Raw genomic sequence first — 115343 nt, forward strand, 5'->3', positions numbered from 1 at the left:
GCGGCGGGCTCCATCTCCATCTTGCGCAAGATTTCGTCGCAATGTTCGCCGCACGCGGCGACGGCTACCTTCTGAAGATTCAACCCCGCGTTGCGCACTCGTCCGAGAAGAACGTGGGTCACCATGCGGCCCGCGATCATTCCGCCGCCAGCGATGCCGGTCCAATACACAAACCATAACCGGGAGACGAAATCGATGCGGTGCAAGGAGAACATCAACGCAAGCGCGCAGGCCTGGACGACTAGCCAGCCAAGCGCCACCTGTCCGGCTAGAACCCGTTTCGAACGGCCGCGCCACGACTGATAGACACCCAACGCCGGAAACACAGCGAGCGAAAACGCCGCCGCGAAAGCGACAAATGCCAGGTAGAAGTTCCGTTGCGCGAAATCATCGAAGCGGATGTGAGACGCGGCGACCGCGCCTCCGAGGATCATCGCCACATCGAACAGCCTGGCCATCAGACCTGTGATCAATCGCATAGCAGTTCCCTCGTACGCGCTCTGGTTCGCCACGGCCGATCAACCAGCACGGCCATACTTATCGTCGAATCGAACGATGTCGTCTTCGCCGAGATAGGTGCCTGACTGCACCTCAATGATCTGGAGCGGAACGCAACCGGGATTCTCGAGGCGGTGACGAATACCGAGCGGGATATACGTCGACTCGTTTTCGCCAAGAAGAAATTGTTCTTCGCCGCGCGTGACGAGCGCCGTACCGCTCACCACGATCCAATGCTCCGCACGGTGATGATGCATCTGCAACGACAAGCGCGCGCCCGGCATCACGACAATTCGTTTCACCTGGAAACGGTCGCCTTGATCGATCGAATCGTAAAAGCCCCAAGGGCGACGCACCTTTCTGTGCGAATCCGCTTCAGGTGACTTCTCCGCCTTGATACGCGATACGAGTCCCTTGATGTCCTGCACGTGCGAACGGTCAGCCACTAAAACGGCGTCATCCGTCTCGACGACGATCAGATCGTTCGTCCCGACGCATGCCAGCAACCGCCCACCTTGCGAGCGAGCGTAAGTTGCCGTCGCACCTTCGAAGAGAACACGTCCGCTCGATGCGTTGCCGCTATCGTCTTTTTCCATCGCCTGCCACACGGCGTCCCACGAGCCGAGATCCGACCAACCCGCCTCGAGCGGCACGACTACGCCTGCGAAGGGCGAATCGGGCTTGCCCAGATGCTCCATGACCGCGTAGTCGATCGAGTCCGACGGCGATTGCAAGAACGCTTCTGCGTCGGGAACGACACAGCCGTCGCTGACCTTGGCGCCTTCATAAGCTCGCACGCATGCATCGTGAATTTGCGGCTGGAACTGTCGGATTACGGAGAGCCATACGGATGCCCGTACTACGAACATGCCGCTGTTCCACCAGTAATTGCCGGACTCGACATACTGCGCGGCCAACTCGGGCGCCGGCTTCTCGACAAAACGTTCGATTCGATGTGCGCCGTCCGGCAGTGCGCTGCCGAGGCGGATATAGCCAAAGCCCGTATCCGGGCCGGTAGGCGGAACGCCGAGCGTGGCAATCGCGCCCGCGTCCGCATGGCGGGCCGCAATTTCAATTGCCTTATGGAGGGCCTTCAGATTCGCAATCGCATGGTCCGCGGGCATCGCGACGAGAATCACGTCCGTGCCTTCGGATGCTGCCGCCAGCGCGGCAAGAGTCAGGGCGGGCGCCGTGTCGCGGCGGCCGGGTTCGACGACGATGCGGGCATTCACGCCGCTTTCTCGCGCCTGTTCAAAAGTTGCGAAATAATGTTCGGCACCGCACACAATTACCGGATCGGGCACGACGCTCCAGAGCGGATTGAAGTCGTCCATCCGGTTCATCGTGGCCTGCAACAGGGTCTTGTCGCCAATCACGTCGATCAGTTGCTTCGGGAACTGCTCGCGCGACACAGGCCATAGACGCGTGCCGGAGCCGCCTGCGAGAATGACTTGCGCGAGCGGCGGACATTCCTGCGATGCTTCGTTTAGAGCTTCGATGTCCGTCTCGCCGGCGGTTGCAAAAACTTTATCCATTTATCGCTCCAAGACATACGAGCCGGGTCGCGATTAATCGCATAAGCGCCGACGAAATACGCTATACGTCGGCACCTTTCCGGACTCGCATGTGATCAATGACGGGGTGTGGGCATCAACGGGCTACGCGAGCCGTTCTGTCCGCGTAAAGCAAGGATGCACACCGGGTTCTTGTCCGTGCGCGTCCACGCTTGCGCACTCAGGCAGCAGCGGGTTGCTCACGAAAACAAACGGCATACATATCGGCGTGGCGCCAGAATGCAGATGCCACTGAAGCATTACTCGATGTGATCAATCATAGACACCTCACGCTGCACCACAGCAATCGTGGCGCGAACAGTTGAGGTTTTGGCCCGCCCGGTGGCATTAGTGTGCGCGCACGCCTATAAGGCCATTGTTATCGCCGCCGTCTGTACGGCACCGCGTGGAAATCAGTGCCTATACGTGGTACCTTGATGGGCACTTGGGTAGCTCCTTCATCCAGACGCAGGACCCCAATCCAGTTCAGGTTCGTCGCCTCGTTGCGACGCGCCGCATCTCCAACCAGGTTGTGTTCGCACGTAATGGCCATGTCATTGCAGGCTATGCGCCATTTGTTTTTCGGGAGTCGCAATGGCTTACATTTCGCTACTTGCGTTGTTTCTTACCGTCACGAATCTTGTGCCTCTAAGCGCGGTCGGCTTTGTGCCGATCATTCTGTACTCATGGCGTTTTTTTGGTCGGCGCTATCCGGCTTTTATTACACCGCTGACGGCATTGACCGCCTTTATCGTCGTGTCCACGCTGCTTTACGATCCGAAATCGTTTACAGAATTCGAGTTTTACCGGCGCGACGGCAACTTCTTCATTTCGTATGCGCCCATTTTTGCCGGTTGCCTGTACGTGCATCGGCTCGATCTGAATAAAGTGCTTCGCACGTTCTTCATCTTCGCGGTGGGGATCAACATTCCGCCGTACGCTTACTACGTCGTCGAAACCGGCATACTGAGCATTTTCACGAACCCGGACAACAGCTTCGGCAGCTACTTCATCGCGCGTAACGCAGCAGGTGGATTCTTCGCAATGCTGTTCTGCCTGGGTGTTGGCTGCTATCTGCAAAAGCGCAGCAAACTGCTGCTCGCGCTGATCGCAGCCAACGCGCTAATGCTGTTCTCAACTTACAGCCGGGGTTCGCTGCTCGGCGCCGCAGCAGTACTGCCGTACCTCTATTTCGGCCGTAAGCGCTGGCTACTGGCTGTGCTGATGGGCGGCCTGATTGCGGGCTCCCTTGCAATGGCGGTTTTTCACACCGACGGGACCATCAACTACATGGGTTACCCGTTCAATATCCACAACCAGGATGCCAAGGTCGCGAATCTCAACATCCGCTATGAATGGCTGTGGCCGCGTGCCCTTGCCTATTTCGAGCAGAGCCCGATCGTAGGCTTGGGCTTTGGTTCATTCGACGATCACATCGGCACTGTAACGTCATACTTTCACCTGTTCGGTGCACCTTCGGACATCGTGGTCGAACACAGCGATTCCCACGCTCATAACTCTTATCTGAATGCGCTCGCCGAAACGGGTGTGATTGGCCTGTTCCTCACGGTGAGCTTCTTCTGGAAGCTCGTTGAGTGGAGCAAAGATGGAGCGGCTGCGAGTGCGCTAGTTGGAGGCGGACAGAACTTTTCGGCGTTCCGATTCGTTGAAATCTCGTCCGTGTGCCTGCTGGTCATGGCGGCGACGGAGCATCGCCTCGTGTCGCCTTCGAATGTTCTGATACTCTCGCTCGTCATCTCGCTGCTGCTGGCGTCTCAATCCGCCAATGCGATCACTGCGGAATTCAATCGGCGTAAATCGCTGGTCCGCTCGCGCGTCTGAAATTAGCCACGCCCGCTACGCTGCAGCCGGAAAGTCAGTTTCCGCTGCAGCGAAACCTAACAAGAACGAGAATCCTATGTGGACTGTATTCACCAACATAGGCGATGCCGCCGTCACTTTACCCGTGGCCGCTGTCTGCGCCTGCTGGATCGCTGTTTTTAACGTTAAGCTCGCCTGCCGGTGGATCGTAATGCTATCTGCCGGCATCGCCATTGTCGGCGCGAGCAAGATCTTCTATGCCGGCTGGGGCATCTCTTTTCCCGCTTCCGATTTTCGCGTGATTAGCGGCCACGCCATGCTGTCGACATGCGTGTGGATGGTCGCGCTCGCACTGCAACTGCAGTGGTGGCGTCTGCCGCCTTCGCTCGGCATCGTGGCTGGAATGGGAATCGGCGCGCTAACGGGCATATCGCGCTTGATGGACCTTTCGCATACCTGGCCGGAAGTAATTGCTGGCTGGATTCTCGGCGCGCTCGTAGGCCTGATCTTCCTGCGAAGGGCCCTTTCCGAGCAGTCCGAACGCGCTCGGCCCACGTGGTCGGCCGCGAGCCTTCTATTCGTCTGCGCGCTCGCCTATGGACATCAGGCGCCGCTTCAGCGGCTCATTGAAACGCGTTCGCCGCAAATACACAGCCATGCTCACTCGATCATGGCTCTCGCCGGCCGCGTCAAATATCGCCTTCAATCTTACGAAGGCACGCTCGCCAGGTGACGTTCGTCGACAGCCCGCTCGCGCACGAGGTACGGGCGGAGCTGTTCGATTGAGCTGCGCAGAAGCCGTGCGTCGATGAAATCCGTCAATGCGGTCTTGAAGTTCTCGGTCGAGAACCGTTCGGCATTCCGGCGGCAATTGAGCGGATCGAATAACGTAGCGTTGCGCTCAAACCGTGTTACCGCTTCCAGCAAAGACTCAGCCGTTTGCTCACCGAAGAACACACCGGTTGGCTGCTCGAGTGGCAAGCCTACAACCGATTCCAGCGCACCTCCCCTGCCGAACGCGATCACCGGCGTGCCACATGCCTGCGCCTCGACCACAGAGATGCCGAAATCCTCTTCCGCGGCGAACACAAAAGCGCGGGCGCGCCGCAGATGATCGACCAGCACTTCCAGAGGCTGGTGGCCGAGTATCGTCACGTTGGGGCCGGCGACCGCCCTGATGCGCTTCATTTCCGGGCCGTCGCCGATCACCACAAGCTTGCGCTCCGGCGTCTGCGAGAAAGCCCGCACGATCAGGTCTATGCGCTTGTACGGCACCATGCGTGAGGCGGTCACGTAGAAGTTCTCTTTCTGCGTGCACATGACCATGTTCTCTAGATCGACTGGCGGATAGATAACCGTAGCGTCGCGTTGATACGCCTTCCTGATTCTTCGTGCAATGAAGTGTGAATTCGCGAGCAGATGGTCCACTCCATTCGCCGAGCGCGAATCCCAGCCGCGGATATAGTGCAGCAGCGCGCGAGCCATGATCGACTTGACGCCTTTGTGCAGGTTCGATTCGCGTAGGTACTGATGCTGCAGATCCCACGCATAGCGAATCGGCGAATGCACATAGCTGATATGGATCTGGTTGGGGCCGGTCAGCACCCCCTTGGCCACCGCGTGCGAACTCGAAATAACGAGGTCGTAAGCAGACAGGTCCAGTTGTTCGATCGCAATCGGCATCAACGGCAGATATGCCCGATAGCGTTTGCGCGCAAACGGCATCTTCTGAATGAACGACGTGTTGACAGGTTTCCCCTTCACACAATCGCGGTCTTCGAGAAAGTCGACAATCGAAAAGATGTCCGCTTTCGGGAAGCATTCAATGATGCTCTTTAAAACCTTCTCCGCGCCGCCCGAAACCACGAGCCAATCGTGAACAATAGCGACTTTCACTTCAACCTCCTGTGAGATTACGCGCCGGACGCTTCAGCGCCGGCAATCCGGTTCACTCGTCCTTGGTCGCGCCTGCCTGAGCTCTTGCGCCCCATGCAAGCCCCAGCATTCCTGCAGCGCGCCGTGCGCCCGGCACGAGGCCCACCAATTCGAGCCGGACCATGATGACCATCAGGATCACGGCGAGGGTCGCCTCGCCGATGACCCGAGCCGTTGCCATGCCGATTGCTCCGAAGCGCGGCGCGAGAAGCAGCGCCGCGGCCAGATTGACGAGGCCAGAGGCCACTCCTGCAAATGCAAGCAGCCGGTCCTTTCTGCGCGGTACGAATACATAGAACGCGACGAACTCGTTGAAAGCAACGAACGGGAACATCCACGCGAAACATTGAAGAACCCGCGCGGCAGGCTCGAACGCCGGTCCGAGAATTAGCGGCAGGACAAACGGCGACAACGTCAGTGCGCCGCAAAACACCAGTAACCCATACCCGAGCAGAAGAGCCGCGCCCTGGCGAGTGGTCGCATGCGCGCCGTCCTTGTCGCCATGGGCAAGTTGCCGCGAAATAGTCGGGACGAATACCTGCGACGCCGGTCCCATGAGGCTGAGAGCGATAGTCGCGAAGCGCTCGGCGGCGCCGAAATAGCCGACCTGTGCAGGCGTCGACAACAGCGTCAGCAGATAGGTCGAAGACGCCGTGAGTACGACGGAGCCGGACGAATAGCAGAACAGCATCGTCGAGCTGCGAATGAGCGGCATCACGCCTTCTATTTTCAGACGCGGCAGTCCCAATTGCGAAGTAGTAATGCCATACGAAATGATCGACGACGCCACTCCCGCAATCAGCAGGCTCGCAAGCACCCATACCGAGTCGGCAGGCTCCTTCACGAAGCTGAGCACCAGAACGAGGCTCACGGCGAAGCCGAAAACCTCGATCATGATCGGCGTACGAAAGCGCTGACGCCCCTGGAATAGCCAGCCGAGGTTCAGCGCCGAGACGATGCCTAGCAACGTAGCCAGTACACCGATAAGAGGTCGCTCAGACAATGTCGGCGAGCACATCGTGGCGACAAGGCCGATGCATCCGCCCAGTGCGGCCAGCATGAGCCGCGCGCTGACATGCAGCGAGTAGATCGAATTGCACTCCTTCACCGACTGCGCCTTCGAGACTTCGCGCATTCCGACAAACGTGAATCCGTAGCTCACGAGCATCCATATCACGTTCATGAGCGACATCGACGCCAGCACACGTCCATACTCGGACACGCCGAGAATTCTTCCGTAAAACGGCACCACGATGATGAGGTACACGTACCTCATCAAATATCCGCCGTAAACAAACGCAATGACGCTTGCGTTGTCTCGTCTTTCCATTCCGTTCTCCAAGTGCGTATTCCTGACCTTAGCGCTGTGCCACGCGTCGGCGTGCGAGCGGGTTCGATATGTAGCGAACCACGAAGTCAGAAAGTGGCGAGTACGGTACGAGGCACAGGCCGGAAAGAAACAGCGTGCCGAACTTCTTCTTCACGCTCCAGAATGGGTTGGCCACGATCGCATGCAGGTAGCCGCGCGAATCGTGCATCATCCAGCGCCACCGGTGAACGAGCGTCGCCCGATACACGCTCGAACAGAAGATTGCCTTCTCGTGGCCGAAATCATGGAATGTCGCGGGCAGTTCGATCTCCAGACGCGACCTCGCAATATTTCTCAGGATCGCCCAACGCATGCCCAGCGCCTTCGGGGCTTTGGAGATCTGCTCCGAATTGGCGAAGGACACCGTGCCCCCGTCGGCGTTATGCACGCGATAGCCGCCAAGCGACTTGCGCACCGTAGCTACCGGGCCCACCAACGCGGCACCGTAGATCGCGAAGAAGTCGGCGCCGTAGCGATTGATTCCCGGCGCGGGAATAGGAAACACCTGCTTAAGTGCGCTTACCCGATACGCGTTTCCGGACGCTGGCGGCGAAGGATACAGCCAGCCCGCCTGCAGGAGTTCTCCGCAGTTGGCGGGCGGTTCGGTGTTCGGCACGTAAGCGCCTGTCGCCGCTCCGCTTGCGTCCATGACGTCCAGCCGGAACTGCACTTTCGCCCAGGAGCCGCTCTTAAAGACTTGCATTACCTCCGACACCGCGCTCGGGTACAGGATGTCGTCCGAATCGAGCAGGATCGCGTATTCCGTTTCCAGCGCGCTGATCGCGTGATTGTATGCGGCCACCTGGCCGCCGTTTTCCTGGAAGATCGCCGTAATGCGACTACCGTACTTCTCTATGATTTCCCGCGATCCATCCGTCGAACCGTCGTCGAGCACGACAACCTGCGTGCCCGGATAGTCCTGATTGAGCGCGGACTCGATCGCGGCCGCTAGATAGCGTTCGTAGTTGTAGTTGCAGATGACAACTGTGACCTGGTTCATGGCATTCGACGCTATCTTAAGTTTTTCGGTGAGTCGGAATTGCTACGCAAGCGAACGGACGGCGATATACGCGAGGCGGGTTGGCAGATCGTTTCCGGCGCCATTGACTTTCTCCCGCACCCTGAACCCCAACTGCAACCGTCATTACTCCAAGTGGTCGTAATGGCGTCAATTGCACTTACTGTGCCCGTCACTGCGCCTATGAAATCAATCTTTACTTCGCGATCCCAGGGTCGCTTAAACCCCGCCACTGTCGCGGTTCGCCACCCCGCTGATTCATTGACCTGCAGCACGATGTCATTGCCGGAGCGCAGCGCGCTGCAGGATGCGCCTGGACCAAATTGCAATGGACCCGCCAAACTTGCCAGCGAGCCCGAAGCAGTCGGATGAAGTACGACGAGACTTCTCCCCGACACGTTATAAGTCCGCTTGGGCGGACCACGATGAGTAAGACGGAAAGGCTCGTATCCGTCCCAGTGATACATCACTGACATGTACTTGTTGGGTTCGTTCCAGTGACGATCGAGCGCCCATACTGGGAAGTCGAAGAAGTACTCCGGCGCGTAATGCGAAGTCTTCATATACGCATCGCCAATTTCGATTGCCAGCATGCGTCCATTCGAAGCGGGACTTCGGTACTCGAGCCACTTGCAGAAGTTGGACACTTCGCCCTGATCGGGGGAGCCGCCGTAGACGTTATCCGCGTTGTACTTCGCGATGATGCGGGCGGCAGGCAGATGCAGTCGTTCGACGTAATCCTGCATCGCACGCTCGTACGGCTTCGCGTGTTTTCTGTCCTTGCTGAAGTGCGGACCGTGCCAGAACGCCGCCTGCGGTAAACCGCCAGACAATGTTCCGGCCGCCTCGTTCCAGGTCTGGGAATAGCGGAGGTTGAACGGCGGTGCGGAGTACTTGCGCACGACTGCCTCGACGTAACGGGTCCACGCCCGGACATCCACGGGCGCAGAATTGCGGTCGCCGGGCACGGTGGCATTCCAGGGCGGCGTATAGCCAGGCAGCAACAGCGACTTGATGCCATTGCGATTGCGCAGGAGCAGCGCCGACGGAAGATTGTTGTCGAACTGGGATCCGGTCTTTCCACGCGCAAGCGGTGCCGCCGCACCAAAGAGGGCCGCGATTGTTCCCAACGCCCGACGTCTGCCGACACTCTTTCGAATGCGAAACATTGGCCTGCCTACCGACATGCGCTAGCCCGCCGACGCGCGCGCCGGCACGCCCGTCAACTGCACGCCCGCCTGCCCCTTGAGAATCTCGAGCACGGTTTGCGCGGACAGGTCCCAACGAAACTCGCGCGCACGGGCAAGCCCCATTGCCTTATAACGTTGCCGCACCAGGTCGTCTGTCATCATTAGAGAGATCTTCGCGGCAATGTCGTCCGCCGATGTGGCGTCGCAATACATGGCCGCTTCTGCGCAAACCTCCGGTATGGAAGTCAGCGACGATGCGACGACCGGACAGCCGCAGTACATGGCCTCGAGCGGAGGCAAGCCAAACCCCTCGTACAGCGACGGAAACACAAGACACCCGGCGTTTTCGTAGAGTGCCTTCAGCTCGCCGTCAGTGACGAACCCGGCCCACACCACTCTCTCCGATTGCGGCTTCTCTTCAGCCAGTTCGCTATTGAAGATGCGTGCATTCTTGCCGCCGACCACTACGAACTTGACATGGTCGAGGTGTCCGAGCTTCTCTATCGCTTCCAGCACGCGCTGCAGGTTCTTGCGCGGATCGAGACTGCCGACCACGACGCAATAGGCGTCCTTCACGAGATTGAGCCGCTCGATCACCGCAGGGTCCGAGGTAACGCGGTCCAGATGATCCGCAGCAGGGCTCACTACTGCGACTCGCGATTCGTCGATTTTCAGATGGTGACAGATGCGCGATCGGGAGAACTTCGACACCGTTAGAATCATCGGCTCCATTCGTGGCAGCATGAAGAAACAAAGGCGGTACCACAGCACGAATTTTTTGGAGAATCCGCCCGGTACGTCATACACCGCCATGTCATGGAGCATCACCACCTGCCGGCGTTTTAACACCGGGTTCATGTTGCACAGGTTGACGAGCCTGACGCCTCTCGCGGCAATGGGCAGTGTGATCTGTTCCCACAGCGTGCCGCGCAGCCAGGGAAAGCGCCGCTGCCATTTCAACAGCGCGCCCGGTTCCCTTGTATCGCGCGGGACGAATACCTCGAGTTTCTCGTCTGGCGGAACCCGCATTTGCATCGCTCTTGTCAACTCATACGCGACTCTCTGGACACCCGTGACCGGCTGCGAAGTGAATTTACCGTTGATTGCAAACGCCATCTGCTTCTCCGTTTTGCGACTTCATCGAACGACGTAGCAACTCGCTCACGTTCGGAGAGACCCACTGGTTGCGTCGGCATCGCCATAGTCGCTCGCATAGTTGGTTGCATAACCGTAGGTGCGAGTACTGCGACGAAGCGGAATACCGTTGAATACAGCACCGGCGATGCGGCCGTCCGCGCGCTCCATCTTCTTCACGGTGTCCTCGATCTCCTCCTCCGATTGCATGCCCGAGCGCAACACGAGTAGCGATGCACCCGCTTCGCTTGCAATGATCGACGCGTCGGTGACCGCAAGGAATGGCGGCGTATCGAAGATCACCAGATCGAACTGCCCGCTGAGGCGCTCCAGTACTTCCTTGAAGCGCGGCCTCGCGAGCAAGGCGGCTGGATTATCCGGGCGCGAGCCGCAAGACAGGAAAGACAGACCGTCGATACCCGTATGCCTCAGTGCATTGCGTAGCGGCATACGGTCGGAAAGAACCTCGGAAAGTCCGCCGCGATTGTTCTGATTGAAGAGCGATGCGAGATGGCCGCGACGCATATCGGCATCGATCAGAAGAACTCGCGCGCCGATCTCGGCCTGCAAAGTCGCAATGTTGGCCGCGACAAAGCTCTTCCCCGCTGACGGAGTCGGCCCGATCACCATCAGGATGTTGTTGCGTGAATGCGCGAGATCGCGTGCCAGCGAAGTGCGCACTGCTCGTAGCGCTTCTACCGACGAATCGTGCGGAAAGCGCTCAGCAAGCACCTTGGTGCCGCCGCCCGCCACCTGTATCTCCGGTACGCCGTCCTTGGCCGGCTGAGGTAGTCCAGCCCGCGCCGCAGCGCCCGGCAGCGATTTCGCGCCGGTGTTGGTTCTGTCGAGCAACAACTGCTGCTGGCTGAACAGGATCTCGCCGAAAACCGGCACGCTCATTCTGCGTTCGACGTAACGCGGATCCGTTACGCCCGTCAGTACATGTCGGCGCATGAAGACAAGCACGACGCCGGATACGAGGCCCAGTACCAGTCCGCCAGGCAGCACCAGTATCGGCTTGGGTTTGACCGGACGATGGGGCGTAATCGCCTCGTCGACCACGTGCGCCCCGCCAGTAGTACTTGCACGCCGCACCTGCAATTGCTCGGCCTTCTGAACCATTCCCAGGTAGATCGTTTCCGCCACCTTCTGCGCGCGAATCAGATCGACGCTCGAACGTTCGGACGCTGGCATACCGTTGAAGTGACCGTCGAAACTCGCCTTCGCGTTCTTCAGTTGCGCCAGCTGCGTGTCGACGCTTTGTACCCAACGGCTTTGCGGCGTATAGCGCTCGAGCAGCTGCGTGCGCTGCAGCTGCAGCGTTGCGATCTGCCGGTCGATGTCGAGGCCGCCTTGCAGGTACGCTTGCGCTTCTGCTGTCGGCTGCATCGACTGCGAATTGGCCCGGAATGCCTTCAGTGCTTCTTCGGCTTTCCTAAGGTCTGCGAGTAGACGAGGAAGTTCTCCGTTGATGAACGCGAGCGTCGTGGTGTCGTTAAGTTGCCGGCTGGCAATTGCCGTGGCCAGGTATTGCTGGGCCAACGCATTCGCAACCTCGGCAGCCTTCGCCGCGTTGTTGTCGGTGTATTCGATCTGGAGAAGACCCGAGTCTTTCACCTTGTCGCTAACCTTGATGATCGAGTCGAAACGCTTGATCGCGTCGACGGCATTCCACCGCACCACCGTGAACTCGGTGCCCGGCCGCGCGACCAGTTCATCGACGCGCATCGAGATGCCATTAGCCGACACCTGTTTGCCAACTGCGCCATGGAGGAATACCTGATCTTGCGGCCCACGCAATTCGTAGGTATTGTCCTCTCCGGCAACCAACGTCATTTTTTCTTCTTCGAGATCTTTGGGAACGTCGAGCGTGCCTATCTTTACCTGCTCACCTCCCCACGCGTACGACTTGAGTCCAAGCCATGGCCGGGACGGCTCACCGGGCGTCGCGAACTTCTCTGCGATATCTCCGAGCAGAGGCAGTTTATGCGGCGTCACAGAGATATCGAAATGGAAGCGTTGAACGACCGGCTCCAGCACGGAGCGGCTGCGCATCACCCCCATTTCCGTCACGGTCGACGGCGCGGGCGGAGGCATGTTCTCCTGATTCTGAAGCGCGAGGCCCAGCGCATTCGGTTCGGGTGGGTCCACGCGAATGAGCACGTCTGCGGAATAGATTGGCGATGCGATGAGCAGATAAGCGGCAGCCAGGCTGAAAACAACGACCGTGGTAAGTACGATCTCCCAGATATGGTCGCGCATCAGACGCAGCATGGCGCTGGGGCTGAGCTGGCCGCGTTCTGTACTGGCAGTCGCCGGGAGCGAATTCAGAGGGTAGTAGTCCACCGGTTTGATCCTTCCATGTTTGATGGGCACAGTAATGAGTCGACACCGCCTGGCTTCACCAACGGTCCGCATCTCCAGCCGTCTCCGGCAGGAACGCATATGGCGTAGGCCCGACGTCTGATCGGGGACTACGTCATGGTTTGCCAAGCCAAGTGGCTGTCCACCTGCTTGAATTGATCAAAGGCTGTGCCGCCAGCAACACGGCTCGCCCCCGTCTCCAGACTTTCGAACCCCCAGATCATGGAGCGACAGGTTTTCGCCGCGCTCCGCGTTTTATTCCGTACTACAAATTGTTAGCGTTTTAATACACCGGAAAACCGACCTACGGCCAACTTCGCAAAGCGCGGTCCGGCCCGGACTCACGTGAGCGATGCGTCGTCGTACGTCGTCAGTGCAAGGCACTTAAAGACACGGCAATTACTACACCTCGATCAACTTGTTTGTGCGACCGGGTGAAGAAATTGCGCATTGCTGGCATTCGATAGCGCCTTCCGGGGCAATCCCTATTGCTACAGATGCTGCAGTGAAGCATAGCGCCCGTTCGAATCAGTGCATCCCCCGGGGCGTAAATTCGGGTGCTATTGGCCGATTCCGTGGAAGAGATCACCACGCAACACATAATTTAGAAAGTGTTGTAGCTATCTGCAATGGATGTAACAGAGTGATACCGCTTTTCGGATTCAGCGTTACGCGCCATCTATGTCTCTTCCGTCGGGCCGATTTCACGTTATTCGCGCCATACACCCGGCGAGGCATGCCACACGGGACTTTCGGGGCCAAAACCCTCTTCCACCGAGTAACGGCTCACTTATTACTCCAGGCAATTGTTGCTGATCCAGACAGCTTTTCGTATGCCTTTATTCAGGTGCGCAAGGTAACTATTTCCCCAATCCTCCAAATTGCGCCAAAACACCATCGATTACCGGCCACCATCGCCAGGGTGATTTGAGTACGCTAATCTCGACACGTAGGCAGTGATTCACCCTGTTTGGAGAACTAAGCGTGACGACTTCCACCGATTTTCTCAGGTCGTACATTGATGCGCACCGGACCAGTCCAAAAGTGGCAACACGGAAAGCAGCAAAGCACATTGGGCTTTTAGTGTCTCAGGAATGCTCCATGGCGACTGCTGGATCGATCGGCGACGCATTCCGTCTGGCGAACGAATTGTCAGAGGACACAGCACCCGGCTCTCCCTATTCCCTTTCAGTGCTTTCTGAAAGCGGAGGGCTTGTGACCAGCTCCTCTGGCATATCGATCTGGACCCAAAGTATCGAGCGCCATCGGCTCGGCGAATTCCACGCGTTGTTCGTCGCCTGTCGCGACGCGGCGAGGGCATTGGAGTCCAACGACCGTCTGCTCTCCTGGATAGCCCGTCAAGGTTCTATTGCATCGTTCGATATCCAGCAAGGCGCGAACATGGTCGTCATTTGCAAGGATCCGATGCATTCCACAGTGCCGATCTTCGTATTCGACGATGCTCCGACTACAACGCGGACCAGCAGTGCAACGCCGACAGATCTCGCCCTTGCGCAAATCGAACGCGACCTCAGTACGGAGATTGCCCGAAAGATTGCCGACATGCTGCAAACGACCTACGTCGAGTCAGACAAATTCGAACTGGACGATGCGAGCATTACCACGACAACGGAGAAGATTCGCGAATCTGCCCGCTGGATCAAGGAGAACTACAGCAATCCTATCTCCGTTGCAAAGGCCGCGGAATGTGCGGCGATGAGCAAACGCAACTATCAGCGCCGCTTCAAGTTCGAGTTCGGCATGACTCCGCTCGAATACCTTCTGCGCACCCGTTTCGAAGTTGTTCGCGCAATGCTGCGCAACACCGATCTACCTGTAGACAAGATTGCGCGGCGATGTGGAATGGGTGACGGCAATCGCCTCGGCCGCCTTTTCAAGGAACGCTACGGCATGTCGCCCACGCAATTCCGCGCGCAGCAGCGTCTGGAAGTGGCAGAACGATGCGTCGCGATCGACGATTGACGGGCCGGCATCAACATAGCCGGGCTGCGCGCGATTGAGAGTCCGCGCCGCCCGGCTGCGCGCGCGAATCAAGCGCCGCCAGGCTATCAGATATGGAACAGATAATGACAACCACCAAATCTGCGCAGTTCTCCAATGAAACCAGTGCGTCTACCCTGCGGGGCAGGGAAACCGACATGTCGGAAGACGATGTACCCGACGACTGGCCGCTCTCGCACGACGCCAGCAAGCCAGCGCAGCCGAAACGCAGACAGTCGAACGTCAGAAGGCTCAAAGAAGCGGCGAAATCGATGCTGCCGGCACCATTGTTCCTTAGCCTGTTGCATCACAAGGAAATTGGCCGCTACCCGAATCTGCGTCGGCCCACGACCTTCAACGAAAAAATCCTGCAAAAGAACTTGCGGCCCGACCCGTGGTTCGTCGAATTGACCGACAAGCTCACGGTCCGCGAGTATGTCGCGAAAAAGCTAGGCGAAAAGCACGTGATACCGCTGCTGGCCGTCCCGGACGCCTTCACAAAAGAAGTGTTCGATGCTCTGCCGGATGCGTTCGTGATGAAGGCAAACCACGGCAGCAGCTATGTAGAGGTAGTCAAAAGCAAATCGGCAACCTCATTCCAGCGGTTGCGGGATCTGGCAAACTACTGGCTGTCGCTCGACTTCTACAAGATTGCTCGCGAAAGACACTACCGCAAGATCAAGCCGCGTATCTTCTTCGAACATCTGCTGCTCGACAGCAGCGGCAACATTCCCGCCGACTATAAACTGCACTGCTTCGGCGGGCGTAACGGCCGCCCCATCATCTACATCCTGGTGATTTCCGACAGATTCGGCGAAAACACAAGAGGTGATGTGTACGACGTCGAGTGGAACCATCTCGACATAGCAATCGGGTATTACAAGCGCAGTCCGGTCCCGGCGCCGCGCCCCAAGAACCTCGATGCCATTCTGCGCGCGGCCACGAAGCTCTGCGAGGACTTCGACTATGTTCGCGTGGACCTGTATGCCCCGGATAACCATGTGTACTTCGGTGAACTGACGTTTACGCCTGGAGCAGGTGTTTTGCCTTTCACGCCGGATAGTATCGATTACGACTGGGGAAGATTAGTGCCAGACACATTCTGCCGCTGATATCAGACACACAACGCCTGTCGCAGCATGTACGAATAGATGCCGATGCAACGAAAAATGAACCCGGTCCCATCCTGCAAGGCAGGCGGGACCGGGTTCATTGACTGATAAGCGGCAACTCGCTCAGGTGTCGGCGTGGCTCGACGTGAAGCTGGTAAATGCGTTGTACGGCGCATCCACCGGTTTGCCGTTGATCATGATGCCGTAGGTGTTGTTGCCGCTATCCAGCACGTAGTACATGACCGACTGAAGGTTATGGGTCTTTCGTGCCCCGTAGAATGCCGCAAGCCTGTCCGAGATGTAATTCCCGCGGTAGCTCTCCGATTGATCAGGGCCCGCGTTCCATTCGGTGACAATAAGCGGTACGCCATAGCGGGCCTTGCAGTACGTTGGCAGGTCGAAGCCCGGACCTGAACCGTCGGTCCCAATGTTGAACAGGTCACCATACGCTTCGTAATTGTGCCAGGTCGTAATGTCCCAGCGCACCTGCGGATGGCCGCCGCTGCCGTCCGGTTGCCTGCCGTCCCACAGCGCGTCGGACGCACCTACGTCTGCAACGCAAAAATTGATGCCGCACTTCGCGGACGACTGTACCGACTTCACACCGTCGATCATTCCGCGCATGACGCCGCGCATGATAGGCCAGTTTGTATTGTTGAAGTCGCTCACCTTTGAGCCCGCGGCCGTGAAGTCCACCACAGTCGCGTCCTGGCGCGTCAATTCGTTGCCGCATTCGTAGATCGTCACGCCGTAGGGCGCCAACGCATTGGCGACGGTCGCGCCGACCGAGCGCCCACGGTTATAGGCGGTCGACTCGCTGGCCATCACAGCGCCGCTCGCGTCATATACGCCCTGATCGATCAACACCAGCAGTGTGAGCCCGGCCGATTGGAATGCCTGCGCGAGCTTCACCACAGCGTTCAATTGCTTCGGATCGTCCGTCGCGCCGACGCGGTAGCTCGTGCAATTCATGCCCTTCAGAATCGACACGACCTTCTCGGGCGTGTACGTATAGTCGAAATGCCCGTTGATGCCGTAGAAGCTTCCCGGAACAGAAGCAACGTCGATACGTGGATCGCCACAGGGGAGCCATTGCTCGGCAACCTCCGCGTTCACATAAAACTGGCCACCGGTGCCGCGAGCCCAGATCTTGCCGCCATACCAGAGCACGAGCGACACGTCGTATGTATTGCCGACGGTAGAGCCGTTCCTGTAAATCACGCCGTTGACGAGCGTCCAGACATCGCCGGCGCTGTCAGTGATCGAAGCGGCCGAGGGCATGACGGTGCCGTTCGCGGATGCAGCTGCAGCTTTCGCCGTTGGGCTCGCGGAAGCCTTGGCTGCCGGGCTCGCGCCGCCGTCTTCACCGCCGCCACCACAGGCGCTCAAAAGATAGCTGCCGGCAAGGGCCGTCAGGCCACCAAGAAATTGTCGTCGTTTTAACATGTGCGTTTTTCCCACTGTCGAGAAAGTCTCGATAAAAAAGCCAAAAATGAGTTTTTGAAGTTCGGTAGAACTGTGGTTTTAAACAGCTCTTATTAATTCGTTATGCTTAATGATCCAAAATGGCATGTTGCATCGTCAGCACCTGCAGTAAGTGCAGTCACATTGCCGGAGACAACGTGGATTGAATCGCCTGGCTTGCAGACAAAGCTGCGCCTATCGCAATGCGCTCGACGCCGCGATACTTGATGGACCAACTGGAGCAAACCTTACGGCACCATCCGCCGCTGGATCACGTGGCATTGTCGCGCAAACGTTTAACCCGGAGCGTGCAAGCGACTGCACCGCTCGGAAAGTTGTTCGCTTCCATGCCGCGACAGGGGTAAATCGTACCCGCTTACGCAGGGTAGGTCACATGGAAATTAGTCCTTTCCGGCCAAAAAGCAGGATCCTTTCCGAGAACTTCGCATTTCGCAAAAATTCCTGCTTTCTGATGATGATCGGAAGATTAGATGGATAGCACGCCCAGGCATTTGACCCCGTAAGAACATTTTGTTTTAGACCGGCTTTGCAGTAATTATTTCACTTCTTGCCTTTTTGTCATCGTCGAACGGGAAATATCTTCTTAAATCAGATGATTACATACTTAACAACCGCGGACATCGCATTGCCGACGGATGGAAATTTCCTCATTCAATTGTCCTAAGAAAATTCCTTTCTCGTGGTTTACGCTATTCGTCCCAAGCTTTTCGGCACCCGGCCGGGCGGCGGCAGAGGCCGCCGTTTTCCCAAGTTCTGCGGGCGCGAACGCCGGTACTCAACGGGGCGAGTTACCGTGCCCCCATTGAGCAAGTGTCAGCCTCGCCGAAATAACTGCGATATTCACTAACCGCGCTCGGGTTTCAAATTCACGGTAGTAAAAATTCGATCGAGTCTATTGCTCAATCTGTCCGTCTTTAATCAGACTTACTGAAACCGCGCGAAATCAAATCATGACGATCCCTGCCCTCGCGACTTGACGAGTTCGCCGACCTTCCGCGCATCGTCCGGCGTAAGCGGCGTGTAGACCACCATGCCGAGGTCGGGCCGCCCAGCGACGGCAAACGCCGAGTATTCGAATCCGATCGGCCCCGCTATCGGATGCCGCAAATGCTTGACGCCCCCGCCGTGGCTGCGCACGTCGTTGTCGCGCCAGATAGCTTCGAAGTCGGGACTCAGGCGGCACAGTTCGTCAACCATCGCTGCCACTCTGGAAGCAGCGCCCGCGCGCGCGGCATCGGCCCGAAACGCGGCCACGACGAAGCGTGCAACGCTTTCCCAATCGGACTGCGCGGCGCGCACCCGCGGGTTGCAAAAAATCAGGCGAAGTATGTTGCGCTGTTCCGGCGGCAATCTGCCGTAGTCGGTCAGCATGGCAGCGGCAGCACGATTCCACGCGACTACGTCCCACGTGGCGGTCCTGATAATGGCTGGACTGAACTCCAACGAGTCGAGCACGCGCTGCAGCCTGGGCGTGACGCCTTCCGTATTCCGATAGCGGATTTCGGGCGGGCGACCCAACGCGAGCAGAAACAGATGCTCGCGCTCGACATCGGTGAGCAGCAACGCGCGCGCGATCCGCTCCAGCACATTGGCCGAAGGCGCGACGCCTCTGCCCTGCTCCAGCCACGTGTACCACGTTGCACTCACATTGGCGCGCTGGGCGACCTCCTCGCGGCGCAAGCCAGGCGTTCGCCGGCGCGTAGTCGAAAGGCCGAGTGCGGCCGGATCGAGTTTCGTGCGCCGATCTTTGAGGTAGGCACCAAGCGGATTATCGTTCGCGACCGGCATGCTGATCCTGTTAGTCTGTATACCCGTGTAACGTCACTACTTTTCGCCGGGCGATTATGCGCCGAAAGTGGCATCCGTTCATTGTCGATATGGAGGATTCCCATGCGTGTTTTCGTTACCGGCGCGACAGGCTTTGTCGGCTCGGCAGTGGTGCAGGAACTGCTCGGGGCGGGCCACACCGTACTTGGACTCGCTCGCTCGGACGCCGCCGCGGCGGCGCTCAGCGCGGCAGGAGCAGACGTTCACCGCGGTTCGCTAGAGGACCTCGACACTCTGCGCAGCGCCGCGGCAGTCGCGGACGGCGTGATCCATACCGGCTTCAATCACGACTTCTCGCGATTCGCGGAGAACTGCGAAATGGACCGCCGCGCCATCGAAGTGCTCGGCGTAGCGCTCGAGGGCTCGAGCCGTCTGCTCCTCGTGACCTCGGGACTCGCCATGATAAGCAGTCGCCTCGCGACTGAGAACGATCCGCCCATTCCCACTTCCGCCGCCTATCCCCGCGCCTCCGAAGCAATGGCGGCCTCGCTCGCGGCACGCGGCGTGTGCGCGTCGGTGGTGCGACTGCCTCCTTCGGTGCATGGCGATGGCGATCACGGCTTCGTGCCGCGCCTCGCGGACTTCGCGCGAGAGAAAGGCATGTCGGCGTATATAGGTGCGGGGCTCAACCGATGGCCCGCCGTTCATCGGCTGGATGCAGCGCGGGTGTTCCGGCTGGTGCTGGAAAAAGGCACTGCCGGTGCCCGCTATCACGCAGTCGCCGATGAAGGCGTGCCGTTCAAAGACATTGCAGAAGTAATAGGCCGGCGCCTGAACGTGCCGGTCGCGAGCACGCGTCAGGAAGAAGCAGACAGCCACTTTGGATGGTTCGCGAGGTTCGCGCAAATGGATGTGCCAGCAACCAGTCATCAAACGCGGCAACTACTTGGCTGGGAGCCGACACGGCCTGGGTTGCTTGCCGATATAGATCGCGCGGAATATTTCGCAAAGTAAGACCGTGCGGCGCGGCGTCTTACGACACAGGCGACAGCGGCCGGTCAACGCATTGCAACGGCAGACGAGCACTACGCGATGGCTGCGTTACGTGCGTCAGCACACATAGGGGGCCATCACGCAGCGGTAGTGTTGAGCGCCGCGACGGTCTCGCGGCGCAACTGTGGGCCACACGCGCATTCTTCGACGACCGCCTCGCATTGTCGGCCGGCGTTGGCCCGTACGTCGCGATCAGGCAGACCGACAATCTTCCGCAAGATCGTACGGGCGACGGTCGTGTATCAGCGCTTTTCGCCGTATCGGCGAGCTATCGCTTCGGTTCACCCTGGCTCGCCCGCGTCACCTGGAACCGCGTGGTGACGCGTTACGACCGCGATACGGATCTGATCGAAGGTGGCATCGGCGTGCGGTTTTGAGGGCTTTGTACGAAGCAGCCAGCGAAGCGAAACCGCTTCATACATCGACGAGCAAGCCCTATGGTCTACCGCGACATCATGTTCATACTCACGTTATGCATGACCCACACGGTGCCGCCGATCAGGAACAACGCGGCTAACGCCGTATAACCAAGCGCCATGACGTTCCAGCGTTGTCCGGCCGACATGTCGATGTGCAGGAAAAACACCAGATGCACGACAATCTGCACGAAGGCAAGAACCGATAGCGCGATCATTGCCGTTTGCGCCGGGAAGGCGCCGCGCATTACAAGCCCGAATGCAGCGGCGGTCAACACGACCGAAAGCAGGAACCCGCCAACATAGCCGCGCATGCTGCCGTGGCTCTGCTGCGCCGAAACTGATTGCATGTGAGCCATTTACAGCACGCTCCCCAAGTAGACAAAGGAAAAGACGCAGATCCACACGATGTCGAGGAAATGCCAGAAAAGACTTAGACACGTGAGACGCGTGAGCTGGCGTCCCGACATTTCCGGACTCCGCGCGATCTGCACGGCCAGCACCACCATCCACACGAGGCCAACCGTGACGTGCAGTCCATGCGTGCCGACCAGCGTGAAGAACGACGACAGGAACGCACTGCGGGAAGGTCCAGCGCCCTCGGCAATCAGGTGCGAAAACTCGCGCATTTCCAGAAAGAGAAACGCAAGACCGAGCACGAAGGTCACAGCAAGCCAACCCAGGACAGCGGCGGACTTGCCGCGCCGGGCGCCAAGCATTGCGAAGCCGTAGGTGATGCTGCTCAACAGCAGCGCGGCAGTCTCTACCGCGACCCCGCCAATGTCGAACAGATCCTTGCCCGACGGACCGCCCGCGAATTGATGCGACATGACCGCGAACACGGCGAATAGCGATGCGAACAGCACGCAGTCGGTCATCAGATACAGCCAGAAGCCGAACACCGTATCTGACGAACCGTGGTTATCGTGTGCGCCGTAGTGCGCCACGGAGATTGTTTTCTGCGACATCGATCAGGCCTCCACAGCTTCGAATTCGCGGCTTGGCACCGCAGCGGCCGTAGGGCCACGCTTACTTTCGATCTCCCGCACGGTATCGGCGGAGATGTAATAGCCGTCGTTGTCGCCGAAGCTGCGTGCGATCAGCGTGGCCACGATAGCCAGCAGTGCCGCGACAGCGAGCCACGTAATGTGCCAGACGCCGGCGAATCCAAGCACGAGACTAGACAGGCCGATGAGCAACCCCGCACTGGTATTGGACGGCATGTGAATGTCCTGATACGCCGTGGCTTTCGCGAGACCGTTTGTCGTCTCCTTCATGTGGGCATATGCGTCGAGCTCGTGCACTGTCGGAATGACGGCGAAGTTATAGACCGGCGGCGGCGACGCTGTCGCCCATTCGAGAGTACGGCCGTCCCAAGGGTCGCCCGTTACATCGCGGTACTCGGGTTTGTTGCGGTTTGCCACGCTGACCCACACTTGCGCGACCTGGAAGACGACGCCGACCGCGATCAGCGCCACACCGCATGCCGCCGCAATCATCCACGGATGCCACGCCGGATTGTCGTAGTGGTTCAGGCGTCGCGTCATACCCATGAAGCCCAGCACGTAGAGCGGCATGAACGAAGCGTAGAACCCCACGAACCAGCACCAGAACGCGCACTTGCCGAGCTTCTCGTTCAGCTTGAAACCGAATGCTTTCGGGAACCAGTAGTGGAACCCTGCGAGATAGCCGAACACCACGCCACCAATGATCGCGTTGTGAAAGTGTGCGATCAGAAAGAGGCTGTTATGCAGCACGAAGTCCGCGCCGGGAATCGCCATCATCACGCCCGTCATGCCGCCGATCGTGAACGTGATCATGAAGCCGATCGTCCACAACACTGGCGCGGAAAACTCGAGGCGCCCGCGGTAGATCGTGAACAGCCAGTTGAATATCTTCACGCCGGTCGGAATGGCAATGACCATTGTCATAATGCCGAAGAAGGCATTGACGTCCGCACCCGAGCCCATCGTGAAGAAGTGATGCAGCCAGACGAGAAACGCGAGCACCATGATTGCGCACGTTGCATAGACCATGGTCCGGTAGCCGAACAGCGGCTTCTTCGAGAAGGTCGCAATGACTTCCGAATAGATGCCGAATGCGGGCAACACCAGAATGTAGACCTCGGGGTGGCCCCATGCCCAGATCAGGTTCAGGTACAGCATCGCATTGCCGCCTGCTTCGTTCGTGAAGAAGTGCATGCCCATGTAGCGATCGAGCCCGAGCAGCGCCAACGCCACCGTAAGGATCGGGAACGTGGCCATGATCAGCACGTTCGAACAGAGCGCCGTCCACGTAAAGACCGGCATTTTCATCAGCGTCATGCCGGGCGCGCGCATCCGCACGATCGTCACGAAGAAGTTGATGGCCGTAATCAGTGTGCCGACGCCTGACAGCTGCAGACTCCATATGTAGTAGTCCACCCCGACGCCCGGACTGAATTTCAATTCCGACAACGGCGGATAGGCGAGCCAGCCGACCTGTGCGAATTCCCCGATCACGAGCGACAGATTCATCAGGATCGCGCTAATCGCCGTCATCCAGAAACTGAGCGAATTGAGGAATGGAAACGCGACGTCGCGCGCTCCGATCTGCAGCGGCACCACCAGATTGAACAGGCCGACCATTAGCGCCATTGCCATGAAAAAGATCATGATGACGCCGTGAGCCGTGAAGATCTGATCGTAATGGTGAGGTGGAAGATAGCCAGGCGAGTGATACGCGAGCGCAAGCTGAAGGCGCATCATGACCGCGTCGACGAAGCCGCGCACAAGCATCAGCACCGCGACGACGATATACATGACGCCGATCTTCTTGTGATCGACGCTCGTCAGCCACTCGTGCCATAGCCATTTCCATCTATGGAGCCGGGTCAGTGTCGCCACCACGGCGAGCACCATGACGATCATGAGTGCGCCCGCCCCCATGATGATGGGTTGATCGAACGGAATCGCGGAGAGTGTCAGATTTCCGAGCATATGCTAACCCTTTGTGCGGCAATTGCTGTTCTGCAAATCGAGGACATTGCCGTTGTTGTACTTTGCAATGATGTTGGTGAAGACCTTCGGGTCGACCGTCGAGAAATAGCCGACCGGCTCCTTCTCGCTCGGTTGCGCCACCGAGTTGTACTCGTTCATATCGAGCCGGCGCGGCGAGGCCTTCACTTTTTCGACCCACGCATCGAACTGCGCGGGAGTGACGGCGAGCGCGCGGAACTTCATGTCGGAAAACCCTTTGCCGCTGAAGTTCGCGGAGATGCCGGCGTAATCGCCCGCATGGTCGGCGATCAGATGAAGTTGCGTCTGCATGCCCGCCATTGCGTAGATCTGGCTCCCCAGTTGCGGGATGAAAAACGAATTCATCACGGAATCGGACGTGACCTTGAAGTCGACCGGCGTACCCACGGGGAACGCAAGCTGGTTGACCGAAGCAACGCCGAGTTCCGGATAGATGAAGAGCCACTTCCAGTCGAGCGCCACGACCTCGACCTTGATCGGCTTGACCGCCGATTCGATGGGTCGGTATGGGTCGAGTTCGTGCGTGGTGTTCCACGTCAGAATGCCGAGGAACAGAATGATGAGGGTGGGCACGGTCCACACCACCGTTTCGATCGCGGTGGAATGCGCCCACTTTGGTGCATAGGTCGCGCTACGATTGCTTGCACGATAACGCCAGGCAAACACGAGGATCATGACGATCACCGGCACGACGACGATCAGCATGGCCATCGTCGCCGTACTGATCAGCGACTTTTCAGCCACACCCACGCTGCCCTTCGGATCGAGCACATCGAGATTGCTGCACCCCGCGAGACACGCGACGAGTCCAGCCCCCACGGGTATCAACACCCGTTCAATGGTCTTCTTATTCACCATATCTGCCTGATTTCCATGGACCGATCTGAAACGCTACAAAATGTTCTCGGCATGAAGACCAGACCAATTACTTCATGCGCGGTCGAATTTTAAGAGCGCCCTCCGGCCGGGAGCATGATCTCGGACAAGCTAAATCAAACAATGTCGGCATCGGAATTCGACGTGCGTGCACATGCTCATCGGCGAGCAGTCGCGGGTGCCCGTATGTTTGATCTGCGTCAAGTGTTGTCCGCTCGCGGTGGCTCGATTAGCCGCCTCGTAAATCGCAAACACAGGAGGGGAAGACGGCCATGACGGCCTGACGGGCGCCGTATATTCAACGGCGTGATGGAGATATTGCAGATGGCGTCGCAGCAGGCCGCTGCACCGTGCCCCTATCTGTGCGCCGGCACCTGCCGCCGCTGCTTCAGGGCATGGGCCGAGCCTGGCGCGAAGAGCGTGCGGTGATGCTCCAACAATCGGACGATTGGCGAAGCCCGGTCAGGTCGTTGCGCGCTCCACGATCTGGAAGCCCACGTCGGTCACTTTGTTTTGCTCTATGCCGGCCAGCCGGTCAAGCAGGCATCGCGCCGCGGTGAGCCCGATCCGTGTGCCGTCGACGTGCACCGAAGTAAGCTCGGGCGTCGTCTCGGTCGCAAACTCCAGATCGCCGAATCCGCAGATCGCCAGTTGCGACGGCACGCTCAGCCCCAATTGCCTGGCCGCGCTCAACGCTCCAATGGCGAGCAGGTCCGAGCCGCAAAAAACCGCATCGATATCGGGCGACTGCTCGATCAGGCTTGGCAATGCTGTTTTACCGAGCGCGACCGAACTAGGCGGCGCGACGAGTACTTCTGCGATGTCGCGAATGCCCGCCTGCGCGAGCCGCTCGCAAAAACCGCCGCGGCGCGCGAGCGCGCGCTCGTCGTTTGCCGACACGAGCCCGGGCTTGCGCACGTTCCTTTGGAGGAAGTGCTCGGCCACCGCCACGCCGATCCGGTAATGCGAGAAGCCCACCAGCATGTCGATAGGCTGATCCGTCATGTCCCACGTTTCGACGATCGGAATGCCGACGTTCGCAAGCCGCTCGCGTAAGGAGTCCGTGTGCGCGACGCCCGTCAACAGCACGCCTTCGGGCCGGCGGCTCAGCACTGCGTCGAGCAGCGCCTCTTCGCTCGAATCGTCGTAGCCGCTCAACGCGAGCAGCACCTGATAGCCCGCGCGCGACATGGTCTCGCTGAACACCTGGACCGTTTCCGAGAACAGCGAATGGGCGATAGTCGGCACGATCGCCGCAATCAGCCGCGAGCGCGACGACGACAAGCCGCCCGCAAGCCGGTTCGGCACATAGCCGAGCTTTTGCACGACCTGCCGCACGCGCTCGAGCGTTTCGGGCGCCACCGTCGCGGGACTGTTGAACACGCGCGATACCGTGATCGGCGAGACACCTGCTTGTGCCGCGACGTCGGTGATGCGCAGGCCTTTCGGGCCGCCGCGCATGCGTCTGGCGGGCGCCGCCGCGTCGGGCAGATCGGCGTCGGCGGCAGCGGGCGGTTTCTGATTCGGCATGAGTGCTGACGGGAGGTTAATGGATCGCGCGCCGTATTCTAAACTGGGCTGAACCGCGCTGACTTTCGCTAGACCGCTGCAAGCCTCAGGCGGTTCAGCCAGACGCGCCGCACATCAACGCGTGCCCGCACAACCTACTCGGTCACCGGGACAGCATGTTGCGCCCCGCGAGCGCTTCTTTCGCGGCGCAAGATCAGCAACGTAATGACGGCGAATACGAGCAGACAGGTCGCGGGAATCAGCATCGGCGCCTTTACGCTGCCCGTTGTCTGCCGGACCCACGGCACGAGATTCTGCGCGATGAAGCCGCCGATATTGCCTAGCGAATTGATCGCGGCGATGCCGGCCGCGGCTCGCGCGCCAAACAGGAATTTGGGCGGCAAGGTCCAGAAGCACGGAATCAGCAGATACATGCACGGCGCGCCAAAACACAGCGCGATGAAGCGCAACGTGTTGGTCGGCAGAAACACCGCGCTCAGAAAACAAACGACACCCAGCAGCGCCGAAACCAGCATCGCGATGATTGCGCGATTGCCCGCGCCGCGCAGCCTGGAAGGTAGCCACGCGAGCACGATGGTCGCCATCAGCCACGGAATGATGTTGAGCAGCCCGTTCGTCGTATTGCTCACGCCGAAGCCTTTGACCAGCGTCGGCAACCAGTAGCTCACGCCGTAGACGGAAATCGACAGCATCATGTAGTAGAGCGCCATGCCGATCACGCGCGGCTCGGTCAGTACGCTGAGCAGCGAGCCGTGCGTCGCGACGCCCGCCTTGATTTGCGCGCGTTCGGCGTCGAGCGTGCGCGCGAGCCACTGCTTCTCGTCGGCGGACAGAAACTTCGCTTCTTTCGGCGACGAGGGCAGCAGGAACAGCACGACGACCGTCAACAGAACCGACGGCAGCCCCGTGACGATGAACACCAGTTGCCAGCCATGCAGCCCTGCGAGCCCGCCCTTGTCGAGCAGCCAGCCGCAGATCGGCGCGCCGACCATATTGCCGAGACTGCTGCCCACCGTGAAATAACCGAGCATGCGCACGCGATGCCGCGCCGGAAACCACAGCGTGAGGTAATAGATCACACCAGGATATAAACCGGCTTCCGATGCGCCGAGCAGAAACCGCAGCACGTAGAACATCGTGGCGTTCTGCGTGAAAGCGAGCAGTATCGTCACGACGCCCCATGTGAACATGATGCGCGCCATCCAGCGCGGCGCGCCGTATTTGTGCAGCATCACGTTGCTGGGCACTTCGAAAATCAGGTAGCCGATAAAGAACAGCGAAGCGCCGAGCCCATAGGCAACCTCGGAAAGTCCGAGGCTGCCGAGCATTTGCAGCTTGGCAAAGCTGATATTGGAGCGGTCGATATAAGCGACCAGATAAAGCAGCCCAAGCAGCGGCATCAAGCGCAGCGCAAGGCGGTTGATCAGGCGCGATTCGGCGATTGCCGGTGTCGTAGTGCTCACAGCGTCTCCTCCGGCCGCGTTCTATGCGCGGACCTGTGTCCTGCGATGGATCGAGCGTGAATTGATGTGTATTCAGGCGTCGCGGCGGCTCATTGCTGTTGTGCGCGCCATTGCGCATAAGCGGCCATCGTCTCCTCGTTCGGCGGATAAGTGCCGCGCAACGGCCGGCCTTCGTCGATCCGTTGGGCGATGAACGCCTCGAGCTGTTCCTGCTCGGCGGCATCGCGCGCGACATCGGCTGCCATCTCGCGCGGCACGATGACGACGCCGTCCACATCCGCGACGACAATATCGCCCGGATAAACCGGCACACCGCCGCAGGCAATCGGCACATTCATATCGACCGCATGATGTTTCGCGAGATTCAGCGGCGCGCTCGCGCCCGCGCACCAGATCGGCAAGCCCAATGCGGCGATGGTCCCGCTATCGCGCACCGGCCCGTCCGACACCATGCCCGCGACGCCACGCTTAGCGAGGCGCAGCGCGAGAATCGATCCCACCGACGCCACCGAACGCTCGCCGCGGCAGTCCTGCACAAGCACACTGCCGACAGGCGCGGTTTCGACTGCCTTGCGTTGCGGATGGTCCGGGTCCTGGAACACGCCGACGTGATCGAGGTCTTCGCGCGCCGGAATATTGCGCAGCGTGAACGCCGGACCCACCAGATTCGGCGTGCCCGGTGCCAGTTTGGCGAGAGGCGCGACGCCTTGCAAAAACACATTGCGCAAGCCGCGCTTGAAGAGTTGCGTGGTCAACGTGGCCGTGCTCACGTGCCTCAGTTGTTCGAGCGTCGCTTCGCTCACGACGATTTCGGATGCGGTCATTCAGGGGCTCCGGTTTGATTAATGGATTTCAGGTTCGCTGCTCGTTGCGCCCGGTGCGTCGTGTGTGACCGGCACGCTTTGCGCGGCCGCTGTTTTCACCGGCTCTTCGAGGAAGTCGAAGTCGCAGCCCTTATTCGCCTGCAATACGTGCAATTGATGCATCACGCCGAAACCGCGTTCGAACGGAAGCTTCGGCGGCTGCCATGCGGCCTTGCGCGCGCTCAGCTCTTCGTCGCTCACTTCCAGATGCAGACGTCGCGCGGCTACATCGAGTTCGATCATGTCGCCGTCCTTCACGAGAGCAAGCGGGCCGCCGACGAACGACTCCGGCGCCACATGCAGCACACACGCGCCGTAACTCGTGCCGCTCATGCGCGCGTCGGAGATACGCACCATGTCGCGCACGCCCTGCTTCAACAGCTTCTGTGGGATCGGCAGTTGGCCCCATTCGGGCATGCCGGGCGCGCCGACAGGACCCGCGTGCTGGAGCACGATCACCGAGTCGGCGGTGACGTCCAGCTCCTCCATGTCGATGCGCGCCGCCATATCCGCGTAGTCCTTGAACACCACGGCGCGGCCGCGATGCTTGAGCAGATGCGCTTCCATTGCCGCCGGCTTGATGACGGCGCCGTCCGGTGCGAGATTGCCGGTCAGCACCGCGAGGCCGTCGCTCGCCACGACCGGATTGCTGCGCTTGCGGATCACATCGTCGTTGAAAATTTCGGCACCCGCGATGTTCTCGCCGAGGGTCGAACCGTTGACTGTCATCTGCGAGCCGTCGATCAGATCGCCGAGTTCCAGCAGCAGCGCGCGCAGACCGCCGGCATAGAAAAAGTCTTCCATCAGATACTGACCCGACGGACGCAGATTGCCGATCACCGGCGTGATACGCGAAAGTTCGTCGAAGCGTGCGGTCGTCAGGTCGATGCCGGCGCGGCGCGCCACCGCCACGAGATGCACGATCGCATTGGTCGAGCCCGACATGGCCAGCACGGTGGTCACGGCGTTATCGAATGATTTCGCGGTGAGAATGTCCGACGGCTTCACATCGGTCCACACCATCTCGACGATGCGCTGGCCAGTCAGCGACGCGAACTGCGCATGCCGCGAATCGACCGCGGGAATCGACGAAAAGCCGGGCAGCGTGAGGCCGAGTGCTTCAGCGGCGCTCGTCATGGTCGACGCGGTGCCCATTGTCATGCAATGGCCAGGCGAGCGTGCGATGCCGCTCTCAATGCCCTTCCACTCGTCTTCCGTGATCTTGCCCGCGCGCAATTCGGCCCAGTACTTCCACGTGTCCGACCCGCTGCCGAGCGTGCGGCCATTCCAGTTGCCGCGCAGCATCGGGCCGGCGGGCAGAAAGATCGACGGCAGGTTCATGCTGATCGCGCCCATCAACAGGCCGGGCGTGGTCTTGTCGCAGCCGCCCATCAGCACGCAGCCGTCGAACGGGTACGACTTCAGGATTTCCTCGGTCTCCATCGCGAGGAAGTTGCGGTACAGCATCGTGGTCGGTTTCTGGAACGGTTCGGCGAGCGTCATCACCGGCATCTCGACTGGGAAGCCGCCGGCCTGCCAGATGCCACGCTTGACCTCCTCCACGCGCTGCTTGAAATGCGTGTGACACGAGTTGATCTCGCTCCACGTGTTGACGACGGCGATCACCGGCTTGCCCATGTAATCGGACGCGTGATAGCCCATTTGCGCGGTGCGCGACCGATGGCCGAATGAGCGAAGGTCGTTGACGCCATACCAGCGATAGCTGCGCAGCTGTTCCGAGGTTTTGCGGTTCGACACTGATGTCTCCATGGTATCGCTACCATCGCGCCGCACGGCTTGCCGACGGACAGAGCTTTTCGGGATGAATGCGATGGTAGCGATACCATCATCCGCTGTCGCTCCGGGATATCACTGACACGACCCTCAGTTGCGCGATTGACGGAGCAAAGCGATCGGAATAGCATTGTTCCATCTAATGAGTATCCGTTCTATTTGATAGAACTAACTGGAGACGGTGATATGCCCCGCAACAGCGAAACCGTGCGCGCGCCGCAAGGCGTCACGGCCAGTGGAATCGACGTTCTGGATCGTGCGGCGTCGATACTCTTCGCCTTTCGCCGCGACGACGAACCGCTCACGCTCACCCAGCTATCGGAGCGCACGGGGCTCTACAAGAGCACGCTCTCGCGGCTCGCGCAGGCGCTTTGTCACCACCAGCTTCTGATTCGCCGCGACGACGGACGCTTCTGGATCGGCTCGGCGGCAATGCATCTAAGCGCCGTCTACGAAGCCGGCTTCGATCTGCGCGACGTCCTGCTGCCCGCCATGAAGGAACTCAGCGCGGAGACCGGCGAGGCAGTTTCGTTTCATGTGCGCGAGCGCGATCACCGCGTGTGCCTGTACCGCATCGCATCGCGCCATTCGATTCGCGCGGAAGTGCAGCAGGGCGACACTCAGCCGCTCGAACGCGGCGCGGGCGGACGCGTGCTGCTCGCGTTTGCGGGCGAACCGGGCGAGCCGTACGAGACGGTCCGCTCGCGCTACGTCTATCTGTCGATGGGCGAACGCGACCGCGAAACGTCAGGCATCTCGGCCCCTGTGTTCCGCGTCGGTCAGGAACTGGTGGGCGCGCTTGGCATCGTCGGACCGTCCGCGCGCATGGGCATGGAGGAAATGGAGCGCTACCGCCCGCGCCTGCTGGAATTCGCGGCGCGCGTGACGAAGGCGCTAGGCGGCGACCCGGAGCCCCTGCTCGAAGCGGCGTCTGTCGACGCGGCGCCTGCAGACGCGCGACGTGAGCATCATCCATCGAACGACGGGCATCCCGACGCCTCGGGACAAGCGCAGGCCAACGAGAATGCTTGAGTGGTCACGCCAAAAGATCTCGTCATAGCGCATTTCAATTCGGAGTACATAGATGATCATCGACATTCACGGTCATTACACGACCGCGCCCAAAGCGCTGGAAGCATGGCGTAACCGCCAGATCGCCGCGCTGGACAACCCAACCGACGCGCCCAAACCGTCCGAACTGCGGATCAGCGACGACGAGTTGCGCGAGTCGATTGAAACGAACCAGTTGCGCCTGATGCGCGAACGCGGGCTCGACCTCACCGTGTTCAGCCCGCGCGCCAGTTTCATGGCGCATCACATCGGCAACTTCGACGTGTCGAGCACGTGGGCCGCGATCTGCAACGAGCTGTGCTATCGCGTGAGCCAGTTGTTCCCCGAGAATTTCATTCCCGCCGCGATGCTGCCGCAGAGCCCCGGCGTGGACGTGGCCACCTGTATTCCCGAACTCGTGAAGTGCGTCGAGCAGTACGGCAATGTCGCGATCAATCTGAATCCCGATCCGTCGGGCGGCCACTGGACGAGCCCGCCGCTCTCCGACCGCTACTGGTATCCGATCTACGAGAAGATGGTCGAATACGACATCCCGGCGATGGTCCACGTGAGCACGAGCTGCAACGCGTGCTTTCACACCACGGGCGCGCACTACCTGAACGCGGACACCACTGCTTTCATGCAGTGCCTCACGTCCGACCTGTTCCACGATTTCCCGACGTTGCGTTTCGTGATTCCCCACGGCGGCGGCGCGGTGCCGTATCACTGGGGACGCTTTCGCGGCCTCGCGCAGGAAATGAAGAAGCCGCTGCTCGAAGAGCATCTGCTCAAGAATATTTTCTTCGACACCTGCGTGTATCACCAGCCGGGCATCGACCTGCTCACGAACGTGATTCCCGTCGACAACATTCTGTTCGCGAGCGAGATGATAGGCGCGGTGCGCGGCATCGACCCGCAAACGGGCCACTACTTCGACGATACGAAGCGCTACGTCGAGGCAGCGGCCATGAATCCGGAACAGCGCTACCAGATCTACGAAGGCAACGCGCGGCGAGTATATCCGCGCCTCGATGCCGCACTCAAAGCACAAGGACGTTGAACATGTACGAACTCGGAGTGGTTTATCGCAACATCGCGCGCGCGGACAGCCGCGTCGCGGACGGCCTGGGCGCTCTCGGCAGCGCGACCGTTCACGAAGCCATGGGACGCGTGGGCCTGATGAAGCCGTACATGCGCCCGATCTATGCAGGTGCGCCGGTGAGCGGCACAGCCGTCACGGTGCTGCTGCATCCCGGCGACAACTGGATGATGCACGTTGCAGCCGAGCAGATTCAGCCCGGCGACATCGTAGTGGCAGCCGTCACCGCCGACTGCACCGACGGCTATTTCGGCGACCTTCTTGCAACGAGCTTCAAGGCGCGCGGCGCACGGGCGCTGATCATCGACGCGGGCGTGCGCGACGTGAGCGTGCTTGCCGAAATGGGCTTTCCGGTGTGGAGCAAGGCTATCTCGGCGAAGGGCACCATCAAGGCGACGCTCGGCTCGGTGAATATTCCGGTGATCTGCGCGGGCGCGCTCGTCACACCGGGCGACGTGATCGTCGCCGATCAGGACGGCGTGGTCGTGGTGCCGTCGGCGAAAGCACAGGACACGCTCGACAAAGCCACCGCACGCGAGGCAAACGAAGGGCAGAAGCGTGAGAAGCTTGCCTCGGGCGTGCTCGGCCTCGACATGTACCAGATGCGCGAGCCGTTGAAGCAGTTGGGTCTTCGCTACGCCGACTGAGTGCGACGTTGGGCTTTTCCGGCCCAACGCGGCGCGCGAGCGGTGAATTCCCGCTCTCACGCTTGCTCACGCCGAACATTGCGCACAGGCTGTTTTACGCGTTCGTCTGCAGTGACAGCCTGCCTGTCCTGTTCGTGCCGCTGCTGGCGGCTTCGCGCTCGTGAGAATCGCGAGGCCCTTTCCGGAGTTCCTGCATGCCTCAGTCATTCCAACAATCCGCCGGCCATATCGCGATTATCGGCTTCGGCGAAGTCGGCCCCGTCTTTGCGCGCGCATTCACCGAGGCGGGGCGCACGGTTTGCGCGTTCGACATCAAGCTGCAAGACGCGTCCACGCGCGGCGCGATCGTCGAGCGGGCGGAGAAAAGCGGCGCCCAGATCGCTGACGATCTTGCGTCCGCGGTGCGCAATGCGCCGCTCGTGTTCTCCGCAGTCACCGCGAGCCAGGCCGAAGCCGTCGCAAGCGCCGCCGCCGGGCATCTTACGGCGGGCCAGGTGTTCATCGATCTGAATTCGGTGTCGCCCGCGGTCAAGCAGCGCAATAGCGCGGCGATTCAGCAAAGCGGCGCCGATTACGTGGAAGCCGCGGTCATGGCGCCCGTGCCGCCGCAAGGCATTCGGGTGCCGATGCTGCTCGGCGGGCGCGTCGCCGCGCAAACGGCAGAGCTTCTCAACGGACTCGGCATGCGCTCTGAAGCAGTGGCCCAGGAAGTCGGGCTCGCGTCGGCAATCAAGCTCTGCCGCAGCATCATGATCAAGGGCATGGAAGCACTGTGCGTTCAGTCGATGCTCGCCGCGCGTCAGTTCGACGTAGATGGCCGCGTGCTGGCTTCGCTCGCCGCCACCTTTCCGGGTGTGGGCTGGGACAACGGCTACGAAGCGTATCTGATCGGACGAGTGGTCGAGCACGGTCAGCGGCGCTCGGAGGAAATGCGCGAAGCCGCGTTGATGCTCGACGGTCTCGGCATGTCGAGCGCGCTCGCAACCGCCGTGGCCGACGTGCAGGAGCAACTCGCCGCGCGCGCCGCGCCGCTCGTCGATGCAATCGACAAGAAAGGCAGCCTGCCGGAATGGCGGATATTGCTGAAGCCTATGTAAGCAGGAGCAGTTGACCGGGAAGTTGACCGCTCGTTGCCGTGCTCTCGCCGCTCTTTTCCACTAGCGCTCGCAGCACGGGACTGGGCTTTAATCGCCGTCGATATCGCGAGCCACGCGTCCAGCACACGGCTCAGTTGTCGGGATGGCTCGCAACGAAGCTGACAAACGCGTTGTACGGCAAATTGAGTATTGCGCCGGCTATCATCAAGCCATATGTCGCATTGCCACTATCGAGCACGTAGTACATCACCGACTGCACGTCCTTCGTTTTTCTCGCCTGATAGTACGTTGCCAGGCGCGAACTGATGTAATCCGCGCGATATGCCTGGGTCTTCTCCGGTCCCGTGTTCCACTCGGTGAGCAGAAACGGCATACCGTAGCGCGCTTTACAGTACGCGGGCAGATCGAAGCTGGGACCGGTGCCGTCGGAGCCGATATCGAAGATGTCGCCGTACACCTCGTAGTTGTGCCACGTCGTGAGGTCCCAGCGCACCGTCGGATAGCCGCTTGTGCCGTCCGGCTGCGTGCCGTCCCACAACGCGTCGGCCGCGCCGATGTCAGCGACGCAGAAGTTGATGCCGCACTTCGCCGTGGCCTGCGCCGATTTCACGCCGTCTATCATGCCGCGCATTACACCGCGCATGATCGGCCAGTTCGCGTTGTTGAAGTCGGAGGCCTTCGTCCCCGCATCGCTTGAGTTTAGAACGATGGCGGCGTCGCGGGTCAACTCGTTGCCGCACTCGTACATGACCACACCATACGGCGCGAGCGCGGCAGCGACTGTCGCGCCGCATGCGTGCCCCCGGGCGTATGCGACCGATTCGCTTGCAAAGAGCACGCCGTTCCAGTCCCGCACACCGATGTCGATCAGCACGAACAGCGTCAACCCTGCTGCCTGGAACGCCTGCGCGAGATTGACCACCGCGCCGAGTTGCGTCGGGTCGTCAGTGGCGCCGACGCGATAGGTCGAGCAGCCCATGTTCCTCATGATCGATACGACTTCCGCGGGCGTATACAGATAGTCGTAGTGCCCGTTGATGCCATGGAACGTGCCGCTCGACGCCGCCACGGAAATGCGCGGGTCGGTACAGGGCAGCCATTGGTCGATGTCGTTGCACACGTAGAACTGGCCGCCCGTTGCCCGATACCAGAGCTTGCCGCCGTACCACAGCAATAGCGAGACATTGGCTGTGGCGCCGACCGCGACGTTGTTGCGAAGCACGACACCGCTCACGACGCTCCAGATCGCGCCCACTTTATCGATGATGTACGACGCGCCGGGAATCGTCGTGCCGTCGGCCGAGGTGCCGCCCAGGCGCGGATCGTTGCACGCGAACCAGTTGGAACCGTTCCAGCCGTAGAACTGTCCGCGGGTTCCGTCGCAATAGATGCCGCCGCCATACCAGAGCAGCAAGGACACGTTATAGGTGTTGCCGGCTTTCGCGCTATTCCGGTAGACCGATCCGCCGACGAGCGTCCAGACCGCCGCCTGGTTGTCGGTGATCGACGCGGCAGGCGGGACCAAGGTGCCGTCCGCCGATGCAGGCGTGCCGTGGTTCGATGCGCCGCCATTGCCGTTCGACCCGGACGAGCCGCCCTTCGCGCCCGTCGACGTCGCGCTGGTCTGCGTGCTGGCGGGGCTTCCCGTTGTCGCCGGGGCTCCATTGTTGCCCGTACTCGTGCCCGTGCCGTTCGAACCTGGCGTCGCGCTGCTGGTCACGCCGGCATTGGCTGTGCCTCCGCCCGAACCGCCGCCGCACGCGCTCAACACATAACTGCTGCCGACAGCTGTCAGCAGGCCGAGAAACTCACGTCGTTTAACCATGGCAAGGCAATCCAGCGCCGGGGCGCGCCCAGAAAAAAATCCGCGATTGGGGGATGTGGGATGCGTGTCCGGGAGGAGCGCCAATTTCGTTCGACATCCTTATCTATTGGCGTTGAAGCCAATCCAGGAGATGTCACTAGAAATGGGGCTCGGTAATTCTTCCCGTCGCCTGCTTCAGGCGATGCAACTCATGTCTGGATGTCGGCAATAAATCGCCGCTTGCGTAGGGTGAGATTGAAAAAAACTGGGGTAGCGGAAGCAATTGTCTGGCGCCAGGCGACAGCTACGCCTCCGGCATGGGCGGCCTGATCGGGCATAGCTACGGCACGATCACGCGCTCGGGCAGCAATGCGGACGCGTCCGCCGAAGGCACGCTTGGCGGACTAAGCGGAATCAATGCGGGGAAATTGCGGCAGTCGTATGCAACGGGCGCGGTGGCAGCGCAGGCGCATACCCGTCTGCGCTCGGCGTCGCGAGCACCAGCAACGGCACGATTGCGGGCGACGCGTACTGGGACATCCAACCACCCAGGCAACGCGCGATGTTTATAGTGGCACCGGCATGTGGGCGACGCACGCGGGCGCTACGCATCCGGTATTGCGATGCAGCTTGCCCAACAGATAGCCTTTGTCATTTTCGTGAACCACGATTCGCAAGCGGATTCAGCGCCGCGTTGAATGCGAGCGCCGCACTGCCCTGCTGCTGCGGTCGCGTCCTGGTCTGCCCTTCATCCGTCGGATGTCCCGAGGATAGAACAGGACAGCCAGTCACGCTATTGGACCAAAGGCTCATTGCTTGCCGCGATGCGGCCGCATACTCTAGGGAATCATCAATAAGGCTGTGGCGGCGCGCGCGGAGAGATTGCAATGACGAAGCACCAAAGCAAACAGGACGGCGTCAGTGAGCGTGAGAAGTTATCCAATAAGCAATATCTGCGCGAACTTACGCCAATGCAGGTCGAACTGGTGAAACTGCAGGAATGGGTCGTTCAAACGGGGCAAAAGATCTGCATCGTTTTTGAAGGGCGCGACGGCGCCGGCAAGGGCGGCACGATCAAGGCAATCACCGAAAGAGTCAGTCCGCGTGTATTCCGTGTGGTCGCGCTGCCCGCACCTACGGATCGCGAGAAAAGCCAGATGTACGTGCAACGCTACCTGCCTCACTTGCCTGCAGCCGGAGAAATAGTGATCTTCGATCGCAGTTGGTATAACCGGGCGGGCGTTGAGCGAGTAATGGGTTTTTGCACCGAAAACGAAGCGGTGAGCTTTCTCAAGGCGGTCCCGCTGGTGGAACGTGCAATCGTTCACTCCGGCATTATCCTGCTCAAATACTGGCTCGAAGTCAGCGAAGAAGAACAGACTCGCCGTCTGGAAGGCCGCATCACAGACGGGCGCAAAGTCTGGAAACTCTCCGGCATGGATTTGAAGTCTTACAGCCGGTGGTACGACTATTCGCGTGCGCGCGACGCAATGTTCGAAGCGTCCGACACCGATTTCGCCCCATGGTTTGTCGCGGTCTCAGACGACAAGCGGCGTGCACGACTCAATATCATTAGCGATCTGCTGCAAAAGATTCCCTATCAGACCGTCGCGCGCGAAAAGGTCACCCTACCTGCCCGGCAAAAGCCGAACGGATACAAGGAGCCCGACTATCCGTTCAAATACGTGGCCGAACGATTCTGACCGCGCCAATTGCGTTGCTCTGCTCGCGCAGCGGAGCACGGCGCTGTAATTGAAATTGAACGATCCGCCGGATATGGCGTGCAGACACCCGGGTGTCTGCACGCCTGGGTGCGTACGATCGGCTATTTCCTGAGTATCTTCCACGGTCCGCCGGCCGTCTTGCAAACAGTCGGTGTCCAACTCTGTGTCTGACCTTTCGCATTTGCCACGAGCGTCGTGGTACGGCACGTCCGGTCACCTTTCGTCGACGTGTCGTGCGGCGTGATGGTGCCATTGATCGCAACCGGGTTACCGGTTCCCGCATTACTCCACGGAACGACTTCACCGTCTTTCTTTTCCAGCGCCTGTTGCGCGGCGTCGTTGAGCGCCTTTCGGTCGGCTTCTCTCATGAAGCTGATCGGAGTGTCTTTCAGGAAGTTCAAATTCGAAGCGACGCTGCCCCCACTCACGACAAGCAGCGTAGCTCCGGTCATGCAACGTACGAACAAGTGAGCAAGCGAGCGCGTCGGTCGCAGCTGCGCGAGTGCGCGGCGCCCGGCTATTGAAGGAGGCGGGTCGAAACGCACGACCGGAAAGAAACAAGGAACCGCAGCCGGGACCGGAATCGGAACCGGGACCGGAACCGGAACTGCGGCGATCGCACAAACGCGCGAGGCACCGCCCGTAGGTCTGTTCATCTCTCGTTCTCCTCGTTGACGCCAAACTGCGCTGAGTGCGTACTACGCCCTTACCCGCTGGAGCGGCGTTATTGCGGCGCGCCAGAATGTGCTGCGGCGATCGCTTTGTCCCGCTCGGAGCGCGCTTTGGCGACTTCCTCGTTACGAACCTTGTCCGCCGCCTGGACTCTCTTCTTGTAAGCGGCGTTTGCGGCCCTAACCTCGTTATGCATCTGGACAATGCTATCGCTGTGTTGTGCATTCGACGCACCGGCGCTGGTCTGCGCCCACGTTGGCGTGGATACCACAAGCACAGATATGGTGGCTGGAATCAGTAGGAGTCGATTCATTTTTTGCTCTCTCCGAAGTAGCAAAGCTGCATGATTAAGACAGGCCGGCGACCAATCGATAGAACCGCGTCTCGCCCGGCCTCGCGACGCGCGTAATTTCATGAACCGCTCAGCCCGGTTTACTCACGACCTTCGTGGCCGCTTGTTCCTTGTCTCGCTGGGAGCCATTCGAGTCCGCCGCGCGGCCAGATTCGAACTCGTCTACAACGTCTGCCACCGAGCGCCGGCGTCCAATCGGCCCAACACGTGCCTCGAGATTCTCGGCGCGGAGCATGTCGCGCGCTTCAGCATGTGCGCCGACTATCCGCAGGTCTATTCCTTCAGCTTGCAATGCGCCATGCAGCGCGGCCAGCATGCGCGCACCTGAGAGATCGACCGCGGGCGAATTCGACAGGTCGCAAATCACCAATCTGATCGGCTCGCTGACTTCGTGGATTTTTGCCAATACTGTCTGACGTACGTGTTCGATATTGAAGTACAGCAACGATGCGGCGACCCGAAACACGAGCACGTTCGGAATAGATTCGTTTTCGGCATGACGTTGGCTATCGGAGAAGCGCCGGGTTCCGCGAATGCGGCCGAGAAACGCCACATGCGGGCGCGCGGCTCGCCTGATAATCAGTAGCATTGAAACGAGTACGGCGACGATCACGCCCCTCAGAATACCGAGCGTCAGGACCGCCGCAAAAGCGACGAACGAGACTGCAAACTCATAGCGACTCACGCGCCACAGATGACGAATCTCGCGCACATCGATCAGTCCCTTGACCGCGACCATCACGATCGCCGCGAGAACCACGGTCGGCAAGTTCGTGAGCAGCTCGGTTAGAAACATCAGACATAGGGCGATCGTGAGCGATGCAAACACGAGAGCCAATGGCGTCCGTGCGCCGGCCTTGTCGTTGACTGAAGACTGGGACAGTCCACCGGCGACCGGATAGCCCTGGAACAGCCCGGCGGCCAGATTTGCCGCACCCAGGCCTAGCAATTCCTGCCGGGCGTCGATCTCATAACCATTGGCTTGCGCGAGCGCGCGTGCAGCAGAGACGCTCTCGACGTAAGCCAGCAGCAGACAGGCAAATGCGAGAGGAACAATGCCGTCGACGTCTCGCACGCGCAGGGTGGGCAGACGGAATTCGGGCAGCCCTCGCGGCAACGCACCTACAACAGAGAAGCCGTGCGCCGCTAATGAAGTGATGGAAACAATGATGGTCGAGACGACAACGACCGCGAGGGCGACCGGCCTTCCTGGCAAGTATTTTTCGCCTGACACTAAAACGGCGATGCAGACAAGACCGAAAATCAGCACGATCAAAGTCGTATCGGGAATCTGTGCGCCGAGAACGATGAGACGTTCGAAAAACGACTCGCCTCCCCCTTTCGTGCCCAAAAGTTTCGGAAGCTGCGTCAATGCGATCGTGAGCGCTGCGCCCGCCTTGAAGCCCACGAGTATCGTTTCGCTGATGAAGTTGACGAGTGAACTTAGGCGTAGCAGCCACGCAATGCAGCACATGCATGCAATCAATAAGGCAGTGAGAGCGGCAATCGAGGCCCACCGCGCGGGATCGCCATTCGCCATGCCTGCAACGGTGACACCGACCAGCATCGAAATAGCCGACGTCGGGCCAATCGCAAGTTGCCGCGACGATCCGAAAAACGCGTAGAACAAGCCGCCCGCGAGATAACAGTAGATGCCGTATTGCGGTGGCAAGCCGGCAAGCGACGCATAAGCCAATGACACAGGAATGCCATACGCGGCTAACGTGACACCGGCGATCGCATCCTTCATTAGCCACTTTGGCTGATAGGAACCGAGCCATTGTGCAGGCGGAAAGACCGAGCGCCAGCCGGTGGTCGCGACCGCATCCGTCGCCCGGCCTGCGGCGCGCGCTTCATTGGTCACGACAGTTTTCCTCCAGGGCGAGAGCCGGCGACAGCAAGCCTCAAGCATTCGAGACGGCTGTGTTAGCGCTATTGGCAGCGTGCATGACCGTACTAGCCCTCAAGCGTAGACGCCTGGTCAGGAGCATGGAATCGGACTTTGGTCCTAAGCGAATTGCGGGGTTGTACTACCCGACATTCCGGTCACGGTACTCCGGTGTAATAGGGCGTGAAAGCAGCATCGCTGCGAATGCCTGTACAGGAGGCCGATGGCAGGCCGAATAGGACCATGGTCCCATTGTGTGCGCAGACCTCTGAACGCAATCATCAGGAGACGGGCCGCTACCGGCACATAGCCCGACCGAGGAGGTGCTGTGAACACACTAAGGAAGTGCTGCGTGTACGGTTTCGCAATCTGCATACTGCTAGGCCCCGGCGCGCCGCAGGCCAAGCCGATCGCCTACCCCGCCAAAGGACAGAGCGCCCAGAAGCAGCAGGAGGACGACGGTGCGTGTTATTCCTGGGCCAAGAACAACACGGGCGTCGACCCTGCGGCGGTCGCCAACGCTCCGCCGCCGCCATCGGGACCCGCGGTGGGCGGTGGCGAGCGCGTTCATGGTGCCGCGCGGGGCGCGGCCGGTGGCGCCGTGATCGGTGCTATTGGCGGAGATGCAGGCAAAGGCGCGGCCATCGGCGCAGTCGCCGGCACCATGGTCGGCGGCTCCAGGGCGCGGCAGAACCGACGCGCAGCCGAGGCGTCCGGTCAGGCGCAATCTCAAGGCGCCATCGATACGTTCAACCGCGCGTATGCCGCGTGTATGGAAGGGCGAGGCTACACGATCAAATGAACAGCGCCTGGTTATAGCGCAGCACATATGCCTGCGTGTGACGCCATCGCCGCGTAATTGGCGCGGCGGCCCCCCGGTCGGACATTCGAGGAGATCAGCATGAACACCACAAAGCTCGCTATCGTCGCGCTGGCCGCGGCCTTTTCACATGGAGCACTCGCCGATACGACGCCGAAGTACGGCGTGACGAGAGAGCCGGGCAAGGTTTCCGTGACGGGAACAGTCAAGACGAAATCGACCATTGTCGGCATTGAGCCGGATACCCGGACTGTCTGGCTGAAAGACTCCAAGGGAAAAATCGTGCAAGTCACGGTCGGCGAAGAAGCGAGGAACTTCAGCCAGTTGAAGCTCGGCGATACGGTCGCAGCCGAGTACACGCAGGCGCTCACGCTTAGCCTGAAGAAAACCACCGGACCCGCGACAGTCAGCGAGAGTCAAACGCTCAACCGCGCACCGGAAGGGGCAAAACCCGGGGGAACGGCCGCCCGTGCGATCACGGTGATGGCCAATGTCGTCGCTCTGAACCCGCAGACCAACGTGGTGACGCTGAAGGGTCCGCAGGGTAATTCGGTCGATATCGTCGTGGAAGATCCTGAACAGTTCAAGCGCATCAAGAAAGGCGATCAGGTGGAAGTCGTCTACAACGAAGCGGTCGCGATATCAGTGGAGCCGCAGGAGATCAGCAAATAAGTCCGGCGGAAAGTGACGAAAACGCGAGCGACCGACGCCGTGACAAATCGCGGGGCGCCGAGTCGCCTTCAACCCACTGCACCTCAAACCAGAAAGATAAAACAGAAGAGGCCCTTCGTTCGGGCCTCGCGCTGCCGGGTTCTGCCAGACGTCGGCTAGATATTGATCTTTCCGATCTTCGTGCCTTCCAATGAAACGTTGACCATCAGCCCCGCGTTGGTCAGCACGAACCCGACGATAGGTGCCCGACCCGTATTGGTGTCGAGCCGGCCATTGGCGCCGACTTTCAATAACGCCACCGACCCATCCACGCCGGCTGTCCAGCCCTTGCTGGCACGAAAGCTGTCGAGCGCGTCTTTCGTCATGAACATCAGCACGATTGCCTTGGACTGCGCGCCGGCCTGCAGACCAAAGGAAGCGGTCGTTGCGCGGTAGTAGCCCTCAGATGTTTCGCCGACACGCAGCGTGCCCTCTCCGTACTCCGCACCGACAACGAGCCCAGCGGCAAGCACGCGCGGGAACACGAGTATGCCCTGCGCTTTCGATGCAAGTTCGCTGGAACCCTGTGCCATCGAGAAGAGCCGGCTCATGGTGCCGTCGGCACCGGCATCGATCTCCTGGCGCTTGCTCTGGTTCTCTGCCGCACTGGGGCTCGACGCAGTCGTACATCCGGCCAGATAGGCACTCAAGGCGAGCGTGCTGGAACTGCAAAATGTACGGCGGTTCATGACATTCCCCTCATTTTGTTCAAGTCGAAGCGCACCGTCGCCAACGCCACGGCTGAAAACAATGCTAAAGCATTCACTCGCGCGAATGCGTCGGACCAAAGTCTTATTGTCTCTCTATCCGAACTCCGTCACATTGATCCGGACAGCCAGGTACTAGTCATGAGAACAAGTGTGCGCCCTCAGCAGATCTTGTCGCACAGCCCCGGAACTGGCGCTCACATCGGATCATTACCTCTCCGAGGAGGTGCACGATGAGCACGGAGAAAGGCGCATTCGGCGTTCATTCTGAAGCAGGCAGATTGCGCAAAGTCATGGTGTGTTCGCCCGGCCTCGCGCACCAGCGCCTGACTCCCAGCAATTGCGATGATCTACTTTTCGACGACGTCATCTGGGTAAGCCAGGCGAAGCGTGATCATTTCGACTTCGTCACGAAGATGAGAGAGCGCGGCGTCGACGTCGTCGAGATGCACAATCTGTTGACTGAAACGGTCCAGAGCCCCGAGGATGAAGTTCCCTTCGCGACAGGAATCGAGTATTACGACTGAGTGATAGCCCGCGCGCATGCCGCGTGCTGACGCGGTTCAAGTCTCGCACTCGCAGACGTATGGATGCAGAGAATGAACAGAATAGTTCGCCCTTCGCAAGACTCCAACGCGCAACGCCAAATGTATCGCCCCACTGTCGACCTCGCGCGTATCGTGCTGGCCGTGTGTGCGCTACTGCTGCTCATTGGCACCAGCCTGTACATCCTGCACCCGTTCGTGCCCGCACTGATCTGGGGCGCGACAATCGTCGTCACCACCTGGCCCCTCATGCTGAAGATACAGCGCAGCCTCGGCGGACGCCGCTGGCTGGCCGTGACCGTCATGCTGCTGATCGAGATCGTATTGATCTGCATACCAGCGTTCGGCGCCGTTTCGACGCTCGCAGAACATGCCGACGACATCATGTCGTTCATCAAGGTACTACCGGACTACGCGCTTCCGTCTCCGCCTGCCTGGCTCTCGGGCGTTCCACTGTTGCGAGGACTTGCACGCGAGTGGCAAACGCTGTCAGATGCCGGCGCTGGCGGCATCCTCGCGAAAGTCCAGCCGTATGCTGCCGTGTTCGCGAAGTGGCTGCTCCTGCAGGTCAGCCTGCTTGGCATGTTCGCTGTGCAGTTGATCCTGATGGTGATCGTGTGCGGCTTGCTCTATGCCGACGGAGAGGCAGCGGTCCGTCTCGTCACCGCATTGGCGCTTCGCATAGCACCGGAAAACGGCAACGGCATCGTGCATCTGACCGGTCAATCGATCCGCGCGATCGCACTCGGCGTGGTGGTGACAGCAGTGGTTCAGGCGTCGCTGGGCGCCATCGGCATCTGGGCTGCAGGCGTGCCCTATGCGGGAGTCATCAGCGTTTTGATCCTGATGATGTGCCTGATCCAGCTCGGCCCGCTGTTACCGATGCTGGCTTGTGTCGGCTGGCTCTTCGCCCACGACGCGAGACTCGTCGCCATCGTATTGCTCGGGTGGACCCTTTGCGTGTCGGTGCTGGATAACATCATGCGGCCGATACTTATACGGCGCGCCATTGCCTTGCCGATGGTCCTCATCCTGTCGGGCGTGATAGGCGGTCTGCTTGCGCTAGGGGTGGCCGGACTCTTTATCGGTCCGGTGATTCTCGCCGTGACTTTCCATCTTCTTCTCGCGTGGACCGAGATGCCGCAAGAATTGACCGATCCGATGAAGCCGGACAATCCACTCGCGCCGACCGAAAAGCATCGCGCCGCGGGTGCGGCGCCGCCGGATTCACACCAATAGAATCGATCAGATCAGCAGCCGCCTCGCGTCTCCGAACATATCCCGTTCAGCGAGAAGATCACTGCGTTTGAAGCGCAGCAATGCGAACGCGCGCGTTAGGTCGGTGGACTCAGGCAGTTGCACGACCGTGAATTCGACCTCGTTCGCCTCGCGACCATCCGTTCCATCCGCTACGATATTCATTGGGTCCAGCCGCAGCTTTTTCTGTTGCACGCATAGGTATGGCTCCGGCGAAGACAGCACTTCGCAAATCACGCCCAGCCCGCGCTCGATCGTCTCCGTTTTGAGACCGAGCTGCGCCAGTTCCTGTTCGTTCCGATCGAGTTGCGCCTGGGCGCGCGCCATCTCGCCCACGCTCGGCGGCGCCTTGCTTCCCAGCAGGGACCGCACGCCGGCGGCCTGCCGCTCCAATAGCGCGAGGCGTGCTCTGAACAGTGCGCGCTCTTCTTCGAGGGCATCGCGCCGTGACTCGTCGCTTTCGATTTTTTGCAGGCCCTGCAACGTCAACTGGTCGAGCAGACGCAGCATGATCTGTTGCCGGAGTTCCGTATCGGTTGCGCCGCATACGCGCACCTGATGATCGCTGAAACTGACGGTAGTTTGAGCGACATCCGAACGGGTGACTACGCCGTGCTGAGCAACGCCGAACACGTGCCTCTGATCCATGGCCATTCCCAACACCGCGAAAGCCTCGACGGATTCCGCGTGCGTCGAGAAGTAACTGCGCAAGTGTTCGGATTGACTCAATGCGGCACATACGTCCTGCGGGGCCGCGAAAAAGGCATGAATGCACGGATCGCTGGACCATGCTGCAGCAGTCGCCTCGCGCGCGGCGGGGACCTCCGCAGTGAGCCGCTCGATGTAGCGCACGGCTTCAGTCAACGCTGGCAACAGACGCGCCTCAAAGTTCCGCGCGAGACGCAACGGCGGACTCATACCGACGACGCGCTCCACCATTTTCTTCATCTGCTGGTGATCGCCTCGATCGTCGTGACGAGAGCGGTTCAACAACCACGACAGCATGCTCATCGCCGGCTCCTGGCGCACTTTTTAAGTCTCGTCGCGTTCCGGAAGAATCTGCGCACTGATCAAGTGTTTTTTCCAGTACATGTTATGGATGCGCGACTGTAATGTTCTCAAGGAGCTAGGGTTCACGTCGTTGAAAGTCAGTAACGCGCCGGGACGCGAGCCGGCGCCGGGGAGTCGCTGAATAGCGTCGAAGCGCGGGAACCCGTACCTCACCAGGAACTCGCCGATCTCTTCATCGGACAATGTCTCGTCGATATTTCCAAGCAGTAGCTCGGCCATGATGCTGCTCCTTGACCGGTTGTATGAGCGAGAGGACCCGCGCTGACGGCCGATACAAAGCGTAGTCCACGCTCATCTCAATCGGCGTCTGTTCATGGTCGCACCGCTGAAGTACCCCTGTAATCAGACCAAGGTCGTATTTCTGGCGGATTGGCCTGCGGGTACGCTGGATTTGTCAACTCCGGTTCATTTTCGAGCGCGGTCGCGCGCTGCGCTCAACCGTCCATTCAGGCCGACGATGATGCGTACCTGGTGCCGTTGGGCGCTTGCGTGTGCAGGTGCATTCGGCACTCTCCTGGCCAACGCCCCAGCCTGTTCACAGGAATTGGAACCTCGCTCGTATTCCCCGTCGCCTGTAGGCACCAATTTCCTGCTCGCAACATACTCGCACCTTTCGGGCGATGTACTGACGGACTCGTCTTTACCGCTTACCGGTGTACAGGCCCAGTTCAACCTGCTGACGCTCGGCTACGTCAGGACCTTCGATCTGCTAGGTCACACGGCCTCGTTCGGCGTCGGGGTGCCGTTCGCGCGCGGCAACGTCAGCGGCAATGTGATCGATGCGCCCACCGAAGTACATAGAGGCGGCATGGGCGACATGCGACTTCGCCTCACATACAACCTTTTCGGTAATCCACCGTTGCCGCCCGAAGCCTTCACAAAGCCGGAGTCGACCACGTCGCTTGGCACCAGCCTTACGGTCATTGCGCCGTCCGGGCAATATGTTGATTCGAGGCTCGTCAACATTGGCGCGAACCGATGGGCAGTCAAGCCCGAAGTGGGCATCTCGCAGCCATTCGGAAACTGGTTCATGGACGGATCCGCGGGTGCGTGGTTCTTCACGGCTAACAACGACTTTTTCCGCGGAAAGCAGCGTAGCCAGGCGCCATTGATGATCTTTCAGTTTCACCTGGGCTACGGGTTTCGCCCCGGCCTCTGGATTGCAGGCGATATCGGCTATGCAGCAGGCGGCCGAACCACGACGAACGGTGTCGACGCCGCCGATCGACAGGCCAATATGCGATACGGCATGACGTTCTCCGTGCCCATTGCACGTGGCTGGTCGACCAAGTTAGCCTTCTCGCACGGACTCGTCACACGAGCCGGCGGAGACTTCACTTCCATTTCGTTGACACTCCAGTATCGCTGGTTTAGTCAGTGAATGATTGCCGCGCCGCGCGTTGTTTGACAGTCGCCTTCCGTCGCGCCCGCCATCAAGGTGCGTCGTTCGCCTCCACTGCCGCGGCAATATCGCGGCTGACCGTCGCGAGTGCCCGGTTATGCGCGGCCACTACTGCCCCCATGCCCGGCCCCGACACCGCTTCCAGTGCAACAGAGCGTCCATATATGGCCCGCCCCTTGCCCGGCGGGCGCACGGTCCAACGTGCGTCCACGGTCACGTCCTTGCCCGGCATCGACTCGAAACGCATCACGTCCACGCGAACATGCCATGCGGTGAGCGGATCGGCAGCGCCGTCGAATACTGATACTTGCGGCGTGTTGAGCAATGCCGCGAGATCGTCGGCGATTACCCGCGCTATCTCTCCTTTCAACGGCTGCGCCCACCGGGCGTACTCATTGACAGCGACTTCGTTGCCCTCCATGCGAGTTACGATCTGCGGACGATTGACCACATCGGGTATGGTCACGGGCCCCACTACCACCGACAGTGGGCGCGCCGCACTCATGCTGGCTGCGGGCGCATCTGCGCTCAATGTATAGAACGCGGCCGATGGCGACTTGCAGCCGCTAATCAGAACGGCGGCGAGCGCGGGCAAAAGATACACGTAGACGATCTTCACGGCTTTTGCTCCGACTTGCCCCGAACGAGTGCTTCGGGATGCTGTTGCAGGTAATCGGCCAGATTGCGAAGTGAGGAAGCGGTCAGCGTCAGTTCCCGCATCGCTTCTTCAGTGGATTGCTGCAACGACGAATCCGGTTGCAACGCATTGTTCGCGGAGTCGAGTGCCGACTGCGCAGACACAAGCGTGTCGTGAGCTTTCGGCACTACATTCTTGTCCACCTGCGACAGCAGCGAATTGGTCGTTTTCATCGCCGCGCGCGCGTCGTTGCCGATTGCTTCGAATGGAATGGCGTTGAGTTTCGTCAGGAGGCGGGTCACCGAATCCTGCAATGACTGCAATGTACGCGGCACCGCCGGAAGCTCGGGCGGCGTCTTGTCCCAGTCGATGCTTGCCTTCCTCGCGTCCGGGAAATAATCGAATGCCAGGTAAAGCTGGCCAGTCAAAGGGTTTCCGCTTCGCAACTGAAAGCGGAAACCGTTCGCGACGAGATAGTTGGCGAGCTCGCGTGGATTTTCGTGAAGCCGGCCGCCCGCGCCCGTCTGATAGCGCGACGTGAAGCGCTCAGGATAAATTTCGACCTCCACCGGAATACTGAACCGCCGTGTGCCGCGGTCGAAACGCGTGTAAATCGCCTTGACTTCCCCAATCACCACACCGCGAAAATCGACAGGTGCGCCCACCGTGAGCCCTCGCACCGAATCGGTAAAGTTCACGACGTACCGATCGACAATACGGTCGTGCTGTTTCATCGCGTCGCCACGCGATGTATAGAGTTCAAAGCGCGTATTCGCGGCAGCCGGGATGTCTTCTGTCGTATCCGCAGGCGATTCGAACGCGACGCCGCCGATGATCACCGAGACGATCGACTGCGTCTCCACCTTCAGGCCATTCGCATCGAATTCCATATTGACGCCACTCGCGTGCCAGAAGCGCGTATCGGCTTTGACAAACGCATCGTAAGGCGCATTGACGAATACCTTCAGCGTTACGCCTTTTCCGTCGGGGTCCAATTGATAAGAAGCAATCTGGCCCACCCGAAGCCTGCGGAAAAAAACCGGCGACCCGACGTCGAGGGAACCGAGGCCCGTGCTTTTGAGTGTGAACTCCCTGCCCGGCATATCGCTTGCGAATACAGGCGGCGCTTCGAGTCCGACAAAGTCGCGGCGCGACTTCTTCGAGCTCCCGACATCGACGTCGATGTACGAGCCCGACAAGAGCGTTCCTAGCCCGGAGACCGTACCGCCCGAGATGCGCGGCCGCACCACCCAGAAGCGCGTGTCGTCGACCAGCAGGTTCGCCACGTCACGTGTGACTTCCGCCCGGGCCACCACTCGTTTCTGATCGGGTGACAGCATGACCGCTTCGACTATGCCAATGTCGACGTCCTTGAGCTTGAGTTTGGTCTTGCCCGCTTCGAGTCCCTCGCCGGTTTTGAAACTGACCGTGATCTTCTCGCCGCGTTCGAGCACGGCTTTAGTAGCAAGCCATCCGCCAATCAACACCGCCACGATAGGCACGAGCCACACAAGCTGCATGCGCCAGCGCGAGCGCGGAATCACATCCGCCTGCGGAAGTTCCGGGGTGTCGTTAGCTTCGTCGGGCCCGGACATGATCCGTCTCCGCTGCGTCCCACATGAGACGCGGATCGAACGACAGCGCGGCGAATAGCGTCAGCACCACGACTGCGCCGAAGGCGATGGCCGCCGGACCTGCCTTGATCGTCGCAAGCGCCTGGAACTGCACCAGCGCGACGAGCATCGTGATGACGTAGATGTCCAGCATCGACCACCGGCCAACGAGCTCGACCACGCGATAGATGCGCGTACGCTGTTCGGGAAGCCACCGCGACCCCAACTGCGTCGAGATCGTCAGGTACGCGAGGCCCATGATCTTGAGCATCGGCACGACGATGCTTGCAATGAACACCAACGCGGCGAGCGGCCACGAGCCGGAAACCCACAGATAAACGACGCCGCTCATGATGGTGTCTTTCTGTGCGCCAAAGAGCGAACTCGTGTCCATCACTGGCAACACGTTCGCGGGAACGTATAGAACCGCGGCAGCGAGAAGATAGGCCCATGTCCTGGAAAGGCTCAGTGGCTTGCGGCTGTGCAACGGCGATCCGCAACGGGGACAGTCTCGTACATGACCCTTTTCGTGTCGCGCTGGAACAAGCAGATCACACTCGTGACACAGCACGAGACCGCACCCGGCCGCGGTGAGCGTCGCGCCACCCGGCGTGGACAGCCGCAGCTTCAACGGACGCTCCGCGTGACGCGCACGTGCTCGCGCTATGCGCGCCCATAGCTCATGTGGATCGAACGACGCAGAAGCGGCCGCAAGCAGAAGCATCAAAACGACAAACGACCATAACGCGGTCTCCGGCACCACCTTTGCAATGTGAGCGAGTTTGACGAGGGCGACGAGCAAGCCAAGAATCAGCACTTCGGTCATTCCCCAGGGCCGAGCGAGGCGAAACAGCCTGAACGCTTCGACCGCATAAGGCGGCACACGCCCGAAACGCAGCGGAACGAGCAGCCAGCACATCGAAAGTGTCTGCAGCGCCGGCATCACAATCGTCGTGATGCCCACGAGTAACGCAAGCGGCCACATTCCGTCGATGTAGAGCACGCGAACCGAGCCGGCGAGCGTCGTCCGTACGACATGACCGTTGACTGACAAGCCGACGATCGGGCTGACGTTCGAGATGATCAGCAGTACGACGGCGGCCAGCGTGAACGCCAGCGCATATTCCGGGCCGTTGGAACGACCGCGACGCAGTTCTGCATGGCAGCGCCGGCAGCGCAATGTACTGCCGGGAGAGACTGCCGGCCCCAGTTGCAGCAAGTCGCAATCGTGGCAAGCAAGGACCTCCGTCGGTCTCATCTTGCCTCCCATGCGGACGGCTGCGCGGGCTCGGCGTCGAGTGCTTCTATGTAGCTTACGTAATCCTCTTCGTACCGCTGACGCGCCAGCTTCGACCATGTCACGAGTACTTTCAAGTGACTGGTCTCCGCCCTGCTCGCAACGGACAGCATCAACCGTACGATGGCGCGGCAAACAGACTCGTCGTCGTCCGCCACCGCAACGATTTGTTTAAGGTTGACCATAGGACAGTCCGCTCGCGAGGTCGCTGCGTAATTACGCCTTTTTAGCCGAGCGTAGCGAGAGAACCGACGTTTCGATATAAGACCTTAGTCCACTAGCGACGCGAAAAATAATGACTTCGCGCTAGAGGCGGTTTGTGCGGGCGGCCCCGCGGAGTCTTTGCGAGGCGTTCCGAGGACCGTTCGCGATTCCAGGACGGCCATCGCGAAGGAAGTGTCATTCAGCGTCGCGCACCTGAACCTTGTCGGATAGACGAAGGAGTTCGACGATCGATCTGGCCTTCATCTTCTCCATGACTCGCGCGCGATGGATCTTGATCGTTTTCTCAGCCGCACCCAGATCGCTCGCGACCTGCTTGTTCAGCCGTCCCGTCAGAACGAGCGCCATCACCTCCCGCTCGCGGCGCGTCAGGTGACCGACACGTTCCTCGATCTCTTCGCGCTCGCGTCGTTTATTGAACTCTTCTACTGCTACCTTGAGCGCCCTGTCGAGGACCGCAAGCAACGAGGCTTCGCATACCGGCTTGGGCAGAAAGTCGAGTGCCCCCGCCTTCATTGCATCGACGCTCGAACTGATGTCGCCGTGGCCGGTCAGAAAAATGATGGGCATGCGCCGCTGCAACCGGCGCTGCAAGTCGAGCCCATTCATGCCGGGCATCTGCAGGTCGAGCAGGAGGCATGTGGGGAAGTCGGCAAGATCGGTTCTGTCGAGGAGTGCTTCTGGAGAGTCGAAGCACTCGACATGATGGCCGGCCGCACGCAGCAAACGCGCAAGGCCTGATCGCACCAGTCCGTCGTCGTCGAGAATAAACACGCGGGCGATAGTTTGGCTCATGATGTGCGACGCGAGGCGTCTTCCTCCATGGCATGCCGTTGTGGCAGCGTGACGTGGAACGACGCACCTTTTCCCTGGTTATTTTCGCCCCATAGCCGCCCGCCATGCGCATTGACGATCGTACGGCTGATGGAAAGCCCAAGACCGAGCCCTTGGGGCTTCGTGGTAAAAAATGGCATGAACAGCTTGTCTATCTTATCCAGCTTCAGTCCGTGGCCACGGTCTCTCACTGTGATCCTCACGCCTCCACCAGGCTCCGCCCGCACGGTCGTATCGACTGTGCGATCCGTTGGCGAGCAGTCTTTGACAGCGTCAAAACCGTTCAGTATCAGGTTGAGCAGGACCTGCTCCAATTGAACCCGGTCGCCGTAGACCATGGGCAGGTCTTTGGCGACATCGAACGTGGTCCGGACGCCGCGAACCATTGCGTCACTATGCACAAGCAACGCAATATCATCGACCACGCTGCCGATGTCCAATGGCAGAAGCTCGATATCACCTTTTCTGGCCAACGTGCGAATTTTCTGGATCACTTCGCTCGCCCGCACGTTCGCCAAGACGATGTCACTCAATGCTTCATTGAGTTCGGTTCGATTGATCGTATCGGACTCCGCGAACCGCTGGGCCGCCTGAGCATTGGTCAGGATTGCAGTGAGCGGCTGGTTGAGTTCGTGAGCGAGCGACCCCGTCAATTCTCCGAGAGACGACACGCGGGCCAGATGCGCAAGCTCCTTACGGCTATGCTCAACCTCACTGCATCCCGTTCGATCGTATATGGCTGTGATTCGCAATGACCGGTTACGCAGACGGTATTCGACCGTGTTAGCCTCAGCAGCAAAGCTTCCACCGCTGCGCCGCTGCGCGGCTAATAGCTGTCTGGTCGGTGCGCTAAAGCTGCGCCTGGAGCGTGCGCCACTCGGGGCCGGCAAGCTCTTATCCAGATCGCAGTCCGCAGGGAAAAGAGTATCAGCGGGTGCGCCGATGAGTTCTTCTATTGTGTAGCCAAAAATCTCGGCCAAACTGCTATTCGCAAACGTAATTCTATCTTGTTGATCCACTGCGAAAATCGCTACCGGCAATAGTTCGAGTGCTTCTCTCAAAGGCGTCTTTACGTCGAAAAACCTGTCGGGGCGGCGGTGCCGTTCAGACACCCATGAAATAAAAGCCGCGAGGCGGGGGAAAGTAATTCGCTTGCGCCCCGGCGATTGCGCGTTGGCATCCGCAGAATGCTTTGGCGCCATCGCAGCGCCAGCGCTAGAAATGGAGAACATCGGAAATCCAGCCTGCTGAACTGAGCGGCCGGAGGCGCTCGCTTCGCTATTCGAACTGACGACCGATTGCAAACACGGAGCACGTGACCATTCGCTGAAGCCGAAGCGGGAACGGCGCCATTGAGCGCGTGACCGCCGCATGGCACCCGAGACCTTTGTGACAGGGTCGCGGCTCCCCACAATTTCATGGATCATGATATCTCCGACCCGTGCAAGCTGTTGGCGAATTTGATACGTCCCGCCACAGCCTGGTCTCCCGGCGTGAGCACATCGTTCGGTAACCGAATTATGTCTGCCACACAGTGCATGTTATAAGTACGAACGCCGAACATCAAGCGGTAAAACCGCCCTTTTTCCATTGAACGAAACAAGTCTTAGTTAGCGGCGTACATGCATTGCCAGGCGTTCTCAGACAAGAAAAATCGCAATGCCAAAATTGCAATGAAAATGCAGACCCGCACTGGCCTCTTCCCATAAGCCGCATTGTCTGGAATCACATAACGACGCGATATCGATTGCGCAGTGAGGGAATACCCTTTGTGGCGGGAAAACGCGATGAAATCAGAGAGCGATGGCGTGTTTTCTAACGCGATATTTGGCTCTCGCGCCCAGGTTCTCATTGTCGATGTTGGACAATTGAGCAACACCGCAAAGCGCAAACGTTTTTTGCAGGAAGGAGAGCCTGGCGAGGGCCTGGCCAGTGCCAATGCCGGATACGACGCCCGCAGCCACAGCGCCCCGGCGGCGGAGGCTACGAGCGTCGTGCCTCCTCGCCCCAAATGTGCAAGGGCACTGCGATAAAGCGCGGCACTCCAGTTGAGTGGAGCGCACGCGTGCCGGCCACGCCGCACTAGCGCATGGTGGCCTGTCAACAGTTACATAGTCGGGAAACCATAGTCACTCCTCGTATGGCGAAGCGTTTCGGCACCCTTGGGGCGTTCACTCAGGCAACGCCACGACACTGAAAAACCTTTGCGCATCCTGATCGGGCTGGCCGAACCACGTCGCATAAAGGCCGCGAAACTCAGTAGAAGCAAACAATCGGCTCAAGGTTCGATCAACTACCAGACGCAAATCGTCTTCGCCTTGTGCAAAGCCGATTGCCACAGGCGCGTAGGTGAAGCGCCGGTCGAGCACGGTCACCTGGTCGCCGAAAGGCGCGCGGGTCGCGGCGGCAAGCAGGATCGAACGTTCCGCGAACATCACGTTGGCCTTGCGGTCGATCACATCTCCAATCCCGGCGTCGACGTTCGACACAGGTACGATCTTCGCGGGGATTTCGAGTTGCGCGCGCATGAGCGTATCCGCCTCCCCGCACAAGAGTGTCGACCCGATGCTCCCGCACTGCGGCAAAGCGCTCCTGCGGCGTCACCGCGACCCACTGGACCGGCAAAGCCGCCAGCTTCAGTTCACTTTTTACCTGCACGGGCGTGGATCCTCGCGGAGAATTGTTGGCACAGGGTATTCCCGCAGCGCTCGTGAGTCGCTACCTGTGGGGCCGTGGAATAGTCGTCGAGAAAACCGGCCTTTATTCTTTCCTCGTCCTTTTCTCGATCGGAATCACGAAGGGCAAGTGGGGCACGCTTCTCGCCGAGATGTTCCGCTTCAAGGAACTGTACGACACAGATGCGCCGCTCGACCGCGTGTTCCCCGACCTCGTCAAACTGCATCCGGCCGCATACGAAGGGGTCGGGATCAAGACGCTCGCCGCACGAATCCACGACTTCTATCGTGAGTTCGGCACACTGAAACTGATGGGCGACATTTATACCGACTTGCCCACTCAGGTTCAGCTTCCTTGCGACGCGTACAACAAACTCGTGCGCAACGAGGTTCAGATGGTGCCGCTAAACGAGCTCGCAGACCGCATTGCGGCTGTGATGCTGGTGCCTTACCCGCCGGGCATTCCTGTCATCATGCCCGGCGAACAGTTCGACAAACCCTCGGTACTCGCCTATCTGCGAAATTGCTACGAACAGCAAGCCAGATTCCCCGGCTTCGAAACGGAGATTCACGGGCTCGAAATGGTGCGTGAAGGAGACGCCATTCGCTACGACGTCTGTTGCGTTAAATAGCGCAGTGACAATCTGGCACGATAGGACCAACGTCCGATTCTTTCCGGTCCGAAATTGGCCATCATGATTCGTAGCCAGGTAAGGAGCGGTCATGTCTCTGTGGAAAGAACTTTGGGCTAAAGCAGTACGACGGTTCGCAATGCTACTGCTGCTCCTCGGCGCGGCCGCCGTGCACGCGCAGTCTCCGGCTCCGCCTCAGCCCGCGCCGTTCAAGCCAGAGGAGATCGAGGCGCTGGTGGCCCCGGTCGCCCTTTATCCCGACTCTCTGCTGTCGCAAGTCTTGATGGCGTCCACGTATCCTTTGGAGATCGTGTACGCGGCGCGCTGGGTCAAGGCTAACCCGAAGTTGAAGGGCGAAGACGCCGTGAAGGCCGTGGAGAGCCAGACGTGGGACATTAGCGTGAAGTCGCTCGTCGCCTTCCCGCAAATTCTCGAACCTATGAGCGACAAACTCGACTGGACACAAAAACTCGGCGATGCCTTTCTCGCGCAGGAGAAAGACGTGCTGGCCGCCGTCCAGCGCTTGCGGGCGCGAGCAGACAAGTCGGGCAACCTCAAGTCGAATGAACAGCAAAAAGTGATTGTCGAAGCGGCGCCCGAAACCGGACAGACGATCGTGAAGATCGAACCTGCCAACCCGCAGGTTATCTATGTGCCCGCGTATAACCCGACGGTAGTCTACGGATCGTGGAGCTACCCGACCTACCCTCCGTACTATTGGCCACCCTCCCCGGCCTACTATCCGGGCGCGGCACTGGCGACGGGCTTCGCCTGGGGCGTCGGCCTCGCGGCTGCGGGCGCCATATTCGGCAACTGCAACTGGGGCGGCGGCGACGTCAACATCAATGTCGATAAAGCGAGGAACGTCGATCGCAGCTTCGATCGCACCAAGGTCGAGGGCGGACGCTGGAAACACGATTCGAGTCATCGTCAAGGCGTTGCCTACCGCGACAACGCAAGCCGCGAGAAGTACTCGCGCAACGTGTCGGGCGCAGACGCACGTTCCGATTTTCGCGGCCGCGAAAGCGGTGCCGGTGAACGCAACGGCTCGGGCGCGAGAGGCGACGCGGGCAATCGCGGAACAGCCGGCGACAGGGGCGGCGCAGGTGCGGGCGGAGGCAATCGCGCGACGACCGCCGATCGCTCCGGTTCGGCTAATCGCGCCGCTGCGGCCGACCGGCCCAACGCTACCGATCGTCCGAGTGCAGGCGACAGGTCCGCTGGCGGCGATCGCATGGCGGCGACGGACAGATCGTCCGCGGCTAACCGCGCAGGCACTTCTGACCGCGGCGGCGGCGGCGGCTACGGTGGCGGGCGAGACAACGCCTTCCAGGGAGTGGATCGCGGCAACTCCGCACAGCGCAGCTACGATCGCGGACGAGCGAGCGCGCAGGCATCCAGTTTCAATCGCGGCGGCGCAGGCGGCGGCATGTCGCGAGGGGGCGGAGGCGGCGGACGTGGAAGACGCTAGGCGAGCGGCATGCGAGCCACAAGCGAGCTACAAGCCGCGGACAATGAACAATGAACAGCGACCGATGTCAGGTCGAGCCTTAGGGAGCCGAGATCATGAAGTCACCGTTGCGATCCTGGCGGGCGTGGCTCGCCAACGGGTGCTGCATGACGGCGGCGGTCTGCGCGCTGTTCTTCGGGATCGCGCCCGACGTGCACGCGCAGAAAAGCTTTCCGTCGCCCGAAGCGGCAATGGATGCATTCGGCAACGCAGTCCTCAATGACCAGGAGGCGGCACTGCAGACCATCTTCGGCCATGAGTTCCGCAATCTCATTCCTCCCGTGGGCGCCGAGGTCCGAAGTCGCTTCCGCGATGCCTGGGATACCTCACATACCATTGAGCAGGTCGACTCGCGACACGCCCGTATTGCAGTGGGCAACGACGGCTGGACATTTCCCGTACCTCTGGTCAAGTCCGCACAGGGATGGCAGTTCGATATCCGCGACGGCATCGAGGAAATGCGTTTGCGCCGTATCGGACGCAACGAACTGGCGGTAATGCAAACTATGCTGGCGATCTATGACGCGCAACGCGAATATGCGTTGACCGATCATGACGGCGACGGGCTTCTCGCGTATGCATCGAAACTGACTAGTTCGCCGGGTAAGCAGGATGGCCTGTACTGGCCCACTGGCCCAGACGAACCGCCCAGCCCGCTTGGCCCTGCGTTCCTGAAAGCGGGCGCCCGTCATAGCGCGGACGGCGGCTATTACGGCTACCACTACAAACTGCTCAAATCACAGGGGCCGCATGCTCCCGGTGGCGCCTACGACTACGTTGCGCGCGGCAAGCTGTTCGGCGGATTTGCGGTTATCGCCTGGCCCGTGCGGTACGGAGACACCGGTATCAAGAGCTTCATGGTGAGCCAGGCTGGCGAGGTATATGAGCGCGACCTGGGCGCCGACACCGCGCAGAAAGCGGAGGCGATGAAGTCATTCGATCCTGGCCCCGGCTGGGAGAAAGTGTCTCCTTGACTGGGCGACACATCTGGCCGAGGCAGCAAATGGCTCACACTCGCGCCAAGTCGGCAACGGCCAAAGTTTAATTCGGATTGCAGATAGAGATATAGAGTCGACGCCTCTGATTGCCCTTCGTGCATGGCAGCGGGTTCTCCCAAAGTCCGAACACATCTGCCATGTGCGACAAAATTGTCCGCTCACCATATGTTGCGTGCGCTGCTTATCGCGCACCGTCGCTCCCGTTCGGCTTTGCATCGCAGCATGACCTGCATGTCGCGTCGAGCCGCATTGATGGCAACGGCAACCGGGCCCAGCCGGGCAAAGTGCTAGGATGCATCATCGGGCTCAACAGACGACGGCACACATATGGCGCATTACGCACGCAAAGCAACGCTGGCGGCATCTATCGACGAGCTTCGCCCCGCACCCGGCGAGACAGCCGCGCTCACCGACGTTTTGCGCCACTGGCGAGCCTTCGCGCGAATGACAGAGGCATTGCAAGACGATGTCCCTCTCGCAACCATCCTGGACGAGGCGGCCAAATGCGCTGCCCTTGGCTGCAATGCGCCAATGTCAAAGGTGCTCGAAGTCGAAGGAGACGGCGACGCGCTGGTCGTCAAGGGGCAATATGGCATGGGCGCGGAAGTGATAGGCCGCTCTGCGGGGGCCGTTCAAGCGTGGAATCCGGCCGGTGAGGCGTTAGCCAATGCGAAGCCGGTGGTCGAGCCAGACGTTCGCCAACGGCCTCAGGATAAGGTCCCAGCAATTCTTGTCGAGCACCACGTCGTCACGTCCGTCAATCTCCCTCTCATCAATCGCAGCGGCGCCTACGGCATCCTCGAGGTCGACTTCCGCGAGCCCACGCACTTCGGGGCATTGGAGATGTCGTTTCTTGCCTCGGTGGCGAGCGCACTTTCGGAGAGTATCGAGAAGTACCGCGCGCGCTCCATGCTCACCGCCGATCGCGATGCCAAGGTCGACCTGTTAAGAGAGCAGCAGCACCGCATACGTAACAACTTTCAGCTCATCGTTGCAATGCTTCAACGCAATGGTGCGCTAGCCAAAGATCCGCATGTGCGCGATAGCTTCAGGCAAGTCGAGCGCCGCGTCTTCGCCATGGCTTCACTCTACAACCATCTGCTGGGGCTGGGCGATCATGGCGAACTAGTCGACCTTGGGCGATACCTCGGGTCGATGGCCGACAGTTTCCACGACTTTTACGCCTTGCGCGAAAGCGGTATCACACTTGAGATCAATCTCGTATCGGGCGTCTTCGTGACTCTGGACACATGCACCGCAATCGGAACGGTGGTGAACGAACTAGTTGCGAACGCCGTAGAACACGCCTTCGCCGGGACTTCAGGCCAGTTGAAAATAAGTTTGACGCGAAACCCGTCCGGTGGATACACAATCTGCGTAGCCGATAATGGGCGCGGCTTGCTTCCAGGCGCTCTTGAACACATTGGCCTGCGTACGAGTCGACGGATACTCTCGAGCATCGGCGGGCAACTTCACCACCGCTCGCAAGCTGCTCCGGGAACCGTATGGGAATTAGTGCTCCCGGACTAGCTGCGAACGGCAGGCGCATTGGTCAGTATGCCGGTCAGTGCCCGGCTTCTTCGCCTTGCGCGACGCCAGGCGCTCTCAACACACGAATGGCAAAAAGAAAGCCCGGTCAGGACTTCCCGCGACCGGTCTTGTCCTGAAGTTCGTCGATCCGTCGAGACGCTTCTGCCTTGGTCAGCGAGCCGTCGAACGTCTCTTTTGCTTCTTCGCACAGCGTCTTGAGGTACGAGGCTTGAGCGCCCGTCATCGGTTCTTCGCCCGTCACCCAGTCATCCGGATCTTTCTCGGCATTCGACGTGGGATGCACCTTCGGGTTGTCGTCGCCAGAGCCGGCGTTCAAGCCCCGTCATTCTTCCGGGCGATGGCAAGCTCGATCGAATCGAGCAGCACCTCTTCAGCGAAGGGCTTTCGAAGAAATCCCACCGCACCGTCCCGCATGGCCCGTTCGACTGTCTGCCCGTCGCCATGCGCCGACATGAACACCACTGGAATCGACCGGTGGCCCGCGTTCAATCGACGTTGTACTTCCAGTCCGGGCATGCCGCGCATCCTGATGTCCAGCAACACGCAGAGTGCATCGTCAATCAAGGGCGACGCGAGAAACTCCTCGCCCGAAGAGAAAGCCAAGGTGCTGTATCCAACGGATTTAAGAAGGTTGCCGACGCCGCTCCGTATCGAGGCGTCATCGTCAACGATGCAAACAAAACTCATAGCTGCCACCACTCCAATGCCGTTACCAGGAGGCGACGGCTTCGCCTGCAGTCAGGCTGCGTCGCGCGACCATCCCCAAACCGCGTCCCGATACGGTTTCCGATTGCGCGAGAAACTCCGCCTTCCGCGACAACGCCTCGTCCGCTTCGCCTGAACTGTAGAGCTTGCGCAGCGCGTATTCCCGGGTAGTTTCGAGCAAAAAATATTCCTTGATGTTGCTGCCGCAAGTGGTACCGACGAAGCACTTCGATGCGAGGCCGATAATCGCTTCCGTGACCTTGTTGCACGACAGTTGAGCGAAGGCGGCCACAGCACATGCCGCTTCCAGTGAAAAACGCGCGGAGAATACGCCGAGCCGTTGCAACACCAGTTTCTCGGGGTCGCCCAGCAGTTCATAGCCCCAATCCAGCGACGCCTCCAGGGTCTGCTGGCGGCGCGGCGCGGTACGGCGCCCACCAGTCAGAAACGGAAACCGGTCGTCAAGTTCGAATATGAGCTTACGGATGCCGAACACCGCGGCGCGCGCCGCCGCCAGTTCGATAGCGAGCGGTACGCCGTCGAGCCGGCGGCAGATCGTCGCGATCATCTCGAGGCTACGACGGTCGCCTATTGCGGCGGCGTTGAACGCGGTCAATTGCGCAAGGAAGAGCTTGACCGAACTGCACGTGAGAATGGCATGCGGGCTCGCGTCAACGGCGGGCGTATCCATCGGGTCCACCCAATGCGTGATTTCGCCCCTCGTTCGCAGCGGCTCGCGACTGGTCGCAAGAATCCGCACATCGGCGCTCGCCTGCACCAGCACGTCGCAAACGGTCGCTGCCGATTCGATTACATGCTCGCAGTTGTCCAGCAGAACGAGCAGCTTGCGGCCCTGGACCGCCGCTGCGAGTTCTTTCAACTCGACAGCCTCGCCCTCACCAGGTGCTATACCCAACGCTTCTGCCACGATGCTGACAATGCTCTGCGCCCTTGTGGCCGATGCCAAAGCCACAAAACACGTCTCCATTCCGGACGGATCCGCGATCGACCTCGCGACCGCGATACCCGATTGCGTCTTGCCGACACCGCCCGGGCCCACTAGCGTAACGATGGGCCCGATCGCCAGCGCCCGAGCTAGCTCGGTGGTCGTACTTTCACGGCCAATCAAAGTCCCGTGCAACGCCGGCAAACTGTTGAGACGACCGGCGGCAACGCGAAGCATCGGCGCGGACGCGGACATTCCCAGGTCCACTTCCTGGACCGCCAGGGTCAGGCGATAACCTCTTCCGGAAATCGTGCGGATAGCCTGCTTGTCATCGCCGAAAATCTTGCGTAATGCGGACAGTTGAACATGGATGTTGTTTTCCCCGACCACGGACCTCGGCCACACGTGCTCAAAAATATCGTCTTTCGTAACGGTCGCGCCGCGGGCCTGGATCAGCAGTTCCAGGATGCCGAACGCGCGCGCTCCCAGCGGCAACAATTCTCCACCGAGATAGACCTCGCGCATTTCGAGCGACACTGTTATTCGACCGATCTTGATCATGCGGGAATCACTTCTGGTTGATTAGCGGGACGACGAACCTGTAGGTTTCGCCACTTCGCCCACGAGGCCGTGGCAAGGCGAGCGTCGGTTGAGTCATGGTACTGGGAGGCGTCAGCCGAAACCACTATCCATAGGGATACGACATTCACTGCTTCGGCAAGCCGCCGCATCCTTCCTGCTGCCCGACTGAGCGCGACGGGCTCTTGCGTGCGGCGCCTTATGGTTTGTGCGCGCGTACCCACACCTTCGTATGAGACCGTCATGCTTGCGGACGCTTAACGCAAGGCGTTGCCGCGCGAAGGAGAAAGCCGACGCCACGCAACGGCCGCCCGCGTGCAAATCCACAACCGACCGTGCTGCAACGAAAGCCCGCGTGTGCCTGCGCCGACATACTGGCCGCCATCATCCGACTTGCTGCTCTGGCCGTACGGCTTGTTGCGGCTTCCTTTGGGGAGAACACAACATGGCCGCCTACAAAGCAACGCATTTTCGTCCGCGCTATCGCCGTGCAGCCGTTGCCGCCGCCCTTCTGATTTCAGCGTGGTGCCTCGCGACAATCCACGGCGCACCGGACTTGCTCAAAGCGCTCGAACAAACGGACCGCGACACCCAGTTGCCACTAGAACGAATTGCGGTCGAAGCCGGCCGATCGGAGGCGCCGCAGCGAGCTTCCGGGATGCAGGCGCAATCCCCGTTTGCGACATCAGGATCGTTGGCGGCTTCGAGCCGCCTGCCAGTGGTGCGCGACGCAGGCAAGCAGGAGACAGGCGTGCGAATCTGAAACGGAAGGGCGTTTGCACAATTTCCGCGCCGCGCCGCGTGCCATGCTGCGCCCATGCCCTCTACAAAACGGCGGGAATGGCGATGGCGAAGAAGAAGCAGATCCGTATATATAGCGAGCCTGCCGGCGGCTGGGGCGCGCTGAAAGCAACCGGCGAGGCATTGGCACTGCAGGGCGTCGCCGTATCGGGCACGAAGACATTGCTGCGGATGAATCAGCCGGAGGGCTTCGACTGCCCCGGCTGCGCGTGGCCCGATCCCAAGCACACATCGTCGTTCGAGTTCTGTGAAAACGGCGCGAAAGCGGTGGCCTGGGAAGCTACCGTGAATCGCTGCACACCAGCGTTCTTCGCCGCGCATAGCGTCTCGGAACTGACCGCCTGGGACGACTACGACCTCGAAATGGCCGGCCGCCTGACGCATCCCATGGTGTACGACCGGAGGTCTGACCGTTACGTGCCGATCGAATGGAGCGACGCATTCGCGCTCGTCGCGAAGCATCTGAACGGTCTCGACCATCCCGATCAGGCGGACTTCTACACGTCGGGGCGCGCATCCAACGAAGCCGCGTTTCTCTATCAGGTCTTCGTGCGGGAATTCGGCACGAACAATTTTCCCGACTGCTCGAACATGTGCCACGAAGCAACGAGCGTGGGGTTGCCTCAATCGATTGGCGTCGGCAAGGGCACTGTGCTGCTCGAGGACTTCGAGCATGCGGATGCGATCTTCATCTTCGGCCAGAATCCCGGCACCAACAGCCCGCGCATGATGAGCGATCTGCACAGCGCCTCGCGGCGCGGCGCGAAAATCGTCTCGTTCAATCCGTTCCGCGAACGGGCGCTCGAGCGCTTCGCGTCGCCGCAAGATCCGGTGGAAATGGCGACGCTCGGCTCCACGCAGATCAGTTCGTTTCTCTATCAGGTCCGCGTGGGCGGCGACGTCGCCGCGCTTAAAGGCATGATGAAAGCGATCATCGAGGCCGACGATGCAGCGCTCGCCACGGATCGACCCCGCATACTCGACATCGAGTTCATCGACGGACACACACACGGCTTCGGCGACCTGGCCGCCGATCTGCGCGCCACCGCGTGGGACGCCATCGTCAAGCAAAGCGGCCTGTCGCGCGACGATATTCAGAACGTCGCCAACATTTACATGAGCGCAAAGAATGTGATCCTCGTGTATGGCATGGGGCTGACGCAGCATCATCGCGGCACTGAGAACGTCCAGCAGATCGTCAATCTCGCGTTGTTGCGCGGCAATATCGGCCGACCCGGCGCGGGCGTGTGCCCGGTGCGAGGACATTCGAACGTGCAGGGCAATCGCACCGTCGGGATCACGGAGAAGCCGTCGGCGGCGTTGCTCGACGGCGTCGAGCGAGCGTTCGGTTTCCGGCCTCCCGCGGCTCATGGCCACGACGTGATCGCCACGATCGATTCGATGATGCGCGGCGACGCGAAAGTATTCGTCGCGCTGGGTGGCAACTTCGCCGCCGCCGTGCCGGATTGGGTGCGCGTGCAGGCCGCAATGCGCAAGCTCGACCTGACGGTTCACATCGCGACAAAACTCAACCGCAGCCATCTCGTGCATGGCAAGGAAGCGTTGATCCTGCCGTGCCTCGGCCGCACCGAGATCGACATGCAGGCAGACGGACCACAGTCGATTACCGTTGAAGACTCCATGTCGATGGTGCACGCTTCAGGTGGCCGCAACGAGCCGGCCTCGCCGCATCTGAAAAGCGAACCGGCGATCGTCGCGGGCATTGCGCGCGCAACGCTCGGAGCCGGCTCGCACGTCGACTGGGAACACCTCGTCGCGAGCTATGACCGAATCCGCGACAAGATCGAAATCGTCTATCCGATCTTCCAGGCGTACAACGAACGGATTCGCGTGCCAGGCGGTTTCCATCTTGAATCGACTGCGCGGGAGCGGGTCTGGGCCACGCCCAACGGCCGCGCCAACTTTCTTGTTTTCAAAGGACTCGACGAAGACCCGATACAGCGCGACCCCGACGCACTATGGCTCACCACGATGCGCAGTCACGATCAGTACAACACCACTCTTTACTCGCACTCCGACCGCTATCGCGGCGTGTTCGGGCAGCGCGACGTCGTATTCATGAATCCGCGTGAATTGCACAAGCGCAACTTGCATCCGGGCGAACGCGTCGACGTATGGGCTGTGTCGACAGACGGAATCGAGCGCGTGATTCGCAGCTTCAAGGTTGTCGAATATTCGCTGCCCGACGGCTGTTGCGGCGCCTATTATCCGGAGGCGAATCCCCTCGTTCCACTTTATGCATTCGACCCGCAGAGCCGTACTCCTTCCTACAAGTCCGTGCCGGTGAAGATCTCGCGCGCCGCGGCCGTTGGCCCCGACTCTTCCCACCAGGCGGCCGTTCTCGATACTGCGAGGGTTCATCATGCATCTCAATGACGTGCTCGATCTATCGCGTGCGCAGTTCGCGATGACAGCCATCTTTCACATCCTGTGGCCGATTCTCACCATCAGCCTGTCCGCGTTCCTGGTCCTGATCGAGGCACTGTGGCTGCGCACCGGCAATGTCTCCTATTACCGCCAGGCGCGCTTCTGGAGCAAGCTGCTGGTGCTCAACTTTGCGGTCGGTGTAGTCAGCGGTATTCCAATGGAATTCCAGTTCGGCACGAACTGGGCGGGCTTTTCGCGCTATAGCGGACAGTTCTTCGGCAACATTCTCGGCTTCGAGGGCGCGATGGCCTTCATGCTCGAAGCGGGTTTCATCGGCGTGATGGTGCTCGGATGGGGACGCGTGCCGCGCGGCGTGCATCTGTTTGCGACCTCGATGGTCGCGCTCGGTTCGAGTATCTCGGCGTTCTGGATCATGGTTGCCAATTCGTGGATGCAGACACCGGCGGGCGTGACGGTCGAGAACGGCAAGATCATCGTCACCGACTATGCCGCCGCGATCTTCAATCCGGATATGGTTTGGGGCGTCACCCACATGTGGGTCGCGGCCATCGAAACCGGCATGTTCGTGATCGCGGGGATTTCCGCATGGAATCTGTTCAAGCGTCGCCACCCGGAATTTTTCGCGCAGTCGTTCAAGATCGCGCTCCTCGTGCTCGTATTTGCAGCGCCAATCCAGATCTGGCTCGGCGATTCGAGCGGCGGCAGCGTGTTCAAGACTCAACCGGCCAAGGGCGCGGCGATCGAAGGACACTGGGTCACCAATGCGCCCGGCACCGGCGCGTCCTGGTCGCTGCTCGCGTGGCCGAACAAGGCGGCGCAGCGCAATGACTGGTCGATTGAAGTTCCGGGCATGTTGAGCATTCTCGGCACCCATTCTCTGCACGGTCAGGTGAAGGGGCTCAAGGACTTCGTGCCCGCCGACCAGCCGCCGATGCTTCCGCTGCTCTACTACGCGTTCCGTGTGATGGCCGGCATCGGCTTCCTCTTCATGGTGCTCGCATTCTGGACCGCGTACGTTCTGCGCACGACACGCGGCAATCTCGAACAGTTTCTCGCGCGACGCAAACTGCTGCTTGCATGGGTGCTATGTATCCCGCTGCCTTACGTGGCCGTCGAGGCCGGCTGGATCGTGCGTGAAGTGGGACGCCAGCCTTGGGTCGTCTATGGCCTGCTGCGTACAAAAGACGCCGTTTCCACCGTGTCGGCTTCATCGGTAACGCTGAGCATGGCCATGTTCTTCTCCTTTTACGCGGTTCTGCTGCTGACTTTTTTCGTACTGGCGCGCAACTGGCTGCGAACCGGTCCCGATCTCAGCGTGAATCCGCAGTCCGCCGTGCAAGCAGAGCGCAACGCGGCAGTCACCGAGTACTAAACCATTTACATTGCGAGGCACTCCAATGGACAGCTCGACTCACACGATGCTCGCGATCACATGGTTCGGCGTGATCGGTCTCATGCTCGTGTTCTATGTCATCACCGACGGCTTCGACCTCGGTATCGGAATACTCAGCCTGTTGCGTAAGCGTCGCGAGGATCACGACGTGATGGTGCAGACGATCGGCTCCGTCTGGGACGCCAACGAGACCTGGCTCGTCGTGCTGGGCGGCGCACTTTTTGGCGCTTTTCCCGAAGCCTATGCGCTGCTTCTGGAGGATCTCTATTTGCCCATCATGCTGCTGATCGCAGGCTTGATCATGCGCGGCGCGGCAATCGAATTCAGGCATAGCGTGAGCCACGGTCCGCTCTGGGATAAGGTGTTCGGTGTCGGCAGCCTCGTCGCTGCCATCGCGCAAGGCATCGTGCTCGGCAAAGTCATTACGGGTCTCATGCCCGGCGGTTTGAACGACGTGTTCGTCGTCGTGTCGGCAGTCGGCGTGGTGGCCGGCTATTCGTTGCTCGGCTCGACCTATCTGGTCAACAAGACGGTTGGCGCGATCGAACAATGGGCGCGCCGGCTTGCATTGCTAAGCGCGTTCGTCACTGTGGCTGCCGCCGTGATCCTGACCGCTGCTACCTGGTTCGTCAGCGACGTGGGGCACGGCCGCTGGAGTCAACCAGGCGTGTTCCACGTATTGATGGTGCTAGGGCTTGCCGCCGCCCTCGCCTTCGCGTTCATCGTGGCCGCGCTCTATCTGGGCAGCTCACGCGGACCGTTCAGAGGCGCTGTCGTGCTGTTCGTGCTGTCATTCGCCGGCCTCGCGATCAGTCTCTTTCCCGACTTCGTGCCAGGCAAGCTCGGCATCGTGGAAAGCGCCTCGAACACGTCCACGCTCGTGTTCATGCTGATCGGGATTGGCTTTCTGTTCCCGGTGATGATTGGCTATAACCTCTACCAGTACTACATTTTCCGGGGCAAGGTCGTGACCGGCTCGCATGCGGGCGATTAGAGCAGCATGCTTCGCCTGATAGCTTCGCCGATGCGGGGAATCTGAGCCGACCTCGTGTCGGCTTTGTTGCATGCCGGCTATTACGCCGCAAGGGCGTTGTTCAGGACGGTACACAGGATCATCGCGCCGGCATTGAGCGGCGCGGGCCGGCATGGACGCGGCTTGTAGATTGCATCGCCGCGCTGGATCGGTCGTCCGCTCAAAGCGCAGACACCGGCAATGCGTGCACGGCTCATGTGCCAGACCTGATCGCCATAGGAACAGTGCGTGGAGTCGCGCCACGCCAGAGTCGCGGTGGACGGCGTGGGCCGGTCGATCACGCGGACCTGGACTTCGCGGTGCTGTCCCCGGACCGGCGCGCTGCGATCCCAATGTTCGTTGTGTGTAAGCGCCGCCACGAACTCGTGGTCGCCGTGATCCGTGTCGCCCGACAGCGCGGACAGCAAGCCGAGTGTGCGCAGCCACGGGTCCGTGTAGTTCGCTTTGTCCAGCATGATGACACTCCTCTTTCAGGTGAATCGGCCGATCATCGGACGCCGTTCGTCGTTCGATATCGCAGCGCCCGAACCCGTCAGCACGTCATTTGCAATTCTGATGTCGTTATGTGCATACGCTCTGCCGCCGTCGCTGCCGACAGCCTCGTTGCCGTCAGCGACAATTGCCTTGAGTGCCTGTTGGGCGCACGGCATCGCAAAGAATTGAGCGGGCGCGCCTGACTGCCGCAAGAAGGCTTCACTGATTTCCAGAAACGCATTGATCTGCTTACCGATCGACATTCTTTTTCATCCTCCAGCAATACGGCGTCTCTCCGACCAGACGTTTGAATACCGTCGTAAAGTGAGCTTGGGAGCGGAAACCGCAGCTCAGCGCCACGTCGAGCACGTTGTGGCGCGAGTTGAGAAGAAGCTGCTGTGCGTGCTCGATCCGTCGACGCAACAGATATTCATGAGGCCGCATGCCGGTCGCACGCCGGAATTGCGAGGCGAAATGCATGCGGGTGAGACCCGTGCTATTCGCAATGTCCGCAAGTCCGATGGGCTCCGACAAATGCGCGTCGACGTATTCGATCGCGCGACTCAGCCGCCACGGCGGCAGTGCGCTTGCTTCTCGCGATTTGCGCTCCGCCACGGTGAAGTGACGCGCGATGACACGGGAAACAATCGCGAGACTGACGCTGTCGGTAAAGAGCTTGCCGAGTGTCGCGTCGTCCGACTGCGATACGGCTAGCGCCTGCGCGAGGCGTTCAAGAGCGGGATCGCGCACCAGCTTCGGATCGTCGATGCGTAGTTCGCCTTTATGCGGACGGCCGAACGTGTCCTCGAAGCACTCGCCCAGAACCTGCTGCGATACGAATAGATGCAGCACGTCGGCGGCAGATTCGAACACCGCGCCGCATGGCACGTGGGGAGCGGTGATCTGAATGGCCCCTGCAGTGACGCGTCCGCGAACCAGTGTTTGGCCCGCGTGAGAGAAAGTCAGCGACGTGCATTTCAGATTCATCGCGATGCAATGATGCGCGGCACTGCCGGGATTGACGACCTCGATCCGCTCGCTGTCGTTACGTATCCATCGCGATACGACGATAGCGTTTTTTTGCGCCGCGTTATCGTCGCGTTCATCGTCGGGACAGCGCCATTGACGCTCGCTGCCGATCGAACTCACCCTTCTTTTATGGATGACATCCACGGCGGACAAAGACATCGAACTGGTCATGATCGGTCATCCAGAATAAGTGATGTGATAGTGCAAATTCGAATGAATGCTGCTGTGACTCCAAGGTAACGCACCGCAATTGCGCCCACTAGCCCTACATAAGGTTGAGTGAAATGACCAATGGTTCGGTCGACTCATCTGCAGGTTTAATTGCGCGACGAACGTGCGGACGCGGCCCTCCGCCGTACGTCGCGCGCACCGGGGTTCTGGCGTGTCAGAAGAGAAAGCATTGCCGCGCTTTTTTTCTAAAGCGAAGCAGGTATATGACCTATACGCGGGTATAACCGGGATCGTCTTCAGGGCAGAAGAGCGCTCCGCCGGCGGTTACAGCCGAAAGCGCTGTGCGTTCAGCTACGCGAGCCGCGCGCCGCCGGCTTGGCGGTACTTTGCGGCGCTGTGACGCCGAGTGCTTCGGCCTTCAAGACGAACTCCGCGAGCGAACGCGCGCCCATTTTGCGCATGGCTTGCCCGCGATGGATCTTCACGGTGATCTCGCTCAGGTTCATCTCGCCGGCTATCTGCTTGTTCATCAACCCGGCGGCGACGAACGCCATCACTTCGCGTTCTCGCGCGGTCAGCGAGTCATAACAACGGCGCAGATCGTCGACGACCCGGCTGGCTTCGCGCCGCTCCTGATCGCGCGCGAGCGCGTGCGTGACAGCATCGAGCATGTCCTGGTCGCGAAACGGCTTCGCAAGAAAGTCCATTGCGCCAGCCTTCATGGCTTTGACGGTCATTGCAATGTCGCCGTGCGCCGTCATGAAAACGATCGGCAAGTCCAGTTTGCTCGCGGCAATCTGCTCCTGGACCGCGAGCCCGCTTTGGCCTTTGAGGCGAACATCGAGAATCAGGCAACTGGGCACGTCGGGCATCTCGAAGGCAAGGAATTCCTGCGCGCTGGCGAAGGTTTCAACGGCTAGCCCGACCGAACGCAGCAACATGCTGACGGCCCCGCGCATCGACTCGTCGTCGTCCACCACGTAGACCATCGTTGCGGCCGCACCGTCCGGTTGATCCCGGCTCGTATTGCTACTGCTCATGACATCTCCCATCATCGATCGGCAGAATGAACTGCAGCAGAGCGCCGCCTGCCGCTGGCGATTCTGCCCAGATACGGCCGCCGTGAGCCTCGACTATCGAGCGGCAGATCGACAGGCCTATCCCCATGCCTTCGGGCTTCGTCGTAAAGAACGTGCTGAACAGGCGGTCCGCATTTTCCTCGCTGATCCCCGTACCCGAATCCTGCACGCTCACGAGTGCATGGTCGGCGTCGAACATACCTGTGGCGATACGAAGCTTGCGCGGGCCGCTCACGTCGGCCATTGCCTGCACGCTGTTCATTAGCAGGTTGATCAACACCTGCTGCAATTCCACCCGGTCGCAACACGCTTCCGGTGACAGCTCATTAAGGTCCCATTGCACTTCGACTGCATGCCACTCGAACTCGCGCCGCATCAGTTCCACGGATTCGGCGACGATGCCGTTCAGAGCGACCGGGGCAGGAACGCTGTCGCGCTTTTTCGCCATTGCCCGAATTCGCTGGATGATTTCACCGGCACGCTTTGCGTCCCGGACAATTTGCGTAACGGATCGCGTTGCTTCGCCCAGTTCGGGAGTCGGTCTGTTCAGCCACCGCAAGGCCGCGCCGCCGCATGCCACCACGGCCGCGATCGGCTGCGTGACTTCGTGTGCAATCGACGCCGCCAGTTCGCCGAGCATGGTGATGCGGGTCACGTGCGCGAGTTCGGCGCTCGAACGTGCGAGTGCTTCCTGGGCGAGCGTGGTTTCGGTGATATCCATCAGGGCACCGACATATTCCGTGCCGCCGGATTGCGGCGTGGTCAAATGGGCAACGTAGTGCACATATTTGACGGAGCCGCCGGGCATTGCAAGGCGGTACTTGACATCGACTAGCGCCGCGCCGACTTTCGCCTGCTCAAAAGCGCCACGAACCGCTGCGATGTCGGCGGGATGGGTCCGTGCAAGAATCGCGTCGAAGGACGGGACGACATCCCGGCTGTATTCGAAGATCTGGAAAGACTCGTCCGACCACCACATCGACGCCTCGGGAAAATGCGTGGCAATACTGCCTGTGCGGCTCAAACGTTGGGTGTCGGCAAGGAATGCCTCGCTGCGTTCCAGCGCCTGCTCGGCCTGCTTACGGTCCTCGATGTCGGTATTGACGCCATACCAGCGCAGAATCGCACCGGCTTCGTCGCGCAGCGGCTCCGCACCGAGATGCATCCACCGGTAGGCGCCTGCGCTGGTGCGGATTCGGGACACGTTTTCGAACGATGCTCCGGTTGCGATCGCGGAGCGCCAGGCGCGCTGCATCTGTGGCAAATCGGCCGGATGCACGATCGCCGACCAGACGTCCGCGCCGCTCTCGCCCTCTTCCAGCGTCACGCCCATGTCGGTCCAGCGCCGGTTGATGAACGCGAGCGTGCCGTCGCCGGATGAACTCCAGACCATGCCGGGAATCGCGTCGATGGTGGCGCGCAGTTCTTCCTGCTGACGCTGGACCCGCGCCTCCATCTCCTTGCGGCGGGTTATGTCGTTGTTGGTCGCGAGCACTGCGCGAGGCGTGCCGGTCGCGTCGCGCCAAAGCGCCGCGCGGGTCGAAACCGCGACGACGCTTCCGTCGCGTCGAACGCGCTGAAGCTCGCCATGCCAGCGATTCGAACGCAGCAGTTCCTCATTTATGTCTTCGGGCGAAACCGGAAAAGAGGTCTGTGTGAGTTGATGAATCGGCTGGCCGAGCGCCTGTTGGGCAGTCCAGCCATACAAGGCTTCCGCGCCGTGGTTCCAGAACGTGATGCGGTCGTTCATGTCATGAACGACGATCGCGTCGTGAGCCAGGTTGAGCAGCTGGATCTGCTCCTGCAGCGTCATTGCGGCAGCCTGGTTCCTCAGACTGAGTACCGAGGTGGTGCCGATCGCGACCAGACTCACGAGGCAGCGAGCGGCCGCCCCGTTCCAATAGCCGCCTTCATGCGACATCACGAATCCGAGCAGCGTCAGCGCCACGCAGCCCCAGGTCGCCGCGACCGTGACCGCACGATTGTTGGTCGACGCGACGAGCAGCACCACCACCACGTAGAGGACGGCAATTGCGATATCGAGCGGCGTGAGCGCGTCGATCAGGAACACCACCAGCGCTATGAGCGCGGCGAGCGCCATCGGGATGCTGGTGTCGCGGTTCGCGGCGAGTAGAACGCTTGGGTAAGTTTTCATGGCGGCGGATCAACGCGCTACCAGGCGAAAACCAGGCGTGACGAGGCTGACAACCATGGACATAGGGCTTTTTGGAACGGGCGTTCGTGAACGAATACCGGCAGCCTGTTCGTCACCGGGCAGCCGGTGTGGCTGTCCGGGCACATGACACTCAGATCTACCGGAACCAATACCTTTCAATCTGATGGCATCATGCGCGAGCCCGCGTCAAAGGTGATACTTATTTTTCCTTAAACGTTGCAGAACGGGTTGCCGTCGTAAAACCGCAAACTGCCCTGGGACTCCTGTTCCATGGCGGTTTGCGGGCATTGTGCCGCGGCCGGAGGCCGCCTCAATGGTGGCCGAAGTCCTTGCGCGCGATCGGCACCGTGCGCACCTTCGCATACTGGAAGGCGGGCATCGCCTTGACGGCGTCCCGAGTCGCGCCAGCCCACACCAGCTTGCCGTTCACGTAGTCCAGTTGCGACATGGGAATCGCCACATCGTGCGCCGACACGCCAAGGAACTGATGCGCCGCAACGATTGCGAACGAAACGGCGTTGTCAGGCGCGATGATGATGTCGTGCAGCACGCCCACTTTCTCACCGTTATCGTTGTAGATGCTCTTGCCCAGCAAACTCTTCTTGGTGCTCCAACCTTCGATGATCAGTTGAGCCTGCTCGACGCTGATGCCGATAGGCTGCGCGCCCGCAATCTGTGCGCTCGCGGATTGACACATAGCACCGAAGGTCGATGCCGCCACGAATACCAGTGCCCACTTGAACTTCATGTTCTTTCTCCAAAAGATAGACCGGTTGAAAATGCTCGTTGTCCGCAGGTTCGCAACCGCGTGACGGCTCGGCTGCATTGCGCTGTCCCAGAGTTTGGCGTCATTTCTTCGGGTCCGTTTTCGAATTCGCACGGCGTCGGCGTCGGCGTCGGCGTCTGCTTCATCGCCAACCGTATGGTCATGCAACCCTCGCTGGCTGCCGCGCCCTCTTTCGATCAATCCGCGTTTCGTGGTTGCAGCGTCACGGTGCAGGTCATCCCCATGGCAAGCTTCATATCCGCCGGAATCCGGTCGAGATGCACGCGCACTGGAACCCGTTGCGCAAGCCGCACCCAGGTGAAAATCGGGTTGACGTCGGCAAGCAGGTCGCTGCCGGTCGGGTTGTCGCGGTCCGCTATACCGCTTGCCAGACTTTCGACGTGGCCCAGGATGTCCTTTCCGCCCGACATCAGCCGCACCACTGCACGGTCGCCGACATGAACCTTCGGCAGCTTGGTTTCTTCGAAATAGCCGTACACCCAGAACGAATGCGAGTCGATCAGCGCCATGCGTGCCGCGCCCGCAGTTGCAAAGTCGCCGGGATACAGATTCAGATTGGTGATGTAGCCGTCCGATGGCGCTCGCACCTGGCTGCGCGCGAGGTTCAGTACCGCCGTCTGCCGCGCGACCACGGCTGCCTTATACGCGGCCTGCGCGGCGTTATAGGCGGCGGCATCCGCGGCGTAGGACGAGCCCGACTGCCTCGCAAGCGAAGCCGAATCGGCCCGACTTTCGTCGGAGATGACATCGCCGGCCAGATTGGCCCGGCGTGCGGCCTGCGCACGCTTCATCGCAAAACTGGATTCGCTGGCCGCCATCTGCGCCTTCGCTTGTGCGACCTGGGCTTCGGCTCGCAGCAGATCGGCGTCGGCTTGCGCCAGCGCATAGTGGAATCGCGCCGGATCCAGGATGAAAAGAACGTCGCCCTTGCGTACCAACTGATTGTCCTTGACCCGCACCTCGGCGACGAGGCCGGAGACGTCGGTTGCGACCTGCACCACGTTTGCCCGCACCCTGCCGTCACGCGTCCACGGAGAAAACATATAGTCGAGCCATAACAGGCGGACCAGCACGACCGCCACGGCGAGAACCGTGAGCGTAAACACCGCGCGCAAAACCGATTGCTTGTTTATCGTCATTTGTAGGGGTCGGCGGACGTTGATTTCATGGTCTCTGCTTGGCTATGGTCATTGCCACAAAAGCAGCGACGCGCCGCTGAACATGGCGGCGAACAGCGCGACGCGGAACAGGCTCGGATGCCACGTATAGCGATAGAACTCCAGCTTCGCCAGAATCAGGTCGATCACGACGAAGCTCGCCGCGCACACCGCGAGGATCGGCAGCAGTCCGGGCAGCAGCAAGGAAAAGAACTCAATCTCGCCCGGCACGTTGCGCTCCTTCGAAAGCGGAATCGGTCTGCTCCGGCGTGAATCCGCCGCCCAGTTCCTTCATGAGCAGCGCCCAGGCGTCGAGTTGCCCGGCCTGGATATTCGCGAGGTTTTCTTCCTGCTGTAGCTGAACGTTCTGCGCCGCCAGCACGTTCAGAAAATCGGTGATGCCGCTGCGATAGCCGGCGTCGGCGAGCCGGAACGAGCGGCGCGACGACTCGAGCGTGCTTTCAATCGATGCCTGCTGCTGCGCGAGCGAACGCAACGACACGACTTGCACGGCGACGGCCTGCATCGCGTTCACCACACTCTGGTTGTAAGCGTCGACTGCGGCGTCCCGAGACGCGACCGCCACGCCATACTGGCCGCGCCGGCGTCCGCCATCGAAGATCGGCAGTGAGATTGCCGCTCCGACGCCATGGCCGACACCATTGCTGTCGATAAAATTGAAGAAGCCGCCGAAGGTCGCAGCCGAGCCGAGCGACGCGGTCGCGATCAGATTGATGTCGGGGTAGAAGTCGGCATGGGCGGCATCGATGCCTTTGTCCGCGCCTAACACTCGCCAGCGCGCGGCTACGACGTCCGGCCGGTGCCCGATCAGTTCAGCCGGCAGCGATGCCGGCAGCGCGACCGGCACGCTCAGCGCCAGCCCGGGCCGGCGCAGTGCCTCGCCGTAGCCGGGCCCTTTGCCCGCCAGACCGGCAATCTGGATACGACTCAACGCGAGTTGCTGCTCTGCCTGCTGTACCCGCGTGGTGCTGGTCTGGAACTGGGTCGCCGCCTGGCTCACTTCCAGCTGGCTGCCGACGCCCGCGCGCCAGCGGCGGGTCGCAATGTCGAGCGTACGCTGCTGTTCCTCCTGAACCGCGCGATAAACGTCGAGCAGCGCGTATTGCAGCGATAGATGCACATAGCTGCGCACCATCGCGGTCTGAAGTTCGATCTCGGCGAAGCGCGAGTCCGCGGCAGCAGCCCGCACGTTGTCGAGCGCGCCCTCGCGCATCGCGCGTGTCTTGCCCCATAGATCGAGGTCGAACGACAAGTCAGCCTGAACGCTGTTGCTCCACACAGTTGTTCCGCCCGGCGGCGCAGGCGTCGTGTAGCGCGCGTAACGCCTGCGCTCGAAAGTGCCGCCGGCGTCGAGTTGCGGCAGTGCGTCGGCACCGGCGATTTGCGCCTGATAGCGCGCCGCCTCGGCCCGTTCCTCGACCGTGCGCAAGCCGGGGTTGCCGGCGGTGGCGTCCCGCACCAGCGTGTCGAGTTGCGGGTCGTTCCAGCGCTGCCACCAATGATCGGTTGGCCAGTTCGCGTCATGTTGCGTAGCGCTCAGCGCGGCGCCTGGATCGAGCGATGCGGGATCGATCATCGACTCGCGCGTGTGGATGCCGCCGCTGTTGATGCATCCGCTCAGCAGCAACGCAGACGCAAGCGTGACGACCGACGAGCCGCATACCGCGCCAATCGACAGACAGCGCGCCGTCATGCTGGCTTCCCCTCGTTGCGCCAGAAGGACAACGTACCGTCCTGCAAGGTCAGCTCCGTGATATGCAGCAGTGCACGCATCCGGCAGCGCGTGAGCATCGCCGCATCGACCGTGATGTTCTGCGCGAGCGGGAGGGCTTCGAGCGCTTGCAGGGTCGCGGCCAGCGCGGCATCCGCGGCGTGCGGCGAGCATTCGGCGAATACATTGGCGGTTGCCGACAGCCACGCCTGCTGTACGGCAGGCCACTCCGCCGGCAGCGTATCGCCGAGTTCCTTTGTGTCGAGCCGCAGCTGTATCATCGCCCGGCCGATTTCGAGCGCTGCGAACGCCCAGCCGATCAACCGGCTGCGATCCACATGGGCGTCCGTGGGCGCCGACGCAATCTCGATGATGAAATCGCGCAGGTTCAATTCGAAAGTGAAAAGCAGATCGTTCAGTGCACCGTCGCGCGCGCCGTTTGCCACCAGCGCGCGTATCTGCTTCAGATATTGAGCCGTGATCCAGACTCCCGCGCGCGGCACGATGACCGAGAATGCTACCGCCGCAGTGCTGATGCCGACGAGCAACGCAAAACCGGTGTCGAGATAAGCGCTCGGGTTATACACCGTGGGATTCGAGATATTCACGATGAAGCAGAAATACAGACTGAAGCCGAGCCCGAAAATGGCCGTCTTCGGAAACGTATTCAGGTAACTGCCCACCATCACGAAGATCGCAATCGACATGGCGAGCAACTCAAAGGTGTCGAAGTGCGGCAGCAAAAGAAAGTTGAATGCGAAGCCAGCCGCCCAGCCGAGCAGGCAACCGACGAAAATCTGCCAACTCGCGACCGTGGGATTGGGCGCGAGCGCGAACAGCGAACTCGTGATTGCGACCGCGACAATCGCGCTCGATCCGCCGAGCCAGCCCGACGCGAGCCACGCCGCACCGACCACGGACACCGCGACGGCAGCGCGCGCGCCGGCAATCAGCGCGGCGACGCGATTGGCGGTTGCACGTGTGAGGCCGAAACGGCCGAGCGCCTGAATCACCGATTGCGGCCATGAACGCCGGTCTGTCGTGCGTATCTGCACATAGCTGCCGCACAACACACGGAGGTCGGCAATCGAGAAAAACAACGCGGCCCCAGTAGTCGCAACGAACTGCCGTTGATGCGGCGACAGGTCCGCCAGCGACTCGAGCATCCTGGTCAGGCGCGCGGGCAGCGCCTGCTCGAACGCCGCGAGCCGGCTGCCCAATGCCTGCACCTGTTCGAGCGTGACGATCTCCGCTTGAACCGGGTCCGGCACGATGGCGAGCAACGCGTCGATCAGTTCGTCGAGCGCGGCCACGGCGCGCGGGTGCGCATTGTCCGAGGCCCGCGCTTTCAGTTGATGCAGCGCGTGAATCCACGCGACCATGTCGAGAAAGCTTCGATCGAGCGCCAGCAAAACGTGGTGTTGCAGCCGGATAGACGGATCCTCGAACAATGCTCCGCTGCGCAGGCTTTCAATACCGGCCCGCTCGCTGATCAAATCGACAAACGTTTTGAACCCGATGCCTGCGGGCGCGCGCTCAAGCATCGTGTGCAGCGCTTTGAGCAGTCCGGAAAAGTTCTTGCTGCCCGCCGCAAAAAGCGCCGGCGTGACCCGCCGCGGGAACACGAGCGCGCTCACCAGGCAGGCACTGACTACGCCGATCACGACTTCGCTGACCGTGAACACGACGTTGTCGAACACGCCATAGGGGTTGGACCAGGCCGGCATCGCCGTGATGGCTGTGCCGTATCCAGTCAGGACGAAACCATACGACTGGAAGTTGCGATAGTACGAAGCACAGAAAACGCAGACGCCGATCCACGTTGCCAGCGCAAGAAAGAACAGCAGCGGTTGCTGCGGAAACAGCGCGACGATCACGAGGCCGGCGAAGCTGCCGCACACCATACCGAGGCCGCGATAAAAGCCTCGTGCAATGACCATGCCGCTCTGCTGATGCATCATGACGATGACGCACGAAACCATCGCCGTGCCCGGCGCGCGAAGCTCCAGTCGCATGCACAACCCCATGGCAAGCGTCACGGCGAGCGCGACCTTGGCGATATGCATGAAGCGCGGCCCGTCGTCTTTCCAGTACGCCGTCAACTCGTCCCGCCATCGCGGGAGGACGACGCTGTCCGTCTGCACATTCATGGCATGCTCTTCGGGGCGTGGGCTTCAGAAGCGTTGATCTTTCGCGCGGCCCTGACTAGCCGTGCCGGTCCATCTCACGCGTATAGCTTGCGATAGACAGACCGCCGCGGTTTGCGCAAATGCACTGTTTTTGTCTATGCGACGTTCGAGGGAAAGCGACCTGTGGCGGCCGCCTTCATATGGCGCCTGTACGCGTGTGACTAGCGCAGATTGGTGCGCGCCAGCTCGACGATCTCGTCGCCTCGGCCGTTCAGGATCGCGCGCATCATATAGAGACTGAAGCCCTTTGCCTGAGCGAGCTCGATCGTTGGCGGCATGGCGAGTTCGTGTTTGGAGACGACCACGTCGACCAGCGCCGGCCCCGGATGCGCGAACGCCTGCGCGAGCGCGCCCGCGACGTCTTCCGATTCCTCGACTCGAATGCTGAAGATGCCAGCGCCCTTTGCGATCGCCGCAAAGTCGGTCTTGCTCAGGTCGACGTTGGTGTCGAGATAACCGCTCGCCTTGAGTTCCATCGATACGAAACCAAGCAGGCTGTTGTTGAACACCACGACCTTGATCGGCAGATCGAGCTGACGGGCGGTGAGCAGGTCGCCCAGCAGCATGGATAAACCGCCGTCGCCCGAGAGCGAGACCACCTGCCGCCCCGGGTGCGCGCCTTGCGCGCCAAGCGCCTGCGGCATGGCGTTCGCCATGGACCCGTGGTTGAACGAACCGTGCAACTGGCGCTTGCCGTTCATGGTCAGATAGCGGGCGGACCAAACCGTGGGCGTGCCGACGTCGGCTGTGAAGATGGCGTCGTCGCTCGCGGTCTCGTCGATCATCTTCGCCAGGTACTGCGGGTGAATCGGCCGGCCCGCCCCGGAAGGCGTGGCCAGATCGTCCAGGCCCTTCCGTGCCGACGCATAGTGTTTCCGCGCGTTGTCGAGGAAGCCGCGGTCCGTTTTACGTTGCAGCCTGGGTAGCGTGGCGGCTACGGTTTCCTTGACGGTGCCGACGAGTCCCAGTGCAAGCGGCGCCCGGTGTCCGAGTTGCGAGCCCTTCCAGTCGATCTGGACGACCTTCGCGTCAGCCGGGTAGAACGGACGATAGGGAAAATCGCAGCCCAGCAGCAATAGCGTGTCGCACGACATCATCGCGTGATAGCCCGAGCTGAAGCCGATCAGCCCCGTCATGCCGACATCGTAGGGATTGTCGTATTCGATGAACTGCTTGCCGCGCAGCGCATGAACCACCGGGGCGCCAAGCGTGTCGGCGAGCGCGACCACTTCGTCGTGCGCACCTTGCACGCCGCTGCCGCACATGATCGTCACCGCGTCGGAATCATTGAGCATCTGCGCGAGCCGGTCCAGGTCCGCCTCGGCCGGGAGAATGCGCGGCGGCGCACTGTCGACCCATGCAGGCGCTTCCGTGGGTCCGTCGCTCAGCGCGACATCGCCTGGCAAGACGATGACCGCCACGCCGCGTTGCTCGATCGCGGTGCGCATCGCGCGCGCCAGCACGCGCGGAAACTGGGACGCGGACGAGACCAGCTCGACGTAATGGCTGCATTCCTTGAACAGCTCCTGAGGATGCGTCTCCTGAAAGTAGCCGAGGCCGATTTCCGTCGACGGTATATGCGCCGCGATGGCGAGCACCGGCTGGTGATTGCGATGGCAATCGAACAGGCCGTTGATCAGATGCAGGTTGCCCGGTCCACAACTGCCCGCGCACACGGCGAGCCGCCCGGTAGAAGCCGCGTCCGCGCCGGCCGCGAAGGCGGCCGCTTCCTCGTGACGCGTGTGCATCCAGCGGATCGAGCCGACCTGGTCGAGGCTGTAGGCCAGCCCGTTCAGACTGTCGCCGGTCACGCCCCAAATCCGCTCTACGCCAGCCGCGGCGAGACTGCCCGCAAGATATGCGGCGATCGTGTTGCTAGCCATGTTTGACTCCTTTCTCGCAAGGTAAAGATCGACTGGGCGCCGAACTCGAACGCGCGTCCGGACCGACGCGAATGCGCCCCCGCGCGCGGAGGCAAATGCTTTCAGACCTGGCTAACACTATTGGAGTTGCGGCCAGATGTCCTGAAACGCATCTAAAAACTACTTAATGAACCGGACAGAATTGTGTCTCTCGCCCGGCGGCACGAAGCTGACGTGCCCGATACGCTCGCGAGCACCTGCACCGCCGTTTTGAAAGCGTCACAACCGAGCCCTTCAATCAGCCTTCAACGGGTTGGGTCCCAGCAGTCGTGCGGCTTCGTCGCCGGGGTCTGAGCAAGCCGGAGCCGGCCAGGGCTCGCCCCAGCGCACCTATACCTCCGGATTAGATCGCTGAATGCATTGATGACCCGGGCACCCATTTGTGATGATGGCGCCCGCTTGCCCCAGATCGTATTGTTCTCTCAACGGGCGACATCTGCTGCCCTGCTCAACCGGATCGAGAGGCGAAGCGGTTATGGACAGAATCTTCAGCATGCGCGTGTTCTCGCGAGTCGCGGAGACCGGCAACTTCAGCGCAGTGGCAAAACATATGGACTGCAGCGCCGGCAATATTTCGCGCGCGGTGGTATCGCTCGAAGAACATCTGCATACGCGGCTCCTGCAAAGAACGACACGCAGCGTATCGTTGACGGAATGCGGCGAACGCTACTACCACCGTTGCAAGAAGATTCTGGCGGATCTCGACGCGGCCGAGGCGGAAGCAAGCAATGCGCACACGCTGCCACGCGGCAGATTGCGCGTTCATGCCGTACCGGATATTGGGCTCAAGCAGCTGACGTCGACGATCGTCGAATATCGCGAGGCCTTCCCGGCTGTCTCCGTCGACCTCAAACTGCTGCCGCGCATGGCTAATCTGATCGAAGACGACTTCGACGTGTCGATCGTATCGGCGTCTTCGTTGCCGGACTCTCGCAATATCAGCAAGCTGATCGGGCAGTGCGAACGCATTCTCGTGGCCGCGCCCGAATATCTGGCGCGGCATCCCATCGCCGCAGCGAAGGACCTCGCGAATCACACGCTAATGCAAGTGAGCTCCTCGTTCGACCCGGCCTCGGAGTGGCCAGCGGAGACGGCCGGCGATGCCGCAGCCGGCACGGAGCCGGCCGGGCATTTCATCGTCAACAATATGCAGGCGCTCAGGATCGCATTGCTCGAAGGCGCCGGCGTGGGCGCAGTGCCGACCTATTCGGTCGCGGACGACATCAAGGAAGGCAAGCTCGTTCAGCTCTTCCCGGATTACCCACTGGAAGCCGTCAATGTGTTCGCTGTTTATCCGTCGCGCCAGTACGTCGATGCGAAGGTCAAAACATTCGTGGAATTTCTCACCACCTGCTTGCGGCAGAAACTGGATCTGCAGGTTGCACGCTTGCAGCCGGGGCGGCCGGTAGAGGCCGTTACCCGGCAACACTACGCCGCGTTGCAATAAATCGGCGCGATGTGAAAAACCTCCGGCCGATATACCGAAGGCGAGGGCAAAGCGAAAGCGGACTATACATTCGCGCGCTCTACTTTCGCGCCCAAATCAGGGCGGCGGGCCGGGTCGAAGACGTGGCGAACGTAGCTCGACATCGCTACCGATCCGGCAACTGCGATCAATACCGGAATCAGAAATTCCGGCGACGGGCGGGTGAACTCGAAGATCAACGCGATTGCCGTCAGCGGTACGCGCATGGAAGTGGCGAGAAACGCCGCCGCGCCGATCACAGCAAACGCGCCCAACGGCGCGCCGGGCCACCACGCCGACCAGACACTGCCCAGCACGATGGCGAGCAATGCCCCGTTACACAAGCCGGGCGTCAGCAGTCCGCCTGCCGCGCCGGCGCGCAGACTCGTCCACGTTATCAGCACGCGCAGCACGAGCAGAACGGCGGCGAACTGCAGCGTTAGCGAGCCGTCGAATCCCACCTGCGCCGGTCCCTTGCCGTTACCCAGCAACAGCGGGAACTTGATGGCGAGCAGCCCGATGCAGAGAAAGTTGACCGCGCACAGCAGCATCAGCCTGTTATCGCGCGGCGCGCGGGCGCGTGCATGGTCGGTGAGCCTCGTGAACTGCCAGGCCGCAACGCCAATAAGCGGCCCGGCCAGCGCCGACCACACGATCAACGAAGCGGTGCACGCATAGTGCGGCACGTCGTATTGCGGAAAGTCGCCGAGACCGGCTCGCGCGATGAGCCCCGCGATCGCCGAGGTGACGACGGCCGGCACGAGCGCTCGCCAACCGATACTGAAGACCAATCCTTCCAGCACGTACACCGCACCTGCAAGCGGCACGTTATAGACCGCGGCAAGGCCCGCGCCAGCGCCACACGCGACCATGATTCTGGATTCATCCACCGTGAGTCTGGCGAACGACGCCAGTCTGCCGGCCAGCATCGCGCCGATTTCGCGAGGCGCGACTTCCCGCCCCAACGGCGAGCCAAGCGCGACGGTGACAATTTGCAGCAATGCGTGGCAGACGGTTGCGATAGCAGGCATGCGCGGGTCGTCGCTGCTCACCGCTCGCGCGATGCTCACCAGCGGTCTGCACCAGCGATAGACCGCCCACCAGCCGACACCTGCGACCAGCCCGCAGAGCGCGAGCATTTCCACTCGCTGCGAGCGGCTCGCAGCCGTCACGCCTTGTTGAAAGCTCTCCTTGCTGAAGATGGTTTCGATGCTGTAGCCATAGGCGACATGCTGAACCGTATGCAACAGCGCGGCGAGCCCGAGCCCAGCCACGCCGCCGGCTACCCCGATCAGGACCACGACTGTGGCCCAACGCAACGAATGCCCGATGCCGCGCGGTTCAGATCGTGGATGCATGTTGGAGGTTCGAGTTAAGGGACTCAGAAGCCGGCGTGTGTGCCGGCCATCGAGCTTTGCTGGCTCATGCGGCACCGCTTGTAAATAGAGGCTAATTCTACCGATGCGGTCTTGATGCAGCCTGTAGAAAACGCACTGAATCTTCGTAAAGGAACGCTTGAGAAAGTACTGTCTATTGCTGTATCGCTCGGTCTTTCGTTCGGCCTGGAAGATTTCGAATTCTTCTGCAGGGACTTCGTCCGAACGGATGCAATCGCCGGGCTTTGCCGCTCAGCCTTCCAGCGCCATCTGAAGCCGGGCTTCGAGAAACTGCACGAGCGCACGCACCTTGCTCGAATGGCGTCGATTCGGCAGGTACGCCGCGTAAACGATTGCGTCGCCCTGATAAGGGCTTGCATCAAAGTTCTCGAAGAGGCGCATCAAACGTCCCGCACGAATCTCGTCGCCGACGAGCCATTCCGGCAGCAATGCAACACCTCGTCCTGCGAGAACGGCTTCGTGAAGGATGTCGAGACTGTTGGATAGCAGATGACCTCGCACCTCGACACGCTCTTCGACGCGCCCTTCATCGGACTCGCGCCGAAAGGTCCACACCTGCCGCGAACGATAGCCACCGCCGTATGCAATGCGAAGGCACTCATGGGAGTCGAGCGCGTGCGGAGTTTGCGGCGTGCCGCAGCGGGCCAGGTAGTCATGGCTCGCCACGACATAACGCGGGTTGTCCGTCAGTTTGCGCACGACCAGGTTGGCGTCGCGATCCGGCAGACCGATGCGGATTGCGACGTCGATCCGGTCAAGCGCGAGATCCGAGAAATGATCCGCAACAACGACGTCGAGAAACACCCTGGGATTAGCCGACAGGAACGCCGCGAGGTGCGGGGCAAGCCGCAGCCGACTATAGGTGGACGGCACCGATATGCGCAGCGCCCCCACCGGCGACGCGCCGCTGTCGAACACGCTCTCGTCCGCTTCGGCGAGATCGTCGAGCACCTTGCCGACCTGTTCGACATAAGCAATGCCGGCGTCGGTCAGGCTCACGTTGCGCGGCGTACGAGTCAGCAAAGCAGTGCCTAACGAGGCTTCGAGTGAATCCATCAGGCGCGTGACCGACGAGGTCGCCACTCCAAGACGCTGTGCGGCTTTCGAGAAGCCTCCCGCATCGGCGACTTCGAGCAAGGTGGTGAGAGCGAGGAGTTTGTCCATATACGACCCAGTCGACGTTTCATTGCGCCCAGCGCAACGCGGGATTGCATTTTAGGCCCATTCCGCGACCGCCGCGCAACGCCTATGCTGCATTCCTACACATGGTGAGAGGTGCAACATGCAAACCGTCGATATCGAGGTCAATTACGACTTCATTTGCCCGTGGTGCTGGATCGGTCAACGCAACCTTGCCGCCGCGCTCGCGGATTCGGGCCTGGCTCACGCGGTTTCGATCCGCTATGTGCCGTTCGAATTGAATCCGTCGATGCCGGTCGCAGGAATGGACCGGCGGGCCTATCGCAGCAAGAAGTTCGGTAGCTGGGCGCACTCGCAGGCAATGGACGCCCAGGTTGCGGCCGCCGGACTTGCAGCCGGCGCGCACTTCGATTACAGCCGGGTGTTGCTCACACCGAACACGCGTCTTGCGCATCGCCTGATGCAGTTTGCCCAGGAGCGCGACGAACCGCACACCGCCGCAGCGCTCTACGAAGCCATATACAGCGCCTATTTTTCCGAAGGACGCGACATCGGTTCGCTCGACACACTTGCCGCAGTAGCCGCCGCGCATGCCTTCGACGAACAGGCGGTGCGCGCGTATCTGCTGTCGAACGCAGGCGAAGAGCAGGTCGATGCTGCCCGGGCGCGGGCCGACAAACTCGGCATACAGGCAGTGCCGACCACCGTGATCGAGGGCGAAACAGTTAGCGGCGCACAGCCGGCTGTCGTCTTCATGCATGCGCTGCGATCCGCAGCGCTGAGGAGCGCAGCATGACTTCTTTTTCAGAACCTCGCGCTGTGATCATAGGCGGTTCGCTCGGCGGCCTGGTTACGGCGGCGACCTTGCGTGCGGCAGGCTGGCATGTCGATGTGTTCGAGACCTCGCCCAATGAACTCGAGAGCCGCGGCGGCGGCGTCGTGCTGCAGCCAGACGTACTGGAGGCGCTTCACTTTGCCGGCGTCGCATTGCCCGACCCGCCCGGCGTTGCTTCGAGCGAGCGCATTTATCTCGACCGGCATGACGAGATTGTCGAGAAACTGTACATGCCGCAGATGCAGACTTCGTGGAGTCTGCTGTATCGCGCAATGAAGAAGGCACTGCCGGCTCAACATCTGCATGCGGGCGAAACCTTCGTCAACTATCGCGCGCAGGGCGAGCAAACAATCGCGCTGTTCGAAAGCGGCCGGCAAGAAGAGGCGGATTTGCTGATCGGCGCGGACGGTATCCGCTCGACGCTCAGAAGCCGCCTGCTGCCAGAAGTGGTGCCGGCCTACGCCGGTTATGTCGCCTGGCGTGGACTCGTCGAAGAACGCGATCTGCCGATTCCCGCCGCCGACACGCTGCGTGAGCGCTTTTCGTTTCAGCATGGCGACGGCCATTCGGCGCTGTCCTACCTGATACCGGGCGACGATGACTCGACGGTGGTCGGAGAGCGTCGTTGGAACTGGGTCTGGTACCGCAAATACAGCCGCGCGCAACTAGGCGCGTTGCTCATCGACCGTCAAGGCGTGGCGCGGCCGTTCTCGTTGCCGCCGGGCTCGACCAAGAGTGCCGACATCGCCCAGTTGCGGGACGACGCGAGGCTCATGATGGGGCCGACATTCCGCGCGCTGGTCGATGCGACCGAAGAGCCGTTCATGCAGCCTATCGTCGATCTGCGCGCCCCGCAGATGGTCTTCGGCCGCGCCCTGCTGCTCGGCGACGCCGCTTCGGTGCCGCGTCCGCATACCGCGGGCAGCACCGCGAAGGCAGCTTCCAATGCACACGTGCTGGCGCTCGCGCTGCTCTCGGCACAGCAAAGCGGCGAGTCGATCGATTCGGCGCTCAAGCGTTGGGAGAGCCAGCAGTTACAGCGCGGCGGGCGCATGACCGAGCTGGGTATATCGCTCGGCAACCGGCTGATGAACATCGCGCGCTGAACTTCGCCTTTCCGTACCCTGTCTCCCCCAATTCAAGGAGTTGTCATGTCAACCGAGGCATCTGTTGCGACCCCCGGCACGAGTACCGTCAAACTAACCCAATCGCTGATCGCGCTGTTTGCATTCTGCTGCGGCGCGATCGTCGCCAACCTCTATTACGCGCAGCCGATCACCGAACTGATCGCCCCGGACATTCACATGTCCTCCAATACGGCGAGCCTGATCGTGTCGCTGACCCAGATCGGCTATGCCCTCGGCCTGTTCTTTCTCGTGCCGCTCGGCGATCTGCTTGAGAACCGCAAGCTGATGATTGCGACCGCGCTCGTATCCATTGCGAGTCTCGGTGCTGCGGCGTTCGCTCATCAGCCTGGGTGGTTCCTCGGTATCTCGCTGCTGGTCGGCTTCAGTTCTGTCGCCGTGCAGATCCTCATTCCGCTTGCCGCGCATCTCGCACCGGACGAATCGCGGGGCAAGGTAGTCGGCACGATCATGAGCGGCTTGCTGCTCGGCATCCTGCTGTCCCGTCCGATCTCCAGCGTAATTGCCGGTCACTTCGGCTGGCGCGCAGTGTTCGGCTCCGCCGCGGTCCTGATGGCAGTTGTGACGAGCGTGCTCGCACTGACCATTCCGCGCCGCCAGCCGGAACATAAGGCCACTTACTTCGAGTTAATCGGCTCGCTTGGGCATCTGCTGCGCACCATGCCGATTCTGCGTCACCGTTCGTTGTATCAAGGGCTGATGTTTGCTTCGTTCAGCCTGTTCTGGACGGCCATTCCTGTCGAGTTGACTCGGCACTTCGGGCTGTCGCAAACGGCAATCGGCATCTTCGCGCTAGTCGGCGCAATCGGCGCGACGTCCGCACCGGTCGCGGGACGCCTTGCCGACGCCGGGCACACGGTCCGCGCCACGTTGATCGCACTGGTGGTGGGCGCGCTTGCCTATACGCCGGCCCTCATCCATCCGGCGTGGGGCGTGTTCGGCCTCGTCGCGACCGGAATCATTCTCGACTTCGCCGTGCAGATGAACATGGTGTTGGGTCAACGCGAGATCTACGCGCTACACGCAGCGAGCAGGAACCGTCTGAACGCGCTGTATATGACGAGCATCTTCGTAGGCGGCGCTTCTGGTTCCGCGCTCGCGAGCCCGCTGTATCAGCACGGCGGCTGGCCGCTCGTCGCAGCAGTGGCGACGGCCTTCCCCGTCGTCGCATTGATTCATTACCTGGTGATCGGCCGGCCGCACGCCGCACGCAACGCATAAGCCTATTGCAGAGAGGCGAGTTGCCGGCGAGTCGAGCGGACATGCCGACCGGCTTAACAAAATTTCAGCGTGGTTTCAGGAATAAGCGTGGCGCTGCGAATACGCTACTGCGTGCAGTGCCGCGTCCGAGTCTGAGCAACGCCCGATTGTGCAAAGGAATAAACATGTCTTCCCTTTCGTCCCTGCTGAACAGCTATTCCCTGAATGGCCTGAGCCTGCCCAATCGCGTGGTCATGGCGCCCATGACGCGTTCACGCGCTCCCGTGCGCGGGCTGCCCACCGAAATGATGGCGCAATACTATGCGCAGCGCGCGTCGGCCGGACTGATCATTACCGAGGCGACAAATGTCAGCCCCGCATCGGCTGCATTCGAACTCACGCCGGGCATCATGACCGCTGAGCAGATCGACGGCTGGCGCGTTGTCACGAGCCGCGTGCATGCCGCCGGCGGCCGCATCTTCATGCAACTCTGGCACAGCGGACGCGTCAGTTCATTCGCGCTGCTTGGCGGCGACGTGCCGCTGTCGCCCTCCGGCGTGAATGACGACCTCGAACACTTGCAGGTGTGGGCGCAATTGCAGAACGGCCACTACACGCGCATTCACGCAACGCCGTCGCGCGCGATGTCGCTGCAGGAAGTCAGGCTTACGATCGATGCGTTCAGGCAAGGCGCGGTCAACGCGATCGCCGCAGGATTCGACGGTGTGGAAGTACATGCTGCGAATGGTTATTTGCCGCATCAATTCCTCTCGTCCACAACGAATACCCGCGACGACCGGTATGGTGGGTCGATTGCAAAACGGGCGAATTTCCTGCGCGACGTGCTGACGGAAATCGGCGCGGGAGTTCCACTCGCCAAGGTCGGTGTACGCGTCTCGCCGTACGCGCATTACAACAACGTTCGCGACACCGACCCCGACGGCACCTACGACTACGTCGGCGCGATGCTCAGCGAGTTCGGTGTCGCGTATGTGCATGCGGCTGATACGAACGGCTGGAGCGGCGCACCGGATTTGCCGCGCATTATCGAACGCACCCGCAAGGTTTTCGACGGCACGTTGATGGTCAACGGCGGCATTGCCATCGACCGGGCCGACGCGTTGATCCGCGCCGGCGACGCCGATCTGGTCGCGTTCGGCCGTGCCTACATTGCCAACCCGGACCTCGTCGCGCGGATTGCAACGGCAACACCGCTCGAAGCGCCCAGATCGGCCGGCTGGTATGGCGGCGACGAAGCCGGCTATATCGACTATCCATCTGGGAGCAGCGCCGGCCACAGCGTGCGCCCCGGCGAGACGCAGGTATGACAGCGCAGCGGCACCGTGGGCGCCGCCCGCGCGCAGGCATTCGCTAAAGCATTCGCTAAGGCATGCGAAGTTTGCAATCAATCCATTCGAAAAAGGCGTGTGAATGACTCCAGGACCCAGATTGCTGTGGGGAACCGGCGGGGCCGTCGTGGCCGTGCTGGCTGTCGCCGTGGCCTTGATGTGGAAGCCGGCCATCGCGCCCATCGGCGCGCCGCCAGTTGCATCGTTCGACGCGCAGACAAAGCTCGCCGGCGCGCGCGTGGTGGCGCTAGGCGATTGCATTGTCTGCCACACCGCCAAGGGCGGCCAGCCGTTCGCAGGCGGCCTGCCACTCGCGACGCCCTTCGGCACGATCTACGCAACGAACATCACGCCCGACGTCGACACGGGTATCGGCAACTGGTCTCTGGAAGCGTTCACACGCGCGGTGCGCCACGGCGTCGCCCGTGACGGGCACCTGCTCTATCCCGCGTTTCCTTATATTCACTTCACCCGCATGTCGGACGGGGACATTTCGGCCGCCTACGCGTATCTGATGACGCGCGAGCCGGTGAAGGCCAGCGCGCCCGCCAACGAGCTGATCTTCCCGCTGAACTTCAGGCCTTTGCTCGCTTTCTGGAACATGTTGTTCCTGCGGCCCGGCCCCGAAGCGGCGGACGCGTCTAAAGATGCTCAGTGGAACCGCGGCAAGCTCCTTGTCGATGGCCTGGGTCACTGCGCGTCGTGTCACTCCCCGCTCAATCCGATTGGCGGAGAAAAGTCGGGACACGCGTTCGACGGCGGGATCGTGGACGGGTGGGAAGCCCCCGCGCTCAACGCTCTCGGCGCTGCGCCCAAGCCGTGGACGCAGGCGCAACTCGTAACCTACCTGCGCACCGGCCGAGCTAGCGAGCATGGCGCGGCAGCCGGGCCGATGCTGCCCGTCACGCGCGATCTGGCCACCGTGCCGGAGCAGGATGTGCAGGCCATCGCCACCTACATCCTGTCGATTCAGAAGCCGCGACCGAGCGATGCGAGCCCTGTGGCCAGCACGTCGCTTTCGGCCGAAGCGCAAAGCGGCGCCGTGCTGTTCGCCGCGTCGTGCGCGCAATGCCATGGCCCGCAAGCGCCGATGCAATCCATCGGAGAGCGCCCGACTCTCGCGCTCAGCACGGCCGTCAATGCCTCGACGCCGCGCAACGCGATCCAGATGATCCTCGGGGGCATCGACTGGCATGGCGAAGATGCGCTCAACTACATGCCCGCCTTCGCCCAGGTTTACAACAACAGGCAGATCGCCGACCTGGCGTCATACATTCGCGCGACCTACTCGCAGCGCGGCCCGTGGGACGACGTCGAAGAGTCGGTAGCCAAAGTCAGAAAGGAGAACGACGCGCGATGATCACTCTTAACGTCAACGGCGTGCAGCACTCGCTCGATATCGATCCGTCCACGCCGTTGCTGTATGCGCTGCGTAACGACCTGCATCTGCATGGCGCGAAATTCGGCTGCGGCCTCGGGCAATGCGGAGCCTGCACGGTTATCGTGGGCGATCAGGCCGTGTTTTCGTGCCTGATTCCGGTCTCGTCGATCGGCGCGCGGCCGGTTCGCACCATCGAGAGCCTCGGCACCGTCGAGCGCCCCGGGGCGCTGCAGAAGTCGTTTATCGATCACCAGGCGGCGCAGTGCGGCTACTGCATCGCCGGCATGATCATGCGCGCGCAGGCTCTGCTCGATCGCAACCCACGGCCGACGGAGCGCGAAATGCTGGAACACATGGAGCCCAACCTTTGCCGTTGCGGCACGCATCTGCGAATTCTCGCCGCGATTCGCGAGGTCGCGCATCTGCCCGCTGGCGACACGCTCACGAACGAACCGTTACACACGTCAAGCCGCGGAGGCGCGCAATGAGCGGCAATGACGAAAAGATCGATGAAACGCGCCGCCGCTTCATGATGTCCGGCGCGCTAATGGTGAGCTTCAGCATGTTGCCGGGCGTCAAGGCAATGGCGCAGGAAGTGATTGCCGACGAAGGCGCCGCCGTGCATATCGGCAAAGCAACTCAAGCGCTGGCAGGCAGCCTGAAAACCAACCCGTATCTCGACGCCTGGATCAGGATCGACGCGGCGGGCAAGGTGACCGTCCATACCGGCAAGGTCGAACTCGGCACCGGCGTGCGCACCGCGCTGTTGCAGGTCGCGGCGGAAGAACTGGACATGGCACCTTCGCTGATCACGTTTCTGACGGCCGATACCGGCGCATCGCCGGACGAAGGTCTCACCGCCGGTAGCCACACGATGGCCGACAGCGGCAGCGCGCTGTTGAACGCCGCAGCCCAGGTGCGCGGACTGCTGGTCGACGCGGCAGCTACGCATTTCAGGGTCAGCAGCGGCGAACTGGTCGCGCGCAACGCAGTGATCAAGGCACCGGATGGCCGCGCCATGACGTACGGTGAAGCGGTCCGTCTCGTCAATTTGCATCGCGTGGCCACGCCGGATTCACCGTTGAAGGACCCGGCGAAGTTCGACATGATCGGCACCTCGCTGCCGCGGCTGGATATTCCCGCGAAGGTCACCGGCCTCCCGAGCTATGTCCAGGACATGACGATGCCCGGCATGCTGCACGCGCGCGTCGTGATGCCGCCCGTCTACGAGGCGAAACTACTGGAGACCAACGCGCCCGAGATTCTGCAGATGCCGGGGGTGGTCAAAGTGGTTCGCAACGGCAGCCTGCTCGCGGTGGTCGCGCGAGGTGAATGGCAGGCCGTGCAAGCACAGCGAGCGCTGTCGGCGGGCTGCAAATGGACTGCCGGGCGCAGCTTGCCCGATCCGTCTACGGTGCATCGCGACCTGAAGCGGATTTCAACCGAACACATCGAGATCGCCAACGTTCATGCGCCGGCCGGCACGCCGGTGAAAACATTGAGCGCGAAGTACAGCAAGCGCTACATGATGCACGGCTCGATTGGACCGTCCTGCGCGGTCGCGCTCTACGAGAACGGCGCCATGACGGTCTGGACGCATTCGCAAGGCGTATATCCGCTACGCGACGGGCTCGCTGAAATGCTGTCGATGCCAAAGGAGAAGATTCGCTGCGTTCATGTCGAGGGGTCGGGCTGCTACGGCCATAACGGCGCCGACGACGTGGCCGCACATGCGGCACTGATCGCACGCGAGATGGACGGCGCACCCGTGCGCGTGCAATGGATGCGCGAGCAGGAACACACGTGGGATCACTTCACGCCTGCAATGGTCACGGAGGTCAGCGCATCGCTGGATGCGGGCGGCACTATCGTCGACTGGAACTATTCGCTGTGGAGCAGTTCCCACAATGAACGTATCGTCAACGCGGGGCGGCTCATTCCCGCGCAGATGCTGGAAAAGCCGTTCGCGCCGGCGCCGTCGGTGCCTATGGTGCAACCGGAAGGCGGCGGCGACCGCAACGCGATTCCGCTCTACGCACTCCCGAACATGCACGTCATGAACAACTTCTCGCCGACGATGCCGCTCAACACGTCGGCCATGCGTTCGCTGGGCGCGCACATGAACGTCTTCTCGATCGAAGCTATCATGGACGAACTCGCCGCGGCCGCCGGCGCCGATCCGGTGGCGTTCCGGCTCAAGCATATGCAGGATCCGCGCGCCCGCGACGTGATCGAGCTGGCCGCCCGTCGATTCGGCTGGCCCAGAGCGCCGCGCAAGCGCAATCACGGCGTGGGCTTCGCGTTCGGGAAGTATAAAAATCTGATGGCGTATGTCGCCATCGCCGTCGAGGTGTCGGTCGTGCCCGAGACCGGCCAGGTCAGGCTCGAACATGCGGAGGTTGCGGTGGACTCAGGCCAGATCGTGAATCCGGATGGCATACGCAACCAGATCGAAGGCGGCGTCATTCAATCGGCAAGCTGGACACTCTACGAGGAGCTACAGTTCGATACATCGAGAATCCGCAGTTTCGACTGGAGCAGCTATCCTATTCTGCGGTACTCGGCGGCGCCGCGCGCCGTCAACGTGCATTTGATCGATCGGCCGGGCGCACCGTTTCTCGGCGCCGCGGAAGCATCAATGGGCCCGACTGCGGGCGCGATCGCCAATGCACTATTCGATGCGACCGGCAAGCGGCTGCGCGACATGCCGTTGGCCGGCGAGAGTTTGCGTCGGCAGATCAACGCCTAGAAACATTCACCTCGCGTCGCCCTGCTTTTGCACACGCAATGGGCCGAGCGCGCGACGCCTTTACCAGGAGCACACGCATGATCATCGATCTAACCGGCAAACTTGCCGTTGTCAGCGCCTCCACGGCCGGGATCGGCTTCGCGATCGCAAGCGGACTCGCACAGGCGGGCGCGGAAACTGTCGTCAATGGCCGCACGCCCGAAGCGGTAGACCGCGCGATCAGCGCCATACGTGAGAAAACACCTCAGGCAAAACTACGCGGCTTTGCCGGCGACCTGGGCAGTGCTGCAGGCTGCGCCGCGCTCCTGAACGAAGTCCCTCGCGCCGACATTCTCGTGAACAACCTCGGCGTGTTCGGCGCCGGCGATCTGTTCACGACCGAAGACGAGGACTGGGAGCGATACTTCCAGGTCAATGTCATGTCAGGCGTGAGGCTTACGCGTAGTTATCTGGGCGGGATGATGGAGAGTAAGTGGGGACGCGTCGTGTTCATCTCGTCGGAATCGGGTTTGAACATTCCGGCCGATATGCTTGCGTACGGCTTTTCGAAGACCGCGCAACTGAGCATCTCGCGCGGCATTGCGAAGCAGGCAGCGGGCAGCGGAGTAACCGTCAACGCCGTGCTGCCCGGCCCGACGTTGTCGGAGGGATTTCGCGCAATGGTCGAAGAAACCGCGAAGTCGCAAGGCAAGACCGTTGAACAGGTCGGCGTCGAGTTCGTGCGCGAGCATCGCAGCACGTCTCTGATCCAGCGGCCGGCCACGACCGAGGAGATTGCGAATATGGTGGTGTACGTCTGCTCACCGCAAGCTTCGGCAACCACCGGCGCGGCGTTGCGTGTGGATGGCGGAGTGATCGACACGATCGCCTGACGCACCGCACGTTCCCCGGTGAAACGGCCGGCGGCCCCGCTATTGAACGTGACCGCCGGCTATTTCACGGGAAGACACTCAGGGCGACAGATGCGCCCACTAAAAACTTAAACGTCTTCCTGCCGCAAGGCACCTGCTATCCAGCGCTCCTCCGACGCTTTAAGGTGCGTGCGCATCGCCGTCTGCGCCGCGATCGGATCTCCTGTCTGCAGCGCTTTGAGAATTTCCTCGTGCTCCCGTACTGCGGCCGACCAGGTTGCGGTGCTTTCCGAGTGGTCACGAATCGCCGCAGCGATCGGGTCATGGCGGCTATCGAACATTTCGGCAACGAAGCGGCTTAGCACCGAATTGCCCGCGGTCTCCGCGATCAGCATATGAAATTGCCGGTCGGCATCGACTGGCGACTTCCCGGCAGCTGCGAGGCGTTTCATTCGCTCGACAGTGCGTCGCAGCCTGTCGAGCGTGGCCGCCGAAAGCTTTCCGGCAGCCAGTACGATCACGGTCCCTTCTATTGCCGCCCTGGCTTGCATCAGTTCGGACGGACTTTCACCCAGAGCCGGCACGGCGTTGTCACCGCCCTCGTCCGGAGCGCGCACGTACACCCCCGACCCCATCCGTATCTCGATCTGGCCGCCGATTTCAAGCGCAATCAATGCTTCGCGCAATGAAGGGCGTGAGACACCCAACGTATTGGCAAGCTCGCGCTCAGGCGGAAGACGCGCGCCCGGCGCAAGTTCGGCCTTTCGAATCAGGGAAAGAATCTGCGTCGCCACAGATTGGTAAAGCCGCTTTGGTTCAGTTTGCTTCATTGTTCGAAATGTCCTGTCGACGAGCCGCGAAACGGACCGCAGCAGAGTCTAGCATGGGGCCTGAAGGCCTCGGCAGGCCAGCAACCGCGCCGCCGCCGGGGTTTTCCCTACTGGAATGAACAGTTCTGAAATTCTACATTGGCTTGACCAAACAGCCGTTTGTGCGTTTTAATCTGCCCAAATTGGACTGACCGCTCGACCGGCTTTTCACGGGTCGAACGGTAAAGTCCTGAACAAATTGGAGACGGGATTGACAGAAGCGACCACGCAGCGGAGGCCGGGCCGTGCGCCCGATGTGCCGGCACCTCGGGAAATTCTGCAACTCAAGGGTGTGAGCAAGCGGTTCCCCGGGGTCGTGGCGCTCGATGGCATCGATCTCGATCTGCGTTCCGGAGAGGTACACGCCGTCTGCGGAGAGAACGGCGCGGGCAAATCGACGCTGATGAAAATCATCAGCGGCCAGTACCACGCGGACGACGGCGTCATCTGCTACGAGGGCAAGCCGGTGCAGTTCGTATCCACCTCGGACGCCCAGGCGGCAGGCATTGCAATCATCCACCAGGAGTTGAACCTGGTGCCGCACCTGTCGGTCGCGGAGAACATCTACCTTGCGCGCGAACCCAAGCGCGGCCCGTTCGTCGACTACCGCACGCTGAACGCGAACGCGCAGCGCTGCCTGCAGCGCATCGGGCTGAATGTGTCGCCAACCACATTGGTCGGCGCCCTCTCGATTGCGCAGCAGCAGATGGTGGAGATCGCAAAGGCGCTATCACTGGATGCGCGCGTGCTCATCATGGACGAGCCCACGTCATCGCTGACCGAATCGGAAACGGTTCAACTCTTTCGGATCATCAGGGAACTGCGCGCCGACGGCGTAGCGATTCTTTACATCTCGCATCGGCTCGACGAGATGGCGGAGATCGTGGACCGCGTCACGGTGTTGCGCGATGGCCGCCATATCGCAACGAGCGATTTCGCATCGACCACCATCAACGAAATCGTGGCCCGGATGGTGGGGCGTGCGCTTGACGACGCGTATCCGCCGCGCGAGTCGGTCCCCACGGATCAGGTCCTGATGCGGGTGCGCGATCTGCAGCGGACAGACACGTTCGGCCCTCTCTCGTTCGACTTGCGCAAGGGCGAGATTCTCGGTTTCGCAGGACTGATGGGCGCGGGGCGCACGGAAGTCGCCCGCGCGATCTTCGGCGCCGAGCGGCCCGACTCCGGCTCGATCCTGCTGGGTGACACGCCCGTGGCGATCCGCTCGCCGCGCGAGGCTATCCGCCACGGGATCGCCTACCTGTCGGAGGACCGGAAGAAAGACGGCCTCGCACTCTCGATGCCGGTGTCGGCAAACATCACGCTGGCCAACGTACGCGCTATTTCGTCACGTGGCTTCCTGCGTTTTTCCGAAGAGACGGCTATCGCCGAGCGCTACGTTCGCGAACTCGCGATCCGCACACCGACGGTCAGGCAGATTGCGAGGAATCTTTCTGGCGGCAACCAGCAGAAGATCGTCATCAGCAAATGGTTGTACCGCGGCTCGCGCATCCTCTTTTTCGATGAGCCGACGCGAGGCATCGACGTCGGCGCGAAGTACGCAATTTACAAGCTGATGGACCGGCTGGCCGCGGACGGAGTCGGCGTTGTTCTGATCAGTTCCGAGTTGCCCGAGCTGCTCGGCATGACCGATCGCATCGCCGTGTTTCACGAGGGGCTCATTACCGCAGTACTCGAAACCAGACGGACCAGTCAGGAGGAGATCTTGCACCACGCATCCGGGAGAAGTCATGCTTGAAATCACATCGGGCCGCACGCAGGCCTCGGACAAACAGGCACGACAGCGACGCCGCGACCTGATTCAGAAATTTGCCGCGCTGGGTAGCCTCGTAGTACTGATCGTCGCATTTTCGCTAACCAGTGCTGCATTTTTCTCTGTCGGCAACCTGATGACGGTTGCCCTGCAGGTCACGTCCATTGCGTATCTCGGTGTGGCCGCAACGTGCGTCATCATCACCGGAGGCATCGACCTGTCGGTCGGATCGGTGCTGGCGCTAGCGGGTGTCGCGGCCGCCCTGCTCGTCAAGGCCGGCTTACCTGTACCCGTCGGGATGGCGGGCGGCATGCTCGTCGGTGCAGCCTGCGGATGGGTCAACGGCATCTGCGTGACGCGCATGGGGCTGCCTCCGTTCATCGCAACCCTCGGCATGATGCTCGTCGCTCGCGGTCTCGCCCTGCAGATCACGGGCGCGAGACCCGTCTCCGGGCTCGGCGACGCCTTTGGCGAACTGGGCAACGGCGCGCTCTTCAAGGTCTCTCATATCGGTGCTGACGGCTTCCCCGACACGGTCTTTCCAGGCATTCCATATCCCGTCGTCATCATGGTGATCCTGTTCGCGGCGATTTCCGTTCTGCTGTCGCGAACCTCGCTCGGCCGTCACATCTACGCGGTCGGATCGAACGCGGAAGCCGCGCGGCTTTCCGGCGTCAACGTGCAAGGCGTCAAGCTCTTCACCTACGTCCTGTCCGGATTGCTGGCAGGCGCTACCGGCTGCGTGCTGATGTCGCGCCTCGTCACCGCCCAGCCGAACGAAGGCGTGATGTACGAACTCGACGCCATCGCAAGCGCGGTGATCGGCGGCACGTCACTGATGGGCGGCGTCGGCACGATCTCCGGCACCGCCATCGGCGCATTCGTGATCGGCGTGCTGCGCAACGGCCTGAACATGAACGGAGTATCGAGCTTCATCCAGCAGATCATCATCGGTGTCGTCATTCTCGGCACTGTATGGATCGACCAACTCCGAAACCGGAAGTTGTAATCAGAAGACGAAGTCCAGACCACAATCAAGGAGCGAGACATGAAAAAGGTATCCGTGCTGGCTGCGGCCGCAGCAATGTGTGCAATGTTCAGCGCGTATGCGCAGGCGGCGGGCGGCGAAATTGCCGTAATCGTGAAGACGGCGAACTCCAACTACTGGCAGAACGTCCAGAAAGGCGCGACCGCCGCGATGGCCGATGCGAAGGGCTATACGATGACCTTCCAGGGTCCCGCAGCGGAGTCGGCCATCGCCGATGAAGTCAACATGGTCGAGAATGCCGTGAACCGGCATGTCGCGGGCATCGTGCTGGCGCCGTCCGACCCCGATGCGCTCGTTCCCGCCATGAAGAAAGCGTGGGAAGCCCATATCCCCGTGGTGCTGATCGACTCGACGGTGTCCGATGCCGGCAAGCAGTACTACCAGTCGTTCCTCTCTACCGACAACGTGAAAGCCGGCGAACTCTGTGCGAAGGCCATGATCGACCGGGTCGGGCAGACCGGCAAGGTCGCGGTCATGTCGTACGTGCCGGGAGCGGGCTCGGAAGTCGGCCGCGTCGGCGGGTTCCGCAAGTACATCGCCGCCCATTCGAAGCTGCAACTGGTGGGTCCGTTCTACTCGCAGTCGCAGATGGCGAATGCCCTGAATCAGACGACCGACGTGCTGTCGGCCAATCCCGACCTCAAGGGCATATTCGGCGCGAACGAGCCTACCGCCGTGGGGATGGGACGCGCCCTTCAGCAGTCCGGAAAAGGCGGCAAGGTCATTGCAATCGGCTTCGACGGCAACCAGGACCTGCAAGGCTTCGTTCGTGACGGCACGATTCAGGCCATCGCGGTTCAGAGTTCTTATCAGATGGGCTACAAGGGCATCCAGACCCTCGTCAGCGTGATAGAACGCAAGCCCGTTTCGAAGCAGGTGGACACGGGCGTCATGATGGTCGAGAAACAGAACCTCGACTCGTCCGAGGCCAAGAACGTTCTCTATTGACGAACGGGCCGGCGCGGCGGTTTCTGCAAGCCGTCCGCCGGCAGTTCCTCCATTCACACACCCCCGTTATGAAAGCCATTGCAACTCACGCGCTGCCACGAAGCGGACTGGCGATGACCACGCTCGGCCTCGGTTGCTCACAACTGGGCGGCCTCTACAAGCCCATGTCGACCGCCGAGGCCAATGCGCTCCTCGAGTGGGCGTGGGACGCCGGTATCCGCTACTTCGATACTGCGCCGTTCTACGGCTATACGCTTTCGGAACGGCGAGTCGGACAATCGCTGCAGATGCGCGAGCGCGAACGCTACGTACTGAGCACCAAGGTCGGGCGGCTCATGCGGCCCGACGACACGGTTCAGGCGGGCGATGACAACTGGGCGCAACCCCTGCCCTTCCGGCCTCGTTTCGACTATACGTTCGACGGCATCATGCGCTCGTACGAGGACAGCCAGCAACGCCTCGGCATGCATACGATCGACATTCTCTATGTTCACGACATTGGCGTGGCGACGCACGGCGACGCGCATTCGCGCTACTGGGAACAACTGACGCGTGGCGGCGGATTCCGGGCTCTTGCGGAACTGCGCGACGCGCACGCCGTTGCCGCGATTGGACTCGGCGTGAACGAATGGCAGGTCGCAGCCGACTCGATGCAGGAAGCCGATCTCGACCTCGTCATGCTGGCAGGCCGCTATACGCTGCTCGAACAGGAGGCGCTCTCGCCATTACTCGACCAGTGTGTGAGCAACGGCGTGCGGATCGTCGCCGGCGGCGTATTCAATTCCGGCGTGCTCGTGGGCAACGGCAAGTTCAACTACGCCGATGCGCCGCCCGAAGTGGCACGGAAAGTCGCGCGTCTTGCCGACGCATGCGCGAAGTTCGAGGTTCCGCTCGCCGCCGCGGCACTCCAGTTTCCGTTGGCCCACCCGGCCGTCGTGTCGTGTGTGGTCGGTGCGCGCAGTATCGAGCAGTTGCAAAAGAACATCGCATGGCTTGAAACGCCACTTCCGCCGGAGCTGTGGCAAGCCTTGCAGCACGAAGGGCTGATCGCCGGATCGGCTCCGGTTCCCGAGGTCCGCCATTTATACAGAAACGATCAGCCGTCCGGCGATCGACAAGCCCAATAAAGAGGATGCCCAATGCTCAGCGTCATTTGTGAATCGCCCGGCGTGCTACGCCGCGAAGACCGCGAACCACCTCACCGCGCAGACGGCGAAGTACTTTTGCGGGTCAGTCGCGTGGGTATTTGCGGCACGGACATGCACATCTACTCGGGGAACCAGCCTTACCTGCAATACCCGCGGGTGATGGGACATGAACTGTCTGCCATCGTCGCCGAGGCGGATCCCGGCGCGCACGTCGCGCCCGGCGACGCCGTCTATGTGATGCCGTACCTGTCGTGTGGACAGTGCATCGCCTGCAGGCAGGGGAAAACCAACTGCTGCGTCAATATCAAGGTGCTGGGCGTGCATCGTGACGGCGCGTTGACTGAATACCTGTCGGTGCCCGCGCAGTTCGTGCACAAGGCCGACGGCGTGACACTGGACCAGGCGGCGATGCTCGAGTTTCTGGCGATCGGCGCTCACGCGGTTCGACGCGCCGACGTGTTGGCCGGTCAGCGGGTTCTCGTCGTGGGCGCGGGGCCGATCGGCATGGCGGCGATGCTGTTTGCGAACCTGCGCGGCGGGCGGGTCTCCTGCCTGGATACGCGCGCCGATCGACTTGCGTTCTGCAGCGAGCACATTGCCGTTTCGACAGTTCAGATTGGGCCGAACGACGTCGACGAACTTGCGGCGCTCACCGACGGCGAGTTCTTCGACGTAGTGTTCGATGCGACGGGGAACGTCAATGCGATGAACCGCGGCTTCGAGTTCATCGCCCACGGCGGCAAGTACGTACTGATTTCGATCGTACCCGGCCAGATCACGTTTTCCGATCCGGAGTTTCACAAGCGCGAAGCGACCTTGCTCGGCAGCCGCAATGCGACCGCGGAAGACTTCGAGACGGTCCTTGAAGCGATGCGCGCAGGCCGCATCCCCGACAAGGCGCTCAATACTCACCGGATGAGCCTGGCTGACGTACCTACCGAATTCCCGAAGCTGATGGAGCCTGGGCGGACCGTCGTCAAGGCGCTGGTCGAATGCTGACTCTCCTGGACCGGGCCGGGGCCGGGCACGTAATCGCGCCCGGCCCCGCCGGCGCTTCGCACGTCGCTCAAGCAAGCCGATAAACGCTGGATGCCGTGCCGTGAAACAACGCCGCACGTTCGTCGGCGCTTGCGTGCGCAGTCAGGCGCTTGAACGCATTCCAACCGTTGCTATACGGATACGAGCCTTTGTCGACCGGGAAATTGCCTTCGAACATGCAACGGTTCGCACCGAAGGCCTCGATGCATGTATGCATCCACGGTTTCCACGTTTCGGCCAATTCAACCGACGATGGTGGGCGCTCTCCCTTCTCGAAGTCGAAGCCGTTGATCCGCATCCCCAGACCGCCGACCTTGACGTAGACATTCGGCAGCTGAGCCAGTTGACGCATGGAGCGCGACCAGTTGTCGAACACCTCTTTGCGCTTATCCGCGTAGCTGGCGATGCGCACGATCCCGCCGCAGTGGTTGATGATGATCGGCATGTAGGGGTACGTCTTTGCGAGATCGAATAGCTCGGGAAGCTGCGGAAAGAAGAGCCACGCATCGTACGACAGGCCGCGTGGCGCCAGTTGCGCGACACCTTCACGATACTTCGAGTCGAGCAACAGACCCGGCGGAACCGCGGAAAGCGGATTGACCAGCGTTTGATCCGCATCCCAGGTGACCAGATGCCGAACGCCTCGAAAGCGCCCTTTGCCGGCCTCGATATGTGCGTCGAGAACGCTTTGTACAGCAGCGCCGCGACGAAGATCCGCGTAGCCCACGATGCCCTTCGCGACCTGCGGCGAACCGGCGGGCAGCGCCGCAACCGCGTTCGCGACGTACTCCGTTTCTCCCACGGGCCGTAGCTCCTCCGGACCCGTCTGACGGTAGCGAGTCAGTCCCTGCATGAAGACGGACGCCGTGATGTTGTGCCCGGAGCGGACGTCTGCCAGGTAGTCGTCGAGCAGATAGATCCAGCCGGGACGTTCGTAGAAATGATGATGTGCGTCGACGATCGGCATCTCCGGCTCGATGGCGGCTTCCGTGCCCGAAGCGAGCCATTCCGGGCGAACTGGCAGATAGTTGCTGGTTGTCTTCATGTTGCGCGCTTCCTCTTCGCCGAACGCATGCCTGGTTTCCATGACAGAAGCCGCAACCGCTGCTGCCGCAGCGGCGAGAAACCTGCGCCTTCCTTGTGAACGAATCATGTTCATGGTCATTTCTCGCGATTGAATGCATACAGCGACAGCGTTAGCAGGGTCGTGATGCCAAGCACGATCGCAAGTCCCATCATTCCGGCCGTGAAGGTGCCGAAACTGTCCTTCAGGTAGCCGACGAGATACGGTCCGGCAAAGCCTCCCAATGCGCCAATCGAGTTGATCAATGCGAACCCTCCAGCGGCCGCCTGCCCCGACAGAAACCGGGCGGGCAATGTGTAGAAGATGGTGCGTCCGGCAATCGTGCCGATCAGTGCCAGCGTCACGCCCACCATCGCCGGGCCGAGTTGATGAAAGTGGGTGGATACGCCAAGCGCTACTCCGCCGATAAGCAGGCCGGCGGCAAGGTTCGCAATGGCTCCTCCACGGCGATCCACGCGTTTCGCCCACCACAGCAGTGCGATCGTGGCAAAGAAGTAAGGCACCGCAGAGAGCCAGCCGGTCTGCGTAACGCTCATTCCGTGCGCCTTGAGCATCTGGGGCAGCCAGATACCGATTCCATACGAGCCCATCGTGAAGCCGAACGAGATCATCGCGAGAATGTAGACGCGCACATCCTTGAGTGCGGCGCCGAAGTGCTTCTCCTTCCGCGACGACGAGCCTTCGCGATCGAACGCGCCCTGAAGAGCGTCGCGTTCGGCGGCCGACAACCACTTCGCATCGGCGGGCTGGTCGGCAAGCATCTTCAGCACGAGGAAGCCGATTACGCATGCGGGCAATCCTTCGATGATGAACATCCACCTCCAACCTGCCAGCCCCAACGCGCCATCCAGTTGCAGCAGCCAGGTCGAAAGCGGTGCGCCGATCAGCGATGAAAGCGGCGTGGAGACGGTAAACCACGCAAGTACGCGAGTGCGGTACTGAGCGGGAAACCAGAGAGCGAGGAAGAAGATCACGCCGGGGAAGAAGCCCGCTTCGCCGATTCCCAACAGCAGGCGGATGACATAGAAGCTGTTCGGTCCGACAGCAAAGGAGGTCGCGGCGGCCATGAGGCCCCATGTGATCATGATCCGCGCAAGCCAGCGTCGCGCGCCGAAGCGATAGAGCGCGAGGTTGCTCGGGACTTCGAAGATGCAATATCCCGCGAACATGATGCCGGCGCCCCAGCCGAACTGGGTTGCAGTGAGCCCCAGATCCTTGTTCATGGTCAGAGCGGCGAAACCGACGCTCGTACGGTCGAGGTAGTTGAAAAAGTACGCGAGCGCGAGCAGCGGAATGAAGCGCCACGCCGCTTTGCGCACCGCCTGCTGTTCGAGCGAACTGGCGTCGAGGCTGTCGGCAGCCATGCCTTGGGATATAGATGTCATCGTCGTCTCCATACACTTCGCCGGTCCGCTGCGAGGATTGGCGCGGCCGGATGGTTTGATGCGTTAGCCGCTTCAGGCGCTGGCAAGCTCGTTGGCAGACGGCGTCGTCTGATCGCCCGGCTGCCGTTCCTGACAGCGGACAACGCAGGCCTCGGTCAACTGCCTGAGATCGTCGGCCGTATAGCCAAGCTCGGACAGAAGCGCCTGCGTGTTCTGCCCGAGAGCCGGCGGTGCGGCCCGCAAGCGCAGCCGTTCACCGGCAAGGGTCAGGGGCAACAGTGCGGTTCGCGTGGCGACCGGCTTTCCGGCTCCGCTTGCATCTGGCGGCAAGGTCACGTCGGCGAGTCCGCCGGTGGCGAGAAGGTGCGGATCGTCGAACAGATCCTGCGGCTTGGTGATCGGGGCGTAAGGCAGGCCGATCTGCTCGAAAATCTCGCTGATCTGTGCCGCGCTGAACGCCTCCATGTGCTGGCGCAGCCGGGGCAGCAACCAGTCCCGCGCCTGAACCCGCTGGTTGTTGGTGGCGATGCGTTCGTCCGCTTTCAGGTCATTCAGCCCGAATGCATCGCAGAAGAGCGCCCACTGAGTGTCCGAGACCACGGCAAGGAATATCTGCTCTCCGTCTTTGACGGAGAACACGTCGTACACGGCCCATGCGGAGATGCGGCCTGGCATCGGTGCGGCGGCCTGGCCGGTCACCGCGAACTGCATCATGTGCTGCGCGACGAGAAACACGTTGTTCTCGAAGAGCGCACTCTGCACTTCCTGACCATGACCGGTGCGTTCACGCTGCGCAAGCGCAGCCATCGCGCCGATGGCGCCGAACATACCGCCCATGATGTCGTTGACACTCGTGCCGGCGCGCAGCGGGCGGCCTTCGGGTCCGGTCATATAAGCGAGCCCGCCCATCATTTGCACGACCTCGTCCAGTGCCGTGCGATGGTCGTAAGGACCCGGCAGAAAGCCCTTGTGCGACACATAGATAAGGCGCGAATTAAGCTTCGACAGGGCGGCGTAGCCAAGCCCCAGCTTGTCCATCGTTCCGCTCTTGAAGTTCTCGCTGAAGATATCGGCGCTGCCCAGCAGCTTGTGCACGATCTCCAGCCCACGCGGATCTTTGACGTCGACGGCAATGCTTTTTTTGTTCCGGTTGAAGGTGCTGAAGAAACCTGCACCCGAACCTCGCAGGGCGCGGGTGCTGTCGCCAGCGATCGGCTCGACCTTGATGACTTCTGCGCCCAGGTCTGCGAGCACCATGCCGCAGGTGGGACCCATCACCATGTGGGTCATCTCGACCACACGCACGCCGCTGTACGGCAGCGATTGTTTGTTCTGGACGTCACTCATTGCGCGACTCCCTTGAGACAGCCTTCGGGTTGGACGGCGCTTGGGCTGCGGCCGTCCGCGTATCTGAATCCTTTGGGCAAGCCGGCGTCCTGTACGTGACCGTACAAGGCTTCCGCGGGCAGGGCTTGGGTGAGAATCGAGCGCGCGGCGACGAGCGAATCGATGTCGATTCCGGTGTCGTACCCCATCGATTCGAGGAGAAACGCGAGGTCTTCGGTAACGATGTTGCCGGTCGCACCGGGAGCGTATGGGCATCCGCCAAGACCCGCCTGGCTGGCGTCGATTGTCGTGACACCTGTCTCGAGCGCCGCGACCACATTGGCGAGACCCTGGCCGCGCGTGTTGTGGAAATGGGCACCGCCCGCCCTGCTGCCAAACTCGCTTTGCAGACGGCGGAACAGACGACGGACCTGCGTTGGGTTTGCGTATCCGCTGGTATCGGACAGGCCGATTTCATCGACTCCGCACTCCGCCATCGCGGCACACATCCGGATCGTCTGGTCATCGCTGACTGCGCCCGCGATCGTGCAGCCGAAAGCCACTGAAACACCCGCTTCGATTGCGATGCCAGGATATTCAGCGTCTCGCAATGCGACGATCTGCCGGACTTCTTCGATCATCTGGCCGGTGGTTTTACGGATGTTCGCCATCGAATGCTCGTTAGTCACCGATACCGGCAAGGTCACCTTATGGACACCCGATTCGAATGCCGCCTGGCAACCGCGAAGATTGGGCGCGAGGACCGCAACGTGCAGTCCGGGAATCGTCAATGCATGCGCCACGACCTCCCGGATGTCGGCCATCTGCGGCAGCAACTTCGCGGGCACAAACGAGCCGACTTCGATTTCCTTCAACCCGGCTGCGGCGAGCGCTGAGATCCAGCGTAATTTCGCGTCGGTTGGCATGACGCTTTTGATGCTCTGAAGACCATCTCGTGGACCCACTTCGCTAACCAACACGTGACAAGGCATAGAAACGCTCAAAATGTCCTCCTTAGCGTTCTGTTGTGAAGAACGATGTTCTGTTACGGAAAACTATACGGAGATAGAGCGGTGCCATCAACCGGGTAAACCCAGTTGATCGGTCTGTCTATCGGAATATCGTTCTGCCCATCAGAACGTTGCGAACGTGTTTACCCTGGTTTTCGACACTGCGAAGGGAGCGGAGCGGCGGGAATCTGAGGATGGTTATGGGCCCAGAGCTCGCGAATTGACGCGTGCCGGACGAACCTCTACGATGGTCTGCTCCACAGAACGGTATTCGCAATGCGATCGGACGATGACAAAGGCGGAGTAGCGGCGCTTGACCGGGCGTTTGCCATCCTCAGCGTTTTCCAGCCTGGCGAACGTGCGCTTTCGCTTGCCGAAATCGCGCGGCGCACCGGCTTTTACAAAAGCACGATCTTGCGATTGCTGAGTTCGCTCGAACGTGGCGGTTTTATCCGCAGACTTGACGACGGAAACTATTCGATCGGTCCTGAACCGCTCAGGCTCGCGCAGATATTCCAGGAGTCGTTCCACATTCGTGAGGTCATTGAGCCGGTGCTGCGGCAGCTATCGGCGGATTCGGGCGAGACGTCATCGTTTTATGTGAGGCAAGGCGAGTATCGCGTCGTATTGCATCGCGTGGAGCCGCCTCGGTCGGTTCGGGTGTCGATCCGTGAAGGCGAACGTTTTCCGATTGATCGTGGCGCATCCGGGAAGATTCTCATCGCTTTTTCAAAGCCCTCGCGGGCAAATCACGATGCCGTGCGCGAGCGATTGTGGGCTCTGTCTTATGGTGAGCGCGACCCCGACACCGCAGCGGTATCGGTTCCCGTATTCGGTCCAAATAACGAGCTTGCGGGCGCCTTGACGTTGTCCGGCCCGAAAGATCGACTCGGCGCCAGCGAGACGATGCGAGCCGCGTGCAATCTGTTGCTGACCGCTGCAACGCGGGCGACTGCTGCGCTGGGAGGCGATCACCGCATCTTCGCTTATGGAATGGCGCTGGCCGCGCAGTTCGACTTCCCGCCGCTCACCGACCAGAAGGCCTGACTCTCCGGTGACCGCGTACAAGGCGAGAACGGACAGGCGAAGAATGACGCTAGCATCATTGTGCTGACCAGCTGGAGACGGCAGAACTTCGCCTAACGCGACCGGCTTGCGCGCGACCAGCAACGACCAGTGGGTTACGCCCAATACGGCGATTCAGACTGGCAGGACCGGGCGATTCGTTAGCGAAACGCTAGTCGGATTCGAATGACAGCGCCACGATTGCGCCTTGAGAGCACCGTGCTGTTTCAGCCGGTTCAACCTGTTTGCTCCGCCGCGAACAGGCGGCGATGCACATTGCGCAGGTGCACCCGCGTCGCGGTGTTCGCGGCGCGGGCGCATGCGTCGGAATGTCAGGCGAGTGCTTGCTCCTTCCTTCACTGCGGCTGAGCATCCTGTCGTGAAACAACGTACCTACCCGCCAGTTCTTGTGTCGATTGAGGAACCGTCGAGCCGGCTGCCATTGAACCGGACTCGGATCGCTGCGCCGGCGGGGATATCGCGGCGCCTACAAGGATTCCTGTCGAGGTGAGGAAGAACGCGGCTAACAAGACGAATGCCATTGTGTTGCCCTCCCGTACGTGAATAGCCCTTGCCGGCTAACAGCCTTGAGTCGCCTGCACCGTTCTCTCACTGAACAGCATGGGCGCTCAACCGTGAGCGGTGAATGTGCGCACACGGTCAATAAACTGCCGAACCTCCGTGTTCACTTCTTCCAATAGCCGTAGTGATGCGTTAGTACCCCTTTGTATAAAGCGACAGATGGTTACTCACCGACGTTACACCCGGCACGCCCGTCGCCACTTCCGAGGCCTGCTGGATCTGAGGACCGTCCGGCACGCTGCCGGATAATGTCACGACACCGCCGCGCGCCTTGACGAATACGTTCGATACGTTGAAGTTGGGCGCTTTCGATAACGCCTTGCGAACATCGCGAGCCAGCTGTTTGTCCGACTGCGTCGCCTTCCCGGAATGTGCAACCGGACTTGACGCCGTGTGCATGTCGCTGCTGCTTTGCGCGTAGACGTTCGGCGTCACCGTCAGGCAACTAACCACGACAAGCCGACCTACTACTTCGAGTGCTCTCATAGCGGGCTCTTCCTGTTGTATTGGATCGATCTCAAGTCAAAGATAGTCAATCTTGCGCGCCGAACAAAGCAGTTCAAACGAGTAATGGAAAACCGTGTGGTTGAACACGGGCTCCCGCGGAGCCGGTCATGCTGACAGCTAAAAGGGCTATATCGACCAGTTCGAAAGGTTTCAGGGTTCGCATAACGATGAGTCTGCCGATGCGGGCTCTCAGGGATGTTGAGGAGAAGCCTATGAGCAACACCAGGTGAAAGTGCCCGACATTCCCAAACCGGTAGCGGCTTCGCTTTCTGCGTATTCGATTTGCAAGGGCGAGAACTCGGAGTAAATTGTGTCGCACCTGATATCGCTTTTGCCTTAGTCGCCGCAGTAATGGCCGAGCGGTATTTGCACCGTTCGTCGACGCGGCCGTCGAAGGTCGCTACCCAGTCACCTCGACTCTGGAGAACCTCATGACAGATATCGCACTTGCACGCAAAAATGCCTGCCTCGCAGTGGTTCAGTCGGTATTGACGGACCTGATCGACGACAGCGACCTGATCAACGCGGCTCTACGTGTTGCGGACTATCTGGCAGATGACCTTGAAGGCAAGATCACCGAAACCGACGCCGTTTTACTTGCCGTAGCCGCACTCACTAAAATGAACCGCGCGATTCGTGAATGGGACGACGTGGACGGCAATTCGATGGACGCGATGAGAGTCGCAGGCTTTGTCATCGATGAACAGATGAACGGGTACGACTTTGCAATCCATCCACATGAAACGACTTCGTCAGCGGCAAGAATGCATGCGCGAGCGGCCGCTGTGATTGGGGCAACGGGATCACCTGTGCGGCACGTTCACCACTGAAGCGCGAGCCTTGCCGGTCCGAGCAGGCGTTTCCGCGGTAGGAAAACCGGGCGCGGTGACCGCGCGGTTCGCCCGAAATTCGGTGCGCCGCCAGCCGGTCCGCTGGCGACTGTCTGAGCGCATTTGACTAGTTGCGCGATAGCACGGTAGTGAGGAGTTTTCGGAAAAATATTGGCGACCCTGCTAGTGAAGCGCCGCTTTTGGTACCTCAGCCGCGTCAGGTTCCGCGATAGGCCTTTGCATAGGCCGCCGTCGAAAAAGGATCGCTCCAGACCATCGAACAAAACAATTGAAACATCCGGCGTCAACGCGAGGCCACGGCAAGCAGATGCAATCCTGACGTGCTCAAAATGTACGAATAATGGTTAGTGGCCCAGTTGCTGCCCTACGCGGCTTCGCTGCGCCTGCGCTTCCATGAGCAGGCGATAAGACGCGTAGTACTTATAGATGTTTCGCACGTACGTGGTTGTCTCGATGCCGATCTTCTCTGCCACCACGATCTCGACGTTGTTGAACCAGACATCTGGATTGAGGCCCCGGGCCGCGGCCTCCTTGCGCATCTTCGCGATGTTCCCAGGGCCAGCGTTATAGCTCGCGAAGGCGAACAGCGGGCGATCTACCTCGGAGAAGTGCGCGTCCTGAAAGTAACGTGTCATGAGTCGATCAAGATACTTGGCGCCGGCATGAATATTCGACTCCGCTATTCGGATGTCCCCGACATTGAGCTCCTTACCCGTAGCCGGCATTAATTGCATGATGCCGACCGCCCCCACCCGGCTCTTGGCCCCCTGATCAAGCTGCGACTCCTGAAAACCCTGGGCTGCCAGCATGAGCGGATCGAAGTCGTATTGCTGGCCGTACTTCGCGAATAAAGCCACGGTCTGTTTAAAGCGGTTGAGTTCGGCACTCTCAGCGTTGTTATGAATCTGCTTGATGCCTTGCATATACTGTTTGAGGCGGACCTCCGCGACGCTTTGCTTCGTGATGAAATTGTCGTAGAAATCGCTGATCACAGCCTTGAGCTTGGGGCTCTGTTTGCGGATAGCCCAGCCCACATAGCCTCCATCACGCACTGCAATGTTGTCGTGCACCTTCACTTGCGGCAGCATCTGGGCCCACATCCGCGCCTTCCAGTCATCCACCACCACGATCTGAAGCAGACCGACGTTCAGCATCTCCATCGCATCCTCGTCCTCGAGCGCATCCGGCAGCAGCACAAGCCGCATGGGCGGCTTGCCGGCTTTCTGGAAGCGGCCGTTAACTGCAATCAGACTTTCGTAATAGCTACTAGAACGGCGCACCTGTACGGTCTTTCCGCTTAGATCGTCAAGCTTCGACAATTCTGGCGATTTCGGCCCGGTCAGTACCAGTTCACGCGTTGGCTTGAGGGCGCGCGCCGTGATGAAGTCGGCCTGTTTTAGACGCTCGTCGGTGACCGTCAGGTTGCCGACGGCGATATCGCCCATGCCGCTGTTGAGGCCGGGCAGCAGCCGATCGCGTGTCGTCGGAATCATGATCACGGTGATCGGACGCTTGTTGAGGCGATCGGCGTAGGTATTGTTGACGTACCGTTCAAAATCGCGCACGAAATCTGCGGTCAACCCGCGTTCGCGGCCTCGGTCATTAAAATACAGCGTACGACTGAAAGGTACGAGCACGCGGATCACGCGGCGTTCGAGCATCGCGTCGAAATCGCCGCGCCAAGGCTTGTTGGTCAGATCGATCCGGCGCGGCGGGCTTGCAGGCACCGGTCTGGCAGGCACGGACGGCGACGACGCAGGCGAAGCCATGGAAGCCGGCCCAGGCGCCGCGCAAAGTGCGCTCCACGCGCACAGCGCGAACAGGCCTGCCACCGCCCAGAAACGAGCAGAACGCATGATATACACCGTTGCGGTTCTGAGCCGCCGCGTCAGCGCTAGCCCACGTTGACCGTCGTCCTGCGGGGCTATCGATTTGAGCGGGAAGCCGTTTCAGTATTGGACTCCCACCCTCTTACAGCATAGTTACCTGTGAGAACGGTTCAAGGCTTATCGCGGCCTTCGATTCGATGATGGCAGCAGTAGTTGCAATCTACTGGCAATACCGATTCGCCTCGGCTGGCTTCCGACTGTCCTTTATCGCTCATGATTTGCCTTCACCAGTTCTGCGTAGGCGTCCCCCACCTTCAAGGGAATCGACACGACACATCCTCTGATCAGCAGGGTCGCCTTGCGTCGCCCGCGGCTCGACGTGGGTCTGCAAGGCGATGCGTCCTTCGCGGAGATCATGCGTGCTGTATCGACGATGAACTGCGCGGGAAGCTCACTTCCCTTCGCTCACGCATAGCGCCATTCAAAACCTTTTTCGACCCGCCGCACGGTCCCCGCCGATGTCTCGGCAAAATGCGCGGCGAACACCGTCGCGCCCGTGTCCGCTGCATGCGCGAGCAGACGCTCGCGCGAAGCGCGGGCCTGTTCCTGATCGAGACAGAACATTGAATTCCATTCGGGCCGATGCACCTGCACCGCGCTGTGCATCACGTCTCCGGAAAAGAGCGCCGTCTCGCCGCGCGAACGAATCTCAATGGCCATGTGACCGATGCTATGGCCGAAGGTCGGCACAAAGCGAATGCCGTCGAGAATCTCCTCACCCGTATCCGGCACGGCACGCGCCTGACCGGACTCGATGACCGGGAGCACACTGTCGTCGAATACCATCCGCCGCGCCGCGCCTTCCGGGCTAGCGAAGAAGTCGCGTTCGCGCTCGCCGAACACATAGGTCGCGTTCGGAAACACGGGCGCCCAGCGGCCGTCCTGCCAATGCGTATTCCAGCCGACGTGATCGACGTGCAGATGCGTGAGCAGCACGTAGTCGATATTCTCGCGCGTGAAGCCCGCCGATTCGAAGCGTTCGAGCACGGGGTTATCGAGCTTGTCGAACAGCGCGCTGAACGGCCGTGACTTGCCGTTGCCGATGCCCGTATCGACGACCATCGTCACGCCGCCGACTTCCACGACCCACAGATGCGTTTTCAACGGCACGCGCGCGTTGGTGAGATCGAGACTTCCGGTGGCGAAGCGTTCTTCGAGCTCGCGACCATCTTCATCGCTCCACGCCGGGAACAACAGGTTCGGCGCGAGCGCGAAGCCGGTTTCATCGACACGAGTGATGGTCGCGGCGCCGACGTGATGGACTTGTGAGGCGGGTTTCATGGCAATCCGTTCTCTTCGGTTCGAATGCAGGTTTCAGTATGTGTCTCAGTGCGAGATTCACTAAGCCGTCGCAGCGCGAACGCGCCGGGTCGCCACTGCATAGAGTAACGCGCTGACGAGCGCCGAGACCCCACCGACCAGCGCCAGTGCGTTTCCAAGACTCGTTCCCGTCTGGCCCAGCCGTTCGTTCAGATAGCCAACCGACAGCGGGCCCACGCCACCGCTGATCGCGTTCGTCATGAAGACGAGCAGCGCCAGCGAACGGCCGCGCATGCGGTTCGGCACGGCAATTTGCAACGGCACGGGCGCAAGTCCCATCGCGATGCTGGCGGTAAATGCACTCGTGCCATAGAGCACGATGGCAAGGCCGCTGCTCGCGACGAGCGGCATCGCAATGGCGGCGGGCACCAGCAATGCAACTGCGCATGCGGAGAAGCCCAGCACCTTGCGCAAGGTGGTGTCGTCGGTGACGCGCGTGGCGAGCATCCCCGCGCATGCCACACCGAGAATACCGCCGACCATGTACGCAGGTGCGGCCATCTGTCCGACGGCTTTCGGCGCGAGGTGGAAATGGCGCATCAGCAAGGTCGGGAACCATGCGGCGTGCGAGTAGAACAGCGTGATCAGCGCGACGTAGGCCGCAAAGTAAGGCAGGCAGAAGCGATTACGCACGAACAGTTCGACTAGCACGTCGCGGAGCGACGGCATCTCGTTCTCCGCATGGGCGCCATGCGTGTTCGTTTCGAGCCGCGCCGGTTCGCGGACCGTGAACGCGACGAGCGCGGCCAACAGCAAGCCTGGCAGTCCCACGGCAACGAACACCGCTTGCCACGGCGCAAAGCCGTGTGCGCTGAGCCATGCGCTGCCGTCGCCCGCTGCTGCCGCCGACAACAGCATGCCGCCGCCGAACAGCGCGGCGCCCCCGCCTACGTACGGCCCGAGCATGAACACGCTACTCGCACGCGCGACGCGGCGCGGCGCGAATATGTCGCTGAAGATCGACAGCGCCGCGGGACTCAAGGCGGCCTCGGCGACCGCCGTTCCGGCGCGGGCGAGCAGCAGTTCCGTAAAGTTGGTTGCGAAGCCGCACGCCATTGTCGAAATCGCCCAGATCGCGATGCACGCGGCGATCAGTTTCACCCGGTTGCCGCGATCGACGAGCCTCGCGACGAACACGCCTGCCGTTGCGTAGCACATCGTGAACGAAAAGCCTTGCAGCAGGCCGATTTGCGTATCGGTAAGCGCCAGCGACTGCTTGATCGGCTGCACGAGAATGCTGACGACCTGGCGGTCCAGATACGAAAATGCAAAGCAGACGAAGAACAGCAGCACGACATACACGGGATGGCGCACGCTGTCGAAAGACTCGCTGCGTGCGACGCCATCGGCGGGCTGGATTGAAACAGGGCGAACGTTCATATGCGGTCTCCGGCGTTGATGGACTCGGCTCGATCAGCCATATCAGCTCGATCAGCTCAATCGGCGTTGGCTTCCTGAGCGAGCAGAGCGATACAGTCGCCGGGCTCCACGCGTGCAAAGGTCCGCATGCATATGACCATGCCGTCGCTACGGAACGCGATATCGAGCGGCGCCTGCCACGGGCGGTGCGGATCGTACAGACGCCCCGCCAGTTGACCCTCGCGCACCTGATCGCCGAGCTTGAACGTGGGTTCGAATACGCCGGCGAGCGGCGCATACACGTACCCGCGCGCGCCTTCGACGCGCAGGAAGCGTGTTTTGCCTGCCGGCGCCGGCTGCGTGTCCGAGACCACGCCGAGCCGGTACAACACGCGCTGCAAGCCGGCCTCGACGATCGCCAGGTTCGCCGCATCGCAGCCCGCATGTCCGCCGAACTCGCCGCACAGAAAGAGCTTGCCATGCCGTTCGGCTGCGGCCGCGAATGTACGGTCTTCGCCGAGCAGATCCATGATCATCGTGTTCGGCGCGCCGAACTCACGCACGAGATCCATATACAACGCGTGCTGCTCGCCTTCGGCAGGCGGCGACGCGAGCAGTGTCGGCGCGTGCTCGAACGACGCGCCCCCCGCATGGAGGTCGATCGCGACATCGGCGCGTGGCAGCAGTTCGCTTTCGACGTAGTGCGCGATCATTTCCGTCGGCTGGCCGTTGCGTGCGCCGGGAAACAGGCGGTTCAGGTTGCCGCGGTCGATCGGCGACGTGCGCGTGCCGTTGATGAAGGCCGGGAAGTTCAGGCCGGGTATCACGATCAGGCGACCGCGTATGGTCATCGACGGCATGCGCTGCATCAGCTTCATCAGCGCGACGGGTCCTTCGTATTCGTCGCCGTGATTGCCGCCCGTCAGTAGAACCGTGGGCCCCGTACCCGCACCAGCGTTGAGCACGGCGAGCGGGATCGGCACGTGGCCGTATGCCGAGCGGTCGTGCGAATACGGCAGACGCAGCGTCCCGGTTTGAAAGCCGGAGCGTTCGAAGTCGATATCGGTAGCGATGAGCGAAGCGGAAGTGGACATGGCGCGAACAGTAAAGAGCCTAAGGTGTCTTTACTATCGGCGACGAAAAAACGTCCCGCCAATGCCGTTTTCTGCGCCGGGTGATGCTTTGCAGGCATCGCGCGCCGGCCGCTATGTCAGCAGGTCCAGGAAACGCTTCAGCGTGGGATTCGCTTCGTGCGCCGCCTCATGTGCGACGAAGCAGAATTCGAGCGGCAAGGAAATATCGAGGTCGCGCAAGTCGACGAAACGCACTCGCGCGGGCGGCCGGTCGCGATTCGCGGCATTGACGATGGCCGCACCCATCCCCGCCGAAACCAGCGAAAGGATCGCTGTTTCCGTCGACGCCTCCTGTCTGATATCGAGCGTGAGCCCGCGTTCGGCGCAGGCCGACAGCAGGCGATCGTAGTAGGCAGGATAGACGCGGCGCGGAAACGCGATGAACGGCCTGCCGGCGAGTTCATGTGCACTGACCGCGCCCGCGCTAGCGTGCGGCCACTCTTCCGGCACGGCAAGCACCACCTTCTGATCGAGCACGTGCAGGCTCGAGATGCCTTCCGGCAACGCGCCGAAGCGATAGCAGAAGCCGCCGTCGAGTCGTCCCGCGGCGAGCGCGTCGACTTGCTCGGGCGTGTTCATCGGCGTGAGTTCGAGCGCGACATTCGGCGCCGCCTGTTCGAAAGCGCTCAACGCGCGCGAAACGATGCCGCTCCACACGGCGTTTTCCACGAAACCGATGCGCAGGTGACCTTGCACGCCCGATGCGATGCGCCGGGCCAGCCGGTTCGCGGCATCGACGCGCGCGAGGATCTCGCGTGCTTCCGACAGATACGCATCGCCGGCGGGCGTCAGCTTCAGCCCGCGCGGCGTGCGCTCGAACAGCGCGGCGCCGATGGCGTCTTCGAGATCCTGTATCTGGCGGGAAATCGCCGGTTGCGTCACATGCAGCTGCTCGGACGCCGCCCGCACGCTGCGCAACTCAGCCACAGCGATGAAATAGCGAAGATGCCGAAGTTCCATGCTCGTTCCAGCAGATCAGATTGTCAGCAATGATCGCAGAATTGTGCCGCAACCATGCTGCGGAGCCAGGCACAGCGCGAGTTTTCTCATCGACGGCCCCTTACGCCGCCGGTAACTGTGCCGCCCTGTCGCCTGACTATGCTATGTGCAACGTAAGAGAAGTGCCGATTGATAACCAACGCACATCAATCATTAAAAAGATTGCACTTATCGTTTTGCCGGACAAGGGCCAATATTCGCGAAACCACAAAGAGCAGACCCCAGCATTTTTCGGGATTTCAGGAGACACAACGATGCACCCCTCGCCCTCTACCCTTTCGCCGGGACGTTCAAAGGCCGCGGCGGTTTTCCGCGTAACGGCCGGAAACTTTCTCGAGCAGTTCGACTTTTTCCTGTTTGGCTTCTATGCCACGCAGATTGCCAAGGTCTTCTTCCCCGCTGACAGCGAATTTGCCTCGTTGATGATGACCTTCGCGGTCTTCGGCGCCGGTTTTCTGATGCGACCGCTCGGCGCGGTCGTGCTGGGCGCGTACATCGACGACGTCGGTCGCCGCAAGGGCCTTATCGTCACGCTCTCCATCATGGCGAGCGGCACCATCCTGATCGCGTTCGTGCCGGGCTACGCGACGCTTGGCCTTGTGGCGCCCGCACTCGTGCTGGTCGGGAGGCTGCTGCAGGGCTTCTCCGCGGGCGCGGAGTTGGGCGGCGTGTCAGTGTATCTCGCCGAGATGGCCACGCCGGGCCGCAAGGGCTTCTTCACGAGCTGGCAGTCCGCGAGCCAGCAGGTGGCGATCGTCGTGGCTGCGGCTCTCGGCTTCGCGCTCAACCAGTCAATGGACGCCGCGACCATTGCGGCGTGGGGATGGCGCGTTCCGTTCT

Annotated in this window: 96 protein-coding genes and 3 pseudogenes (2 of these 99 cut by a window edge); 41 read left to right on the top strand and 58 right to left on the bottom strand. The window is 61.1% G+C overall.

Features of this window, described 5'->3' with window-relative positions:
• Both JMY24_RS10100 and JMY24_RS10105 read right to left on the bottom strand, forming a co-directional pair.
• Nucleotides 1–479, bottom strand: the start of a protein-coding gene (locus tag JMY24_RS10100) for an undecaprenyl-phosphate glucose phosphotransferase (RefSeq protein WP_128585001.1). 898 nt of this gene lie to the left of the window's left edge; the window shows 479 of its 1377 coding nt (coding positions 1–479); it begins with the start codon at nt 477–479; its stop codon lies off the left edge, out of view.
• 39 nt (nt 480–518) lie between these two features.
• Nucleotides 519–2033 (bottom strand): mannose-1-phosphate guanylyltransferase/mannose-6-phosphate isomerase, encoded by a 1515-nt coding sequence (locus tag JMY24_RS10105; protein ID WP_128596745.1) that lies wholly within the window; start codon nt 2031–2033, stop codon nt 519–521.
• Between the two features lie 612 nt (nt 2034–2645).
• Between JMY24_RS10105 and JMY24_RS10110 the strand changes: the two genes are divergently transcribed.
• A complete protein-coding gene (locus JMY24_RS10110; RefSeq protein WP_128585003.1) occupies nt 2646–3893 on the top strand; it encodes an O-antigen ligase family protein in 1248 nt (415 codons plus the stop codon).
• 76 nt (nt 3894–3969) lie between these two features.
• Nucleotides 3970–4605, top strand: coding sequence for a phosphatase PAP2 family protein (locus JMY24_RS10115; RefSeq protein ID WP_128585004.1), 636 nt, complete (start codon nt 3970–3972; stop codon nt 4603–4605).
• Here JMY24_RS10115 and JMY24_RS10120 read toward each other — a convergent pair.
• The 6 genes and pseudogenes from JMY24_RS10120 to JMY24_RS10145 all read right to left on the bottom strand — a co-directional run bounded on the left by JMY24_RS10120 (nt 4581) and on the right by JMY24_RS10145 (nt 12864).
• Nucleotides 4581–5768 (bottom strand): glycosyltransferase family 4 protein, encoded by a 1188-nt coding sequence (locus JMY24_RS10120; RefSeq protein ID WP_128596744.1) that lies wholly within the window; start codon nt 5766–5768, stop codon nt 4581–4583. The genes JMY24_RS10115 and JMY24_RS10120 overlap by 25 nt on opposite strands.
• A gap of 52 nt (nt 5769–5820) precedes the next feature.
• Entirely contained in the window at nt 5821–7137 is a 1317-nt protein-coding gene (locus JMY24_RS10125; protein ID WP_128585013.1) for a lipopolysaccharide biosynthesis protein, read from the bottom strand.
• A 28-nt stretch (nt 7138–7165) separates the two neighbouring features.
• The gene (locus JMY24_RS10130) at nt 7166–8176 is read right to left on the bottom strand and encodes a glycosyltransferase family 2 protein (protein WP_128596743.1); all 1011 of its coding nucleotides are present in this window, start codon (nt 8174–8176) and stop codon (nt 7166–7168) included.
• Between the two features lie 42 nt (nt 8177–8218).
• A pseudogene (locus JMY24_RS10135) lies at nt 8219–9363 on the bottom strand (hypothetical protein).
• A gap of 21 nt (nt 9364–9384) precedes the next feature.
• On the bottom strand, nt 9385–10500 hold the full coding sequence (locus JMY24_RS10140; protein WP_128596742.1) for a glycosyltransferase family 4 protein: 1116 nt from the start codon (nt 10498–10500) through the stop codon (nt 9385–9387).
• A 45-nt stretch (nt 10501–10545) separates the two neighbouring features.
• A complete protein-coding gene (locus JMY24_RS10145) occupies nt 10546–12864 on the bottom strand; it encodes a polysaccharide biosynthesis tyrosine autokinase (protein ID WP_193425279.1) in 2319 nt (772 codons plus the stop codon).
• Between the two features lie 1119 nt (nt 12865–13983).
• Here JMY24_RS10145 and JMY24_RS10150 point away from each other — a divergent pair.
• Entirely contained in the window at nt 13984–14865 is an 882-nt protein-coding gene (locus JMY24_RS10150) for a GlxA family transcriptional regulator (protein WP_020068480.1), read from the top strand.
• Nucleotides 14866–15155: 290 nt separating this feature from the next.
• A complete protein-coding gene (locus tag JMY24_RS10155) occupies nt 15156–15995 on the top strand; it encodes an ATP-grasp fold amidoligase family protein (RefSeq protein WP_413231246.1) in 840 nt (279 codons plus the stop codon).
• A 123-nt stretch (nt 15996–16118) separates the two neighbouring features.
• Here the strand turns inward: JMY24_RS10155 and JMY24_RS10160 are convergent, their stop codons facing one another.
• Both JMY24_RS10160 and JMY24_RS10165 read right to left on the bottom strand, forming a co-directional pair.
• Entirely contained in the window at nt 16119–17441 is a 1323-nt protein-coding gene (locus JMY24_RS10160; protein WP_128596740.1) for a hypothetical protein, read from the bottom strand.
• A 987-nt stretch (nt 17442–18428) separates the two neighbouring features.
• Nucleotides 18429–19268 (bottom strand): helix-turn-helix transcriptional regulator, encoded by an 840-nt coding sequence (locus JMY24_RS10165; protein WP_201701977.1) that lies wholly within the window; start codon nt 19266–19268, stop codon nt 18429–18431.
• A 102-nt stretch (nt 19269–19370) separates the two neighbouring features.
• Here JMY24_RS10165 and JMY24_RS10170 point away from each other — a divergent pair, with 102 nt between their 5' ends.
• Both JMY24_RS10170 and JMY24_RS10175 read left to right on the top strand, forming a co-directional pair.
• Nucleotides 19371–20261, top strand: a complete 891-nt coding sequence (locus JMY24_RS10170) for an SDR family oxidoreductase (protein WP_128596739.1) — start codon at nt 19371–19373, stop codon at nt 20259–20261.
• Nucleotides 20262–20398: 137 nt separating this feature from the next.
• Nucleotides 20399–20677, top strand: a pseudogene (locus tag JMY24_RS10175) (hypothetical protein); the annotation flags it as partial.
• Nucleotides 20678–20742: 65 nt separating this feature from the next.
• On the opposite strand, the gene cyoD reads toward JMY24_RS10175, so the two are convergent.
• From cyoD to araD, 8 genes are all read right to left on the bottom strand, one after another.
• Nucleotides 20743–21075 carry a cytochrome o ubiquinol oxidase subunit IV gene (gene cyoD / locus JMY24_RS10180; RefSeq protein ID WP_128585010.1) on the bottom strand — a complete coding sequence of 111 codons (333 nt, stop codon included), beginning with the start codon at nt 21073–21075 and terminating at the stop codon, nt 20743–20745.
• Entirely contained in the window at nt 21076–21684 is a 609-nt protein-coding gene (cyoC, locus tag JMY24_RS10185; RefSeq protein ID WP_128596738.1) for a cytochrome o ubiquinol oxidase subunit III, read from the bottom strand.
• A gap of 3 nt (nt 21685–21687) precedes the next feature.
• Entirely contained in the window at nt 21688–23694 is a 2007-nt protein-coding gene (gene cyoB / locus JMY24_RS10190) for a cytochrome o ubiquinol oxidase subunit I (RefSeq protein WP_128596737.1), read from the bottom strand.
• Nucleotides 23695–23697: 3 nt separating this feature from the next.
• The gene (gene cyoA / locus JMY24_RS10195; protein ID WP_128596736.1) at nt 23698–24591 is read right to left on the bottom strand and encodes a ubiquinol oxidase subunit II; all 894 of its coding nucleotides are present in this window, start codon (nt 24589–24591) and stop codon (nt 23698–23700) included.
• 480 nt (nt 24592–25071) lie between these two features.
• Complete coding sequence (locus JMY24_RS10200; protein ID WP_201701978.1) at nt 25072–26139, bottom strand: LacI family DNA-binding transcriptional regulator; 1068 nt, start codon at nt 26137–26139, stop codon at nt 25072–25074.
• 134 nt (nt 26140–26273) lie between these two features.
• Nucleotides 26274–27602 (bottom strand): MFS transporter, encoded by a 1329-nt coding sequence (locus JMY24_RS10205; RefSeq protein WP_128596332.1) that lies wholly within the window; start codon nt 27600–27602, stop codon nt 26274–26276.
• A gap of 89 nt (nt 27603–27691) precedes the next feature.
• Nucleotides 27692–28426 (bottom strand): ribonuclease activity regulator RraA, encoded by a 735-nt coding sequence (locus JMY24_RS10210; RefSeq protein ID WP_128596331.1) that lies wholly within the window; start codon nt 28424–28426, stop codon nt 27692–27694.
• Nucleotides 28427–28444: 18 nt separating this feature from the next.
• A complete protein-coding gene (gene araD / locus JMY24_RS10215; protein WP_128596330.1) occupies nt 28445–30235 on the bottom strand; it encodes an L-arabinonate dehydratase in 1791 nt (596 codons plus the stop codon).
• A gap of 210 nt (nt 30236–30445) precedes the next feature.
• Here araD and JMY24_RS10220 point away from each other — a divergent pair, with 210 nt between their 5' ends.
• From JMY24_RS10220 to JMY24_RS10235, 4 genes are all read left to right on the top strand, one after another.
• Nucleotides 30446–31291, top strand: a complete 846-nt coding sequence (locus JMY24_RS10220) for an IclR family transcriptional regulator (RefSeq protein ID WP_128596329.1) — start codon at nt 30446–30448, stop codon at nt 31289–31291.
• A 52-nt stretch (nt 31292–31343) separates the two neighbouring features.
• A complete protein-coding gene (locus tag JMY24_RS10225; protein ID WP_128596328.1) occupies nt 31344–32369 on the top strand; it encodes an amidohydrolase family protein in 1026 nt (341 codons plus the stop codon).
• 2 nt (nt 32370–32371) lie between these two features.
• A complete protein-coding gene (ligK, locus tag JMY24_RS10230) occupies nt 32372–33055 on the top strand; it encodes a 4-carboxy-4-hydroxy-2-oxoadipate aldolase/oxaloacetate decarboxylase (RefSeq protein ID WP_128596327.1) in 684 nt (227 codons plus the stop codon).
• A 194-nt stretch (nt 33056–33249) separates the two neighbouring features.
• Complete coding sequence (locus JMY24_RS10235; RefSeq protein ID WP_128596326.1) at nt 33250–34152, top strand: NAD(P)-dependent oxidoreductase; 903 nt, start codon at nt 33250–33252, stop codon at nt 34150–34152.
• A 130-nt stretch (nt 34153–34282) separates the two neighbouring features.
• Here the strand turns inward: JMY24_RS10235 and JMY24_RS10240 are convergent, their stop codons facing one another.
• Nucleotides 34283–35977, bottom strand: coding sequence for a hypothetical protein (locus JMY24_RS10240; protein WP_193425203.1), 1695 nt, complete (start codon nt 35975–35977; stop codon nt 34283–34285).
• A gap of 866 nt (nt 35978–36843) precedes the next feature.
• Here JMY24_RS10240 and ppk2 point away from each other — a divergent pair.
• A complete protein-coding gene (gene ppk2 / locus JMY24_RS10245) occupies nt 36844–37659 on the top strand; it encodes a polyphosphate kinase 2 (protein WP_128590210.1) in 816 nt (271 codons plus the stop codon).
• Between the two features lie 122 nt (nt 37660–37781).
• Here the strand turns inward: ppk2 and JMY24_RS10250 are convergent, their stop codons facing one another.
• A complete protein-coding gene (locus JMY24_RS10250) occupies nt 37782–38132 on the bottom strand; it encodes an RT0821/Lpp0805 family surface protein (RefSeq protein ID WP_128596325.1) in 351 nt (116 codons plus the stop codon).
• A 642-nt stretch (nt 38133–38774) separates the two neighbouring features.
• The gene (locus JMY24_RS10255; RefSeq protein ID WP_128596324.1) at nt 38775–40568 is read right to left on the bottom strand and encodes a SulP family inorganic anion transporter; all 1794 of its coding nucleotides are present in this window, start codon (nt 40566–40568) and stop codon (nt 38775–38777) included.
• Between the two features lie 376 nt (nt 40569–40944).
• Here JMY24_RS10255 and JMY24_RS10260 point away from each other — a divergent pair, with 376 nt between their 5' ends.
• Complete coding sequence (locus JMY24_RS10260; protein WP_201701979.1) at nt 40945–41394, top strand: glycine zipper family protein; 450 nt, start codon at nt 40945–40947, stop codon at nt 41392–41394.
• Nucleotides 41395–41493: 99 nt separating this feature from the next.
• Entirely contained in the window at nt 41494–42084 is a 591-nt protein-coding gene (locus JMY24_RS10265) for a hypothetical protein (protein ID WP_128598488.1), read from the top strand.
• Between the two features lie 155 nt (nt 42085–42239).
• Here JMY24_RS10265 and JMY24_RS10270 read toward each other — a convergent pair whose 3' ends face one another.
• A complete protein-coding gene (locus JMY24_RS10270) occupies nt 42240–42812 on the bottom strand; it encodes a BPSL1445 family SYLF domain-containing lipoprotein (RefSeq protein WP_128598487.1) in 573 nt (190 codons plus the stop codon).
• 251 nt (nt 42813–43063) lie between these two features.
• Between JMY24_RS10270 and JMY24_RS10275 the strand changes: the two are divergent.
• Nucleotides 43064–43312, top strand: a pseudogene (locus JMY24_RS10275) (arginine deiminase family protein); the annotation flags it as partial.
• A 117-nt stretch (nt 43313–43429) separates the two neighbouring features.
• Nucleotides 43430–44614, top strand: coding sequence for an AI-2E family transporter YdiK (gene ydiK, locus JMY24_RS10280; protein WP_236597373.1), 1185 nt, complete (start codon nt 43430–43432; stop codon nt 44612–44614).
• A 6-nt stretch (nt 44615–44620) separates the two neighbouring features.
• Here the strand turns inward: ydiK and JMY24_RS10285 are convergent, their stop codons facing one another.
• Nucleotides 44621–45643: a hypothetical protein gene (locus JMY24_RS10285; protein ID WP_201701980.1), complete on the bottom strand. Its 1023-nt coding sequence runs from the start codon at nt 45641–45643 to the stop codon at nt 44621–44623.
• A gap of 21 nt (nt 45644–45664) precedes the next feature.
• Entirely contained in the window at nt 45665–45922 is a 258-nt protein-coding gene (locus JMY24_RS10290) for an RNA-binding protein (protein WP_201701981.1), read from the bottom strand.
• Nucleotides 45923–46247: 325 nt separating this feature from the next.
• On the opposite strand from JMY24_RS10290, the gene JMY24_RS10295 reads away from it, so the two are divergent.
• The gene (locus JMY24_RS10295) at nt 46248–47084 is read left to right on the top strand and encodes a transporter (protein WP_236597374.1); all 837 of its coding nucleotides are present in this window, start codon (nt 46248–46250) and stop codon (nt 47082–47084) included.
• A 52-nt stretch (nt 47085–47136) separates the two neighbouring features.
• Here JMY24_RS10295 and JMY24_RS10300 read toward each other — a convergent pair whose 3' ends face one another.
• The 7 genes from JMY24_RS10300 to JMY24_RS10330 all read right to left on the bottom strand — a co-directional run bounded on the left by JMY24_RS10300 (nt 47137) and on the right by JMY24_RS10330 (nt 54236).
• A complete protein-coding gene (locus JMY24_RS10300) occupies nt 47137–47724 on the bottom strand; it encodes a PqiC family protein (protein ID WP_236597375.1) in 588 nt (195 codons plus the stop codon).
• Nucleotides 47721–49337, bottom strand: coding sequence for a PqiB family protein (locus tag JMY24_RS10305; RefSeq protein ID WP_201701982.1), 1617 nt, complete (start codon nt 49335–49337; stop codon nt 47721–47723). The genes JMY24_RS10300 and JMY24_RS10305 overlap by 4 nt, the downstream gene beginning before the upstream one ends.
• Complete coding sequence (locus JMY24_RS10310) at nt 49315–50613, bottom strand: paraquat-inducible protein A (protein ID WP_128598486.1); 1299 nt, start codon at nt 50611–50613, stop codon at nt 49315–49317. The genes JMY24_RS10305 and JMY24_RS10310 overlap by 23 nt, the downstream gene beginning before the upstream one ends.
• Complete coding sequence (locus JMY24_RS38335) at nt 50610–50837, bottom strand: hypothetical protein (RefSeq protein WP_236597376.1); 228 nt, start codon at nt 50835–50837, stop codon at nt 50610–50612. Before JMY24_RS38335 ends, JMY24_RS10310 begins: the two co-directional genes overlap by 4 nt.
• A 214-nt stretch (nt 50838–51051) precedes the next feature.
• Nucleotides 51052–51669: a response regulator transcription factor gene (locus JMY24_RS10320; RefSeq protein ID WP_128586543.1), complete on the bottom strand. Its 618-nt coding sequence runs from the start codon at nt 51667–51669 to the stop codon at nt 51052–51054.
• Nucleotides 51666–53135 (bottom strand): sensor histidine kinase, encoded by a 1470-nt coding sequence (locus JMY24_RS10325; protein WP_236597377.1) that lies wholly within the window; start codon nt 53133–53135, stop codon nt 51666–51668. Before JMY24_RS10325 ends, JMY24_RS10320 begins: the two co-directional genes overlap by 4 nt.
• Nucleotides 53136–53879: 744 nt before the next feature.
• Entirely contained in the window at nt 53880–54236 is a 357-nt protein-coding gene (locus JMY24_RS10330) for a type 2 periplasmic-binding domain-containing protein (RefSeq protein WP_128598485.1), read from the bottom strand.
• A 134-nt stretch (nt 54237–54370) separates the two neighbouring features.
• On the opposite strand from JMY24_RS10330, the gene JMY24_RS10335 reads away from it, so the two are divergent.
• The 4 genes from JMY24_RS10335 (at nt 54371) to JMY24_RS10350 (ending at nt 59053) form a co-directional block, all read left to right on the top strand.
• A complete protein-coding gene (locus JMY24_RS10335) occupies nt 54371–55015 on the top strand; it encodes an Orn/Lys/Arg family decarboxylase (protein ID WP_268960766.1) in 645 nt (214 codons plus the stop codon).
• Between the two features lie 91 nt (nt 55016–55106).
• A complete protein-coding gene (locus JMY24_RS10340) occupies nt 55107–56486 on the top strand; it encodes a DUF3300 domain-containing protein (protein WP_201701984.1) in 1380 nt (459 codons plus the stop codon).
• Between the two features lie 146 nt (nt 56487–56632).
• A complete protein-coding gene (locus JMY24_RS10345; RefSeq protein WP_236597378.1) occupies nt 56633–57499 on the top strand; it encodes a DUF2950 domain-containing protein in 867 nt (288 codons plus the stop codon).
• A 351-nt stretch (nt 57500–57850) separates the two neighbouring features.
• On the top strand, nt 57851–59053 hold the full coding sequence (locus JMY24_RS10350; RefSeq protein WP_128598309.1) for a sensor histidine kinase: 1203 nt from the start codon (nt 57851–57853) through the stop codon (nt 59051–59053).
• 106 nt (nt 59054–59159) lie between these two features.
• On the opposite strand, the gene JMY24_RS10355 is transcribed toward JMY24_RS10350, so the two are convergent.
• From JMY24_RS10355 to JMY24_RS10365, 3 genes are read right to left on the bottom strand one after another with little or no spacing between them, the layout of a single operon-like run.
• The gene (locus JMY24_RS10355; RefSeq protein ID WP_128598310.1) at nt 59160–59390 is read right to left on the bottom strand and encodes a DUF3072 domain-containing protein; all 231 of its coding nucleotides are present in this window, start codon (nt 59388–59390) and stop codon (nt 59160–59162) included.
• Nucleotides 59387–59761: a response regulator transcription factor gene (locus JMY24_RS10360; RefSeq protein WP_128598311.1), complete on the bottom strand. Its 375-nt coding sequence runs from the start codon at nt 59759–59761 to the stop codon at nt 59387–59389. Before JMY24_RS10360 ends, JMY24_RS10355 begins: the two co-directional genes overlap by 4 nt.
• A gap of 22 nt (nt 59762–59783) precedes the next feature.
• On the bottom strand, nt 59784–61286 hold the full coding sequence (locus JMY24_RS10365) for an ATP-binding protein (protein WP_201701987.1): 1503 nt from the start codon (nt 61284–61286) through the stop codon (nt 59784–59786).
• A 463-nt stretch (nt 61287–61749) separates the two neighbouring features.
• Here JMY24_RS10365 and JMY24_RS10370 point away from each other — a divergent pair, with 463 nt between their 5' ends.
• The 4 genes from JMY24_RS10370 to JMY24_RS10385 all read left to right on the top strand — a co-directional run bounded on the left by JMY24_RS10370 (nt 61750) and on the right by JMY24_RS10385 (nt 66901).
• Nucleotides 61750–62067: a hypothetical protein gene (locus JMY24_RS10370; protein WP_128598313.1), complete on the top strand. Its 318-nt coding sequence runs from the start codon at nt 61750–61752 to the stop codon at nt 62065–62067.
• An 83-nt stretch (nt 62068–62150) separates the two neighbouring features.
• Nucleotides 62151–64502, top strand: a complete 2352-nt coding sequence (locus JMY24_RS10375; protein WP_128598314.1) for an FdhF/YdeP family oxidoreductase — start codon at nt 62151–62153, stop codon at nt 64500–64502.
• On the top strand, nt 64489–65886 hold the full coding sequence (locus tag JMY24_RS10380; protein ID WP_128598315.1) for a cytochrome ubiquinol oxidase subunit I: 1398 nt from the start codon (nt 64489–64491) through the stop codon (nt 65884–65886). Before JMY24_RS10375 ends, JMY24_RS10380 begins: the two co-directional genes overlap by 14 nt.
• Nucleotides 65887–65911: 25 nt before the next feature.
• Nucleotides 65912–66901 (top strand): cytochrome d ubiquinol oxidase subunit II, encoded by a 990-nt coding sequence (locus tag JMY24_RS10385; protein ID WP_128598316.1) that lies wholly within the window; start codon nt 65912–65914, stop codon nt 66899–66901.
• Nucleotides 66902–66981: 80 nt separating this feature from the next.
• On the opposite strand, the gene JMY24_RS10390 is transcribed toward JMY24_RS10385, so the two are convergent.
• From JMY24_RS10390 to poxB, 11 genes are all read right to left on the bottom strand, one after another.
• Nucleotides 66982–67395, bottom strand: a complete 414-nt coding sequence (locus tag JMY24_RS10390) for a DUF3331 domain-containing protein (protein ID WP_128598317.1) — start codon at nt 67393–67395, stop codon at nt 66982–66984.
• Nucleotides 67396–67410: 15 nt separating this feature from the next.
• Nucleotides 67411–67677: a hypothetical protein gene (locus tag JMY24_RS10395; RefSeq protein ID WP_201701988.1), complete on the bottom strand. Its 267-nt coding sequence runs from the start codon at nt 67675–67677 to the stop codon at nt 67411–67413.
• Complete coding sequence (locus JMY24_RS10400) at nt 67664–68614, bottom strand: helix-turn-helix domain-containing protein (RefSeq protein WP_201701989.1); 951 nt, start codon at nt 68612–68614, stop codon at nt 67664–67666. Before JMY24_RS10400 ends, JMY24_RS10395 begins: the two co-directional genes overlap by 14 nt.
• Before the next feature lie 347 nt (nt 68615–68961).
• Nucleotides 68962–69654: a response regulator transcription factor gene (locus JMY24_RS10405; protein ID WP_128598318.1), complete on the bottom strand. Its 693-nt coding sequence runs from the start codon at nt 69652–69654 to the stop codon at nt 68962–68964.
• A complete protein-coding gene (locus JMY24_RS10410) occupies nt 69644–71848 on the bottom strand; it encodes a PAS domain-containing sensor histidine kinase (protein ID WP_236597379.1) in 2205 nt (734 codons plus the stop codon). The genes JMY24_RS10405 and JMY24_RS10410 overlap by 11 nt, the downstream gene beginning before the upstream one ends.
• A 331-nt stretch (nt 71849–72179) precedes the next feature.
• Nucleotides 72180–72617, bottom strand: coding sequence for a PRC-barrel domain-containing protein (locus JMY24_RS10415; protein WP_128598319.1), 438 nt, complete (start codon nt 72615–72617; stop codon nt 72180–72182).
• A 215-nt stretch (nt 72618–72832) separates the two neighbouring features.
• On the bottom strand, nt 72833–73795 hold the full coding sequence (locus JMY24_RS10420) for an HlyD family efflux transporter periplasmic adaptor subunit (protein ID WP_128598320.1): 963 nt from the start codon (nt 73793–73795) through the stop codon (nt 72833–72835).
• A 48-nt stretch (nt 73796–73843) separates the two neighbouring features.
• Entirely contained in the window at nt 73844–74044 is a 201-nt protein-coding gene (locus JMY24_RS10425; RefSeq protein WP_128592174.1) for a DUF1656 domain-containing protein, read from the bottom strand.
• Nucleotides 74028–75527: an efflux transporter outer membrane subunit gene (locus JMY24_RS10430; RefSeq protein ID WP_201701990.1), complete on the bottom strand. Its 1500-nt coding sequence runs from the start codon at nt 75525–75527 to the stop codon at nt 74028–74030. The genes JMY24_RS10425 and JMY24_RS10430 overlap by 17 nt, the downstream gene beginning before the upstream one ends.
• On the bottom strand, nt 75524–77695 hold the full coding sequence (locus JMY24_RS10435; RefSeq protein ID WP_128597024.1) for an FUSC family protein: 2172 nt from the start codon (nt 77693–77695) through the stop codon (nt 75524–75526). Before JMY24_RS10435 ends, JMY24_RS10430 begins: the two co-directional genes overlap by 4 nt.
• A gap of 200 nt (nt 77696–77895) precedes the next feature.
• Entirely contained in the window at nt 77896–79617 is a 1722-nt protein-coding gene (poxB, locus tag JMY24_RS10440) for a ubiquinone-dependent pyruvate dehydrogenase (protein WP_128597025.1), read from the bottom strand.
• 514 nt (nt 79618–80131) lie between these two features.
• Between poxB and JMY24_RS10445 the strand changes: the two genes are divergently transcribed.
• Nucleotides 80132–81103 carry a LysR family transcriptional regulator gene (locus JMY24_RS10445; RefSeq protein WP_128597026.1) on the top strand — a complete coding sequence of 324 codons (972 nt, stop codon included), beginning with the start codon at nt 80132–80134 and terminating at the stop codon, nt 81101–81103.
• A gap of 62 nt (nt 81104–81165) precedes the next feature.
• Here the strand turns inward: JMY24_RS10445 and JMY24_RS10450 are convergent, their stop codons facing one another.
• Both JMY24_RS10450 and JMY24_RS10455 read right to left on the bottom strand, forming a co-directional pair.
• Nucleotides 81166–82479 (bottom strand): chloride channel protein, encoded by a 1314-nt coding sequence (locus JMY24_RS10450; RefSeq protein ID WP_236597380.1) that lies wholly within the window; start codon nt 82477–82479, stop codon nt 81166–81168.
• Nucleotides 82480–82749: 270 nt separating this feature from the next.
• Entirely contained in the window at nt 82750–83682 is a 933-nt protein-coding gene (locus tag JMY24_RS10455; RefSeq protein ID WP_128597027.1) for a LysR family transcriptional regulator, read from the bottom strand.
• 118 nt (nt 83683–83800) lie between these two features.
• Between JMY24_RS10455 and JMY24_RS10460 the strand changes: the two genes are divergently transcribed.
• The 8 genes from JMY24_RS10460 to JMY24_RS10495 all read left to right on the top strand — a co-directional run bounded on the left by JMY24_RS10460 (nt 83801) and on the right by JMY24_RS10495 (nt 93189).
• Complete coding sequence (locus tag JMY24_RS10460; protein WP_201701991.1) at nt 83801–84454, top strand: DsbA family oxidoreductase; 654 nt, start codon at nt 83801–83803, stop codon at nt 84452–84454.
• On the top strand, nt 84451–85599 hold the full coding sequence (locus JMY24_RS10465; RefSeq protein WP_201701992.1) for an FAD binding domain-containing protein: 1149 nt from the start codon (nt 84451–84453) through the stop codon (nt 85597–85599). The genes JMY24_RS10460 and JMY24_RS10465 overlap by 4 nt, the downstream gene beginning before the upstream one ends.
• A gap of 45 nt (nt 85600–85644) precedes the next feature.
• Nucleotides 85645–86859 (top strand): MFS transporter, encoded by a 1215-nt coding sequence (locus tag JMY24_RS10470; protein ID WP_128597029.1) that lies wholly within the window; start codon nt 85645–85647, stop codon nt 86857–86859.
• Nucleotides 86860–87023: 164 nt separating this feature from the next.
• On the top strand, nt 87024–88166 hold the full coding sequence (locus JMY24_RS10475) for an alkene reductase (protein WP_128597030.1): 1143 nt from the start codon (nt 87024–87026) through the stop codon (nt 88164–88166).
• A gap of 103 nt (nt 88167–88269) precedes the next feature.
• Nucleotides 88270–89547: a c-type cytochrome gene (locus JMY24_RS10480; protein ID WP_128597031.1), complete on the top strand. Its 1278-nt coding sequence runs from the start codon at nt 88270–88272 to the stop codon at nt 89545–89547.
• The gene (locus tag JMY24_RS10485) at nt 89544–90056 is read left to right on the top strand and encodes a (2Fe-2S)-binding protein (protein WP_128597032.1); all 513 of its coding nucleotides are present in this window, start codon (nt 89544–89546) and stop codon (nt 90054–90056) included. The genes JMY24_RS10480 and JMY24_RS10485 overlap by 4 nt, the downstream gene beginning before the upstream one ends.
• The gene (locus JMY24_RS10490) at nt 90053–92317 is read left to right on the top strand and encodes a xanthine dehydrogenase family protein molybdopterin-binding subunit (RefSeq protein WP_128597033.1); all 2265 of its coding nucleotides are present in this window, start codon (nt 90053–90055) and stop codon (nt 92315–92317) included. Before JMY24_RS10485 ends, JMY24_RS10490 begins: the two co-directional genes overlap by 4 nt.
• Nucleotides 92318–92394: 77 nt before the next feature.
• Nucleotides 92395–93189 (top strand): SDR family NAD(P)-dependent oxidoreductase, encoded by a 795-nt coding sequence (locus JMY24_RS10495; protein ID WP_128597034.1) that lies wholly within the window; start codon nt 92395–92397, stop codon nt 93187–93189.
• Nucleotides 93190–93296: 107 nt separating this feature from the next.
• On the opposite strand, the gene JMY24_RS10500 is transcribed toward JMY24_RS10495, so the two are convergent.
• Nucleotides 93297–93998: a FadR/GntR family transcriptional regulator gene (locus tag JMY24_RS10500; protein ID WP_128586036.1), complete on the bottom strand. Its 702-nt coding sequence runs from the start codon at nt 93996–93998 to the stop codon at nt 93297–93299.
• Between the two features lie 250 nt (nt 93999–94248).
• Between JMY24_RS10500 and JMY24_RS10505 the strand changes: the two genes are divergently transcribed.
• The 5 genes from JMY24_RS10505 to JMY24_RS10525 all read left to right on the top strand — a co-directional run bounded on the left by JMY24_RS10505 (nt 94249) and on the right by JMY24_RS10525 (nt 99954).
• Nucleotides 94249–95796 (top strand): sugar ABC transporter ATP-binding protein, encoded by a 1548-nt coding sequence (locus tag JMY24_RS10505; protein ID WP_128597035.1) that lies wholly within the window; start codon nt 94249–94251, stop codon nt 95794–95796.
• Nucleotides 95789–96820: an ABC transporter permease gene (locus tag JMY24_RS10510; RefSeq protein WP_128597036.1), complete on the top strand. Its 1032-nt coding sequence runs from the start codon at nt 95789–95791 to the stop codon at nt 96818–96820. Before JMY24_RS10505 ends, JMY24_RS10510 begins: the two co-directional genes overlap by 8 nt.
• A 39-nt stretch (nt 96821–96859) precedes the next feature.
• Complete coding sequence (locus JMY24_RS10515; RefSeq protein WP_128586039.1) at nt 96860–97807, top strand: ABC transporter substrate-binding protein; 948 nt, start codon at nt 96860–96862, stop codon at nt 97805–97807.
• Nucleotides 97808–97875: 68 nt separating this feature from the next.
• Nucleotides 97876–98934: an aldo/keto reductase gene (locus tag JMY24_RS10520; RefSeq protein WP_128597037.1), complete on the top strand. Its 1059-nt coding sequence runs from the start codon at nt 97876–97878 to the stop codon at nt 98932–98934.
• A gap of 12 nt (nt 98935–98946) precedes the next feature.
• Nucleotides 98947–99954, top strand: a complete 1008-nt coding sequence (locus JMY24_RS10525) for a zinc-binding alcohol dehydrogenase family protein (RefSeq protein WP_128597038.1) — start codon at nt 98947–98949, stop codon at nt 99952–99954.
• Nucleotides 99955–100021: 67 nt separating this feature from the next.
• Here the strand turns inward: JMY24_RS10525 and JMY24_RS10530 are convergent, their stop codons facing one another.
• The 4 genes from JMY24_RS10530 to JMY24_RS10545 form a co-directional block, all read right to left on the bottom strand.
• Nucleotides 100022–101152 (bottom strand): amidohydrolase family protein, encoded by a 1131-nt coding sequence (locus tag JMY24_RS10530; protein WP_193425303.1) that lies wholly within the window; start codon nt 101150–101152, stop codon nt 100022–100024.
• Between the two features lie 2 nt (nt 101153–101154).
• Nucleotides 101155–102462 carry an MFS transporter gene (locus JMY24_RS10535; protein ID WP_128597040.1) on the bottom strand — a complete coding sequence of 436 codons (1308 nt, stop codon included), beginning with the start codon at nt 102460–102462 and terminating at the stop codon, nt 101155–101157.
• A 72-nt stretch (nt 102463–102534) separates the two neighbouring features.
• Nucleotides 102535–103809, bottom strand: a complete 1275-nt coding sequence (locus JMY24_RS10540) for a CaiB/BaiF CoA transferase family protein (protein ID WP_201701993.1) — start codon at nt 103807–103809, stop codon at nt 102535–102537.
• Complete coding sequence (locus JMY24_RS10545) at nt 103806–104780, bottom strand: hydroxymethylglutaryl-CoA lyase (protein ID WP_128597058.1); 975 nt, start codon at nt 104778–104780, stop codon at nt 103806–103808. Before JMY24_RS10545 ends, JMY24_RS10540 begins: the two co-directional genes overlap by 4 nt.
• Before the next feature lie 294 nt (nt 104781–105074).
• Between JMY24_RS10545 and JMY24_RS10550 the strand changes: the two genes are divergently transcribed.
• Nucleotides 105075–105845: an IclR family transcriptional regulator gene (locus JMY24_RS10550; protein WP_128597041.1), complete on the top strand. Its 771-nt coding sequence runs from the start codon at nt 105075–105077 to the stop codon at nt 105843–105845.
• Between the two features lie 732 nt (nt 105846–106577).
• Here the strand turns inward: JMY24_RS10550 and JMY24_RS10555 are convergent.
• Nucleotides 106578–106931 (bottom strand): BON domain-containing protein, encoded by a 354-nt coding sequence (locus tag JMY24_RS10555; protein ID WP_128597042.1) that lies wholly within the window; start codon nt 106929–106931, stop codon nt 106578–106580.
• Between the two features lie 452 nt (nt 106932–107383).
• Here JMY24_RS10555 and JMY24_RS10560 point away from each other — a divergent pair, with 452 nt between their 5' ends.
• Nucleotides 107384–107782 carry a hypothetical protein gene (locus tag JMY24_RS10560; RefSeq protein ID WP_128597043.1) on the top strand — a complete coding sequence of 133 codons (399 nt, stop codon included), beginning with the start codon at nt 107384–107386 and terminating at the stop codon, nt 107780–107782.
• 365 nt (nt 107783–108147) lie between these two features.
• On the opposite strand, the gene JMY24_RS10565 is transcribed toward JMY24_RS10560, so the two are convergent.
• The 5 genes from JMY24_RS10565 to JMY24_RS10585 all read right to left on the bottom strand — a co-directional run bounded on the left by JMY24_RS10565 (nt 108148) and on the right by JMY24_RS10585 (nt 114464).
• Entirely contained in the window at nt 108148–109659 is a 1512-nt protein-coding gene (locus tag JMY24_RS10565) for an MltF family protein (RefSeq protein WP_201701999.1), read from the bottom strand.
• A gap of 438 nt (nt 109660–110097) precedes the next feature.
• Entirely contained in the window at nt 110098–110973 is an 876-nt protein-coding gene (locus JMY24_RS10570) for an MBL fold metallo-hydrolase (RefSeq protein ID WP_128597044.1), read from the bottom strand.
• A 60-nt stretch (nt 110974–111033) separates the two neighbouring features.
• Entirely contained in the window at nt 111034–112392 is a 1359-nt protein-coding gene (locus tag JMY24_RS10575) for an MFS transporter (protein ID WP_201702000.1), read from the bottom strand.
• 56 nt (nt 112393–112448) lie between these two features.
• Nucleotides 112449–113465, bottom strand: a complete 1017-nt coding sequence (locus JMY24_RS10580) for a succinylglutamate desuccinylase/aspartoacylase family protein (RefSeq protein ID WP_201702001.1) — start codon at nt 113463–113465, stop codon at nt 112449–112451.
• Nucleotides 113466–113576: 111 nt separating this feature from the next.
• The gene (locus JMY24_RS10585; protein WP_128597045.1) at nt 113577–114464 is read right to left on the bottom strand and encodes a LysR family transcriptional regulator; all 888 of its coding nucleotides are present in this window, start codon (nt 114462–114464) and stop codon (nt 113577–113579) included.
• 293 nt (nt 114465–114757) lie between these two features.
• Here JMY24_RS10585 and tcuC point away from each other — a divergent pair, with 293 nt between their 5' ends.
• Nucleotides 114758–115343 carry the 5' end (the start) of an MFS transporter gene (gene tcuC, locus JMY24_RS10590; protein ID WP_128590048.1) on the top strand. Its footprint extends 713 nt past the window's final position, so the window shows 586 of its 1299 coding nt (coding positions 1–586); the start codon lies at nt 114758–114760; the stop codon falls past the right edge of the window.

This window comes from Paraburkholderia kirstenboschensis (assembly GCF_904848585.1).
GTDB classification, from domain to species: Bacteria; Pseudomonadota; Gammaproteobacteria; order Burkholderiales; family Burkholderiaceae; genus Paraburkholderia; species Paraburkholderia kirstenboschensis.

Bases quoted from the DNA above. Each gene is read 5' to 3' on its own strand.
- JMY24_RS10105 (WP_128596745.1), bottom strand. From the start codon at position 2,033: ATGGATAAAGTTTTTGCAACCGCCGGCGAGACGGACATCGAAGCTCTA.
- JMY24_RS10110 (WP_128585003.1), top strand. From the start codon at position 2,646: ATGGCTTACATTTCGCTACTTGCGTTGTTTCTTACCGTCACGAATCTT.
- JMY24_RS10115 (WP_128585004.1), top strand. From the start codon at position 3,970: ATGTGGACTGTATTCACCAACATAGGCGATGCCGCCGTCACTTTACCC.
- JMY24_RS10125 (WP_128585013.1), bottom strand. From the start codon at position 7,137: ATGGAAAGACGAGACAACGCAAGCGTCATTGCGTTTGTTTACGGCGGA.
- JMY24_RS10130 (WP_128596743.1), bottom strand. From the start codon at position 8,176: ATGAACCAGGTCACAGTTGTCATCTGCAACTACAACTACGAACGCTAT.
- JMY24_RS10140 (WP_128596742.1), bottom strand. From the start codon at position 10,500: ATGGCGTTTGCAATCAACGGTAAATTCACTTCGCAGCCGGTCACGGGT.
- JMY24_RS10150 (WP_020068480.1), top strand. From the start codon at position 13,984: ATGGCGACTGCTGGATCGATCGGCGACGCATTCCGTCTGGCGAACGAA.
- JMY24_RS10155 (WP_413231246.1), top strand. From the start codon at position 15,156: ATGCTGCCGGCACCATTGTTCCTTAGCCTGTTGCATCACAAGGAAATT.
- JMY24_RS10160 (WP_128596740.1), bottom strand. From the start codon at position 17,441: ATGTTAAAACGACGACAATTTCTTGGTGGCCTGACGGCCCTTGCCGGC.
- JMY24_RS10165 (WP_201701977.1), bottom strand. From the start codon at position 19,268: ATGCCGGTCGCGAACGATAATCCGCTTGGTGCCTACCTCAAAGATCGG.
- JMY24_RS10170 (WP_128596739.1), top strand. From the start codon at position 19,371: ATGCGTGTTTTCGTTACCGGCGCGACAGGCTTTGTCGGCTCGGCAGTG.
- cyoD (WP_128585010.1), bottom strand. From the start codon at position 21,075: ATGGCTCACATGCAATCAGTTTCGGCGCAGCAGAGCCACGGCAGCATG.
- cyoC (WP_128596738.1), bottom strand. From the start codon at position 21,684: ATGTCGCAGAAAACAATCTCCGTGGCGCACTACGGCGCACACGATAAC.
- cyoB (WP_128596737.1), bottom strand. From the start codon at position 23,694: ATGCTCGGAAATCTGACACTCTCCGCGATTCCGTTCGATCAACCCATC.
- cyoA (WP_128596736.1), bottom strand. From the start codon at position 24,591: ATGGTGAATAAGAAGACCATTGAACGGGTGTTGATACCCGTGGGGGCT.
- JMY24_RS10200 (WP_201701978.1), bottom strand. From the start codon at position 26,139: ATGCCGAATCAGAAACCGCCCGCTGCCGCCGACGCCGATCTGCCCGAC.
- JMY24_RS10210 (WP_128596331.1), bottom strand. From the start codon at position 28,426: ATGACCGCATCCGAAATCGTCGTGAGCGAAGCGACGCTCGAACAACTG.
- araD (WP_128596330.1), bottom strand. From the start codon at position 30,235: ATGGAGACATCAGTGTCGAACCGCAAAACCTCGGAACAGCTGCGCAGC.
- JMY24_RS10220 (WP_128596329.1), top strand. From the start codon at position 30,446: ATGCCCCGCAACAGCGAAACCGTGCGCGCGCCGCAAGGCGTCACGGCC.
- JMY24_RS10225 (WP_128596328.1), top strand. From the start codon at position 31,344: ATGATCATCGACATTCACGGTCATTACACGACCGCGCCCAAAGCGCTG.
- ligK (WP_128596327.1), top strand. From the start codon at position 32,372: ATGTACGAACTCGGAGTGGTTTATCGCAACATCGCGCGCGCGGACAGC.
- JMY24_RS10235 (WP_128596326.1), top strand. From the start codon at position 33,250: ATGCCTCAGTCATTCCAACAATCCGCCGGCCATATCGCGATTATCGGC.
- JMY24_RS10240 (WP_193425203.1), bottom strand. From the start codon at position 35,977: ATGGTTAAACGACGTGAGTTTCTCGGCCTGCTGACAGCTGTCGGCAGC.
- ppk2 (WP_128590210.1), top strand. From the start codon at position 36,844: ATGACGAAGCACCAAAGCAAACAGGACGGCGTCAGTGAGCGTGAGAAG.
- JMY24_RS10250 (WP_128596325.1), bottom strand. From the start codon at position 38,132: ATGACCGGAGCTACGCTGCTTGTCGTGAGTGGGGGCAGCGTCGCTTCG.
- JMY24_RS10265 (WP_128598488.1), top strand. From the start codon at position 41,494: ATGAACACCACAAAGCTCGCTATCGTCGCGCTGGCCGCGGCCTTTTCA.
- JMY24_RS10270 (WP_128598487.1), bottom strand. From the start codon at position 42,812: ATGAACCGCCGTACATTTTGCAGTTCCAGCACGCTCGCCTTGAGTGCC.
- ydiK (WP_236597373.1), top strand. From the start codon at position 43,430: ATGAACAGAATAGTTCGCCCTTCGCAAGACTCCAACGCGCAACGCCAA.
- JMY24_RS10285 (WP_201701980.1), bottom strand. From the start codon at position 45,643: ATGAGCATGCTGTCGTGGTTGTTGAACCGCTCTCGTCACGACGATCGA.
- JMY24_RS10290 (WP_201701981.1), bottom strand. From the start codon at position 45,922: ATGGCCGAGCTACTGCTTGGAAATATCGACGAGACATTGTCCGATGAA.
- JMY24_RS10305 (WP_201701982.1), bottom strand. From the start codon at position 49,337: ATGTCCGGGCCCGACGAAGCTAACGACACCCCGGAACTTCCGCAGGCG.
- JMY24_RS10310 (WP_128598486.1), bottom strand. From the start codon at position 50,613: ATGAGACCGACGGAGGTCCTTGCTTGCCACGATTGCGACTTGCTGCAA.
- JMY24_RS38335 (WP_236597376.1), bottom strand. From the start codon at position 50,837: ATGGTCAACCTTAAACAAATCGTTGCGGTGGCGGACGACGACGAGTCT.
- JMY24_RS10320 (WP_128586543.1), bottom strand. From the start codon at position 51,669: ATGAGCCAAACTATCGCCCGCGTGTTTATTCTCGACGACGACGGACTG.
- JMY24_RS10325 (WP_236597377.1), bottom strand. From the start codon at position 53,135: ATGATCCATGAAATTGTGGGGAGCCGCGACCCTGTCACAAAGGTCTCG.
- JMY24_RS10330 (WP_128598485.1), bottom strand. From the start codon at position 54,236: ATGCGCGCGCAACTCGAAATCCCCGCGAAGATCGTACCTGTGTCGAAC.
- JMY24_RS10340 (WP_201701984.1), top strand. From the start codon at position 55,107: ATGTCTCTGTGGAAAGAACTTTGGGCTAAAGCAGTACGACGGTTCGCA.
- JMY24_RS10345 (WP_236597378.1), top strand. From the start codon at position 56,633: ATGACGGCGGCGGTCTGCGCGCTGTTCTTCGGGATCGCGCCCGACGTG.
- JMY24_RS10350 (WP_128598309.1), top strand. From the start codon at position 57,851: ATGGCGCATTACGCACGCAAAGCAACGCTGGCGGCATCTATCGACGAG.
- JMY24_RS10360 (WP_128598311.1), bottom strand. From the start codon at position 59,761: ATGAGTTTTGTTTGCATCGTTGACGATGACGCCTCGATACGGAGCGGC.
- JMY24_RS10365 (WP_201701987.1), bottom strand. From the start codon at position 61,286: ATGATCAAGATCGGTCGAATAACAGTGTCGCTCGAAATGCGCGAGGTC.
- JMY24_RS10370 (WP_128598313.1), top strand. From the start codon at position 61,750: ATGGCCGCCTACAAAGCAACGCATTTTCGTCCGCGCTATCGCCGTGCA.
- JMY24_RS10375 (WP_128598314.1), top strand. From the start codon at position 62,151: ATGGCGAAGAAGAAGCAGATCCGTATATATAGCGAGCCTGCCGGCGGC.
- JMY24_RS10380 (WP_128598315.1), top strand. From the start codon at position 64,489: ATGCATCTCAATGACGTGCTCGATCTATCGCGTGCGCAGTTCGCGATG.
- JMY24_RS10385 (WP_128598316.1), top strand. From the start codon at position 65,912: ATGGACAGCTCGACTCACACGATGCTCGCGATCACATGGTTCGGCGTG.
- JMY24_RS10390 (WP_128598317.1), bottom strand. From the start codon at position 67,395: ATGCTGGACAAAGCGAACTACACGGACCCGTGGCTGCGCACACTCGGC.
- JMY24_RS10395 (WP_201701988.1), bottom strand. From the start codon at position 67,677: ATGTCGATCGGTAAGCAGATCAATGCGTTTCTGGAAATCAGTGAAGCC.
- JMY24_RS10400 (WP_201701989.1), bottom strand. From the start codon at position 68,614: ATGACCAGTTCGATGTCTTTGTCCGCCGTGGATGTCATCCATAAAAGA.
- JMY24_RS10405 (WP_128598318.1), bottom strand. From the start codon at position 69,654: ATGAGCAGTAGCAATACGAGCCGGGATCAACCGGACGGTGCGGCCGCA.
- JMY24_RS10410 (WP_236597379.1), bottom strand. From the start codon at position 71,848: ATGAAAACTTACCCAAGCGTTCTACTCGCCGCGAACCGCGACACCAGC.
- JMY24_RS10415 (WP_128598319.1), bottom strand. From the start codon at position 72,617: ATGAAGTTCAAGTGGGCACTGGTATTCGTGGCGGCATCGACCTTCGGT.
- JMY24_RS10420 (WP_128598320.1), bottom strand. From the start codon at position 73,795: ATGACGATAAACAAGCAATCGGTTTTGCGCGCGGTGTTTACGCTCACG.
- JMY24_RS10430 (WP_201701990.1), bottom strand. From the start codon at position 75,527: ATGACGGCGCGCTGTCTGTCGATTGGCGCGGTATGCGGCTCGTCGGTC.
- JMY24_RS10435 (WP_128597024.1), bottom strand. From the start codon at position 77,695: ATGAATGTGCAGACGGACAGCGTCGTCCTCCCGCGATGGCGGGACGAG.
- poxB (WP_128597025.1), bottom strand. From the start codon at position 79,617: ATGGCTAGCAACACGATCGCCGCATATCTTGCGGGCAGTCTCGCCGCG.
- JMY24_RS10445 (WP_128597026.1), top strand. From the start codon at position 80,132: ATGGACAGAATCTTCAGCATGCGCGTGTTCTCGCGAGTCGCGGAGACC.
- JMY24_RS10450 (WP_236597380.1), bottom strand. From the start codon at position 82,479: ATGCATCCACGATCTGAACCGCGCGGCATCGGGCATTCGTTGCGTTGG.
- JMY24_RS10455 (WP_128597027.1), bottom strand. From the start codon at position 83,682: ATGGACAAACTCCTCGCTCTCACCACCTTGCTCGAAGTCGCCGATGCG.
- JMY24_RS10460 (WP_201701991.1), top strand. From the start codon at position 83,801: ATGCAAACCGTCGATATCGAGGTCAATTACGACTTCATTTGCCCGTGG.
- JMY24_RS10465 (WP_201701992.1), top strand. From the start codon at position 84,451: ATGACTTCTTTTTCAGAACCTCGCGCTGTGATCATAGGCGGTTCGCTC.
- JMY24_RS10470 (WP_128597029.1), top strand. From the start codon at position 85,645: ATGTCAACCGAGGCATCTGTTGCGACCCCCGGCACGAGTACCGTCAAA.
- JMY24_RS10475 (WP_128597030.1), top strand. From the start codon at position 87,024: ATGTCTTCCCTTTCGTCCCTGCTGAACAGCTATTCCCTGAATGGCCTG.
- JMY24_RS10480 (WP_128597031.1), top strand. From the start codon at position 88,270: ATGACTCCAGGACCCAGATTGCTGTGGGGAACCGGCGGGGCCGTCGTG.
- JMY24_RS10485 (WP_128597032.1), top strand. From the start codon at position 89,544: ATGATCACTCTTAACGTCAACGGCGTGCAGCACTCGCTCGATATCGAT.
- JMY24_RS10490 (WP_128597033.1), top strand. From the start codon at position 90,053: ATGAGCGGCAATGACGAAAAGATCGATGAAACGCGCCGCCGCTTCATG.
- JMY24_RS10495 (WP_128597034.1), top strand. From the start codon at position 92,395: ATGATCATCGATCTAACCGGCAAACTTGCCGTTGTCAGCGCCTCCACG.
- JMY24_RS10500 (WP_128586036.1), bottom strand. From the start codon at position 93,998: ATGAAGCAAACTGAACCAAAGCGGCTTTACCAATCTGTGGCGACGCAG.
- JMY24_RS10510 (WP_128597036.1), top strand. From the start codon at position 95,789: ATGCTTGAAATCACATCGGGCCGCACGCAGGCCTCGGACAAACAGGCA.
- JMY24_RS10515 (WP_128586039.1), top strand. From the start codon at position 96,860: ATGAAAAAGGTATCCGTGCTGGCTGCGGCCGCAGCAATGTGTGCAATG.
- JMY24_RS10520 (WP_128597037.1), top strand. From the start codon at position 97,876: ATGAAAGCCATTGCAACTCACGCGCTGCCACGAAGCGGACTGGCGATG.
- JMY24_RS10525 (WP_128597038.1), top strand. From the start codon at position 98,947: ATGCTCAGCGTCATTTGTGAATCGCCCGGCGTGCTACGCCGCGAAGAC.
- JMY24_RS10530 (WP_193425303.1), bottom strand. From the start codon at position 101,152: ATGAACATGATTCGTTCACAAGGAAGGCGCAGGTTTCTCGCCGCTGCG.
- JMY24_RS10535 (WP_128597040.1), bottom strand. From the start codon at position 102,462: ATGACATCTATATCCCAAGGCATGGCTGCCGACAGCCTCGACGCCAGT.
- JMY24_RS10540 (WP_201701993.1), bottom strand. From the start codon at position 103,809: ATGAGTGACGTCCAGAACAAACAATCGCTGCCGTACAGCGGCGTGCGT.
- JMY24_RS10545 (WP_128597058.1), bottom strand. From the start codon at position 104,780: ATGCCTTGTCACGTGTTGGTTAGCGAAGTGGGTCCACGAGATGGTCTT.
- JMY24_RS10550 (WP_128597041.1), top strand. From the start codon at position 105,075: ATGCGATCGGACGATGACAAAGGCGGAGTAGCGGCGCTTGACCGGGCG.
- JMY24_RS10555 (WP_128597042.1), bottom strand. From the start codon at position 106,931: ATGAGAGCACTCGAAGTAGTAGGTCGGCTTGTCGTGGTTAGTTGCCTG.
- JMY24_RS10560 (WP_128597043.1), top strand. From the start codon at position 107,384: ATGACAGATATCGCACTTGCACGCAAAAATGCCTGCCTCGCAGTGGTT.
- JMY24_RS10565 (WP_201701999.1), bottom strand. From the start codon at position 109,659: ATGCGTTCTGCTCGTTTCTGGGCGGTGGCAGGCCTGTTCGCGCTGTGC.
- JMY24_RS10570 (WP_128597044.1), bottom strand. From the start codon at position 110,973: ATGAAACCCGCCTCACAAGTCCATCACGTCGGCGCCGCGACCATCACT.
- JMY24_RS10575 (WP_201702000.1), bottom strand. From the start codon at position 112,392: ATGAACGTTCGCCCTGTTTCAATCCAGCCCGCCGATGGCGTCGCACGC.
- JMY24_RS10580 (WP_201702001.1), bottom strand. From the start codon at position 113,465: ATGTCCACTTCCGCTTCGCTCATCGCTACCGATATCGACTTCGAACGC.
- JMY24_RS10585 (WP_128597045.1), bottom strand. From the start codon at position 114,464: ATGGAACTTCGGCATCTTCGCTATTTCATCGCTGTGGCTGAGTTGCGC.